Raw genomic sequence first — 115,343 nt, 5'->3', positions numbered from 1 at the left:
TTGGCAGACAAAGCAAAATTCACCAACCAACCGGTGACATTCGGCCAGGCACTCATAATTGGAATTTCTCAAGCTATCGCAATTCTACCTGGCATTTCCCGATACTGGAGCGACCATATCAACATCTGTTCTTTTGGGTATTGATAAAGGTAAAGCAGCTAGATTCTCATTCCTGATGGTTGTCCCCTTAATTTTGGGAAAAATAGCTAAGGATATTCTGGATGGTGGACTTTCTCTGGAAACTGAAGGGATTGGGTACCTGAGTGCAGGATTTGTAGCTGCTTTTGTAGCTGGAATTATTGCTTGCACTTGGATGATTAAATTAGTGAAAAACAGTAAACTCAGCTATTTTTCTATCTACTGCCTGATTGTAGGTGTGATAGCAATTATCGCTGGATTATATTTATAGAATGCAAGACCAACCTTACGGAGAAGTATTTTTAATAGACAAACCTATAGAATGGACCTCTTTTGATGTTGTCAGAAAAGTTCGGAATGCTCTGAAAATCAAAAAAGTGGGTCATGCCGGCACACTTGATCCCTTGGCAACTGGTTTACTTATCGTTTGCGCAGGCAAAATGACTAAGCAAATCGATTCTTTTATGGGGCAGGAAAAGGAATACACCGGGACTTTTGTAATTGGGGCTACAACAGATTCATTTGATCTTGAGCAACCCATTATCCCCGTTGCAGATCCATCACACATCACCATAGATCAAGTAAAAGTTGCTGTAAAAGAACTTACAGGTGACATAATGCAAATCCCTCCTATGCACTCAGCCATTAAAGTAGATGGGAAGCGTGTATATGAATCAGCAAGGAAAGGCAAAGAAGTGAAAATGGATCCACGTCCTGTGAGTGTAAGTGTATTTGAAATTACGAAGTTTGAAAACCCCGTTGTAGAGTTTAGAATAGTTTGCTCTAAAGGAACCTATATCCGGAGTTTGGCTAGGGATCTTGGTGAGAAATTAAACGTAGGAGCATACATGAGTTCGCTTTGCAGAACCAGAATCGGTAACTTCAAGCTGTCTGAAGCACATGACCTTTTATCTTTGATAGAAGAAATCAAAGCGAGAACAACGGGAAGTGAGCCTGCCTGACGTTAACAGGCGCGACGTAGAACATCGACGAGAGATGAATAATTAATTATTAGATACGATGTGACCCTAGGTAAATAATAATAAACTCATGAAAATATATGAAGGTTTAAGTGATTTCCCGAAGCTCTCCAATGCTGTAGTAACAAGTGGGACGTTTGATGGAGTGCACCTTGGGCATCAGAAAATCCTTCACCGAATCCGTGAGTTGGCACGCTCTGTCAACGGCGAAACTGTTCTGATTACTTTTTGGCCTCACCCTAGGCTAGTACTTTATCCTAACGAGCATAATCTTAGACTATTAAGCACATTTGAAGAGAAAGCAAAGCTGCTTCGGCAATTTGGAATTGACCATTTAGTCACAATACCTTTTACTAAAGAATTTTCCCAGCTGAGTTCTCAAGATTTTATCGAATCAGTACTTATAGATACTATTCAAACCAAAAAACTAGTAATCGGATATGATCATAGATTTGGAAAAAACCGTGAAGGGAGCTTCGAATACCTAAAAGCTCATCATAAACAGTACGGGTTTGATTTGGAGGAAATATCAAGAAAGGATGTAGAAGACATCGGTGTTTCCAGTACTAAAATCAGACATGCCTTAGAGACTAGTGATGTAGCTACCGCTATTAATTACTTAGGCAGACCTTATGAATTAAATGGTTTAGTAATCAAAGGACAGCAGATTGGCCGATCCATAGGCTTTCCTACTGCCAATATCCATATACCAAATGATTACAAACTTATCCCCAAAGATGGCGTTTATGCTGTAGAGGCTGTGGTTAATGGATCACTTTACAAAGCCATGCTTAATATTGGAAATCGACCTACAGTGAATGGAACAAAAAAAACTGTTGAAGCTAACCTTTTCGATTTTCAGGGCGATTTGTATGACAAACAAATCACTATTTATATTAAAGCATTCCTTCGCGAAGAGAAGAAATTTGATGGATTGGAAGCTTTAAAACAACAACTTTTTCTAGATCAGAGAAATGCCAAGAACTTACTATAAACCCAAAATATATGATCAACAAAACTGTAAAGAATGCACGTGAAGCAGTAGCAGATATCCCCAGCAACTGTATGCTGATGATGGGAGGTTTTGGCTTGACAGGCATACCGGAAAACTGTATTTCAGCTCTTTTACAAAGAGATATTTCTGGTTTGACTATTGTATCAAACAATGCTGGAGTGGATGATTTTGGAATCGGGCTTCTTCTCAAAAAACACATGGTAAAGAAAATGATCTCAAGCTATGTGGGAGAAAATGCTGAGTTCGAGCGACAATTACTCAGTGGCGAATTAGAAGTGGATTTAATACCCCAGGGCACTCTAGCAGAACGTGTCCGTGCAGGAGGAGCAGGAATCCCCGCATTTTTCACCCCCGCTGGAGTGGGAACTGAAGTAGCAGAAGGAAAAGAAATCCGGGAATTTGAAGGAAAAATGTACTTGCTGGAAAGCTGGTTGAAAGCAGATTTCTCTATTGTGAAAGCTTGGAAAGGTGATACAGCAGGGAATTTAATTTTTAAAGGAACAGCGAGAAATTTTAATCCTATGATGGCTGCTGCCGGAAAGATTTGTATCGCGGAAGTGGAAGAACTTGTAGAAGCCGGTGAACTCAATCCGAATGAGATTCATACTCCTGGTATATACGTTCAGCGTATTTTTCAGGGAAAAGATTACGAAAAGAGAATTGAGCAAAGAACAGTCTCAAAATAGCTTTCTTAAAGTTTACCTTCTCGAAATTACCCAGAGCCCTAAAACAAACCTAAAATGCTTACAAAAGATCAAATAGCCCAAAGAATCGCAAAAGAAGTGAAGAATGGGCAATACATAAATTTAGGAATAGGAATCCCCACACTCGTAGCTAATTACATTCCGGAGAAATTGGAAGTAGTGCTACAGTCTGAAAATGGCTTATTGGGAATTGGACCTTTCCCTACCGAAGAGCAAATCGATCCAGACCTGATCAATGCAGGCAAGCAGACCGTTACCATGGCAAAAGGCTCTGCCCTTTTCAATTCAGCAGAATCTTTCGCTATGATTAGGGGCGGGCATGTTCACTTGACGATCCTTGGCGCTATGGAAGTTTCCGAAAATGGAGATATTGCCAATTGGAAGATTCCAGGGAAGATGGTTAAAGGAATGGGTGGAGCAATGGACCTAGTCGCCTCTGCTGATAATATTATTGTCGCTATGCAGCATTGTTCTCGAACTGGAGAATCCAAATTACTTTCAGAATGTACTCTTCCAATCACTGGTATACGCTGCGTTAAAAAAGTTGTAACCGATTTAGCAGTTTTGGAAGTGTCAGAAGATGGAGGCTTTATACTTAAAGAAAGGCTCCTGGAGTTTCTGTAGAAGAAATCAAGATGAAAACTGCAGGTAAATTAATAGTTCAGGGAGATATTCCTGAGATGATTTTTGAATAAAAGCAGTAAAAATGAACTCCAGATGCACTCATGAAGTTAACCTGATTAATTTTGTAAAATCAACACGGGATTCTAAAAGAATCAAAACATATTATGAAAAAATCAGACATTAAGTTCGAAGTAGATTTAGACGAAAACAGCTTTCCAAAGACAATCAAATGGGACGCTTCCGATAAAGAAGGCAATGGCCTTGAAGACACTAAAAGCATTAGCCTAAATGTGTGGGACAATCAAAATCACAGTACACTTCGCATAGATTTGTGGACTGAAGAAATGTCAGTGGTAGAAATGAAGCGTTTTTATATAGACATCTTAGGAGGAATGGCACAAACTATATTGAATAGTACTGCTGACGAATACATGTCTGAAGAAATAAAGGACCTATGTGATCGCTTGGTTAAGCATGTTAATGAGGAGAATAAAAGTCAGTAAGGAAGCCCAATTCCGAATTGAAAAACCCAGCAGATGTCTGGGTTTTTTTATTTTTTATTTTGAGAGGTAAAAAAAAATCCATTTTTGAATTTCTAACAAAACAGGTGAGTAGTTTAAGTATTAACAATAAAGTCAATAATAATTTTTAGATTTTTAATTGGATGACTCAGTTTCCAGATTTAACACTATTTCACAATTTTTGATTCACATCAAATTCTGAATATTTTATATCAATTATTCATTTATTAGGGTAATTTTCGCGTTCTACTTAATGAATTAGCACCCTTAATTCATAAACCCACAACAATAAATAGAATAGCCTATGAGCAATTTTACAATTAAAGCCAGGACAATAGTGTTCTTGTCGGCACTCTTGGTTTCCCTTTCATTTGGTTCCGCTATTGCTCAGACAATAGTCTCTGGTACCATAACAGATGCAGATACCCAAGAGACCCTCGTTGGTGTCAATATCTTGGTAAAAGGAAAGGTAATTGGAACAATTTCTGACCTTTCAGGTAAGTATTCTCTGAATGTAAATCAAGATCCTCCATTAACCTTGGTTTTCTCTATGGTAGGATACAATACGCAGGAAGTTGATATTTCATCAGCACAATCCACTGTAAATATCCAACTCGAAGAAACTGCCATCCTTGGACAGGAAGTAGTTGTTTCTGCTTCCAGAGTTGAGGAAGGTGTATTACAATCACCTGTTTCTATTGAGAAAATGGATATCATCGCAATCCGTGATGCCCCACAAGCGAGTTTCTACGATGCAATTAATAATTTGAAAGGCGTAGAAATGAGTACACAGTCTCTCCTATTTAAATCATTCAATACCCGAGGATTTAATGCAAATGGAAATGTGAGAACTGTCCAGTTAATCGATGGAATGGATAACCAAGCCCCAGGATTGAATTTTTCTGTAGGCAACATAGTGGGGATCTCAGAATTAGACCTTGAAAGTGTTGAGCTCCTTCCTGGTGCTTCTTCTGCGCTTTATGGTCCAAATGCTATCAATGGAATATTATTAATGAATTCAAAAAGCCCATTCCTGTATCAAGGACTATCTGCCAGCGTGAAGACAGGGATAATGGACGAAAGTAGTAGATCAACACCATCAACTGGCTTTTATAACTTCAGCGCTAGATATGCAAAAGCGATAAGCGATAAGTTTGCCTTTAAGTTGAATTTTGAATATCTGAAAGCTGATGATTGGCAAGCAAATGACTTCAGAGATCAATCCTTATTGAATGGCTCTACTATTGAAAGTGGAAATACACTAAATAATCCAGCCTACAATGGCGTAAATGTCTATGGAGATGAAACCAACGTAAACATGTTTTCTGTAGCCCAGTCCATGGTTGCAGTTGGAGCACTTCCACAAGCTGCTTTAGGGCTTATACCAAGCACTGCAGTTTCAAGAACAGGTTATATGGAGAGAGACATCGCCGACTATGGTACTAAATCAGTAAAGCTAAATGCTGCTCTGCATTACAGAATCAACGATAATATCGAAGCTGTACTTCAGGGTAATTTAGGTTTTGGTACAACAGTTTATACTGGCGCAGACCGATATTCACTGAAAGATTTCACGATGGGTCAATATAAGGCCGAACTAAGAGCTTCTAATTGGTATTTAAGAGCTTATACAACTCAAGAAAGATCTGGTGATGCATTTGCGGTAGGTACAGCAGCTCAAGGAATTAATGAAGCGTGGAAAGCAAGTACTCAATGGTTTCCAGAATACGTAGGAGCTTACGCTCAGGCGGTAGGTGCTGGCATGCCAGCAGCCCAGGCACATCAAGCAGCTAGAGCTTTCGCAGATCAAGGTAGATACATGCCGGGAACTGCTGAGTTTAACAATGCACTCAAGGCAGTTACTTCAAGACCTATTCCCGGTGATCAAAATGGAGTTGGCGCTAAGTTCGTAGACAGCAGCAATCTGTACCATTTTGAGGGTTCATATAATTTTACTGATCAAATCAAGTTTGCTGAGTTTGTTGTAGGAGCTAACTATAGAATTTATGATCTGAACTCGAATGGGACAATTTTTGCCCTGACTGAAAACGGTGAGGAATACAACATCCAAGAATATGGTGGATACATTCAAGGCTCTAAAAAGTTATTAAATGATAAATTTAAATTAACGGCTTCTGCGAGATATGATAAAAATGAAAATTTTGCAGGCCAATGGTCTCCAAGAATTTCAGGAGTGTTCACTGAAGGAAATCATAACTTCCGAGCTTCTTATCAGACTGGTTTCCGTATTCCAACCAATCAAGATCAATACATAGATCTAAATACCCCTCAAGCGAGGTTAATCGGTGGATTACCTTTCTTAGCAAACCGCTATAACCTGAACACAAATAATGGTTATACACTGGCAAACGTCACCAATTATGGTGCGGCAGTTGAGCAAACCGCCCAAGATCCAGCAGTCTTACAGCAGGCAATTGCTATCGTCACTCAACAGATCCAAGCAGGACAAATCCCAGCATCTGAAGCAGAGTCTGCAATTGCACAAACTGTTGGGTTTCTAGCCGCACAAGCTAATGTTGGGCTATTGCAACCTTATGATATCAAAGAATTCAAGCCTGAAAGAGTAAAATCCTTCGAAGTAGGTTATAAAGGAATCTGGGGAACCAGACTGTTGGTTGATGCATATGCTTATTTCAACAAATTCGAAAATTTCAATGGTAGCCAGGTTTTAGTACAGGATGCTTCTGAGGCAGGACTTGCTGGTCCAAATCCTATTACTGGCTTAAACTTAATAGGCCTAGGCTCAGGTGGAAGAAATATTTACTCAATGCCTGTTAACAGAACTGAGGTCATCAAATCATGGGGTTGGGCAGCTAGTTTAGATTACAAACTCGCGAAAGGATATACCGTTGGTGGGAATGTGTCATACAACACTCTTTCCAACTTAGATGAATTAGCTGAAACAGGCTTCCAGCCTAGCTTCAATACTCCTGAGTACAGATATGTGTTGAATTTCGCAAATAGAGAAGTAATCGACAATTTAGGATTTGCAGTAGCGTACAGATGGCAAGGAGAATTTGCTTGGCAGTCATCTTTTGTCAATCCAGGAGTGTCTAGCCAGCAATTATCTGTAATCCCTGCTTATGGCACATTAGATGCTCAGTTGAGCTATAAAATTAAAAGCATGAAGTCAATCCTCAAAGTAGGTGGATCCAACCTTTTCAGTAAGGGATACACCCAAGCTTGGGGCAACCCGACTATAGGAACTATGTATTTTGTTAACTTAACTTTTGACGAATTCTTGAATTAAGATTTAACAAAAACCCAAGTTAATGAGGAGCTATTTCGAGATTTCGGAATAGCTCTTTTTTTTACCTTATGAAACTATTCACGATCAAATACCCTAGTAGAATAAAAGTTTGAATCAAATCATGACATAGCAATAAGTCTCTCATTGTGCCAGATTGGCTCTTACCCTGGCCGCACGTTTTATTTCTTCTGTTCGGATAATGTGTCTGGTAAACACCTTGGAGTACTTCCCTCCTTTGCCTGCCACTACAACTATTGAGAGCAAACTAATATAATTCTATAGTCAGCATCCTTCCTCTTCTATAAAGTATTAGCGAAGATCACTCCGTCATCGGGACGAGGAAAAAACGTTACTATTCTCCTTGGCCCATCTGCTTCAATTAATAGACCTTTCCTTGGAAATCAGAAGTATGAAGCTGAAACTTACCTACTGCATTAAAATAAAAGGGATCCCCACACATGTGGTGATCCCTAATGGTAGTTTAATAATAAGAAGGTTTCTTATTCCCATTCTTTAGTTAAGGTACTTAAGAAACTCACTAAATCTCTAATTTCCCTTTTAGACAGCAAACCTTTCATGTCAGGCATACTTGAAGGAGAATTTATTCGCTCGGCAATACTGCTGTTCAATATTAAAGTATCTGGCTTAGCTCCTACCTTTATGAGTAATCCATTTTCTTTTTCTTCCATCAAAGTACCATTAACTACAGTACCGTCTTTCAACTCTAGTTGGACAAAACCATAGCCCGGAGCCAGACGCTTACTTGGATCGATCAATGCTTCCAGCAATTCAGTCTTGGTAGCACGATTTGCGACCCCGTTCAAGTGGGGACCAGCTACGCCACCCATATCATCATATCCATGGCAGCGGATGCATTGTGCAGTTTGATTTTGGAAAAAAATATTTCTGCCGGCACGCACACTACCGCCATCCAATGCCCCGCTGTATAAAGCAACTAGGTCACCGCCAGTCCTTTCTTCTTGGATCTTCTGGTATTTAGTTTTCAAATCAGCCGAACCTGTTTCTTCTATTGCTTCCTCTAACTCTATCATCACTTCACTTGGCAACTTATTTTTTGATAAATCATCCAAAAGTGTAGTCCAAAGTGGGAGTTCAGCCGAGTTTTCTAGATTTCCTAAACTTAACAAAGCAGCTTGCTTTTCAGCAGTAGTTCTATTTTGAATTACATCTTGGAGCAAGCTTACCATTAGATCTTGAGAAATATCTGTCTTGGTTAATAAATCTAATCCAACCACACGGACAGCTCTGGAATTATCTTTCATTGCAATCTCTATTGGTGTAGATATTGAACTTGGGTTAGCAACAGAAAGTGCAAGAATTGCCGCGACACGAACATTTTCAGATTGATCATTTCTTAGCAGGGCAATTAGTTTAGGTTCTGCATCAGCAATCTTCAATTTCCCAATTGCTTTTACACTAGCAACTCTGATGTCTTCATTTTTATCATTCAAAGCACCAATAAGTGTTTCTTTCACTGAAGATTGTATTGGGGCTAGATCTCTTTCCACTTCACCTCTATTTCTTCCATCTACCCGATCAAGCACCGATGGCTTAGCCCAAGTACCCAAGGCGGCAATAGCCTCAGCTTTTAGAATAGGGCTAACATTTGGCATAGCAATGTAGGCTTTCAGATTGTCCAAAGTTCTCTGGGTACCTACTCTCAGGTTAGCACTTATTGCTCTTCTTATTAGCGGCTCGTTTTCAAACTTGGTAGTCACTAACAAATCTCCCAAGGCTGGTAAAGCACCTTCAATAGAAAAATCATCGTTAATTGCTCTAGCAGCTTCAGTGACGATATATTCATTATTATCATCTAAGAAGGTTGCAATCCCTGGATCAGCCATCCTACGTAGTGCTAAAACAGCACCTAGACGAACTGCATCAGAAGGGTGTGATGCAAGAGCGAGAATAGGCTCCTTCTTATTGATTCGTGCCAAAGCTAAACTTGCAGCATGCCGTAGAAATGCATCTTCATCATTATTGGCTTCCAATACTCCGATCAAGCCTTTAATAGCCGGTTCATAAGCTATTCTTCCTAAAGCTTCAGAAGCAAAAAATCTTACTCTGATTTCGGGATCCGTCAATAAAGGCAAAAGAACATCACCAGATTTAGCATATTTTATATCTCCTAGCCACTTAGCAGCTTGTGCACGAATCTCAGCATCCATGGTCCTTTAAAAGAGGGATTAGAGCATCTGCATAATCCATTTTCTCCATTCTAGCCAGTTGACTAATACCAACGATACCATGGATTCTTGCAAACTGATTCGATTTCTGAGCAATCGCCTTCTTGAAAGCAGCCATTCCTTTATCACCTCTTTTGGCTAATTCAAATTGAGCTTTTCTCCTGATTCTCATATCCTCATCACTTAGATACCCAAAAAGAGCATCATCGGTAAGTGTTTTGAAATCAGTTTTCATTACCTGAGCAGTGATTTTTCTAGCTTCCCAATTCGCGCCTGCTTCGTCTTCAATTTTCCATATACGACCGTAATTTTTGGTATTCCAACCTTCAATCCAATCAGCGAAATATAAAGATCCATCAGGTCCAAAGTCTAGCCCAGTTGCCAGCACTCCAGACATGATATTCTCTGTTTGAGACATTTTGAATGAAGCCCCATCAGGCTCAAGTTTAAAAGCATGAATACCAGAGCGGGTAGGATTACCAACAAACGAAGCCACAAAGAAGGTGTTCTTCCACTTTTCAGCCAGAGCTGTTCCAGGATTAAATACCATTCCTGTCGGGCCATTGATATAATTCTGGATTGGTGGAGTTATATAGGCAGCCTGTCCTTCATGTCTTGGGATATAAAGCTTCTCATCCATCCATACTTTATAAGTATTGTTATCTGGATCACGGTATTTTCCGAATTGCCAGTTAGTTCTCCAGCCCGTATCTGAACCGTTCACCAGATAAACTAATCGCTCACTTTCTCCAGGATGATCTCCATCATTATCAACTGAAATCAGGTTGTTATATGCATCAAAAGTAAATTCATGGGTATTTCTTACCCCCATTGCGAAAACCTCAAAATCACTTCCATCCGGATTTGATCTGGCCACTACTCCTCTATTGGGATACTTCCATTCGGTACCATCAGGACCAACACCATTGAATCCGATATCTCCAATCCCCCAATATATTCTACCATCTGGGCCAACTTCTAGTCCTGACATACCATGACCACCAAATCCGACGTGGATACCATAGCCATGTGAAATAGAAACTTTCTCATCCATGATTCCATCACCATTCTTATCACTGAGTTTCCATAAATCCGGTCCTACTCCTACAAATAGATTATCGTCCAATTTTAGCAATGCACCAGCGACATCATTTGTAACATCACTGAAATCCTGTACCATAATTTGCGAATAATCAGCTAAGCCATCCCCGTCTTTGTCTTCCAGCCTAAAAAGTTCCTCTCTTTCTACTGTCATATCCCGCCAATCATGCGATCCATCACCGTTCACATCAGCTAGCCAAGTGTTCTTGTCAGACATTTCTGGCGACAGCGTCTTCTGGAGAAAGGCCCTTTTATCTTCAATAGTTTGAAGGCTGATTGACTCAATTTCCCATTCTTGATGACCTCTAATATCAAACTCAGAATTTTTCTGTCGATTGGTTCGGGTATAATACAGATTTCCATCATCTGTTACCTGAATGGAAATAGGATCGTAGACAAGTGAGTCCACAGCCCAAAGGGATAGCTTTAATCCTGGGCTTAATGTAGCGTTAATTCCACCTTCGGCTGCTTGTACCATTGGCGCAATTTCTTCTTTAGTCAACGTGCGTTCCCGCAGATCAACTTCTTCAGTTTTACTACAAGAAATTAATACTGGGATGGCTGCAGCCAATAGTATTTTGGCGTAGTGAAGTTTAATTTTGGGTTGAGACATAGGTTAATTTTATTATTCCAATCTTGAAAGTAATAAAATTAAAAATGGCTTTTAAGCCATTAATCAAAAAGGCTAATAAAACAAAATCCCGACCAGAGATCGGGATTTTGTTCACTTTAACCACTAACAACCATAAAACAAAAATAAGATAAGACTAAGCTGCTATAAAGCTCTTAGGTCTTGGTAGTCGGTACGGGAATCGAACCCGTGTTTCATCCGTGAAAGGGACGTGTCCTAACCCCTAGACGAACCGACCATACTTCAATAAAAATATCACAACTTCCTGAAATTCAGGCGACAATGTAGTCGGTACGGGAATCGAACCCGTGTTTCATCCGTGAAAGGGACGTGTCCTAACCCCTAGACGAACCGACCATTAATACCCTTCGAAAACGTGCTTTTCTGAATGGTTGTGCAAATATAGAAGGTTAAGTTTTTAAAAACAATTTGGCTTCAAAAATTTCTTCTGATTTGTGCTAAAAACCTGAGTTCAAAGGAATAAAATTTTCTTTGAAGGGTTTGCTGTTGATTTTCCTATTTTTGAGCTCCAATCATACTACAAGCAATGAAAGTAACCAAGGATATCAGAATAGCTATTAACGGTTTTGGAAGAATCGGCAGGTATACAGCCAAACTTATCTTAGAAAGAAGTGGGTTCAAATTGGTTGCAATTAATGATTTGGCCGATCAAACAGCCATTGCACATCTACTAAAATATGATTCCATACATGGAAAATCTTCAAGTAAAATTGAATTACAGGACTCAATCCTAAAAGTTAATGAACAGGAAATTCAACTTTTTGGAATAGCTGATCCTGAAAAACTACCTTGGGAAAGTTTGGATATTGACCTAGTTGTAGAATGTACAGGAAGATTTACGGCGCGGTCTGGTGCAGAAAAGCATCTAATCGCAGGAGCGAAAAAAGTAATTATTTCCGCTCCTTCATTGGACCCTACCATCAAAATGGTTGTATTGGGGGTAAATGATTCTATTTTGACAGGTGATGAAAGAATTGTTTCAAATGCTTCTTGTACCACAAACTGCCTGGCTCCAATGGTGAAAGTACTCGATGATAATTTTGGTGTAGTCAAAGGTTTTGCATCTACTGTACATTCGTATACCAATGATCAAAACCTACATGATGCACCACATCGTGATCTGAGAAGAGCTAGAGCTGCTGCCTATTCCATTATCCCTACGACAACTAATGCGGGAAAGGCTTTGGATGAGATATTACCTCAGCTTTCTGGAAAGATCGAAGCATCTGCAATGAGAGTTCCCGTTCCGGACGGTTCATTGACTGATATGATAGTGGAATTGAAAGAAGAGGTAACAGAAGATCAAATAAACACAGCCTTTAGAGAAGCGAGCAAAGGATATTTAAAAGGACTCCTAGAGGTTGAAGATTCACCTATTGTATCTATAGATATCATTGGGAACCCGCATTCCTGTATTATTGATGCTGCCTTGACGTCAGCCAAAGGAAAAATGGTAAAATTAGTAGGATGGTATGATAATGAAGCGGGCTACGCCAACAGATTGGTTGACCTAGCCCGCTTACTATCTGGAAATTGAAAGATATTATGCTTTTACCCGATTTAGAGAAAGCAGTTTTACGATAAAATTTGGAAGGTTCTTAGTATTATCACGTTTGTTTAAGTGTAGATACCAGCCAAGCTTCTCCATGATTGGTACTTTGTATGTTTCCACCATTTCTATCCAAGTCCCATCTGGATCTTCCAAATACGAGAATCTTCCGGCTGCTTTCCCCATGTCAAATTCATTTCCACTATCTACAGTAAGTTCTATTCCATCTTTAGCAAGTTTTTCTTTGATAGCACCCATGCCATTTACATCAAAGCACAAATGGATAAAACCCAGGTCTCCCCAGTTTCTGTTTTCGAACGCTTTATTTCTAGGCTGACCTTCGGTCTCTATCAATTCGATTTGAGTTTGACAGAATAGTTTTCCAAATGCTCCTGTCATCACTGAAGAGCCTTGTAGGATAACTCTCCTGTAAGTCGTAGTTGCTTCTCCTACTTGAGCAAAGTCTTCCCACACACCGGTTTTATCACAAAGAATTTCAGTTTGCATCAAGTGCTTCTGATAGGTGGGCAAAGATGAATCAATAGATGACACTCCGATCACCACACCTAACACTCCTCCGGTAAGATCTTTATTCTTGCTGAACCATGAGCCGTTTTCTATCAACTCAAACATATTTCCGTAAGGATCTTTAACGAAAAAATGCCAAACTCCCAGTGGATTTTTAACCGGCTCGCCGAGCATTTCGGCTCCTACGCTAGTGAGATGGGCATGAGTTTTTTGGATATCGTGACAACGCATTTTCACTGCCAATATTCCTAAATCCTTCCATGTAAGTTCATTTTCAGGTACCAAAGGTTCTTTTGAGGTATATTGCCAAATCTCAAAACCTCCGCCACCTTGCATATTTAGCGCCAAAATAGCATGCCTACTTTCTACCTTCCCTGAGGTGTAGCGAGTCATTAATTTGGCTTCAGCACTATCTTGGAAGATTGGTACATCCATCTTAAAAGCCTTTCTATACCATGCCCATGCTTGATTCGCATCTTTTACACCTATCCCTACTTGCTGGATTCCATTAATTGTCGCTTGATTCATTCAACTACTGTTATACTTATTAATTTTTACGGCTTAAAAATTTTAAATATAAACTTTTGATTGAAGCTGGCTTAACTTTTAACAAAAAAAGAGAGAAAGCAGTAAAATTAGCAAGCTGTACTTTTAGCCAACCATTTTCCCTGTATTTGCGGGCAGAAACTGTCATCGTGTACGGAAGAACATGAAAATCAGATTTTTGACGGATCCGACGGACGAGCTCAAAGTCTTCCATAATATGGAATGATTCATCAAAACCATTCAATTCATTAAAAAATGTTTTTTCAATAAATAACGATTGATCTCCACCGCCAGATAAAATACTGTTGAATTTGGTAAACCAGGAATTGACTTGCAAGAGTTTAGTTTCATTATCAAATCTATAACGAAAACAACCCACGCGTTTTCCTTCACCTAAACTACTGTGAATTACCTCCGCAAACCCCTCTATAGGCCTAGTATCGGCATGAAGAAAATATAAAATATCACCTTTGGCTTTTTGGGCTCCTAAATTTAATTGCGTAGCTCTGCAGCAGATAGGCGAATGAACTATGGTCGCACCATTTAACTTAGCAATTGCCACAGATTTATCTTCTGACCCTCCATCTGAAACTATTATTTCTAATAGTCTTCCCTTGCCTTCATTAGTTAGAATGGGAAGCAATTCGGTTAGATTTGTTGCTTCGTTTAAACAGGGAATAATTACAGAAATCCTATTTGTTTCAGTCAACTCTTCTTTTGATCGAATAATTCTTGATGTTATTTTCCAGTACTACTTTTTGTAACACCCCTCCTTCGTAATAAAACCGATTCATACTTCCATTTACATCGATTTCATAGACACCTTTTTCTATTTCACGCACTTTGGTCAGCATTCCAAAATTTTCAGAGATCAGCACGTCACCAGGTTTTGGCTCATGAAAATAAAGTCTTGCAGTACTTCCTTTAATCACCTGATTGATAGCCTCTTCATTATGGAATTTATAGGAATTGGCATCCACATCATAATGATCCTTATTCCATGATATAGTGGTTAAAAAATTACCTCTATTAGAATCTGAATTAGTAGTTGCATTCATTAATTGACCATTAGCATAATGGGCCTTCTGGAGAAATTCTACATGGATTTTACCAAAAAACCAAAACTCTACGTTACTGTGGATTTGATAATCCTCTCCTGTGGCTGAAGTAGTTTTATCAGCTTTCATTGTCCCAATTGTAAATCCAGCAAGGACAATATCATAGGTATTCGTTTTAGTTTGGCTGAAGCCGTCCACACACAAACCTGCTATAAGCAAAATGAATATTCCTAGAAAACGAACTGACTTGTGGGTTTTTGATAACATACTGATGGATAGAATTATTGGTATGACTATGAACTCTTTTGAACGAATAGAATCTGAACAAAGATTGCTGGACTCCTTTGATTTAACTCACTACAAGGGAAAGGTAAATTAAATTTTATCCTTAAACCTCTCCCAGTCTTCCTCAAAATCCACATCAAATAGTGTTGGAAGTTTTGAATAAGAGATAGAATTTCTCTCTAAATAATTCATAGAAAGAGATGAAACTTCTGCAGTGCTCCAAGGTATGCCTTCAAATAAGCCTGGAATAAATCGCTTCATCCCGATAAGGTAATATCCTCCATCATGTGCCGGCCCTATGACCACTTCCTGAGTATCCAATATATCAAAAGCTTTAGAAAGCAATTCTGGAGTTAGCTCTGCACAATCTGTACCTATTATTAATATTCGATCAAATTTTTCTTTAAATAGTTGATCAAAGGCATTTTTCATTTTTTCACCAAGATCATTTCCTGACTGAAGTTCAAATCTGTAACCCTCTGGATACTTGGAAAGATCTTGCTCTAAGAAGTTTGAAAAGAAAAGGATTTTCTGAGCTGGATTTTTTGAGGCTACTTTATGAGTGTAGTTCACCAATCTCTGATAGGCATCGAAAGCTTCTTTATTCCCAATACTACGAGCAAGACGTGTTTTAACTTTGCCTAACTCTGCATTTTTTTGAAAAATAATAATACAGTCTTTCATCCTAAGCAGTAGTTCCTCCGCAACTAGACCCCGCACCTGCCGTGCAACCAAAACAGTGATTTTTTACGATTATTTCACGAGCAGTAAGCGATTGTTGATTCCAGTCTCTTATGTGTCGGGAATCTTCTGATGTTACTTTTAGCTCAAGCATTTGATTAAAATCACAATCATATAAATAGCCATCCCAACCTACAGAAATAGTGGTTCTACACATCACTCCAGCTGCTGCAACTGGATTATAGCTTTCTATCAGCTTTTCCATATATCCTTCATAATTATTGCTTCGAAGCAAATACTCCAAAAAACGACTGATTGGAAGATTGGTGATAGTGAAAAGTGAATTGAAAGTGATATCAAATTTATCAGAAAGTCGCTTTTTGAACTCAGCCTCCAAGCCACTTTGAGCAGCTGGCATAAAAGCACCAGATGGATTATAGACCAAATTCAAAATCAAACCAGACCCTTCTACTCCATATCCCTGTTCATTAAGCAATTTGAGCGCTTTGATGGATTTATCAAAAACACCATCTCCTCGCTGGGAATCTGTCTTCATCGCAGTGAAATAGGGCAAAGACGAAGCTACTTCCAGTTTATGCTTTCTATAAAACTCGGGCAGATCATGATACTTAGGATTTGCCAGAATAATAGTAAGGTTACACCGGACAATAATTGTAATCTCTGAAGATATAGCTCGTATTTGCTCTACAAACCAACGGAAATCCGGATTCATTTCAGGTGCACCACCTGTCAGATCTATTGTATTTATGTGGTGATTTCTTATGACTTCTAGACATTCATTCATCGTCTCACGAGTCATAATTTCTTTTCGATCAGGCCCTGCATCTACGTGACAATGTTTGCAAACCTGGTTATACATTTTTCCCAAATTAATTTGAAGGATCTCAATTTGGGTAGGTTTTAATGGAAATAAATTTGAATTCTCAAGTTCAGAAACAAATCGATCTCCTGAAAAGCTAGGCATATTGCTTTCCAAAATTTGAATTTCTTCTTCTGAACTCGAGAGTCGGTGATGTTGTGCTTTGAGTGACTTCATGAATTACATGGAAATTTCCTTCACTTTATTCATCATCTGCGTAGCGTGAACTAGCGAAGCTCCTCCCCTAATCGCTGCAGCCACATGTACTGCTTCCATCATTTGTTCTTCATCGCAGCCCTTTTCCATGGTATCTGTGGTATATGCATCGATACAATACGGGCATTGTATAGCATGAGCAACGGCAAGAGCAATTAATGATTTCTCTCTGGCTGTCAACGCCCCTTCTGCGAACACCTCTCCATAATAGTCGAAAAACTTATCCGCAAGGGGCTTTTGAAATTCACCTATTTTACTAAAATTTTTGAGATCCTCTGGGTTGTAATATGTTTTCATGGGTGTTTTGGTTTTAGTTTATCTACGAAGTAAAAGCTATTCTTGGACTTACAACTCTCATTATTCTAAATGGGTTTACCTTCTGGGAATTTTTCACAAAGATTTTAAAAAACACGAACTGAAAGCATCTATGAACGTTATATTGAAGAATCTAAACAAAACTTTTAAACAATAAACAAAATGGCATTACGACTAGGCGACACGGCCCCAAATTTTACAGCCGATACTACAGAAGGGCAAATTGATTTTTACGAATATCTGGGTGATGGTTGGGGAGTTTTATTTTCCCACCCTGCGGATTATACCCCAGTTTGTACCACAGAACTTGGTGCAGTAGCGAAGCTTAAAGATGAGTTTGCGAAGCGAAATACTAAGGTTCTTGCATTAAGTGTAGATGGTTTGGAAAATCATAAAGGATGGATTTCAGACATCAATGAGACGCAAAACACCACTGTTAATTTTCCAATTATCGGAGATCAGGACAGAAAAGTCTCTGAATTGTATGATATGATTCATCCTAATTCAAGTGAAAACTTTACTGTACGATCCGTTTTCATTATCGGAAATGACAAGAAAGTAAAGCTCATCATTTCTTATCCAGCAAGTACCGGCAGAAACTTTGACGAGCTTCTTAGAGTTATAGATTCTCTGCAGCTCACGGCTAACTATTCGGTGGCTACTCCAGCTAACTGGCAGCAAGGTGAAGATGTGGTAGTTTCTCCGGGAATCAAGACAGAAGACATTCCGTCTAAATTTCCTAAAGGACACAAAGTAATCAAACCTTATCTAAGAATGACACCGCAGCCTGATTTATAATCGGCTGTTTATTAGTTAAAAAAGGCTTCAATTGGAAGCCTTTTTTAATATCTATCTGAATCTATTAGAGCTCAAGATTCTATTAATAAGAATTTTGCTTTAGCAGCACCTTCTCTAACGGATTTGGCATGTTGGTAGGCTTCTGAATTATACCAAGCCTCAGCTTTTTCTTTATTGGGAAACTGCAACATTACGAGTCGCTCATGATTCCATTCTCCCTCAAGTACTTTTACTGGATTTCCTCTCAATACAAACTTTCCACCAAAAGCAGAAACTGTCGCCGGGGTGAGTTGCTTGTAAGCATTGTATTTTTCTGGATCAGTGATATCAACTTCTACTATTACAAAGGCAGGCATAAAATCAGATTTTTGGTTTCAATTTAAATTACGATAATTATCTACTAGTGGATCTAGCATAGCGAATATCTAATTTACTCAAATCCTACACCGGCAGCAAATCTGGTTTTGGCATAGGTAATCTTCCGTTTAGATAATAATTCATTCAAGGTAACACGGGAGCTAAATACAGAAACTTCTCTGCTATTGACTAAAAACAGGCTACTTTCACCTATCTCAAACCTTCTCAATTCCCCTTGAAGTAACATTTGTAATGCAGCTACATTTCTAGTGTATGTGGCTATTTGATTATTTATAACACTCCAACTATTAAGTTCATTTTCAAGTTTTGTACGAAGCTGAAGTTCTTTCAAGTCCCTGGAATTTTGCTTAAAGTCTATTTTGGCCTCCGCCAAACGCATTCCTCCCCTCGCCTTTCTCCACATCAATGGAGTATAGACGGTCAATCCCCACTTATAATTATTTTCAAAAAATCCTGCCTGATCAAATTGATTAAGGTTCTCGGTAAGAAAATTATACTTCAGTTTTACTACAGGTATAATCTGTTGAGCCTTAAGACGTCTTTCCACGTCCAAACTAGCTAATTCAAAATCAGCTAACATTAGTTCTGGATGATCTGCAATCAGAATCCGCAACTCCTCCTCATTCAGAATCAGTGGCTGATCCGAGAATAATTCCTCTGGCTTAACTTGAACGTCCAGTGCAATCGGATTACCTGTTTCATCCCAAAGAAAATTATTGAGATCCTGTGTCCTCATGAAAAGCTCATTCTCGGCCTTTTGTAGATTGTATTCCCTGTTCAAAAGTTGTGTAGCAGCCTCAACAGTATCGATAGCTGGAAAATCTCCTTGCTCGAAACTAATCTTGATGCCCCTAAACCTAACCTTTGCCAGTTCTACACCTTCAGCTTGCAATTCCCTATTTGCAAAAGCCAAGGACCAATTCCAATACGCACCAGTAGCCTGTAGATATAATTCATTTAGAAGCCTTTGGCGCTCAGATTCAGTGGACTGCTGATATATCTGAGCCTTTCTTAAGCCAGCCCTTCTATCATCCAATATCAATCCTTGACCAAGGTTGATCGAAGCTCCAGCAGAAAGCAATCCTCCGGTTGGAACAGAGTTTTCAGGATTTAGGTATTGACCAGAATTCTGCTCAAAAGCCCCGTTAATTTCTATACCAGCCCATGTTGGGATAGAAATTCCTGCTTCACGTTTATCGTAATAGGACTTTTCATCAAAGCTTTTCTCATCTAGATTTCCGTAAAGTAAAGGATCAAAACCACCCCTTGCGGTTCGAACTTCCATATCTCCCATGGTAAGCATAATATCTGCCTGTGCGGAAATAGGATGGTAGGATTTCACCCATTCCATATAGTCCTCAAACCTCAAAGTGTCAGAATCTTGAGCATAGGTGATTAATCCAAAGATTAAAAGTAAGAAAGTAAAAAACGATCTTTTCATTTCTGTCCTTTTGCTATTTGTTCTTTCTCTTTTCTGGTGTAGAAATCCGCAGGGAAGCCGTTCAATTGACGCCAGAGTTCATACCAAACCGGTACATCATTAAGTAATGCAATTCCATCTGCCCCAGAACCTACACGCAAGACTGATGGCCAAGGCTCTTCTTCTGGATCTTCGGCCACCAGAACTCTGAATTGATTGGACTTACCAGCAAACTGATCTACTGCTACGATCACACCTCCAAAAGTACCATTGGAAATTCTAGGCCATCCCGTAAATACAATCGCTGGCCATCCATCAAATATGAATCGTACTTTTTTCCCTACTTCCATCAATGGTAAATCCACCGGAGAGATAAACATCTCTACTGCGAGCTTACCATTTGAAGGCACAATATTCACAATTTGATCACCTTCTTTGACGGTCTCGCCAAGTCCTACTTGGATAGCTTCCGCGATAAAGCCATCCTGGGGTGCCAAAATATGCCTAAATCCAGTCCTTGCTTCATAATTGGAATATTGGTTTTCCAGCTTTGTAGCAGACCCTTCGGCATCGTATTGACTAGATTGAGCTGTGAACATATCAGACTCTGCCTTTGATAGCTTGTCTCTGAAGTCGTTATCAATTGCATCGAGCTCCAATAAAGCTGAGATGTAAGAATTTCTACTACTCAACAAACTGTTTTCTGCTCCAATAACGCTAGCCTGCACTTCCTGAAACTTCAACCTCCGGGTTTCAAGATCAGTCAGGGATCGTAACCCCTCTTCGTAAAGTTTTTCGGCTCTTCCCAATTGTTTCACGCCGATTTCATAGTTCACCTTAGCCTGTTCAAACCTAATACTATCAGACTCCACTTTCAGTTCAGCCATTTCTAGCTTATTTCTGGCTTGCTCCTTTCTTAGGATATTATTCCGCTTCAGCGCTTCAATCTGACTTTCCAAAGCTTTTACTTTTTCCTTGTAAGAAAGGGCTGATAAGTTTTTGGCTTGCACTTGAAGCTGGGTTCTAGGCAAGAGCAAGGAATCGAAATACTCATCTTTCACTTCTGTGATACTAACTATAGTATCACCTTTAGAGACAAAAGCACCTTCATTCACATACCATTTTTCGATTCTTCCGGCAATTACCGATTGTATAGTTTGTGCTCTATGCTCAGGCTGTAGCATCGTCACGTATCCTTTGGATCGAATGTACTGGGTCCAAGGAAGAAAAAGGATAAGAAATACAACGCAGCAGGATACAAAAAGAATTCTAACTCTTCTTTTCTTTTGCTTACTTGCCACAGTCATTTTGAGGCTTTCTGTATGCTCGAAATGACTTCTATCCAAGATTTTATTTTCAGAGATATTTAACATTTTTCTTAAGCGTTAGTGTTTAAAAAATTTTGATATCCCGATTGATTTCCCTGATAAATCATAGTACCATTATCCATAACAATTACCTGCTGGGCTGATTTGATCACATCTACATCTTGGGTGACCATAAGTAACGTCCAGTCCCCTTGAAATAAGTAAGACTGTACTCTATTCTTTACTTCTTCATCAAGATGCAGTAAGGCATTTTCCAAAATCATAGCTTTAGGCTGACCTACCAATGCCCTAGCTAGCATAATTGCCTGAGCCATTTTTCTGGATAACCCCCTTCCCTCCGGTAATAATATAGTGTTCAAATCATCGGGCAATTGATATATAAATTCCTTTAAGCCAACTAATTCAATAAGAAATTTCAACTGTTCGGGATCAATTTCTCTCCCTACCAAAATGTTTTCAGTGATCGAACCGTGAAATATCTGCTGCAATTCCATACAATCCCCCACTACTGTACGATACTTATCCAAATGAATCAAGTCAAGAGAAAGATCATTGATTTTAATGGTACCCTTATAGGTCTGATAAAGGCCAGAAAACAATGCTAGCATAGCACTTTTCCCACTACCGCTTTTTCCTGTAATAACTGCTTTGACTCCAGGTTCTATTGTAAGCGTAACACCATTCACAATAGGTTTACTCACATCTCTCGGCTGAAAAACCAAGTTTTCCATTGCAAGTTTAATCCCGTTTGACTGTTGTGTAATATCCTTCTCAGACTCTTTGTGGTCTTCCAGCTCGATATCCATGACCTGACCGAGTTTCTCCGTAGCAACTAACGTATCATATACTGTTTCTAGGGAAAGTATTAGTTTCTCCACCGCGTTAACGACCATTAGGATAATCACCTCTGCTGCTACGAATTGACCAATACTGATTTGGTCATTGATCAGCAACAAGCTACCAGCTATTAGTAAGCTAGTAACTATCAATACTTTGAAGCCTATCAAAACTTTATATTGAAGGATCAAAACAGAAAAATGATTCGATCTAAAATCTATGTATCGTTTGAGTAATTTATCTACTCGAAGAATAGGCAACTTAGAATTTCCGCCGACCAGTTTAAATGTATTTAGGGTTCTTCCTATTTCCTCCAGCCAGTAGGCAGTTTCATATTTATAAGTAGATTCTTTCAAGGCAGTTGCCATTCCTTTTGGACTGGTGAAATAGAAAATAGTAATTAATATCAATACCAAAACGATTCCAAATAGGATAAATGTAGCGTGATAAAAGGATAAGAGTATGAGTCCAAATATCACCTGAATCAGAGCAGTAGAATATTCCACCAAAATTTTTGAAACTCCTTTTTGAAGATTAACTGTATCGAAGAAACGATTTACAATCTCTGGTGCATACGCTCCATGCAGAAGCTCCGACTTAACTTTTGGTAATCTGTAAGCCAAAGAAAGTCCTGATTTCGCAAAAATTCTTTGTTGTAATTTCTCCGTGATCTGTAATTGCGAGATCTGCAAAAATCCTCCGAAGGCTATCCCTGCAGCAACTACCAAAACGAGAATTACCCATGAAGTAGTGATTCTCCCCCCAAGTACGAAGTTTAATATAGCCTGAATACCCAATGGTAGAGATAGCGCTACCAATCCATTCAATATTGCGTAAAAGTAAATTGAATATACTTCTTCCTTTTCCTCTTTCAGCAGATTGAAAAATCGCTTCATCGGAGTGGTTGTCTTTGTATTATTCATTGGAAATTGCCTTTAATATTAAATCTTCAAAAAAGACCAGACGGTTTTTAGAATCCAGGGATTGTTCCGTCATGCCCGGTAAATGCTTTGCGTTAAATGCATGGAGTAAACTTGCCTCCATGACTGTATATGCCAAGGTCTTTGGATAGGGATAGGTTGGGTTTATTTCATAAATCAATTCAGAAATCCGCTCACCGAAATTATAAACTTGAGCGAAAATCCCATTTTCATGCTCTACATCTACCGTCTTGGTCAAGTATCCTTTGAGTGATTCATTAACTACTATGCTTCTTAGGTTTTCTGGGTCTAAATGTGCATTTCTCATGAAAAACGGTCCATTGACTATAAGTTTCATGGCAATGGTAAGTCGGGCCTTGCTGCTTTCCAAATTTGCTGTAGCATACACATAATTGACTTCCATCCAAGCCCAATACCAGGCAGTAAGATACAGCAACAACATGTGTTTATTTTCGAAATATCTATAAACAGCTGCTTCAGTTACACCAATATGCAATGCCAATTTTTTAAAGGTAAAATTTTCCATACCTAAGTTGCGGATGAGAATAGCTCCCTCCTGCACTATGGAACTACCCAACTCAGAGCTGAATGGTTCCTTAAGGTATAGATTATCATGCACCTCCATTTTTATGTTATTCAACAAATTCTCCATAAAAAAAACTTTTTGACTATCCTGATAACGCCGTAGTAAGAAAAAAGTTAACAAATCTTTCAAAAAGTTAGTATTACTAACAAGACTTAGTGATTTCACTAATTTTTGGTAAGAATATACCTCTCAGAGGTGTATAAATAAGCCCAATAAATCAATAAAGGATGGATAATTACAAGCCGAAACCACCCGGTCCACGACGGCAAACAAAGTCCATTATCAACACAAGAATTGAGTTGAATGAAGTAAACATGAGCTGGAATGAATGCCAACAGCATTACAACGATACCCCAAGAAGCTAGCGATCTTGATTTTGGAAAAAATAGACCTATACCAAAACTAACTTCACATATGCCTGCTACAAAATTTAATGCGTAGTGAAAGGGAAGATATTCTGGAATCAATCTCAAGTAACCATCTGGATTAATAAAATGATTAAGACCAGCTAAAAGGTAAAAAATGGCCATTATATAAAGAGCACTTGATTTAATTTTATTCATACGGAAAGCAGTTGATATTTAAACACAAAATATCCACTCATTTTTGTAAGAATTCGAAACCTGGTATCTTCCTGATTCATGACAAGAAATACTACATTTTTCAGTTTTAATGTTCGCCCTTGGGTCTTTTGGCCACCTTTTATTCTATTAATAGTTGCTGTTATCAGTAGCATCATATTCCCGAAATCCTTTATTGCAGTATTCAAGAATATACAACAACTCATACTTAGCCACTTTAGTTTAGGATTCAGCTGGGTTTCCTTGCTCATGACTTTACTTACGGCAGTTGCAATATTTTCACCTCTTGGAAACTATAAAATCGGTGGTAAAAATTCGATTCCAAGACTGAAAAGAATCAGCTGGTTTGCAATAGTCCTATGCACAACCATAGCTGTTGGTATCTTGTTTTGGGGAAGTGCAGAACCACTCTCACATTATTTGTTTCCGCCGGAATTCAAGGGGTTTGAACCTAATTCAGAAGCTGCTAAATCATTTGCTTTAGGAGCTTTATACTTTCATTGGGGTTTTACCCCTTATGCAATTTACGCCGTTCCGGCCCTAGTTTTTGCATTGATGTATTATTCCGGCAAAAGCAATTTTAGTCTCAGCATCATGCTGAGGCCTATTCTTGGCTTTTATCCCAATAAATTCTGGGTAGCGGGTTTGGATATGTTTAGCCTATTCGCCCTCGTAACTGGTATGGCAGCAGCTCTAGGAGCTGGGATATTAAGTTTATCTGGTGGTTTTTTAGCTTTTTTTCCGCAGCTAGCCCCTACTTTTCTGACAGTCATAATTACTTTGGCAATCTTATTAACCTTCATAATTTCCGCTTCGACGGGCATTGAAAAAGGAATTAAAAACCTATCCCTGTTCAATCTTGGCTTCTTTTTCCTGATCGCTATTCTATTTGTGATATTTGGGGAAAAGGCCCAGATATTTAATTCTATAGGAACTGGTTTTATCGAATACTTTTCAAATTTCACTGATCTAAGTCTTCAATTGAGTGGAGCTGGAAATAGTTGGACTTACGATTGGTCCACTTTTAATTTTGCCATGTGGATGGCATGGGCTCCAATGACAGCACTTTTCCTAGGGAAAATAGCCATAGGTAGAACAGTCCGAGAATTTCTACTAGTCAATTGGTTTTTACCAGCTCTTTTTTGCCTGATTTGGATGGGGATATTTGGAGGAACTACGGTAGATTTCGCTTCTAATGACTCTGAGGTTTACAAAGGTTTATTTTTAAACTCAGGCCCTGAATCTATTATTTACCAGGTTTTTGAAGACATGGGGTATTTCAAAATGTTTGCCCAACTCTTTATCCTTGGCATATTTATCTCCTATGTCACAGCTGCAGATTCCAGTACAGATGCCTTAGCGAGCATTAGTATGAAAAAGCAAGATGGAGATCCATTTCGCTCAGACACTAATCTTAAAGTGATTTGGGGAGTCCTAATCGGCTTCTTATCTTGGGTTATGATTACTTTTTCAGGAATTGACGGGGTGAGGATCTTGTCAGTTATTGGAGGATTACCTGCACTATTTTTTCTACTGTTGGTATCAGTTTGCCTGATATTAATTCTGATTTCCCCTAAAAAATATTTAGGAAATCAGTAGCCTCGGTATTTCAGCTTACCTACATTATACAGATATAAAACTTTCGAGTATCGAAGCATCAAGGGTAGTAAAATTACATTTGAAATAGCTACAGTGGTGAGATACATCCAAACCTCCGGTCGCTCCATCAATACATTCAAAACCACCATAGTTGTGATTACCAGCGCCACTGAGAATGCATAGCTGACATACATTGCCCCATAGAAAAAATCCGGCTCTGCATGAAAATTTGCCCCACATACCGCACAAGACTTATTGACATGAGACAATTTGCGATAGCTATATAAAGGAACTGAGAATAAATCTCCTTCGTGACATTGTGGACATTTTGCCTTTGCAATAGCCTTAATAGTACTTTTATTACTCATATCTGGTTTTAATGAAAATAGAATGGTTGTCAAAAAGGGAATTCACGCTGGCCATTTATTCTATCGATAAATTTCATCGATATCGTAGTCTTTGCCTATTCCCCACTGTAATAACTCTTCTATCGTGTAAAATTCCAGAGTATCTAGATCCTTCACTTTGAAATTAGTACCTCTCAGACGGGAGATAATCTCCAATTGTCTGATTTCTCCCATGTTGATTAATTGGTATTTTCTACCTACACGCAGGTTATCAAGCGCTATTGGCATATAACTTAAGCTTTATCTTTAATCACAACTCCAACAGCCTCAAAGGTAATTTCACGCTTAGGTTCGGTAATAGCAGCTACTTCTTCTTTACTCATGCCTCCATCCTCAGCGTAGTGTCTTAAGGTCTCAACATCTGTCTCAGTCAATACTGCTACTCCTTCCAAAATGATAGGATAACCCTGAGATGTAGTCGGAACAAAGAAACCATAATCCTTAAAGGTTACCCGCATGCTTTCACCGTTTGGAAGATCCATAGTAAGCCAACAGCCTTTTTTGGTACATACCTCCTTTATCTCACCAGCAATCTTACCTTCAAAGTTTCCTTCCTTTTCTACAACTGAAATCATTTCTGCTGGAGAAACTACATCAGCAAGTTCTAGATCTGCTCCATAGTTTCCAGGAATTTCTTTAGCAGTGCTTTCTTCTGTAATTATTTCTTCTGAAATAGAATCAGCTTTTTGATTTTGACAGGAAGTATTTAATACAATTCCTAGGCTAAGTATAACTAAATATGATTTCTTCATGGTAATAATGATTTGTTCCCAAAAATACGCTTAAGAATTGGAGAGAAAAAGAATAAGATAAATGTTTGGCAAACTAATAGCAATTCGGAATTCCTGCCTATTTAGCCTATCTATTACAAATAAATCGATTGCGAAAAAGATTTGAAACAATTTTTTCAATAAAACTTCGATTTTTTTAACAATCCTGTAATTTTACACTCGAATTAACCTATTGACCCTGCACATGCCTCATCCAACAAAGTTTATCATTGATTTTGACAGCACATTTACACAAGTTGAAGCTTTGGACATACTAGGAGAAATCAGCCTATTAAATGATCCAAAAAGAGAAGAAAAATTAAAAGCCATAAAGGATATCACCGATAAAGGAATGGAAGGTAGTGTAACCTTTCGTGATAGTTTGATCCAACGGATTGATATCCTCAAAGCAACCAAATCCCAAATCTCGGATTTAATAACTGCCTTGAAGCAAAAAGTCTCCAAGTCCTTTGAGCGAAATAAGGAATTCCTTCAGGAAAATGCGGACAATATCTACATCGTTTCCAATGGTTTTAAGGATTTCATAATTCCCATTGTAGGAGATTATGGAATTCACCAAGACAATGTTTTTGCCAATGAATTTGTCTATGATGATGCGGATAATATTGTAGATTTCAACAGAGAAAATCCTCTTTCCCAGAATAATGGAAAGGCCGAAACCATCAAAAAAATCAATCTTGAAGGAGAAATCTACGTGATTGGTGATGGTTATACGGATTATGAGATCAAGAAATCAGGCCTTGCCAATAAGTTTTACGCATTTACAGAAAATGTAAACCGTCCTAAAGTAACCAAAGAGGCTGACCACATTGCACCTAGTTTGGATGAAATCTTATACGTCAATAATTTGAACACAAAATTCTCTTACCCAAAAAGCAGAATCAAGGTATTGCTCCTTGAAAATGTCCACCAAATCGGTGTCGATTTACTCAAAGAAGAAGGATACGAAGTAGAAGTTGTAAGCTCGGCAATGTCAGAGGAAGAACTTTGCGAGAAAATCAAAAATGTTTCCATAATTGGTATTCGATCCAAAACTAATATTACCCGTAAAGTTTTGGAAAACGCGAATCGATTGATCGCGGTTGGAGCTTTCTGCATAGGAACCAACCAAATTGATTTGGAAGCGTGCCAGGAGAAAGGTATTGCAGTTTTCAATGCGCCATTCAGTAACACCAGATCTGTAGTGGAAATGGCAATCGCTGAGATCATTTTCCTAATGAGAGGTTTTGCAGATAAAACTGCCGCACTGCACCAGGGCAAATGGGATAAATCAGCAACTGGAAGCTTCGAAATCAGAGGTAAAAAATTGGGAATTATCGGTTATGGTAATATTGGCGCCCAACTTTCAGTCCTAGCTGAGAACATGGGGATGAACGTATTCTATTATGATGTAATTGAGCGCTTGGCCCATGGGAAATGCAACTAAAATCGAAAGTCTGGATGAGCTTCTCAGCACCTGCGACGTGATTACCTTACATGTGGATGGTAGAAAAGAGAACGAAAACATCTTGGACAGATCGAAAATTGCCTTGATGAAGAAAGGAGCAATATTACTAAATCTAAGCCGTGGACATGTCGTGGAGATACCAGCTCTAAGAGATGCCATCCTTTCCGGTCATCTTGCAGGCTGTGCAGTGGATGTTTTTCCTGAAGAACCGAAAAATAACACCGAACCATTGACTTCAGAACTCATTGGTCTTCCAAACACGATTCTGACCCCGCATATCGGTGGTAGTACCTCCGAAGCTCAGGAGAACATTGCGCGATTTGTACCAGGGAAAATCATGGAATATATTAATACCGGTAATACGTACAACTCAGTAAACTTCCCGAATATTCAGCTTCCTTTCCTACAGAACGCACATAGACTAATCCATATCCATTTGAATGAGCCTGGCGTATTAGCTAAAATCAACCAGGTCTTGGCAAACTTCGAAATTAACATCGTTGGTCAATACTTGAAGACAAACGAGAAAATCGGTTATGTGATCACAGATATAGATAAGGCCTACTCCACCGAGGCGATTGATGCGTTGAAACAAATTTCAGGAACAATCCGCTTTAGAGTTCTTTACTAGGATTTACTATCTCTTCAAACCAAAAAAGTCCCGTATTATCGGGACTTTTTTGGTTCAAGCTGTTTTATATTCCTTATCCAGTAATCTCCTGTGATAATTGATTTGGCCTAGATGATAGCCGAAGTGCCCAAAGAGGTGAATCAGGAAAAAATTGTAAGACATTTTACCGCCAAGTACTTCCAACGGATAATCCTTATCTAACATGCTCTCATCCAGACCTTCCAGGCTGGCGGTCACTACATTTTGAAGTTTCTCCACCATAGCAACTAAATCAGCTTTTGGAACATTCTTCCCAGCAAATTCAAACTCTCGATCTCTGGTGTAGTCGAATCCGCCTATCTCTTTTCCCACAAAATGAGACATATTTCCTACCAAATGAAGGCAAAGGTTGCCAGCTGAATTGGTAATGTTGTGATCAACTTTCCATAGATTTTCTTCCTTGGAATAGGCGTTAATTTCAAGTTTCAATCGCTCAATATCCCGCTCAAAAAGTTGAATTAATTCTTCAAGTATCATAAGTTTTTATTGGCTATTATATTTAATGTAGGCCTTAGCCATCTTTTCGTCATATTTATTTGTAGCATACGCCGGGCCATTGTAGCATGCGGCGAATTTCGCCCAATTTTTCTCCTGCAAATAGGCCAAACAACCATTTTTCAAGATGTATCGCCCAAATACTTCTAGGTGATTTCGCTCGTGCTTGTACATTTCATCAACAAATTGCTGGACGGACGGATAACCAAGCGGAACCGCGTGAAATCCCATTACCTGATAACTTCCCCAAGATGCTGAAGCCAAAGCTGCTTCTTTGAATCTGGGATCAGGAGAAATAGAAGCTGCCTGCTCTAGGCGCTCATATTCCCTAGAACCACCTAAATAATGCTTTTTATTGTAGCTTTTATACAGCACATTTTCATTAGAACTGTTGACAAAATCTTCTGGATTAACTCCCCTTGCTTTCAACTGCCTCCAAAAAATATGTCCCTCAAACAAAATCTTTGGCCTTCCATCGATAAAAAAGCCTTTCCCTGAGCTTTCTACTTCATTTACAGCTTTGACAGCTGCTAGATCTACTTGATATCTTTTTGCAAAATCTATCAAATCTTGCTCACCAAGAAAAATACCACCAAACACATCTGCAGGTTTGGTCTTATCAAACAGCATCGTCCATGTTTTGATTCCCACCTCACCATCCACAACGAGGAGATTTTTGCTCTGGAAATCCTTGACAGCTACTTCTGTCTCAACTCCAAAATAACCGGAAGAAGGAGTATCGTAACCGATCTTTCTAAGGAGCTCCTGTAAAAATGATACAGAGGAACCCCTTGATTTGAGTTTTATGTATTGCATTGCTATGAGGTTTAAAAATAAAAAGTACTTCAATTTACTTGAAGTACTTCATAATAACAATCGCTATACAAATCGCTTATTCTGGATCTATCACATTTTTACGTCTTCCAAATTTCCCGGGCTTTGCCTGATTAGGTTCAGAAGTTGTTTTTGGCTCAACTGGCTTTTTTGCTTCTACTGGTTTAGGATTAGCATCCTTTGTCGCTTCAGAATTTGAATTTTCTCTTCTAGGAAAAGGCTTTCTATTTCCTCCAGATCCTGATTTTTTGTTTTTATTAAAACCGGACTTCTTTTTTGACCCAAAGTCAGACTTCCCTTTTGAAGCAGTTCCGGTGTAAGTAGGACCAGCTTCGAAACCCTCAGGAAGTGGCATTTGGGTGATTTTCATCCCAATCAGCTTTTCAATATTATCAAACTTATACTGATCCTTAGGATTTACGAAAGTAATCGCTTCACCTTCCATATCGGCTCTGGCTGTACGTCCTACTCTATGCACGTAGTCCTCAGGATCAGAAGGCGTATCGTAATTGATTACCAATTCGATTCCTACCACATCTATTCCTCGGGAAATGATGTCTGTACCTATCAAAATTTTGACAGACTTGTTTTTGAAAGCAGACATAATCTTCTCCCGCTCTACTTGCTCTAGGTCTGAATGGAAAGCTTCAATTTCAAATTGCTTTCTTAATACTTTATAGAGGGACTTTACCTTATCCTTAGTAGAGGCGAAAATTATTACAGCTTCGTATGCTTTTTGAGAAAGTATGTTTCTGACCAATTCTTCTTTCTGCGTATCATATACAGAATACATGGACTGGGTAACTCCCTTTGCCGTCTTTCCTATCGCAATAGATATCTCAGCAGGGTTGTTCAAAAACTTCATGCTAAACTGCCTGATCTTCGGAGGCATGGTAGCAGAGAATAAAATAGTCTGACGATTCTTTGGGAGGTAATTGACGATTTTCAGGATATCATCTGAAAATCCCATATCCATCATTCGATCCGCTTCGTCCAGAATCAAATGCTCTAGTGTTGATAAATCTATTTTACCGCCAGCAAGAAGAGCAATCAAGCGACCAGGTGTGGCAACGATGATTTCAGCTCCTGTTTCAAGAGCCTTCTTTTGCTGCTCCCAGACGATGCCGTCTCCTCCTCCGTAAATCGGAATAGAGCTAATACCTAAGAAGTAGGCAAATCCTTGAATTTGCTGATCTATCTGAATGGCAAGTTCACGAGTTGGTGCGAGAATAAGTGTATTCAATGTGCTCGTTCCATCCTTACTTATTTTATTAAGTATAGGTAGAATAAATGCAGCTGTCTTACCGGTCCCAGTCTGGGCACATGCGATAAGATCATTGTTTTCCATAATGACCGGAATGGCCTTTTCCTGGATTGGAGTTGGTTTTTCAAAACCCATTGCGTCAAGTCCTTCTTGGAGCGAGGTTTCGAAATTAAATGATGAGAAGTCCAAAATGTGGTGAGTGAAGTATTGTAAAAAGCGACGTTATCTTTTACGTCTGCTCAAATATAGCCCCTAATTGTACAGAAACACAAATAGTTGAGTTTTCTAAGGCACAAAGACTGCTCAGGATTGCCATGTAATGCGGTTGAGTTCATACTAGAAAGCCTAACAAGTGAATTTGTATATTCAATTGGGAAAGAACAATATGCCTAATTATCTTCAAGAATGAAAAAGACAATCCTTTCAGCGCTAATATTAATCACACTTTGCTCAAGTGGATTAATCTCAAATCAGCCGAATATTTTGATTATTGGGGATTCTATTTCGATTGGATACACACCTTTCGTACAGGAATATTTTAATGGGAAAGCTGTAGTGGCCCACAATCCTGGAAATGCGCAACATACGGGCACTGGGCTGGAAAAAATCGACGAATGGCTAGGTGATAAAGATTGGGATATAGTGCAATTCAACTGGGGACTTTGGGATCTAGCATACCGACATTCTGATGCAAAAGCATATGGAAATCGGGATAAAATTAATGGAAAAGTCACTTTTACAGTTGACGAGTATGCTGCAAACCTGGATTCCTTAGTTACTTTAATCAAGTCTAAAACAGATGCAAAGTTGATCTTTGTCACTACCTCATACGTGCCTGAAGAAGAAGCAGGAAGATTCTCTTCTGATCCAGAAAAGTACAATGCTGCTGCAATGGATGTTATGAAAAAGCATGATGTTGGTATAAATGATATCTATAAAAAGTCTGTCAAAATACACAAGAAATATGGCATAGGCTCAAATGACGTGCACTATTCCCCTGCAGGATATAAAAAGCTTGGAGAAGCAATTAGTCGCCTTCTCGAAAAAGAAATCAAAGCAATCCATTAATCACATCAACTATGTCGATAAAACCTGCTATCCAAATTCTGGATGAAAAAAAGCTCCTTGGGATGCGCGTTCAAATGAATTTTATAGGCAATAGAACCCAGGAACTTTGGCAGAAATTTATGCCTCGAAAAAACGAAATTGAAAATAAGGTATCAGAGGAGCTGTATTCAGTGGAAGTCTATCCATCCCTCTCCTACTTCGATCAATTCAATCCTGCTACAAATTTTGAAAAATGGGCTGCTGTTCCGGTTTCAACTATTGATAATTCACCTACTGGATTAGAAAGTTTAATTATCCCCGCTGGATTATATGCGGTATTTTCATTTAAAGGAAGAGACAGTGAAGCGCCTGCCATGTATCAATATATTCTAGGAAATTGGCTTCCAAATTCAAAATATCAACTTGACCATAAGCCTCATTTTGCTGTAATGGGAGAAAAGTATAAGAATAATGACCCGGATTCTGAAGAAGAGTTTTGGATACCAATAAAACCCAAAGTATAAGGAATGTTCTTTAATTAAAAAGTGCTCAAGATTTACATCTCAAGCACTTTTTAATTTTTCTTTGCTATAGGCAGTTTACCCGAAAAGCTTCTCCAAGATCTTATAGGTGATCAAGTAAGTAGGCCTTACTCCTTCCATTCCCAAAGCACCTGAAGCCAGCGTACTTCCAGTCTCCAGCGGATTATCTGAAGCGTAGTAGGCGTAAAGCACTTTTACATTTGATCGGATTGATCTTCTGATTTTTGAAGCCGATTGTATTGCTTTCTGGTAGTGAGCCCCTTCCATCTCCAGACCAACTGCTTTCCAGGAAGACTGCATAAAGTAGGTTAGAATATCTTTGTTTTGAAGAGATGTCCCTAACACCGAGATCATTGGACCTTCATATACACCTAATCCAAAACCTTCAAAATCGGCTTTCTTCAATTCATTTTTGAATGGGTAATTATCCGCTGTCCCTTCAAAAACGTGTGCATTTGGAATCATCAAATCACCTTTACCTCCGTATAGAATTCCCGCCTTACCCATGATAGAAGTAGAAACCACATCCAAAGGAATAGACTTACCATCCTTCTCGTAAGGCTTAAGTAGCTCGTCAAAACATTCATATGCTTGCTCTCCGAAGGCATAATCCATCACTACGAATACCGGTCTTTTATCCTTTTCTACAGGTAATTTCACACCAGGAATCAACTCATCTTTCTCCAACAACGCAGAATCTATAATCTGAGCGCCAATATTGGTTCCTGACTCATCTGGCAGGTTGATAAATCCATGTTTTGCGGCATATTTATCAATTGCGTCGCCCTTGTTATTTTTAGCTTTAACCGAAATATCCATTACCACTTTTTCAAGTGCTTCGTAGTTTTTCAGACCTAATAACTGAGGAGCGTAGATTGTATTCACTACCGAGTGAAGATTCGCAGAGATAATGTGGATTGGCCGCTTTAGTAAGTCATGCTCATCTAGCGCAATCTTAATTCTCCTTGCCCACATTTCCCCGTATACGTGGTGCCCGATGCGTTCTCTCAGCGTAGTGGAAAATGAAATCTCACGATCAAGATTCTTAGTTGCCTCCTCCTGTGCCAGTTTACCCATGTGATACACAATGGAAAAAAGACTATTGGAATTACTACTTTTCTCAAATTTATCAACCGCCTGAATGGTCTCTTCGTAGGTTCTTCCAATCAGGTGACTTAGATAAGCACTTGCAGCTTCCCTTTCAAACTCCTCTCCCGCGGCTTCTTTCTGTACAAATTCCTCCAGCATCAGCCAATTAGTAGAAATCTTCCCTTTTGGATCAGTGCTATTGTTGTAGATTTTGTTGGACTCTATGTACAAAAAAGTCAAGTGTGTCAGTATATCATAAATATCAGAACGACCTCGGGTCATTTCCACATACATGATATGCTCGTCCAGTCGATAGCAATTCCGCTTACGCTTGGCGGGTACGATAGCCTCCAGTTTGGACGTTTCGTAGCCCTCCCGACTGATCAGGCGCACAAATCTACATTCTTCTATCCCTCTCGGAAGTCGCTCCATCACATAGAGCAGGCCGTCTAATTCGATCTTTTCATTGTCCGTCACCAATCCATAGATCTCAGGACTCAATACTCGTAGGGCATCCACCAGACTTTCACCTGATACTCCCATCGGTTTGTAGCTGCCTCTAGTAAAAAGGTGCCTCATTGTAATGTACAATCGCTCGATCGCGGCTCTGGATTCGTGTGCTCGGGTTCTCTTCATGTGCTTATAAATTCTGTTAATTGGCCACATGGAATCTCGCTTTTAGGATAATTATCCATCAAAATATCGCTCACGATATGCTCGATTTCACAAGTGCAAATGGGTTTTGCAAGGCAAAAATAGTAAATACTATTTTAAGAGCTCAGTATAAATTTTATTCAGCTTGTCCACTTTTGGTTGAATCACAAACTGACAATACGGTTGAGTCCCATTACGATTGTAGTATTCCTGAAGATAATTTTCAGCTGGGTAAAAGTTAGTAAATGCAGTAATCACTGTCAGAATTGGACTATCAAATACCTTATTATCATTTAATTGACTCTTGATGTCCTTCGCCAATTGCTCCTGCTCAGGAAAATGGTAGAAAATACAAGATCTATACTGAGGGCCTACGTCACCACCTTGTCTATTCAAGGTCGTAGGATCATGTGTGGCCCAAAAAACCTCTAAAAGCTCTTTCAGGCTAATTAGTCCAGGATCAAAATAAACTTGAATTACTTCTGCATGCCCAGTAGTCCCGCTGCAAATAGAGGCGTAAGATGGATTTTCAATTATTCCTCCAGAATAACCTGAAACTACCTTGTGAACTCCTCTCAACCTCTGAAATACTGCTTCAGTACACCAAAAACAGCCCGCTCCAAGGGTGACTAAATCCAAGCCTTCGGGAATATCAATTTCTGTGGTAGGCAGCTTCAATGTATTTTTCATTCTTCGGAAGACGCAAAAGGAGAAGCTTCCCAAAATTATTTAATGCGCGATATTTTAAGCTCAGCTTCCGTTATCAAATCAGCCTCTGAATATTTCTCTGCATCGCAGACATTAAGAAGTCCTTCTCTATGCAATGCCATGGCTTCCTTATTGATTTCAGGTAAAAATTGATCCCAATCCTCGGGATACATTTGTTTTACAACTTCAGAAGAGCTGAAAATATCATCCTTTTTTCTCCTGAGCATATCCAATATGGCTGTTCTGAGAACTTCCATTGTAAAGATTTAATTACATACCATCACGAACGCAGGCGGGATATTTTTAAGGGTGAAGCTAGTATTCACGCTGCTGAAATGTTTTTTGAACAAATTCTTCAAAAGATAAGAATAACAAATCTGAATAAACTGCCCACTTTGGCTTAGACTTATTTTTGCCTGAGAAAGAATCTGGTCTTTTAACTCTGGACTAAAAAAACTAAACGGTAGGCTTGAAAGCACATAATCCGCTTTCCTCCCTTCTATGTACCTACCAATATTCTCAGCAGAGTCATTAATTATTCTCACATTTTTCTGTGGAAATTCCTTCTCCATAGATTCGCAGAACGACTTGCTTATTTCGAATACCAAGAGTTCGGCATCAGGAGCTAATTTGCTTACTATTCCCTTAGTAATACTTCCATCACCGCCACCTAGTTCAATTATCAATTTGGCCCCCTTAAAATCAACATGAGTAAGCATTTTTTTTACTAATGTCTTTGAACTGAATGTTACAGCTCCAGTAGTACCAAGATTAGAGTACAACTCCAACAACAAACCCGATTTACCCATATAATATTTGATTCTCCCCTTGAAGATACCTGATTTTGCCCTATCTTTTCAGTCTTCACCCAAAAATTTAACGCACAAATATGGCCCAAAAGGCTGAAATTCGATCAACCCTTCCTGCAAAAATTCAAACTACTCTTAGCAATTTCTGGAGTATGTCCCTGATTTTCTCCGCTTTAATGCTTTTGTTGAGAGTAGCAGAATTAACATTAGTTTTTCAAACTCATGCGATCCGTGTGAGTTTTCGTGAGGTAATAGGCTACAGTTTGTTTGAGGATATTACTTGGATTCTCTATTTCTTAGGCTTGCTATTAATATTTCATGTAATTAATAGTTTGATCTCTGTTAAGTTTGCCAAGTGGTTTACCAGTTCATGGTTAGTTACGGCTCTACTCGTTCAAGCAGCCTTACTTTTCTACTTCAACAAGACGTTCGTTCCACTGGGAAAAGATCTTTTTGCCTATAATATAAATGATCTGGTCTTGACAGTTAGGTCCTCTGGAGTACTCAATGCTTGGACAATTGGGGGCTTATTAATAGCATTCCTTATCATACTTTACATTTTTTCCTCAGCTAGTAAATATATCCAATTTAGTACCAAGGTATCTGCAGGCTTTACTATAGGCACCTATTGGTTTCTGATTTTGTTCTTTTTCATTCCTATATCAGATTCCCAAAACTTAGATGAAATCAAAGCTAATATTCAAATGAATAAATCTAAATACCTCTCGGAGCAGGCATTTGATTACTTCATGTATACCAATGAATATTACTTTGACTTTTACCTCAGATCGATTAATGATGCGCTTTTTGTAAAGAAAGAATATACTGATCCTGTTTACCCTTTTTTACACCAAGCTGATTATCCTGATGTCTTGAGTCCTTATTTTGATAGCCTTACTTCAGCTCCTGATATCGTTTTTGTACTTATAGAAAGTTTAGGAAAGGCATATTCTGGTAAAGATGCCTACCTAGGTAGCTTTACACCCTTTCTCGATTCGCTTGAATCCCATAGTTTAGTCTGGACTAACGCTGTATCTTCTACTGGTAGAACATTTGGCGTACTTCCAGGAGTATTTGCAGGGCTCCCTTTTGGAGAAAGAGGTTTTCAGGAATTATTTGAGGATTTCCCTAATCATGAGAGTTTGATTAGTGTCCTCAATGATAATGGTTATGAATCCACTTTCGTCATTGGTAGTGACGTAAATTTTGATCACCAAAAAGAATTCCTTGAGTTCTCTGATGTTTCGCAAATAATTGATATTGACGATTTTGACTCAAAATACAATCAGATGCCACCTGCAAATGGTTTCACATGGGGTTATGGTGACAAGGAAATTTTTACTAATGGTCTCAACTTCTTCCCAAGAGAAACTGAGAATCCTCAGCTGGGGATATTTCAAACTATCACCTCACATGACCCCTATTTAGTGCCTGAGAGGGAATTCTATTCAAAAAAATTTGAAGATCATCTAGAAAACTATCTTAATCTTACAGAAGCTAAAAAGGCAGAATACAGAGATTATCAAAACATCTACATGACTGTACTTTATGCAGATGATGCCATAAAAGACTTTATCACCGCTTACAGCAAGAAACCTGAGTTTTCAAATACCATCTTTGTCTTCACAGGAGATCACCGGTTACCAGAAATTCCCATGGCGTCCAGATTAGATCGCTTTCATGTTCCATTAATTATTTATTCCCCACTTATCAATAGACCAACTTATTTTAAGGGAATGATTAGCCATTTTGAAATAACGCCTTCCTTATTGGCTTTTTTAAATGCGCAGGTGGAGCTAAAACTTCCAGAAGAGGAAATCTGGTTAGGTCAGGTTTTAGACACTTCTAAGGTTTTTCAATCAAGGATTGCAATGCCGCTGATGCGAAATAAAAACCAGCTTATGGAGTTTTTGGATGGAGAATACTTCCTTTCTGATGATCAGCTATTTGTAATCACTGATGGATTAAATATAGATCCAATAAATGACCAAAACATCAAGAATAAACTAACGGGGGAATTCGAGGATTTTAAGAACAAAAACAACTATACTACTCAAACACGAAAGTTATTACCGACTGAAAAATAGCTAGTTAACACCTTTTTTATTGTAAGTTTTAGTCAGGGCTTGAGACAGAAGCGGATAATAATAATTCCAATAAAAGCTTTCACGATCATTGAAATTCGTAACAATGTGTAGGCCTCGCCATAAACTGGGAACTCCTTGAAAGCGAGGCGAACCCATGGAGTTTTTCATATCTGAAAAATCACCTGAAAAATAGTAGTACTGCCCTTTCCCTACCTCTTTAACAACTGCAGCAGGGAAAAACCTTGGCAACCCCATTTCCCGAAGTTTTTCTTTCCCGATTTCAGAGGGATCTATATCGTAATAAGAAATTACCTGGTAATCACGTTCTATCAAAACTACGTCAAACCAATCAGGATAAGGCACCACTTCCGGAAGCTTGAATCCATGTTTATTAAGACGCTGGGTACGTATTTTAGGAATTTCCCCAAAATAATCCACCTCATTTGAAAAAATCTCAACTCTGCCATTTTCATGTACAAACACAATTCCAGGGCCTGCAGGCACCCAGGAATTTTCATGTTGGGCTAAGTATTGATTAATAAACCAGTTCGGGATATTTTCATTGATTGTTGTATCCATTTGATCAAAATATCGCCCGATCCATCCCGTCCATTTTAAGCCCATCAAATTCTCAAACTCTGTTCTAATACCTACGGGAGTTGGTGATGCCATGGTATTGAATTCCGCTATGATCGTTTTACTTTGGGCAGCTACCTCTCGGAGCAAATTGATATCCCCCCGATTTAACCCACCATAAATCTTCTTTGAGAACTCTTCAGCGTTTTCCTTATTGAAATCATTTTCAAATACTCCATAAGTATCCGAATAAAATAAAACATCAAGATCATTAGCCTTTTTTACTATCTGTTTCTCAGTTAGTTGCTCCAGATCTTTGAAAGTTCCAAATGAAGATGTGGTATCTGGGTAAAAACCAAGATAGTCTTTGTCCTTTTGATAAAATTCCCCTGCCGAATTTTGATACTTCATGTGTTCTAAAGTCCAAAAAATTGACTGATGCTCCTGGTAGCTATCTAATGGAACGGTCTTATCAACTATTAAAATCTCTAGCTGTTTTGATGGGTAAAACAACCAAAATAAATAACTGATTAATGGAATAAATACCAATATGAAAACAAAAGGAATAATCCTTCTTATCATCACTAGAGACTCCTCTGTAAATATTTTTTTCATTAAAATCTATATTCAATTCCTAATGAAAGATTCAGGTTGTTTCTAAACCGATCTGGTCCCAATTCATCACGGCTATATCCCGTAAAGCCATAAATCATAAAGCGGTCTGTAATCAATTGCTGGTAGCCTATTCTTGCTCTGTAGGAGTTCAAAAGCTGAGTAGGGTCTCTCGTTTCTTCATCAGGCGATACACCTGAGCTTAGCTGAAGGGAGAAAAAGTCCTCACCGGTTTTAAAATAATACCTTGCTTGAAAATTGGCAGAGGTGCCTAAACTATTTCCAGTGCCTGGGATCAGGTTGGAACGAAGGTTAAACCACCAATTCCCCACATATTTTCCCAGTGAAGCTGTATAGATATAGGTTGGATCCGCAAATTTCAAGTAGCGAAATCCCCCGTCAATTTCCCAAGCTTTTGGTAGATTGAAATAAACAGAAGCTCCTAATCGGAAATCTGGGAAGAAACTTGCTGAAGACCCTCCTACATTGAGGTAGGCATAAGCCTTTTTCCCCAAGGATGGATAAGCATCCAATTCAAATAAAGTCCCGTTATCGTCAAATCTGGAAGACTGCGTCACTCTTCCTATTAGTGTTCCGGTTAATTTCGTTTGCGTTCTTGCATAAAATGAAAACGTATTCCACGGCGAAATTTCACCCTCAAATGTGTCGTAATCATAAGTGACCCCTACTGCATTATTTCTTCTCAAACGCTGTAAGGTCTGAAGGTAATCAAGCAGACTTTCATTTTTATATTTCTTCTGAAAGAGATCTTCTGCTATTTTGTAGGCTTCATTATAATCTTCTTTATAGTATAGTAATCTAGATTCCTTATACCTCAATCCGTCAGGAAGTGGAGAACCCAAATTTTCTCTTGCTTTTCCTAATACGATGTCTGCTTTATCATATTGTTCAGCCCAAGACAAATTATCTAAGTAAGCAGAATATCCATCCTCATAACCTGGAGAGGCGCTAATTGCCCGTTCCAGATAGATAGACGCTGAATCATTTTTACCTTCCCAAGCATAGCTTCTACCTACCAAAATCAGGATATCAGCATACTCAGGATATTTGTCAAGTGCTCTAAAAGCAATCTTTCTACCTTCTAAATATTTTCCGTCCAAAATCAATGTTCTGGCCTCCAATAGTAACTCATCGGGATCAAATGAATCCTGTGCCTTGGTAATGACAGCAAAAGCCATGAAAGAAAATAGTAGAATAAGCGCCTTTTTCATGCGGTAATGTTGTTATTAAGAATCACAGTCTGGCCCTTTTGGAAGCTGCTATTGCATCTCACATAAATGATATTTCTTTTCCAAAGGCTTGATTGCATATTTAAGAATTAAGGGTGGTCGGCTCGATGTTCTTTTTGTCGTCTGATTTTTTGAAGCCTGTTCGGATCATTTGACCCCAGCCACCTTTTCCTTTGATGAAATCCCAATGACCACCTAATCCCCAGTAGACAATCTTTGGATGGATAAACATAGGCTCTAGAAATATCGTCAAAAGCAGTTTATTAAGATCCTTTTTGTCCTTGTAATTATTGTATGAAACCTGCTCATATAATATACTGAAAGATGAAACGAGAATAGACAACAGGTACAAAACGATAAAAAGTGCTATAAAATAGAAGGCTGAAAAATCTCCAATTATAATCAATACAAGCGTATACAGCACACCAAGTAATTCTAGCACTGGTGCCATTTTTTCATAGATATTCCAATATGGGTAGGAGATCATTCCCATAATTCCATAGTTAGGATTTAGTCGTGTTACCCGATGTAATTGCAAGGTTTCAATTGTTCCTCGTATCCAACGATTCCTTTGTCTGGATAGGATTTCTTCTTTCTCAGGAACCTCCGTCCAACAAAGGGGATCTGGTACAAAACCTACCTTGTATGGAATTTTACGTTCCTCCATGTAGCGTCGCATTCGCACTACCAACTCCATATCTTCGCCAACTGTCTTAGGAAAATACCCTCCAACTTCTACGACTAATTCTCTATTGAAAAACCCGAAAGCTCCAGAAATAAGCATCAAGCCATTCACTCGAGTCCACGCCATCCTGCCCATCAAAAATGCTCTACAATATTCTATGACTTGGAATCTCCCCAGAAGTGTAGTCGGAACTCTATAGTTGGTCACGGTACCATCCTGCACATCACAATTATTAGCAATACCAATAGCGCCACCCACAGCAATGACTTTTCTGTTAGTTTCTTCCATAAATGGCCGAACCATACGCGTCAGAGATTCATGTGATAGAATGCAATCCACATCTATACATGCCAAAATCTCCTTGGATGACACATTAATTCCTGCGTTCAAAGCATCAGCTTTCCCACCATTTTCCTTGTCGATGACTACAAGTCTATTAAATGAGCGGTTTTTAGATTTGTAAATTCCCCGAACATTCGCAGTGTCAATTTCTTCGAAATAGGCAAAATCAGTGATTTCCAATTCAAAAGCCCCAATTAACTTACTCAGTGTATCATCTTTTGAACCATCGTTGATAATGATCACTTCAAATTTCCCATAATGCAGCGAAAGCAAACTTTTGACGTTTTGAACTATATTCTCGCCTTCATTGTAAGCAGGCGCCAAAATAGATACTCCGGGTGCAATAGGTGATGTAATAATATCTTGATAATCTGCAAATCTATTCTTCCTTCTATGATCTCTCATTTCTAGGGCACTAAGAATCATGATTAGTAGATAAAGAACTATTACAGAGAAACTTAGGAGAAAAAATATAACACCGCAAATCTCCAATATAAGATAGAATAAGAAACTATACATCTTGCAAAATAGGGTCTGAGAGGTGGCTATTAATAGCTTGGTTTTCTTGGGAAATATGCTCTGCTACAAACTGTGAATACAATTCAGCATCTAACCCTTGGAGACTTTTTAGCAAAATCATTTTCAATCTAAATCCAGGCTCTGATTCTAATATTTCTAAAATTAGCTTTGCAGAATTCTTATCTCCGATTACTCCTGCCGCGCGAGCGGCCATTGACACCAGCTGATTATTATCGGATTTCAGGCTGCTGTTAATTAGTTCTTGATGACTGGGAACAGCCAAATATTCGAAAGTTTTGATGATCTCAATTTTTTCTTCATCAGTGACAGAAACAAACTTTGTGTCCAAATGTGCTAAAAGATCGACCCGTCCTATCACACGAACTAGTTTGTACCCAAATAATCTGATGCTTTGATTTTTAGAATCAAATAGATTTTCAATATTCAGCTCTCTATTAGAATGTAGGTATTTGATAATCCTCAAATAATTCATCTGCTGCCAACGTGAAAGTGGAAAAGCCTGATCACGCAGGAAAGAAAGATCAATATGTTCTGATAAATTGAGTACTGTAGCTACCGCCTGGGATCGGATGTGGAAATTAGGAGAATTAACATGCTTCTTTACTTCTTTCAAAGCCTCACTTAAATCCATTTCGTTTACTTCCACCAATCCTGTCACAACAGTATCCCATTTGGAACTATGGAGCTTTTCTATGGTCGCTTTATCCAGTTTAAGCCTTTTGTAAAGTGCTTTAAGTTTTAACTTAAAATCACCCTTCATCTTCTTGTTAAGTGCTAATATTCGCTCAACAAGCACCTGTTTATACAGCTGTTTTTTTAAGTGTTTTTCAGGGAAGTTTTGGTGTAGTTCATCATCACTTAGGGATTCTAATTCTTCTAGACTTCTCTCAAATAATATTTCTGAAAGTGGTCCTACCACCTGTTCATCATACGATGCTAATAATACTTCTCTCCTATTTCTTTTTGCTTTGAAGATTATCATGAAGAGAATCATTGAAAATGCAAAAACAAAGAAGAGGGACATGATAACAGTGACAGCAAAAATCTTAAAATCCCCAAAATACGCATAAGTACCTGTAATTGAAGGCGTATACTGCTCTCTATAAGCCAGAGAAATTAGGTCTTTACTGTTCAGGGTATCCTGAGTTTTAATTTCTATGTCATTATTCCTCAAAAGGTTCGACACGTATTCTTGGGAGGCGGGGAAGGTATTTGCTTCCTTGTATATAAGAAACTGCACCTCTGCATGAACAGAATCAGATTGGAACAGACTATCCTTTATTGTCAAGACTTTCGCGTATTCGGAGAACAAACCAAATCTTGAATTAGGATCTAATAAACTGTCCAAAGCTATTCCAGTTTCAGCACTTATCAGGTTAAACTCCAACCCCGGAATTTCTCCCTGCTTTATTAAAAAATCTACAAATGAAGTTGAATCAGATAAAAACGATTTTTCCTGACCAAAAACCTCGCTGGTTTTGATCATTGAAAAAAGTAAGAACACAAGTATCAATGCGCTTTTACCTTTCATAGATCAAGATTTGAGAATTCGTTTAACACGAATAGCCAACTCATTGGGATTAAACGGTTTGGGAATAAAATCGGCAACTCCCAGATTAAAGGCCTCCAATACAATTTTTTCCTCTTCACCTAGTGAACTTAATACTATAATAGGTGTATTAGGCTTTGTTTTAATTGCATGGTGGATGATCTCAATTCCGTTTTTAAATGGAATCATAACATCTGTAATGATCAAATCTAAAGTTTCAGTATCAATTGCGCTGATACCAGCATTTCCATCTTTTACCAAAACTGTCTCATACCCATCTTTTTTCAGACGAAATTGAACTAAGCTAGAAATCAGTAAGTCATCCTCAATGATCAGGATTTTTTTCATTTTTATTGGGGTGATTCTAAGCTCAAATATAAGATGTTCAGTGTAAAACAATAGCCTATCAACCAATCAAATAAATTATCTCCAGGCACTATGATTCTTGAAGAATTAAAAGCGCATTTCAAATCCAATATCCTGCCATTGATCAAATAATAAGGAGTAAAAAATAATTCCAAATGGATTCTGAAATCCCTTTTATTAGCTTGCTTTTCTATTTTCAACCATCAATCTATAGGAACTTGTCATGATTCAACCTTTAAATTCATATTTCTGGTTATTCTGTCAACCACCCCTATTTACCAAAAACCAAATCAATCATATGAAATCGAGCAGAACTCCAGCGTAATACCCTGGAATTAAGTATCAACCCTGTTAGTTTCCATATGCACATCAAAAAACAATTTTAGACACATGAAAAAACCACTACTGTACGCAGGTGTTTTTTGCTTCATGGTTTCTGGATTGCTTTCTTCTACTTTGGCACTTGCCCAAAGTGATCCCACGGGAAAGAAACCTATCACAGATACTTATGCAATTACAAATGCAACCGTCTTCACCTCACCTGGACAAGCTGGTATAAAAGCCACAGTCCTTATTAAAGGCGGACTAATCCAAGGCGTTGGAAGTAATCTTGCCTTACCGAAAGAAGCTAAAACCATTCCTGGAGATTCCCTTTTTATCTACCCGGGCTTTATAGCTGGGGCAAGTGATGTCGGCATTACCAGACCAAAGGATCCAGATAAGCCAGATGATTTTGTATCATCAAATCCGCCTGATGAAATCGCCGGCATAACTCCATGGAGATCCGCAGTCGATCAATTTTCGGGTAAGGATAGCAAAGTCGATGACTTTAGAAAAGTCGGATTCACAGTTGCTCAGATTGTCCCAGAAGGAGGAATGATCCCTGGAAAAGCAGCTATTGTCCTATTAGGATCTGAAAACTCAACCAATTTGCTGATGGAAAACACAGCGCTTGCGGCCAGTTTTAGAGGATCTAGAGGAATGTACCCAGGAACAGCTGTAGGCGTAATGGCCAAATTCCGGGAGATATATGACAACACAAAGCTTACTTCAGAAAGATCACAGAAGTATAACACTGTGGCGGGGTTGAAGCGACCTGAGATCACTCCTACTTACAGCGCTATGCAGGAGGTTACCACAGGGCAAATCCCTGTAATGTTCACCACTTCTTCCGAATTAGAAATAAGAAGGGCGATCAGTCTGCAAAAAGAAAAGGGTTTCAAATTAGTTCTAACAGGTTTAGAAGATTACGAAGGCGTACTGGATGTGATCAAATCATCTGGGGTAGCGGTTTTAATTAAATTGGAAATTCCTGATGAAAAGGCGGTTAAAGCAATGAAAGATGACGCATCTGAGGAAGTGAAGACCTTGAATGCCCGCGTGAAAAAAGCATACGATGACGCAATCGCTCAGGCAAGTAAGTTGGAGGAAGCTGGTATTCCTTTCGCATTCTCTACTGTAGGTGTAAAATCTGGCGATATCATGAAAGCGCTTCAAAAAATGATTGAAAGTGGACTTTCTGAGAAAGCTGCACTTGCTGCATTGACTACGAATCCTGCATCAATCTTAGGCTTGGCTAAAGTAGCTGGGTCAATTGAAAAGGGTAAAATGGCCAATTTGATCTTGAGTACAGATTCTCTATTCACCGAAGACGCTCAATTCAAACATGTGATCGTAGATGGCATCATCTACGATTATGAAACAAAAGCGAAAAAGAAAGCCTCCCAAGACAGTAAAGGCGACGGAGTAGTAAAAATTGAAGGTAATTGGGAATATACTTCTGAAAGTCCTGCTGGATCTTCAGGAGGAAATCTTGTTATTAAAAAAGATGGTGCAGACTATTCTGGAACCATCACTTATGACGATCCTTCTGGCGCTGGTACCGCTACATCTGATATCAAAAATGTGGTGTTAGATGGAAGCAATTTGTCGTTTTCGTTTGATGTATCTGCTAGTGGAATGGACATCACTGTGGACGTATCGGGTGAAGTAAGCGAAGGCAGCTATGACGCATCAATGACGGTTGGTGAATTCGGATCATTTCCTTTCAAAGGCACACTTACTCCAACTCTAATCGCAAACAAGTAAAGACATGCAAAAATTTAATTATTTTCTTGCCGCTCTGTTGGGTCTGAGTATTCAGTTTGCTTCAGCTCAAGTAGAAAAGGGCAGTGTATTGATAAAGAACGCAACCGTTCTTACGGTTACAAAAGGGACTTTGGAAAATTCAGATGTTCTTGTTCAAGATGGCATCATCAAAAAAGTGGGTCAAAATCTTAATGCTCCAAATGGAGTGACGACCATTGATGCTACCGGGAAATACCTAATGCCTGGAATCATAGATGCTCACTCGCACCTTGGTTTGGATGTGGTCAATGAAGCCACTTCCCCAATAGTAGCAGAAGTGAGAATGAAGGATATGGTAAATCCATTTGAAGTAGGAATTTATCGCGCACTTGCCGGTGGTGTCACAATTTCACACGCTATGCACGGATCAGCTAATGTAATCGGTGGCCAGAATGCTACCTTGAAACACAGATGGGGATCTACAGATCCAGCTGACATTATCATGCAGGACGCACCTCGTACGATCAAATTCGCTTTAGGAGAAAATCCCACTCGAGTTCACGGAAGAGGAAATGGTATCCAACCACGTACGAGAATGGGAGTAGAAGCGATTCTTCGTAATGGGTTCAACGAAGCAATTCAGTACAAAAAAGCATGGGCTGCTTACAATTCAGCATCTTCCCAAAAAGGAAGCACTGCAATGCCTCCAGTCCATAACGAAAGACTACAAACGCTAGCTGATATCTTAGATGGAAAGATCATCATTCATTGTCACTCCTATCGTGCCGATGAGATTTACATGTTGATCAATGTAGCCAGAGACTTTGGGATTACTAAGCTGGTATTCCAGCATACCAACGAAGGCTTCAAAGTAGCTCCAGAAATTGCGGAATATACCATGGGAGCTTCAGTCTTTGCTGACTGGTGGGCATACAAATTCGAAGTGTACTACTCCACTGCTTACAATGCAGCAATCTTGACAGAAAATGGAGCGATTACCTCAATCAACTCTGATGATGCTGAATTGATCCGTCACTTATATCATGAAGCTGCAAAAACTCAGCGCTATGGTGGGATGACAGATGAGCAGGCTCTTTCTATGATCACAATTAATCCAGCGAAGCAATTAGGGATTTCTGATAAGGTTGGTTCTATTGAAGAAGGAAAACAGGCTGACTTGGTAATCTTTGAAGGTCACCCACTATCCTCTTATGCCATTCCTCAGATGACCTTTGTGGATGGTGTGAAATACTTCGACATCAAAGAAGATGCAGATGATCAACGAATGAAAGTGAGTCCCACAGAGATGGTGGAACCTGTAATGATCTACGAAGGTCACGACAGCAGATGTATGCAGGATACAGAGAGTCTTTTCGAGACTACTGAATCACTTTTCCTTTTAAATCAATAATCACCGTAATCAAAGAAGACATGAAAAGACTAAATAAAACCTTTTTCGCCTTCCTTCTTGCCTTGTTGCCTATGATGGCCATGGCTCAGATTGACGGGGAATTTATCAAACCAAGACCAGGCAAGTTCTTGCTGCAAAACGCTACGGTAGTTACAATTACTAAAGGTGTACTGAACAATACCTCTGTTTTGGTAGAAGATGGAAAAATCAAGGAAATTGGAGCTAATATCTCAGCTTCCGATGCTGAAGTGATTGATTGTACTGGGAAATTTATCTATCCAGGCATGATTGATAGCGGTACCAAACTTGGTTTGGTAGAAGTAAGTTCTGTACCCGAGACTGTCGATTACGCTGAAATAGGAAATTTCTCTCCGAATATGCAGGCATTGACTGCTGTAAATCCTAATTCTGTTGCAATTCCAGTAACTAGAGTTTCTGGAGTAACGACTGTACTTACAGTTCCTGCAGGTGGATTATTCCCAGGTACAGCCGCTTTGATTAACCTAAATGGCTATACTCCAGATCAAATGTATGCCGGATTTAAAGGGATAGTGATGAACTTCCCTAGCTCAGGACGTAGAGGTAGATTTGACCGCAGGTCTGATGATGACATCAAAAAAGCAAATGAAATAGCTCTTAAAGAGGCAAACGATCTTTGGGATAACGCAAAAAGCTATGCTTCTATGGCAGCAGATGGTGCAGAATTGGATTACTATCCAGAGATGGAGCAATTTGCAAAAGCAACTACGGGAGAACTTCCGCTATTGATTGAAGTAAATGCTGCTGCTGATATTCAGGCAGCTATCAAATGGGTGAAAGGAAAGGATGCCAAAGTGATTTTCACAGGCGTATCTGAAGGCTGGAGAGTTGCGGACGAAATCGCCAAAGCAGGAATCCCAGTGCTGACTGGTCCAATTCAAGCGTTGCCTACCCGAGAATCAGATCGCTATGACACCCCATATGCAAATGCCGGTAAAATGGCTAAAGCTGGTGTGAAAGTAGCCATCAGAACAAACGGACAGGAGAATGTAAGAAACCTACCTTTCTTCGCTGCTTTTGCTGCTGCTTATGGCATGGGTAAAGAAGAGGCTTGGAAAGCTGTCACCATCAATCCTGCTGAGATATTCGGCTTAGCAGATCAGTATGGTTCTGTAGAAACTGGTAAAGTAGCTAACTTGATCGTGGCTGATGGTGATCCTTTCGAGACCAAAACCAATATCATGCACGTGTTTATCGATGGATACAGAATGCCACTTTCAAACCGTCAGATCAGACTTTACCAAGAGTTCCTAGACCGTTCTCCTGGATTGAAGATGAATTAATCTTCTGTTCTAATTCATTAAATAACCACAAGTAGGGTTCAAAAATTGGGCTTTACTTGTGGTTTTCTTTTATTTTGCCCTTGTTATGAAAATAAAATATATCCCAATTTTAGTATCCCTATTTACTATCCTAATTTCCTGCGAAAGCAAGACTGATAACGAAGAAGTAAATTCTCTTATAGAAGCTAAAAGAGCTGAAGTAGCACCGGATAAACGCGTGGCGCTTTGGGACTTGACTTTTGAAAATGATTCTCTTAAAGGTGAAACTGACCAACCTGAGGCCTTAAAGGCCTTGATTGAAGAGCTCAATGCTAAGCACCTTAATTTTACTGAAGCGGTTTCAATATTACCTGAAGCTACCTTGGGTGACAAGATCAAAGCTTTAGTCACTATCTCTGTGGCCAACATCCGAAGCAATCCAAAACATTCGGCTGAGCTCGCGACACAAGCTTTGATGGGTACACCTCTCAATGTACTTAAAGAGGATGACGGCTGGTTTCTTGTACAAACACCAGATGGCTACCTTTCTTGGGTAGATAGAGCCGGGATTCATTTAATGACTGAGGAAGAATTAGAGCGTTGGTTTAGAGAGCCGAAAGTGGTTTTCACTTCACTCATTGGCTATGTCTGGAAAACTGAAGATCAATCGGAAATGGTATCCGATCTTGTTGCTGGTGATATTCTGACAATAGCGGAAGAAACTAAAGATCAGTTGAAAGTCAATCTTCCCGATGGTCGCCAGGGCTGGATCTCTGCGTCAGACGCTCAGGACTGGGAAAGCTGGATTGCATCGAGAAATACCTCGCCGGAGGCGTTAATTACAACAGCAAAGCAAATGATGGGAACTCCTTACCTCTGGGGTGGCACATCTATCAAAGGTGTGGACTGCAGTGGTTTTACCAAAACAATTTATTACCTGAATGGACAGATTATTCCCCGTGATGCCTCCCAGCAAATCAACGAAGGTGAACTAGTCGATGCGGATAAAAATTGGGATAAACTTCAGGTTGGTGATCTTCTTTTTTTCGGTGTTAAAGGCACTCCAGAGAAAAAGGAACGCGTAGTTCACGTAGGCATGTGGATAGGAAATGGAGAGTTTATTCATTCCCGAGGCTTGGTAAGAATCTCAAGTTTTGACCCAGAAAATCCTAATTACGATGAGTATGAACTAGGCAGGTATTTGAGGACAAAAAGAATTGTAAATGTACCTTCAGAACATGTATTGTCTGTTTCTGAGCTTTTAACTAACAACTAATCATGTCAATAAACAAATCCTTTTTCGGCTTTACTCTCGCATTCGCCTTAGGTCTTTCTGCTAATGCCCAGCAAGTTACTGGCTTCCTTCCTGCTGATATTTCCAAGGAGAAATCCATAGAACAGGACTATTTGAAAGCAGTCAACTTTGATCGGTTTAAAGTTCACTTAAAAGAGCTTACCAAAGCACCTCACATTGCCGGCACACCGGAAAATGAAGCCGTAGCAGCATACATGACTAAGGTGATGTCTGATGCAGGAATGGATGTAACCTCCTACCCATATGATGTGTATTTGCCAAATCACCCGGGTGAGTCACTTTTGGAAATTATTACCCCAGATAAAATCACACTTTCTCAGCAAGAGGGTCCTATCGAAGGTGATCCATTTTCTACAGACGCAAGGCTTTATAAGGGATTTAATGCCTACTCAGGTTCTGGAGATGTGACCGCTGAAGTGGTTTATGCTAATTACGGAGTCAAAGCTGACTTCGAGAAATTAGCCGAAATGGGTGTAGATCTGAAGGGAAAAGTGGTTATCGCTCGTTACGGAGGGAATTTCAGAGGATTCAAAGCAAAATTTGCGGAGCAATATGGAGCTGCCGCTTTGATCATTTTCACTGACCCAAAAGACTCAGGTTTTGGTAAAGGAGATGTATATCCAGATGGTCCGTTTTATAATGAAACCACCATTCAGCGGGGTTCATTGTTGACTTTAGACTATACCGGAGATCCATTGACTCCTTTTGAGCCAGCCCTTCCTTTGGACGGAGATAAAAAGGTGAAAAGGCTGGATCCAAAAGATGTGGCTTTCCACACGATTCCAGTTTCCCCTATTGGTTATGGTGCCGCAAAGGAGATTTTGAGCAGAATGAAAGGATCTGCAGTTCCAGAAGGATGGCAAGGTGGATTACCTTTTGAATACAAGATAACTGGAGGATCAGATCTGAAAGTTCGTGTAAAAGTAGAGCAGCCGGTGGATTATATCCGGGCAAATAATATTGTAGGTAAATTCGAAGGAAGCGAATATCCTGACGAATGGATTATTCTTGGCTCTCACTACGATGCATGGAGCTTTGGCGCCACCGACCCAAATTCAGGCACTGCGATGATGTTGACTTTGGCGGAAGCTATGGGTGAATTAATCAAAAATGGTGAGCGACCTAAGAGATCGATTTTGATTGGGCACTGGGACGCTGAGGAACAAGGTGTCATCGGTTCTACCGAATGGGTGGAGCAATTTAAAGATGAGCTGGGTGCAAAGGCAGTTATTTATATGAACTTTGACGGGGCTGTTTCGGGGAGAAACTTTGGAATCTCTGCGGCTCCTACCCTGAAAAATCTAATTATTGAAGCTACTAAGGAAGTGGCTTATCCTGATTCCTCCAAGACAGTTTTTGAGGTCTGGGCAGGAAAAAATGAGGAACCAAGAATAGGTAATCTAGGTGGCGGATCGGATCATATTGCATTCTACATGTATGCCGGAGTACCAAGTATGAGCGGTGGTTCTGGCGGAACTTCTGCCTATCACTCCAACTATGATAATTTCCACTACTACAGCAAGTTTGTGGACCCTACCTTCAAAATGGGTGGAACAGTTGCTTCTGTGATTGGAGTCCTGACTTTGAGACTGGCAAATGCTACCATCATTCCTTACGATGTGCCTCGATATGCGCAGGATTTAAGAATGCATTTTGACAATGCGGTGAAATCTGTAAAAGAAATGGACCCCTCTTTTGATTCATTTGACAAAGTAGATGCAGCTATCGAAAAACTAGAAGCTAGCTCTACCTCTTACCAAACTGCAATGAATACAGCATTGGCACTCGGGTCAACTTTCAGAAAAGGACATCCATACCTTGAACAAGGAGTTGATCGCCCTAGAAAAAAGCTGGATCGATCCAAAGGGAATGTATTTCGGAAGCTGGTATAGATCGCTATATGTAAGTACAGATCCATTTTCAGGTTATGCTTCCTGGATTTTGCCGGGCATCAAATACGAAGTAGAAACCAATTCCACAGAACGTCTGGAAGAATGGGATACACGTTATTCTAAAGCAATTCTAGACTTGAGCAAAAAAGTGGAAAAGATGACAAAGAGCTTGAAATGAGAAGTTAGACATCAGACTCAAGACATAAGAAAAGGGCTTAGATTGATTTCTAAGCCCTTTTTTAGTTTTAGTTAATTTTACCCAAAAGCTAGTTGTAAAACTGAACTAAACTGCTTGTTTCCAAACAGAGAATTGGTTATAATTCATTTGTATTTGATGTATAACCTCTTTTGTGTCAGTATGGAGTCAAAAGCAAAAAAGGATATCTTAAATTAAAAATTGAGCCCGCATCTCTTATCGGTCTAACGACTTAATAAGTAAAGAATCTAAGGTGACTGGCATCTTTGCGGATAATCATATTGTATTTTTAAACTATTACTATAATTATTATGGAAAGTATCTATGTAGGCTTATTATATATTGCGATTGCCGTCGCAGTAAAATTCTATCCTGGCCTATTGGCAGGTTACAATAGCTTATCCAATAGCGATAAAGAAAATGCCGAGGCCAATGGATTACCTACATTTACTGCTATTGTATTTGGAATTATGGGGATGATAAGTATTACAGCACACTTTGCTGCAATCTGGTTAAATCAGCCCTCTTTAAGCAACATATTCATTTTAGTGACTATAGTTGGGATGTTGGTCCTGATTGTAGTTGGAAATATTCTTGTTAACAATCGTACAAGGTAAGTGCAAAATAACCCTTTCATTTTGTTATTATTCAATATCATTTAAGGCATAAAAAACGGTCTTGGATTGAACTCCAAGACCGTTTTTAGTTTATGAAACATCTAATTCACTGCTGCCTGAGCATTCAGATTTCCATAGCCAAACTCTGAGCTTTTGGAAGGGTATAAATCTGAGGTAGCTTTCATTTTATTTAATACCTGATCTTTAGTCCATGACGGGTTTTTCGCCCACACTAAAGCTGCGATTCCTGATGCGGTGGCCGTTGCGACAGAAGAACCACCTACTGTAGATGGATCATTACTGTATAAAGCTGTAGTCAAAGGCTTGGTATTGGTTCCAGCACGCTCCATGATCACCGTGAACTCCACCTGAGAACCTGAATGACAAGTATCACATCGTTGATAACTACTCCCTTCTTTCACACCAGTTACCGCCACAGTTTCGGTCATAGTTGCTGGAAAAATCACTCCAACCCAATTCGTAAACGTAGTGGATGTTCCCGCTGCAGCAAAAATCAATTTCCCTCTATTGTGCGCATATCGAATTGCATCAGCCACTTTGGAGTTGGAGAACAAATCACCTATGGACATGCTGATAATTTTCACATCTGATCTTTTTCCTAAAAGTACCAAAGCCTCAGCGACTCCATCTTTCTCATTTCCAGAATTGAAAATCACATCACTTGTTCCTCGTACACTGATCAGGTTAGAATTATAAGCAACACCAACCGCATTGCCTACTGTGTTTCTAGGTGAAGCAACTACACCAGCCATTGCTGTACCGTGCCCACATTGATCATTAGGACCATCATACTTCTTCCACCACCAGTAGCCGGTTTTATAAGTCCCAAAGCTCTGTACAGTTCGACCATCGGATTGCCCACTATTGAAGCCAGCATTAAGAGATAGCTGATCTGGAGATAGCCCAGTATCTATCACACCAACAGTAATTCCCGCGCCAGTACTTTGGTTCCAAGCTTGTGAAATACCCATCTGTTCGTAATTCCAGGAAGACTTGGCTCCGGGAGAAATGATAGAAAAGTCAGATCCTGAGATAGCTTGAGGCTCATTCTCACATCCAGAATCACTGCTTAGCCTGGCGTATTGATTAGCGTTTAAAAGGCTGTAATCGAACTCATAGCCTCTAGGTTCGAAATACCTTACCTCAGACATATTCCTTAGATTTTGAAGTGCTTCAAGGCTGGTAACCTTCATCTCCAGGTAAGGTAGATCTTCATGAATTTCGAACTCATCGGCTTCTCTCATATTTGAGGTCGACTTTTTTGAAGAAAATCCCGAAATCATACCTATGATTTTTCCGGCAGCTTCCTTCATCTCAGGGCTGTCCACGGATTCCAACCCAATCCTAGCATTTACCAGCTCCTTTCCACTCGCCTGATAACCTATGCTAAGAATAGAATCACTTTGAATCAAAGCACTCCAGATCAATTCATCGGATTGATTTCCCCAGATAAAATCACCTGATTCTTGCAGGGATTTGAGAATGATATGATCGATTTCAGAGGAAGGAATTACTTCAGAATCTGATACTGCAAACTCCACGTGGGAGACCGTTGGCTGCTCTTCTGTACTACAAGAGACTACAAAAAGGGCTATAAAAATCAGCCCAAAAATCTGATTGTTTTTTAAATACTTCATAAAAATTTTAGGTTTTAAAAATTGATAATCAATAAGTTAAAAAAAAATGCAATTATCTGCAATGGATCAAGTAGCCTTATTTACATCAATATTCAAATCTCCTACATTTCGAAAAACCGGTAAATATTGTACAGAGCAATTCCGATAAGGTTGGTGACGACGCAATCAACCAAGAAAAAATAGCTATTTACAATACCATCTTAGATAGTTGCTCAGCCAAATACGTTTTAAGTTCCTCTCCTTCTTCCACCTTTATTTCACCCGGTAAACCCAAAATAAACCTTCCTAATCCAGGAAGCTGAGGTACTTCACCATGGAAATAGAATTGATTTCGATTTTTGATAGACATAAACGGGCGAGCATTAGGATGCTCTTCCATCATCAGTTGGTATGCTTTTTTACTGAGTTTTAATTTGACCTGAAACTTACTCTTCCCCGTAAACCCAAAAAGTTGAGTACCCGGAAGCTGATGTTTGGATTCATATTTCCAAGGACTCTGACTTAAAACTACTTCCCCTATTCTCTCTATTTTAAAAACCTTCATGCTTTTACTTGCAGGTTCGAAGGCATGTATAGTCTCATAATTTGAAGAGAATGCCACTGGCTCCACTAAGCGATCACTGGTAGTATCGGAGCTCAAGGAATAGTAATCCTTCAGCCAAACTTGCTTTTTCTGCTGGATACCGAGGCCAATTTCATCAACTAATCTACTCAGGTTAGCTTTGAACAACTGATCAGTTCCCTGCTTCACTTCCGATCGAACATCCAGTTTTTTAATTATAGAGTCATGCAACAGATTGCCTTTACCTTGGCTTTCTATCATTGACCGGAGCCACTGGCTTTCCTCTTGGGAGAAAGTTCCATAATTCAGCGTCTGATCCATACCTGCTTTTTGCTGAATCTTGTATTTGCTAAATTCTTTAACAACCTCAAATCCCAACGCCTCTAGCAGCTTGAAATACCGATAAATCGTGCGTTCATCCGTTTCCAGCAGTTCCGCAAGTCTATGCACAGGTTTGCCGATATTGCTTTGCAAAAGGTTAATCAATTTGAAAACGCGAAGAATTTTTTGCTGTTCGATCTTTCCGGCCTGGCTCATAATAAGTTGTGAATTTGGAGTATTAAAAGTACGCAAAAGCCTAAAGGGATTTTCATTATTGACGTGTATTGTCAGTAAAAAAATTGACAAAATGTGTCATACCTACGGCAGCTCAACTATTCCAATATACGATTCCTACCAAATTTGTGTGCCTCTGGCACAAATTATTAGATTCCAAATGTGCTTTAATAAGTGCAGAGACTAGAAATTAGGTATTTTTGACCTAACCCTTATGAACCTATCACCTGAGCACCATACATTCAGAAATACTTTTAAAACCCCATTTTTAGCTGGCCTTCTCTTCCTATTTGCTTACTGGCTCTTTGGTTTTGATGGCATTACGTTTAGCGATGATATCTACTATTTACTTGCTGGGCAAAAGTTTTGGGAAGGCACGATGGAGATCAATGATTACCACTTTTCCAGTCGTTGGGGAGCGTATGTTCCGTCTGGATTAATTGGATTTATTTTAGGTTTTGATGCTCATAAGATCTCTCTGATATCACTCTTAAGCTATGGGCTAACTCTATTCTTATTGCTGAAAATCCTTCCAAAATCTACTCCAGCCTGGGTATTGGTACTCTGGTTTTGTACACAGGTCTATTTCCTGCATTTTCTGACCAAGGTCTATCCAGATAGCTTATTAGTACTGTGGACTTGCCTGGTTCCTGCAGCAGCAGTTTACCGGAAAAGCAATCCAGCAATTGCAGGCTTTGTACTTATAGCAGCATTATTTATGGGTTTTCTTACCAAGGAAACCATTGTTCTTTTAGGGCCATTTCCTATCCTATTATTTTACTTAGATTGGAAAAAGCAGAACCTAAACAAAACATTCTATACCGCTATTCTAGTAACAGGAATCCTACTTTCTGTAGGATATTTGGGCTATTTTTGGATCAAATTTGGCGATCCACTCCACCGGGTTACTTCCATCAATGCCGGTCATTACATCTCCGAATTCACCTATGCAGACAAGGGATTTTGGTCCATAGTTAAAAGACTTACTATTCTTCCAATAATCACTTTTGTAGAGCGTTCATACTGGGCCTGGATGGTATTCGCCATACCTGGGATCGCTTTGGGTTTGAGGTCAAGAAAAACGCCGATAGTTGAGTTTTCTCTGGCTTTTTTATGCTTGCTGATCGGCTTTTGGTTTATGACTTCTACGCTGGATTTCTACAATCCTATTTACCTCAATCCAAGACATTTGATTATCCTAGTTCCCATACTGAGTATGTTGATTGCTATGGGCTGGAAAGAGTGGAAAAACTCCCAAAATTGGAAGATTTATTTAATTGCTCTGTTGCTGTTGGGGGTTGGCATTAGCCTAATTCAAATGGACTTAAAAATGGCTTTCTTCAATCTGGCATTAGCAGCAGGGGTTTGGTTTTCTAATTTGAAAATCTTCCCGATTTTTATGGGGGTAATTCTAATTGCGCCTGCCATTATTGCTATTCCATATCAGCAGAAATTAAAGCAATACGAACATTTAATCAATACCTTAAGAACAGAAACTCAATACACTGATTCAAAACAGGTTATATATACCCATAGCTTTTTGGAATTCAGTAAACAAGTCTTACTTCCAGAGGATTCAATTGCTCAGGAATTACTCATTCCTATGTACCAGTTCCCAAGAAATCCTAGCCAATTTCCAAAGCAAATAAAAGTATTGATATACGATTATTATGTGCATGCCTATCCTGAGGAACAGAAAGATATTGAGAAGATTTCAGAATGGCTTGACAAAAACTATCAGCTTATGAATACTTATAAAACCGGGAATATCAACGTGAGTGAGTATAGACTAAAGTGAGGCATCGGAAGTTGGAACTGGGAAGTACGAAGAGCTAGAAGTTTGATTCATTCCTGTCCAACTACTGCATCTGCAAACTGCTATTTCTTCTTCCCTGTGGCAAAAATACGGTTCACATTAAAGCCCAATCGAAACTCATCTCCAATAGTACCATTTCCTCCGGCTAAAAGATACTGTTCATTAAGGGCCTGTGAGGTTACGAAATACATCTGAAAAACATGTCCACCGGCTTCTACATCCCAACCAATCCCAAAATTACTTCTCAGATCTGTATTCAAATTGGGGATGAATTGCAAGGCTAGTGAGGAGCGATCAGTTACTTTCCATTTACCGCTAAAACCAAGTGCCAAATACAAATTTTCGGTACCCTCAATCTGATAAACCGGCCGAGGATCAGTAAAATAGGCCATCATTGGAGTCAATTGAAAACTGATTTTCGGAGAAAACTTTCGCGCTAACATTACTTGACCAAAATAACTCATCCGCTCGCTAAAATTCGGAGCTGGCTCAGGAAGAAAGTCGTATTTCGATGTATTCACGCCTCCGCCCCCAGCAACACTCAACGAGAATGGCTTGCTCCCACTTTGGGTATGCTGAAAAATGTGATAACGTCCAAATACATTGTAAACTTTATCTCTACTACTTCTAGATGCTGCCACGGATAGTTTTTCACTTAGGGCAAATTCGAAACTGAATTGAATATTGGCGCCATTATCCAAGCCAAAGAGGTTTTGAATCCCGCCATCAAGTGTCCCAAACGTATGCATAATGGCAAAGTGCATGGATTTCTTACTTAACGGCTCGACTGTCAATAAATTAATGTGACGCGGGGCATGGAAAATTAATTCCACTGGTTGATCCGGATTTGCCAAAGTTCGCTCCAGTTGTGCAAAAAGAGAAAATGGCATTATCCCCATGAGAATCACTAGTATAAATCGATTCATTATTTTTTGGGTTTGAATACTGCGTTGAAAGTAACTTCCTGTTTTTCTGCAAGCTCGTAGAACACCAGTTTTGGTATTTCAATGTTATAATCTGATAAAAACACATCAAATCCTCCCTCCAATTCCAGATAACCATCGGCATTCGTACTTAAGGTTCCTTGGACTTCTATCTCCCGTTCTACCCCGTGAATTTTAAAGTTTCCAATGGCAGTCACCGGCGTTTTTGTACCAGAAATCAATGTGGGAATGACGCTCAAATTTCCGGTAAATTCTGCAAATGGGTATTTATCCGTTTCCAGGTAATTATCCCGCATATGCTTATCCCGAAGTCCTATTCCTGTTTCCAGCGTGTTGAGATCTATATAGAAATCCAATAAATTCTGGGTGAGATCAATCAAACCCTTCAATTGATCCGACTCTCCGTTAAATTCATTTAATGATGCTTTGGAAAGGAAATTCACATATCCAGATTCCGTGATAAAAGTCTGAGATTGTGCAACAGTGCTAACAAAGTAGAGGAAAAGTAGTAGACGTTTCATTACTTGGTAATTGTCAAAGATGTACCACTCAATGCTGTTGCATAAGATTGCAAAGGTTGAGTTGCCGGTCCTTGAAGCACATTTCCAGAAGTGTCAAACTGAGAGCCATGGCAGGTGCACGTAAACCTGTTATTTGTAAATGTCCAATTACGATCGCAGGCAGAATGTGTACAAACTGAGGTCATTGCCATATAGGCTCCTCCCACATTCACCACCAGGGTCTTTGCACTCAGAATCAATAACCATCCACCTGCCGCTGCAAGTCCTGTTTGAGTAGTTAAATCAATCGTAATTGTACTACCTGTAATTGTGATTCCAGTGGTGCTTGTAGGTGGTGATGGAGTTGGATTGGTGGGGTTTTGATCCTCAGAGTCAGAGCACCCAGTAAAAAAGGTAAGTCCAAATGAAGACATTACTACGCTTATACCCGCACGCTCAATAAATTCCCGGCGGGACTGACTTAAGGTTCCTGTTTTAGATTTGACCTGCTCCATAATTTCCATTTTTTGGTAATTACGAAGTAAAACATAGGAGTGGATGCGAATGTTTTTGGTTTAAAAAATTGCAATAGAAAAATCACAAGAGAAACAGGACTTCAATAAATTTTCAATTTCAAGTTTGAAATTAATTACTAAAAATATTTTCTGTCCAGGATCTCCTTAAGCACCACAGCATCTCTGATGCCTTGCGGGTTCTTTAGCAGGTGAGCATATCTATTTCTTCCTGAATTAGAAGATTCTACCGTCGCTTCTTTCAAGGAAGGTATTTCTGGAATTCCCTTGGAAGTCTTAGTTAAATCTGACTTAGTCTTTTCAAATGCACCTTGATAGTATTCAATCTCATCGTCATCATCCTCTAATTTCCGGGTAGGAAACCTCTTCACCGCAGGAGCAGGATCTGCTCTCCACTCAGGCCTGGAACTAGTATCTCCAGCTCGCTCATAAACCACTTCCTTGGGCTGTGCAACTGGGGTAGGTTGCATTCTAGGCTTAGCTGGCTCTACAGTTTTTGGTTTTTGCGCATCTCGGATTTCCCTCATCAGATCCTCAAAAGTAACTGGCTTTTCCTGAGGCTCATCAGGCATTTCTGGCTGATCTCCAGTCTGGTTTTTCTTTTTGCCTTTGGTAGCCTGATAGATAAAATAGGCCAAGACTGCGACGATATAAACTATATTTCCTAAATCCACGAGGGTAAGTTAATTGTTTTCGGCAAGTAATACATGTTTTTTAACCGTGGAGTTCACGGAAGACTACACAGAGACCGTAAATCAATTCTTCACAACTTGATAATTGCCTATTGAATTTGGGAATTGAAAATTTGCAAATGGTGAGGTTCCGTTAGTGAGATGAACAATGGCGGCGGTTGCATATTCAAATTTCTTTTTAACCGCGAAGACGCCAAGGTCACAAAGTAGGGTCGCAAAATCTAATACCATTTGATTTATAAATTATTGACCACTCGTTTAAGGCCATCGACCATTTTGGATACATTAAAATTCAACAATAATCCAAGTCTACGGTCAGAAAGCTTTAAGTAAGTTAGAATCTGGGCTAGATGTATATCTGAAAATTCTTCAACCACTTTAATCTCTACAATCACCTTATTTTCTACAAGTAAATCAATCCAATAACCAGCTTCTAAATTCACTTCTTTGTAAATAACAGGTAGAGCAACTTGGGTTCTAACTTCTAAACCTCGCTGTTTAAGTTCATATGCTAGACAAATTTCATAACTGCTTTCCAATAGCCCTGGGCCTAAATGCTTATGCACATCTATTGCCGCTCCAATTATGATTGATGACATCTCATTTTCAGTCATTTGCTTAAAAAAATAATCTTAGCGACCCTCCTTTCCGTACTCAGCGTCCCTGCGGTTGAAGAATAAACATTTATCATAGCATTATGTCATTCCGGGCGATGTCAAGTATAATAATTCTATTTATAGATCATAAAGGCCTACTTGATTCCAAGCACTGAGACTGTACTCTGATCACTGCGTCTATTAACAAACAACTATCTACAATTCACTACTTATAAATTCCTTCACAACTACCAACAAAAAACAGAACACTGAAATCCTTGGACAATGGCGCAAATGATCTTATTTTGTTTGATTATTTAAGACAATTTCAAAAGGATGCTGCTCAGTAAGCTGGAGATCAAAGGGTTTAAGAGTTTTGGGGATAAAATGGTGATTAACTTCGACAAGGGAATCACCGGTGTAGTAGGGCCAAATGGCTGCGGAAAATCCAACGTGGTCGATGCAATCCGCTGGGTGCTCGGCGAGCAAAAAACCCGTATGCTCCGCTCCGACAAGATGGAGAATGTGATCTTCAACGGTACGAAAAACCGCAAAGCCTCCAACCTTGCAGAAGTTTCCCTGACTTTTGAAAACACCAAAAACCTACTGCCTACCGAGTACACCTATGTAACCATTACCCGTCGCTACTACAGATCCGGGGATAGTGAATACCAAATCAATGGGGTCACATGCCGCCTGAAGGACATCACAAATCTCTTCATGGATACAGGAATCAATTCGAATTCCTATGCCATCATCGAGCTGAAAATGATCGATGAACTCCTAAATGACAAGAATAACTCACGTAGGGATTTGTTTGAGGAGGCTGCCGGTATCTCTAAATTCAAAAACAGAAAGAAAGAAACCTTGCGCAAGCTACAGGACACAGATGATGATTTAGACCGTGTAGAAGATGTGCTTTTTGAAATAGAGAAGAACCTGAAAAGCTTGGAAAAGCAGGCTAAGCAGGCTAGCAAGTATTTCGAAATAAAGAAGGATTATCGGCTAGCAAGTATCAATCTGGCCAAAAAAAGCATAGAGAAACAAAGTAAATCCCTGATCGAAGCCAGCCAGAAAATTCAGGAAGAAGGAGACAAAAAACTCCAACTTCAAACTCAGGTAGCTGATCATGAAGCCCTTCTCAGTCAGTTGAAGTCTGAATTAATCCTTAAGGAAAAACTGCTTGCTAGCCGTCAAAAGGCACTTAATGAGCATGTAAATAAGATTAGAACATTTGAATCGGAGAAAAAAATAAAGAATGAACGTCTTCGCTTTTTAGAAGATAGATCTCAGAAATTACGTGAGCAAATAGACACTGACCGGAAGTCAAACGATCGCGCTGGCTTCAGTATTCGCTCCCTACAGCAGGAAAAGGAATCTGCAGAGAAGATGTTGGCAGAGAAGGAAATGATTGTGTCCGAACTCCGTGAAGCATATGAAAGTCAAAAACTCATTCAAGCTGAAAAGCAGCTAGCTCAGAAGACAATCAATCAGAACTTTGAAACACTCAAGGAGAAGGTCTATCAGCTTAGTAAGGACATAGAGATTAAGCAGATTCAGCTTTCTACTCTAAAGCAAGAACTGGAGCGGACTTCATCAGATGATTCCTCCCAGGAAGCCAATCTGGTAGATTTTGAAGAGAAACTGATCACCCTGAAGGCGGAGCTCGATGAGTCCACTAAGGGCTATGGGGAGCTAAAAGCTAAGCAGGAAGATTTGGACCAAAAGATTGAGGAAACGAATCGGGTGATCGAAATGATCCGTGAGGAACTCACCCAATCCTCCAGAAAGCTTGACTCTAAAACTAACGAATTCAACCTCACCAAGTCTTTGGTGGAGAACTTGGAAGGTTTCCCGGAAGCAATCAAGTTCCTGAAGAAAAACCCAAGTTGGGGCAAGGATGTACCGCTCCTCTCCGATCTACTGACCACCTCGGAAAAGTATAGGGTAACGATTGAGAATTACCTGGACAGCTACATGAATTATTATGTGGTTGATACCGAAGCTCAGGCGATTGCTGCAATACAGCTTCTGTCAGATTCCGCTCGAGGCAAAGCCAATTTCTTTGTTTTGGAGCATTTTGAGCGTTTTAAGCCGAGCCAAAACAAGCTTTTCGCAAATGCTACAGCGGCTACCGAAATCATAGAATTTGATGTCAAGTATTCCCGTTTGATCAACTTCATTCTGGACAATGTCTATATAGTACAAGGCGAACATAGGGATTTTCCTCAGGATACAGAAGCTGTATTTATTTCAGAAAACGGTAAGTACACCAAACGAAAATTCAGTATATCAGGTGGTTCTGTGGGGCTTTTCGAAGGAAAAAGAATAGGTAGAGCCAAGAACCTGGAGAAACTGGACAAGGAAATCAAAGAGCTTAACAAGAAGGTCAGCAGCACTAGAAACAACCTTGATAATAAGCTGTCTGAACTGATGAAGCTAAAGGAAATCAGTTATAAAAAGACGTTGGAAGAATGGCAGAATAAAATCAATGCCATCAACCAGGACTTTCGTGTCTGTGCGCACTAAAAAGGAGCAACTAGCTGAGCTGCTTAGTTCTAATGCCAATAAGCGGGAAGATATTCTGGATAGAATAGCCTCTATAGAAGAAAGCTTGACTGAGATTCAGCCACAGCTTTTTGATGAGCGAGCGGAGTTTGAGGCCATGCATGATGAGCTCGAAGAACTGAATGAAAGCTACGAAAAGGAATCTACTTTGCTTTCTGAAAAATCCCAGGCATTCAATGCTGAAAATATCCTTTATCACCAGCATCTCAACCGGGTCACTAGTTTGGATCAGGAAATAGAGTTCAAGCAGTCTGCCTACGAGGGCTCCAAGGAGAGAATTGGGAAATCCCAGTCTGAACTTTCCACGCTGGACACGGAAGTGAAATCCCTGTTGGACAATAACGAGATAAAGGATGACGAACTAATAGAATTGTATTCAGAAAAAGAAGGCATAGAAAAAGGCGTTCAGGAAGCAGAGAAGGACTATTATGCTTCCCGAGGGCAGATCGATGAGATTGACCAAAAGATCCGAAGCATACAAAAATCCAAGGAAAGCTACGATCAGCTGATTCACGAACTGGAAAATGCAGTGAATGAAATCAAACTTAAAATGGCTGGTATGAAGGAAAGGCTCAGCGTGGAATTTGAGCTGGATCTGGACGAGTTAATGGAGGAAAATCCAGAAATAGACGAAGAATTCCGGGAGTTTGCAGAGGATAAATTACGCGAGTTGGTTAGCAAGCAAAAAGAGAAACTGGAGAAAATCGGACCTATCAATCCCATGGCCATGGAAGCCTACGATGAAATCAAGGTTCGTTATGATTTTATTATCACACAGAAAGAAGATCTGATCAAAGCCAAGCAATCCCTCTTGACTACGATTCAAGAAATCGATCAGGTGGCCAAGGATACATTTTTGGATGCCTTTGCCAAGATCAAGGAGAACTTCGTGAAGGTATTCCGCTCGCTGTTCACCGAGCAGGATGATTGTGATCTGACTTTGGTAGATCCTAGTAATCCCCTGGAATCTGCGATTGAGATTTTGGCCAAGCCAAAGGGCAAGCGTCCATTAAGTATCAATCAGCTATCCGGAGGGGAAAAGACCCTAACTGCCACTTCCCTACTCTTTTCTATTTATCTGCTGAAGCCAGCGCCTTTCTGTATTTTTGATGAAGTAGATGCCCCGCTTGATGACGCCAATATTGATAAGTTCAATCAGATCATTCAGAAGTTCAGCGCCGAGTCCCAGTTTATCATCGTGACACATAACAAACGAACCATGGCTAGCACGGATATTATTTATGGTATTACCATGATCGAAGCGGGCGTTTCTAGGGTTGTTCCGGTGGATTTAAGGGAGTTGGCTTAGAAATTAACAGCCTCCAGCTAAATCAGGAGTAAATACGATTGAGATCTAAATTTTATGCAAATGATTAAAATTGCGTCTTTAGCTCATTCCTAAAAGAAATCCCATACCTGAATTAGCGTGGGCTTTAACCTCTCCCTAAATTGAATCCAATGGAATAGGTATGTGGCTATGTCCTGAGCAGACCGTCAGTGCTAAAAACATAAGAATTCCTTCATTGAAAATTAACCTCCAACACTTTTCAATCCAGTAATTTCAATGAAGCAATTCTATAAAAAATGTCAATTCCCGTACGCCCTCTTAATGAAACTCACTTAGGCTTTGATTTCTTCAACTTTATCTCCAATAACCACAGCTCTGAGTCCTTTGGCAAAATAAAAGAGATCACTGTCAAAAAGAATGAATATCTCTATGACCCTTCCTCCGAGCATCTCTTTATTTTTGAAATCCTGATGGAGCAGTAAAGCTCGGAAGCTATACGGATGACGGCGAAGAATTCACCTTTGATGTTTTACTTTCAACTGATTTTTTTGGGGATTTAAAATACCTAAACAACCAATTTTTCGAATTCTCCAAGGCATTAGTAGATACACGAATCCGAATCTATAACCGGGATTTTTTCAAAAAAATGGTGGTTCAATCGCCTGAAGTTTCCGAATGGTTTATTTCCTATTTAGTCAAACGCTGGTGCAGTACTGAGAAAAAGCTTAAGAAACTTCATGAGAAAAAAGCCCAGGAAAAACTCATGTTTTTAAGTACATATTTTGATTTGACAGTTCAGGATGCCAATGGGAAGTCTTTTAATCTAAATGAATTGTTAACACAAAAAGATTTGGGAGATTTAATCGGAGTGACTAGACAAACTGTGGCAAATTCTTCCAAGGTAAAATTACGTGAACCCGCAAAAAGGTAACTGAAAAAGCTTTCATATAATCAGGATCCTAAGGCCCTAATTTTAGAAAGCAAATGAACTTATTGTTAGATTTTTATCTGCGCTATTATCATTCTGTTACCTCTATTTCCAATGTTAATTTTTAACATTTCAAGCTACTGCTGAAATCTAGTTTTGGATAAAATTAAACCATTATCCAACGACTATGAGTTCAAAAAATTCTACCCACTTATTTACAGGAATACTATTGCTATTCCTATTCCTTGGAATCAGGATTCAGACTTATTCCCAGGCTACCAATGCCTCGATTTCTGGCATAGTTACAGATGCAGAGGGCGAACCTCTGATTGGAGCTGCCCTGTTAATCAAAAATGAGATGACCGGATTTACCGCATCGGCGATCACCAATCTCACAGGATCTTACACGGTGAATCAACTTCCACTTGGAACCGATTATTCTGTTACCTGCACCTACCTAGGTTATGGCACAAAGGTTTTTACCGGCTATTCTTTCAATCAAGGAGAACGTATCAAGTTGGATATTTCCTTAAGTGAATCAACCCAAAACCTAAGCGAAGTCAGCGTAACTGCCAACTCATTGAGCAATAGCATTGACAGGTTTGGAAGTTCTACTGCAGTGACCGCCAGAGATATGTCCACCTTACCCGTAAACGGAAGGAATTTCAATTCCTTGGTAGACTTATCCCCTGTTTCCAACGGCAGCAATTTGCTTGGTCAATTGTACTCCTCGACCAATTACACCATTGATGGAATGACCAACAAAAGTCCATTATCAAGTGGATCAACCAACAGAGGTCCATTCTCCATCTCTATGGAAGCAATCCGGGAGTTTGAAGTAGTGACCAACGACTATGATGTAACCAATGGAAGAAGCGGTGGCGGGATAATAAGTGCTGTGACCAAAACAGGAACAAATGAGCTTCATGGATCAGCGTTTTTATTTAACCGTGCAGATTGGCTGGCCAGTAAATACGACACCAGAGGAAATAAAAGAGAGGATGAATTCTCCATCCAACAATATGGTTTGACGCTAGGCGGAGCCATTATCAAAGACAAGCTACATTATTTCATTGCCTATGATGGGCAGCGTGATGCTAGACCTCTTTACATCGCTGACATCAGAACTCCTGAGGACGAGAACAGATATAACCTATCCCAGGAATCTCTGGATAGATACCTACAGATAGGTAGGGACAAATATGGCCTTGCGGACTCTCCACAGACAGGGAGTTTCAGTAAAAAAAGATATTCCCACACTGCTTTTGCAAGGATTGACTATCAGATCAATAAATCCAATTTATTGACCATCAGAAACAACTTCTCGCGTGACTTAAACAGTCAAGGGGTGTCTGATAACAGTGCGATCAATTTATATGAAGTTTACGGAGATCACCTTTCCACAGCTAATAGTTTGATGGCCTCTCTACGGACAGAAATTAACAATAATCTCACGAATGAATTAAAACTTCAGTACTTATATACGCTTGATGATGGCAGACCTAATGCCCAATTGCCAAGTTCAAATATCCCAAGAGCAATCGTACAGCGGGTAGAATCTGTAGTGGATGGAAGTGATGTGAATACGACGATTCAGCTAGGTGGTCAGCGTTATCTCCCTGAGCGATTTGAGTCAAATGTTTATCAATTTGTGAACAACCTCTACTATAACAAGGGAAAAACCAATTACACCTTTGGAATGGACTTGCTCTTAAATGACCTCACTTCACTTGCAACGAGTGAGTTTAACGGGAGGTTCTATTTCACCGGTCTTGATAATTTCGATGACTTAAAACCATACCGTTATGCAAGAGAAGTAGCAACAGAAGATCCTACAGTAGAGCAAAGTATTTTTGGAGGCGGGATTTATGCACAGGCTGATACTGATCTTGGAAGAGGAATGAACCTGATCCTCGGTCTTCGCGGAGACTATACTACCTATAAAAATAGCCCAACGTTTAACCAAACTGTCTTTGATGAATTGGGATTGAGAACCGATGTGAAAACAGGTGGTTTTCAGATCCAGCCAAGATTCCAGTTTACCTGGGACGTCAACGAGAAGCAACAGGATATCCTAAGAATTGGAGGCGGTATTTTCGGTTCGGCGCTGAATAACTACTCAGATGTCAACAACCTACAGTTTGACGGAACAAAGATTTTTGCTGTGGATATCACAGGAGAGAATGTGCCAACTCCGAATTTTGAATCATACAGAAATGATCCGAGCACTGCACCAGGTGTTGACTTATTGAATCAGCCGGGCATCACCCCTGTGACCACCATCAATATGAACAGTGAGGATCTGAAAGTACCTACTGTCTATAAGGGCAATGTGATGTACAATAGGGTTTTCAATAACCGATTGAGATTGGGAGTGAACTTTATAGCCTCCATCGCGAGGAACAATTACATGTATGTGGACAGAAATATGGTAGATCAGCCTTATTTCAGACTTTCTGAAGAGGATAATCGGGGTGTATATGTTCCGGCAGAATCTATCAGTACTTCCAATGGAAATGCGGACTGGACCAAAGGCAGAAAAACAGATCAAATAGGTCGAGTGCTGGAATTGAACAGCGAGGGGAAAAACAATACCTATACCATGGTAATCGATGGAACCTACCGCTATTTTAAGGATGGGCAGATTACTGCCAGTTATACCCTGAAATGACAGTAAGGATAATACCTCCTACAATGGCAATGTGGCCAACAGTGCAACCTTAAGCCAGATGGTTGTGGATGATCCTAGGGATTTATCCATGATGAACTACTCCAACGGACAATACAGAAGCAAGGTGGTGGTATATGGCACCCTTCCTACTTTCAAAGGATTTACAGTGGGCGTTCGATATTCAGGAATTGGTGGAACACGCTATTCACTACGGGTGAACGGAAACGTAAATGGTGACTTTGTCAACTCCAATGACCTTGCTTTTGTATTTGATCCCTCTACCCCAGGGATCTCGGAGACAATGGCGGAAGCTATGAATAATGTACTGCAAAACCCTGACAACCTAGCTAAGGATTATATCCGGGAAAGTCTTGGAAATGTAGCAGTTAGAAACGGTGGGATAAATGGATACTTTGGGAACTGGGATCTACGTGCTACCAAGAAAATATTCTTTACTGCAGCTAAGAAATCAGGTTTTGAACTTGGACTGGACATCTTCAACGTAGCGAACCTGCTTAACAAAGAATGGGGAACTTCGAAAACACTGGGTAATCAAAACTTATTGACCATCAGGAATTTTGATCCGGAGAAAATGGCCTATGAATACCAAGTTAACTCTAATGTAGGTGTTACTACTCCGGGAGGCACACCTTATCAATTACAAATCTCAGGAAGAATCTTTTTCTAAAACCACCAATTAGTCCACTGCCTCACAATAGAGCAGTGGGCTTTTTCAATTCTTAAATACAATTATGCAATCATATTTTATTAGGAAATCATTCCTCCTTTTCGTCCTCGCTTTTTTAACAAGCATTTCCCTAGCAACAGCTCAAGCAAAACCATCGGAGCATGTAATTCTTATTTCCATAGACGGATTCCGGCCAAACTTCTACCTTGAAGAAAAATGGCCAGCTCCAAACCTTCAAACTATGGCTAAGGAAGGAGCAAGATCACTAGGTGTGACTGGTGTATTTCCATCGGTGACCTATCCCTCCCATACCACAGTCATTACAGGATTTCCACCTGCCAAACATGGTATATATTACAATGCTCCATTTGAGCCAGATGGGCAAACTGGCAAATGGTATTGGGAATCCGAATTGATTCAAGTTCCTACACTCTGGGATGCTGTCAGGGAAGCTGGAATGAAAAGTGCCAGTTTCCTTTGGCCAGTTTCCGTCAATGCTCCTATAGATTACAATATTCCAGAATACTGGAGTCTGGAAAATGGTGGAAGGATTGAGCCAATGCGGGATATGGAAACTCCCAAAGGACTTATGGCAGAAATGGAACTTCAGGTATTGGGTAAGATGAATGAAAGAACCTTCAATGGGGATTACCTCAACAGGGAAGACAGAACCGGGGAGATGGCAGCTTATGTATTGGAAACTTACAAACCAAACTTGACCAGTATTCATCTAATCGCTGCAGATCACTTTCAGCATAGTGAAGGAAGAGATGGACCTATGGTTTACAAGTCCATTGCAGCCATAGACCGGGCAATAGGCAAAATTATGGAAGCCGCCGAACGTGCTGGCATCGCAGATAAAACCACTTTCATTATCACTGGTGATCATGGCTTTGTCAATACCCACAGCTCCATCTCCCCAAACATCTGGTTAGTGGAAGCAGGTTTGTTGGAGGATTCAAAGGATAGAGGCAATTGGAAAGCCGCATTCCATACCAGTGGTGCTTCCGCTTTTCTACACCTAAAGGATCCAAATGATCAGGAATCTGCCAAGCAAGTGGAGAAAATTCTAGCCAATCTACCAGCTAACATTAAAAAGCTATTCCGAGTAGTTGACAGAGAGGAACTGGACAAAATCGGTGCTGATCCTAATGCAGTCTTAGCCTTGGCCCCCATTCAGGGCATTTCATTCTCGAGTTCCACAAGTGGAAATATTTTAAAGCCAGCTAATGGTGGTACCCATGGATATTTTCCTGATTTCGATGAGATTGAAACTGGCTTTATCGCTTGGGGAGCAGGTATCAGAGAAAATGTAGAGATCCAAGAAATGGGACTGGTAGATGTCGCACCAGTAGTGAAGTATTTATTGAATTTACCTATTGACTTACCTGAGAGTAATCTGTATCCAGGGATTAAGAAATAATGTAAGACAAATGTCTGATTAAGGAGAAGTGGGGAAACCTGCTTCTCTTTTTTTTTGACTTCGCAAAATTTAAATCTGTATCCAAAATCCCCCAGAGAACCGAAATCATTTAGAATCAGGAAAAAGTCCCAAAGAGACAAGCTATAGGTAACCCTGTGGTTTACAGAACGTAGCCGAATGCTCATGATAATCTTGTTTTTTAATAGTAGTCAGTTTGGGATTAGTTGAGTTGCATAGGTTAGTATCAATGCTATTTATACTATTTAAATCTCCTATTGGCTATAGAAAAAGGTTCTACCCTGAATTTAATGGAAAGATAAGTTGGCCAATAAACTAATATCTACAGAAGAAAGTATAGCTTCTGTTTTATTATTGAATAATTTTTCTGGAAAGAATCAACATCACATACACCTTCCTCCATTTTATATAGGTTTTATCTTTGTCACTTTTTGGCGGCCAAAAAGTAACCAAAAAGCCCTGAGCCTCGGTCTTTTCTTTTCGCTGATACCGTTTTTTATTCATTTTAAACAGCAACACAGCGGAATTTTGTTCTGGGTTTCTCACCTAAAATGACTCCCTCCCAAAACCTGGCCCAAGTCCAAAATGCCCACTTGGCATTTTTAGACTTGTCCTCTCGTTCCTCGGGAGCTAAGTCATTTTCTTAACAGTGTTCAACCCATTACAAAACAGAAAATCCCGCAAGGCTCACCCATCCGCATGATAGCCTCCGGAAACCATCATCAGAAACAAATAAATTGTTAACTCCATTAAAATGGTGGTAGTTCCAAGAAAAATTATATGAAAATACCGAGGGGTTAAAATCCCCATTTTGTTGAAAATATATCTCGCTTTATTAATTGAGTAAATATAATTATCCGGGAATCACTTTTTGAGACCGTAAAAGTGAACGGATTTACACTAAAGTATGCCGGTGTTTATGGATTGAAATTAGAGTGTATGGCGATTCTAACGTGCATTAATGCCCAATTTAATTACTTCATGGCATTTTGGGCATTATACAAACACTAGGAATATGGAAGATGGGAATGGCTCTTGGTAGCATATATATATCAGTGCATTCACCTTTGATGTTTAGTGATTCCCTATCCAGCAAACGGAATTGGATATAAGAACAACAGGGTAATGCTGATCTACAAAAACATTAACCATATACTAACTAACTCCAATAATAATGACCAAGAAACAGGAACCACAAAAAGGTAACTCCAAAACTGATGACCTCAATCATAATACTGAGAACGGTCGAGGACATGCCATGACCACCAATCAAGGTCTTAAAATTAATGATGATACCAACTCTCTAAAAGCAGGTGAAAGAGGAGCCACTCTTCTAGAAGACTTCATCCTACGAGAGAAGATCACCCACTTCGATCATGAACGAATTCCCGAACGGATTGTACATGCAAGAGGATCTGGAGCACATGGGGTGTTCAAAGGTGTATGACGACTCCTTAAAAAAATATACCAAAGCGGCATTTCTTACAGATCCTTCTCGGGAGACCCCACTTTTCACTCGATTTTCCACTGTAGCAGGGTTTCGCGGATCAGCAGATGTTCCCCGGGATGTGAGAGGATTTGCTGTTAAATTTTATACCGAAGAAGGTAATTACGATTTGGTAGGTAACAACATGCCTGTGTTTTTCATTCAGGATGCTATTAAATTTCCTGACCTTATCCATGCAGTAAAGCCAGAACCACATAACGAAATTCCTCAAGCAGCTTCAGCTCACAATACTTTTTGGGACTTTGTATCCCTGTCACCGGAAACCATGCACAATATCATGTGGCTAATGAGCGACCGGGCAATTCCTCGGAGCCTAAGAATGATGGAAGGCTTTGGAATTCATACCTTCCGACTGATCAATGAGGAAGGTAAATCACACTTTGTAAAATTCCATTGGAAACCCTTATTAGGCACACATTCAGTAGTCTGGGACGAAGCTTTGAAAATAAACGGTCAAGATCCGGATTTTCACAGACGTGATTTGTTTGAGGCCATAGAAAGCGGAGCCTTCCCAGAATGGGAACTGGGAGTTCAGATTGTTCCCGAAGAAGATGAACATAACTTTGATTTTGATCTTCTCGATCCTACCAAATTGATCCCCGAGGAAATTGTGCCTGTTCAAAAGGTAGGTAAAATGACGCTTAACCGTAACCCTCAGAACTTCTTTGCTGAAACCGAACAGATTGCTTTCCACCCAGGCCATTTAGTGCCGGGAATAGATTTCACCAACGACCCGTTGCTCCAAGGAAGATTATTTTCGTACACTGACACCCAGCTAAGTCGTCTGGGAGGACCAAACTTCCATGAAATCCCAATTAATAGGCCTATAACTCCTATTCACAACAATCAGCGGGATGGCATTGCTCGGATGGAGATAAATACCGGCAAAACCAGCTATCACCCTAACTCTATATCCCAGCGGTGACCCGAGACAGGCTAAAGTAAGTGAAGGTGGATTTGCGAGCTATCAAGAAAGAGTGGACGCAAATAAGGTAAGGGCGAGAAGTAAAAGTTTTATGGACTTTTTCAGCCAACCTAAATTATTCTATAATAGTTTGTCAGAACCAGAACAAAGTCATGTAGTAGAGGCTTTCTGTTTTGAATTGGGAAAAGTCGATATGCCTGAAATTCGTCAGCGTGTAGTGAATTTGCTATCTAAGGTAGATGGGGCATTGGCCAAAAAAGTGGCTGATGGGTTAGGATTGGCGGTGAAAAAACCTGAAGAACCTATCAACCATCAATTTGGAGCTGATGCAAACCCTCAGGATTATCAACCGGTTAAGGTAACCCCAACGCTTAAAGAATCGCCTGCATTGAGTATGGCAAATACGATCAAAGGATCAATAAAAACCCGTCAGATTGCATTTTTGGCAGCAGATGGCGTTGATTCCAAATCTCTTTCTACCATGAAAGATGCATTGGAATCAGAAGGTGCAGTAGTTAAAATAATTGCCCCTCGGTCAGGATTTATCAAAGACAGCTCAGGAAATGAGGTAAAAGTGGATCACAGTATTTTGACATTTTCATCGGTATTGGTAGATGCTATTTATGTTCCTTCAGGAGAAAAAAGCATTAACACATTAAAGCAGACTCCAAAAGCCATTCACTTCTTGGACGAAGCTTTTCTGCACTGCAAAGCTATTGCAGCTGATGATGATGCAAGCGAACTTGTTAAAATCACATATATAGCCAACTACCTCAATAAAAATTTGGAGAAACAGAAAGATAATGGCTTACTGCTAGGAAGTATTTCAGATAAGAATTTTTCCGAAAATTTCATCAAAGCAGTTGGAAATCACAGGTTCTTTGAAAGAGAAAAAGAAGGAAAAATACCAGCTTAAAAACCACCATGGGAAACATTAATTTGTTTCCCATTTTTTAACAAAGACTATGAAAGAATTAATCGACGCAGCAAGAATAGGCGACACAGAAAAGATAAAAGCTCTTCTGGAAAATGGAGCGGACGTAAACTATAAAGATGAAAAAGGTTTTAGCGCCCTAACCATTGCAACATACAACAACCAGATTAAAGCGACCGAATTCCTGTTGGAAAATGGTGCAGATGTAAATGTACAGGACAAAAGTGGGAACACTCCCTTAATGGGAGTCTCATTTAAAGGCTATGCTGAAATTGCCCAGCTTTTACTGAATCACCATGCAGATATAAATGCCACGCACGGTAATGGAGGTACAGCCCTAATGTTTGCGAGTATGTTTGGGAAAAATGAGATCGTGAAACTTTTGTTAGCAAATGGAGCTGATAAGATGATGATGGATCACAAAGGCCTGATGGCTGTGGATCACGCTGGTATGCAGGGTAATTCAGAAGGAATTGAATTGTTGGCTTAAGAATTATCGTATGAATGCAAAAAAACCAGATCTCCCCTGCTGGTAAATTAATATTTTACTTTTATCCGCTTTTGTGCCAGTATGGAGTCAAAAGCAAAAAAGGGTAGGTTAAACTTAAGGATCGAGGCCGCTTCAGCCTGTCCCGCCAGTGCGGGAGGCTTCGGTCATCGGTCATCCAGCCAGAAAAGCAAAGAATCTAATGTGACTGGAATCATAACGAATAATCATTAAAGTTTTAAGCGCATAACACTGCGTTACATGATTAAGAAAAATCAGTTTAGGACGAACAGGAAAACTAGAGAATAGTCTTTGCATTTCCGCCTCTAAATTTCAAGGATTACCTGCTTTTCGAAAACGAATCATCTCTACCCTGCTTTGAATCTTATTTTAACCTCTCCACCCAAACTTATCTGGGATTTTCACAAAAAGGTTATGCTAAAATATACTCCAATTCTTCCATGCAGATCAAACAGGCGTTTGCGCACTCTTGAAATTCCACTAGTTCATGCTGTTTGAATTCATTAAGACAAATTTCACAGGTTTGATAGGTCTGATTCATTACGCGACCTCTATCGAGCTTAGCTGACTCACAAGCATCTAGACATTCCACACAGATATCGATGCATTCTTTCGCCTTTTCAATGCATTTTTCCATACCAGGGGAGTTCCTATGCTCAGATACTAGTTGATGACAATTTCGAATGCATCGCTCCAGCGCTAGTGTACAGTTACTTTTTAATTGAATAAAACGGGTCATGGCTAAAAGGTTAATTCCAATATCAGGAAACCAAATAACCCGCCATTTTAATGCAAAAAGACTAATAGGTGTTTAAATAAATATTAAGGCCACTAATCGTTTCTTAATTGATTTTAGGATTAAGTTTTAATGGGAAAATTCTTCTCAAAATGGTGCATTCATTCCATTAGCATTCAACTTGTTTTGACATGGAAGTTTTCGAAATGTATTTATCAACTAAAGAAAATTTTATTGAGAAATATCTTCCAAAGTCCCGTTTAGCCACTTACTACATTCGTGATCGGAATACCAAACATTCCCTATTGCATGCACCTTTCTTTTTACACCTGTCATGGGGTTTACAATGGTATATTCAATATCGTACTCGCCCCTAGACTCAATGGTTAAAGCACTCTGAATTGCAACTTTTACACGTTCTCTATCCTCAGGTACGATAGCATTAATTGCCATCTCGAGATCAAATTCATCTTTGGCTTCTAACCCAAACCAGGTTTTAAGCCTCTCATTGGCAAAAAAACTATTAGTGACTGGATTGTAATTCCACGTGGCTAATTCATCAGAACCTGCAGGAACATTTATAAAGTCTTTTACTTCTTTCATTTTCTAGATTTTAAATTCCTTTATAATGATCATTCAATATACTACTTGTCTTAAAAATATACACGGTAAAGTATAGAAAGCCCATAAGTAAGTACTTCTGTACACTCCTACTCTATGCAATTCATCTATTGAAAAAACCTTAAACTCTCTCAAAAAGGCAGATTTACTTGAAGTTACAAATCTAAATTAGGTAATAGATCTTCGGTAATCACTTTGGGAGTCTACATGGATCTGAAAGCGATATTGCAGTTGCAGACACCCCTTTGCTCCTCCCTTTTTTCTCGCTGATGAGAGCTGACTTGTTTGAAAGTAACATCCTAAGGCTAAATTGTTTCCCTTCTTTCCTATGGCATTTCGCAGTACCTCTTTTACAGATAGTTGAAAAGGCCTGTTTGATTGGTATTTTCACTTCATTCTTCCTAGTAATTGTGTATTGGTTTAGCTTTTTTTTAAGCTTGACAGCTTGAGGCCTGCACTACCTGCAAGGAAAGGGTACAAACGAGCAACAGCATTGGCGCATCTAAAATCAAAAAAATCAATTTCCCAAGTAAAATCTACCGTTCAGGATTTCAAAAATGATTCACAGGCTTTGACAAAGGCATCTTTCCTACGAACAGAAATTTCCAATTTCAATCCATTGGATAAGGTTACATACCCTGATTTTGAATAACCTTTGATGAAATTCAAATTAATAAGATGGGAATTATGGATTCTGAAAAACCCAAAATCTAACAACAGCCCCTCAAAGTACTTCAGTGTTTTAGAAACAGTATATTTTTTCCCATCCTTGGAAAACACGTGGGTATAATTAATAGCAGCCTCACATCTTAAAATGTCCTGAATTGACAGAAATTCAAAGCCATCTTTGGTAGGTAAACTGATTTTCTTTGAATTGGGTAGCTGGAAAATATGTCCCATTAGCACATCTACCCTTTCTTTAAGCTGTTTATGATGCATTTTATCTGTGGCCTTTTGAAATGCCACTAGAAAATCCTCCCTATCGATAGGCTTCAATAAGTAATCAACAGCCGAAAACCGAAAAGCATCTAAAGCATATTGTTCATATGAAGTGGTAAAAACCAGACAAAAATCAACGTATTCACTTCCTGAAAGCACCTCAAAGCCGGTTCTATTTCCTAGCATCACATCCAAGAATACCAAATCCGGCCTGTGAATTTCCAGTCCTTCAATAGCAGAATCAACAGAATCAAAGCAAACTATAACGGATGATTTCTGATATGGCTTCAAAAAAGCAAGGATGCGATCTGTGCAATGTTGTTCGTCATCAATTATTGCTATTGTCATTTCCCAAGTCAAAAGGCAAGATGTAAAGGTAAAATGATTTCCACACGTGTTCCTGAAGCCGAAGTATTATCGATTATGCGGAGCTCACCCTGAAATCCATATTTTTCTCGAAGGATTTTGATACGGCTTTCAGTGATAGATACTCCCATGGATTTTTTCTCAGTACCACTATTTTTATTATTTCTTCCTACTCCATTATCTTGTACGGAGCAGAGCAATTTATCTTTTTCCTTCTTAAAATTAATTTCAATCAGACCTTTTTCCTGCATTCCTAGAAAAGCATGCCAGATACAATTTTCTATAAATGGCTGTAGAATCATCGGTGGAACCAAAATATTGCCTGCTCCAAGTCTTCTGAAATGTTGATTTGGTAAGTAAATTTACCTGCTTGTCTTTTACTCTCCACCTGCAGGTATAATTCCAAAAATCTAATATCATCACTCAGCTGAATTTCATTCAAAGCAGAATTTTCCAAAACCATTCTCATAAGTTTCCCAAACTTGGAAAGGTAGTCCTGTGCTTGCATCTGCCTCATTTTTTAAAATATAATCCCCAATGGAATTCAGGGAATTAAATATAAAATGAGGGTTCATCTGAGACCTGAGGGCCTTTAGTTCAGTTTCCGAAACCAACGCCTTGAAATCGGCTTCCTTCTTTGCTGTCAAGGCATCTCTGCGTCGCATGTAAAAATAGCTGGCGATCAACAAACCTGTCAGGATTAATATACCTGTCCAGAGGGTGTATTTCCTGACCAATTTTTGCTTTTCGATTTCGGCAGCAGCTTGAGTTCTTTCTTTTTCAAAATCAAAAGCCATTTGCTTCCTATTGATCTCCACACGGCGGTTCTGATTATTCAAACTATCCTTCAAAGTAGAAAAGCTACGGTATGCATCCAATGCCTCTTTGAAGTTTCCCTCTGCAGCATAAATATCTGACAAGGTGCCCCACGCAGATTTTTGAATAAAAAGATTCCCTTGTATCAAGCTGTATTCCAGAGATTCCTGAGCTAGTGCAGCCGCTTTTTCCAAATCCCCTGTTCCAAGATAGGCCATCGCTGCATTGGCATAGGCAGTGGGTTTTACAAAGTCAATTTCAAGCGAATCAACCAATTTCAGACTTTTTTCTGCTGTCGTAATCGCCTGCTCAGGTTGACCAGCCTGGGAATAGATCAATGAAAGGTTGCTGTACAAATTGGCTTGCTGGGTAGGATTGGTGTTTATCTGCGCATGCTCCAGCCCCTTGCTGAAATAGAAAATAGCTGAATCAAAAATTTCTAGAGATCCATAAATATTTCCAATATTCAGGATCGCCGTCAATTCAGCAGCTGCACTGTTATCAGAGACTTCCCTAAACAAGTCAAGTGCCTTTTTATACTCTTCCTGTTCGTAATAAATGGTAGCTATATTCCCTTTTATCCCCCACTGGTATTCATTTAGATGAGCATGGGACTCTGCCAGGTTAAGAGCCTGAAGGTAATAGTCCAAGGCCTTAAATGGGTTGGAAAACGTGTATTGATAGATCAATCCAAGTCGTTCATCAGCCATCAAAACACCTTTCTGATATCCTAAAATTTCAGCAGCCGACAAAGTTTGCAAAGCCATATCCAACAAATTGCTATCAGCAGTAATTGAAAAAAGGTTTTTCTTCAGATAATCATTTCTCTGATCAATCAGAATAGAGTCCTTTTGGGAAAGTTGGTGGATATCCAGAGCCAGAGTATCCTGGTGAACCAGCAGGAAAAAATCAAGGAAAAATACCAGTACAAGATAGAAGCCCATATCAACGAGAAAAGCTCCTGTAAATTAAAGCTTTAGAACAAAAAATAAGTCATTCTATACAATTAATCTATCAAAGTCTACAGGAAATAAATTGCTCTTTCACTGCATTTCATTCAGGTTTAAATTTATCAAAAAGCCTAGAAATGGAGATTCAAAAAATTCAAACGTATTTTTCAAAACCAGAAAAGGTTCTTTTGGGAGCCTGTGGAGCCACAGCTAGTAAAACCGGACTCTCGATCATCACAATTAGGATAATGATTTTGGTCCTTACCATTTTCTATATACCCATTGGTCTACTACTCTATTTCCGCATTATTCCTAGGACTGGTTTTGAATAAAGGGAAGATCCTAACTTTTGCCCTTTTCGGGACACTGATCGGTATTCCCCTGAGTTATTATTTTCAGCCCGAGGTAGTGCAAAACTGGAGAGGCGGATCAGGTGTTTTTGGATACTTAAAAAACTTCCTGAGCATGGTGGAAGAATATGATCGCTTGGTCGGAAATGGTTGGGCATTAGTTCAGAACATGCTGTTAGCCATAGTGGTAACCACTCTTATTGGAGGTGCTATTGGATATTATTTGGATAAGAAAAACAAAACAAATCCCTCATGAAAAAATCCCTTATTTATACGCTGCTGCTTGCAAGCACTACTTTTTTTCTGGCTTGTTCCGGTGAAGACGATTCTCTGCCCAAAGCCTCAGAATATTACTTCAGCTTCAAAGTAAATGGTCAAGCTATGGACTATCCTTATCAACCTGAAAGCCAGATTAATCTAACAGGAGGCCTTTATTTTGACGGAGTTAATGAATTAAATATCATGCAACTTTCAGGAAGTAAAGACATTTTTCAGCCCCTCAAAAATCAAGTGGTTTTCAGATTAGAGAATATAGAGGAATTTAAAGAAGGGACTAAGTATACAAATATACCGTCCAATGGCTTCTTAGTTGCCCACTCCTATTTATTTGGATATTATGACGAAAACGGTAAAAGCTTTCTTGCTTCCAAAAACAGTCCTCTTGCATCCCTCTGGGATTCCGTTGAGATTGAGTTTAGTGAAATTAATGCGAATGGAATCAAAGGAAGTTTTTCAGGAACTGCCTTAAATTATGATAGCAGCACCGGGATGAACGTACTCACTGGGAAGGTGGAAATTACCGAGGGAAAATTCCATGTGCCAAGAAATAATGAATAAGGTTGGGAAATTGCTAATAGAACCACAGCATAAGTACTTCCAACAACCACCGAATTAATTATTTTTCAATAAAATCGATACGGAAATAGTTTTAGGTATTGACAGGCAAATCAATAACTAGCAAACATCCATGATTGGGTTGATTCTCAATAGTAAATGAGCCTTTAAGCATTTGCACTTTTGCTTCAATCCCAACTAAGCCCATTCCCCAGTCTTTTCGTTCTTTTTGAATACCAATTCCATCATCCTCGACTGTAATATTCAAGGTGTCCTCATGATTTATTAATTGAACCCGAAGATGTTTTGCAGAAGCATGTTTCAGCACATTTTGTATAAGCTCCTGACAGATCCTATACACTGTTAACTCAATTTGATCTTCTAACCTTCTTTCAAACCCAAGAACCTGAAGTTCTGCAATAATTGGCGTCGATTCATTTATATCCTCTATCAGTGACTGCAAAGCAGAAGGCAGGCCAAATCTCCTCAAAGATACCGGTGACATATGATGCGCAATTTTCCTCACCTCTCCTATGGCAGCATCCAATTTATCCAAGGTTTCTTTTCCCTCCTGTAGCAGATGATTTTCATCGTACTTATCAAACATATTTGCCAAGCGAATTTTTATAGTGGAAAGTTGTGATCCCAAGCTGTCGTGCAACTCTCCGGCAATCCTCTCTCGCTCATATTCCTGTACTTTCAGCAAGTCTTTAATGTGAACATTTTTCTGCTTCTCAATTAAGGTCATTAGATCCTGTTTTTGCTCTACTTCCAATTTAATCTCCTTGTTAAGCAATAAGCTCCTTTCATAGATCCTGGCATTTTCTAGAATTATTCCGCCTTGACTTGCTAGAATACGAACCCAGCGGATAATTTCATTGGAGTAATTAGCACTACAAAAACTACTTTCCAAGTAAATGATCATAGAGAGGCTATCTGAAATCCCTACCGGGAAAATCATGCAGGATTTAATTCCAGCCTCATTTAGTAATCGAAGTTGCGGGAACCCATTATCAATTTCCAATTCATCGAAAATTAGGGGAGACTTTGTGCGGTACGACATCAGAAAAATTCCAGACAAATCAATTGCTCCAAAAATTTCCCGATTTCTTAAAGGTTTATTGAGGAGCTGCATTTCTCCCTTTTGGCCAAATTGCCCTTTGTCCTCTATTAATTGTATAGCCGCACCACTGGACGCAGAAATCCTAAGTAGGATTGTCAACAGTTTCTTTGAGATAAGCTCTGCATCCATTTCACCACCAAGTTCCCTTAGAATATTTTCTATATCCAAAGGATTGTTTTCCCTGATACTTGAATCAAATAAAAATGAGTATTGCCTCACCAGCTGCCTAACTTTTCTCTTAGCCTCCCACATTTCATAATTGTTAACTGATTCCAGGAAATAAAGCTTTGCTGAGTCGTAGTCTTTCTTTGCCAGGAAATATTTTCCGGTCAACTCATTTGCTAGGGCAGCTTGATAAAGATTACTTCCGGCAAACTGACATGCTTGTTTATAATCCTGTTCTACCTGTAATTCATTTGCTCCCGATATTCTCCCAATTTCTGCTTTAAGTAACCAATAGTCAGAAGCATAGTTAGCTGCTGCATGATTATACCATGCGTTTAAGTCCCTAAAAACGCCTTTCAGCCAAGCTAGATTTTCCCGCTTCTCCTCCTCTTTCAGGTTACCCCAGTTCTGAGTTATAGAAAAACTCAGAATCAGAATATTTGCCGGCACTAAGGGGGAGGCTTCTTGTAATTTCTTGTTTTGATTTGCTTCCTCAGCGCAAGCTTTTGCCTGGTCGTAGTATCCAAAAAGGAAAAAATACCTTGCCAGTACGTAGTTTCTGTAGAATCGCTCCTCCTGCAAAGTCAGCTTTGCCGCCAGGCCACCTGGATGCTGTTTAGGAAGGGATAGAAAAGGGCTTTCAGTGGTCAAATATCGAATCAACTCCTTTTGGTAATGCGTGATATAGTAGGTCAACTCCATTCCAGGATATGATTCCCTGAAATCGAAAGATAAAAGTCCGGATATTGGTTTTCCACTTATAAAATGAAGATTAAAAAGGTGTGTTTTGAGGATGTATAAGCCAATAAGATCACCGGACTTTCTTCCAACTTCCATTCCTTCCTGCAAAAGAATCGTGCTCTCATCAAAAGCTCTTTTCCATGGTTGAATATAAAATGCAAAAACCCCCAGCACTCTACATCTGTATTGAAGGTCATCTAGGGCTGTATTAATATCAAGCCCCATTTTCCCAAATTCATATCCCCCGGTAAGATCCCCTGCAATAATCCGCATTCTTCCATAACTCACATATCCAATGGTACTTACATTGGGAAGCTTAAAGTATCGCGAACGCAAAATAAGCTGCAAGGCAGCCCAGGTCATCAAAGCTTCCGAAGTATGGTGCATCGCCATGCCTCCTATGTACAGCAACCTAAGAATAGACGATTGCCTTTCATCTTCTTCTTGTTCAAAAAGGGCATCAATTTTTGAGCTTTGCAGTGAGACATGCTTTTGAAAAACCTGGATTTGCTTAGTAAGTTCCTGATCATTTGAAGGTATGTCAATACCGAGTTCCCCTAATATTTCCTGAAGAATAACAACAGCTTTTCGATATCGGCCCAAGTGGTTATTTATGACAATCTTTAACTCAAAGGCTTCAGCTCTATGCTTTTGGATACTTAGATGCTCAATCAAAAAATCCAATTTGATTTCAGCTAAATCATATTCCCCAAGCAAGTATTCAATTTTAGCACTTTCTATATGTGCCTGAAAAAGAATTTCATTTACTTCATCCCATCGTAATCCTTTCAAAAGTTCAAGCGAAGCTTTTAGAAAAATCTTTGCTTGGGAATATGCGTTTTCATCCTTCTGAAGCTTTGCTACTTCCAACAAGATAGTTGCCGCATGCACTTTCTCTCCGGTCTGGGAAATACTGTCGGTTCCAAATTGTAAATGTTGGGCTATAATGACCTTATCAGAGTTGCTTAAAAGGCTAAAATTATCCCTGAGTAAAACTTTTGCCAGTTGAAAGTGATAGAATGATTTTTGTTTATTCGTGAGTCTGGAATAAATAAATTCCCGAAAATAACTTTCAGAAAACACATATTTACCATGATTAACCACTAATATCCCATCGGAAATAAGATGGGCTAAAACGCTTTTAGCATCAGGAATATCAGAGCAAAGGTGTTCAAGGTCATTTTCGGAAAGTTGTTCTGCACAGGCATTCAATCCTACAATTTTTTTAGCTGAATCAGAAAGGGAATTTAATCGCTCCTGATAAAACTGGGTAGAGTTAACACCCTGAAATCGAGCCTTTATCTCTGTGACATTGCCTCTCCAGCCCTCTTTGTCTTTCACCAGGAGTTTTTCCTGAACAAGCGCATCAACTAAGGTGCTCAATAGTGCTGGGTTCCCTTTCCCCAATTGATGAATCAACTGGCTCGCAGTTAATTCACATTTACCTCCCAACAGCTGCTCTATAAAAAGCCGGCTTTGATCCAGGGTAAATTCTCCTAATTCTATCCTTTGAATATGCTTTTGGTCAAAGCCGAGTGAACCAATTAATTGATCAACTTGCCCTAAATCTTCTTCAGAATCACGAACTGCGCCTAGCCAAAGCAACTTGGATGGGGGAATGTGTGTGAGTAGGTATTGCAGTAAGTTTGCACTAGAACCATCAATCCACTGCAAATCATCTGTAAAAAGAATCAGTACCCGATCCGAAAAATCACTGAAATATTCAAAAAATACTTTAAAGAGGTAATACAGCTGATTTTCCATTTTTGGTGTATTGGAAATCTCTTGCTTGCCCCCTTTAGGTACGAGCATCGTCAGTTCAGGAATATATTCACACATCAAAGCGAAATTTTCCCCCAATGCAAGACTTAAACCTTCCGAAAACGAAACGAACGTGTCAGGGTCCATCTCTCTGAACTTGGTTCTTAAGTAATTTCCAATTGCCAATTTCAAACCTGCGTAAGGAACATGTTGAAGTTGGGGCGATTGACTGCTGATCAACACATCAAAGCTTGAGTTTTGAAGGTATTTTTCTATTAAAAAAGTCTTGCCGGCACCTGTTTTACCGATAATTACTGCCCCATTCCATAAGGTATTCGAAGGGTGAAGCATCCTCTTCAAATATCCATCCAACTGGTCGAGTAAAAGATTATGAATGGATAGGTCTTCTGGAACACTAGGTGGGAATGAGCTTTGCATCTAAACTAAATGAAAATTAAGAAATACACTTAGTGCTAAACTAAGAAGCAAAACAAGGAGTTGGTATATTTTTAGGGGGAATTATAATACCGGGAAGCTAGAATTCTAACAGATCAAGCTGTCAACCTAAGGAATATGCGGTGATGGCATCATTCACAGAGCCATGAATCTCCAATAGTTCGGCAGCCTTTTCATAAGATAAAGATGGTATTTCTGAAATAATCATCCTTACTCCTCTATCAACGAGTTTGGTGTTACTGAGCTGCATGTGAACCATCTTATTGCCTTTCACTTTCCCTAAGCGAATCATAAGACTGGTACTGATCATGTTCAGAATCATTTTCTGCACAGTTCCGGACTTCATTCTAGTGCTTCCTGTGACAAACTCAGCTCCAACTTCTACTTCTATCGGGTGGGATGCATAGGCAGAAATAGGTGCGTTGGAATTACATGAAATACTTGCTGTCAAAATCCCATGCTTTTTTGCTTCTTTAAGTCCACCAAGTACATAAGGCGTTTTGCCGGATGCTGCAATTCCTATTACCGAATCATTCTGGTTCAAATTATACTTGGAAAGATCAATCCAAGCTTGATTTACATCATCTTCTGCTCCTTCGACAGCAGTCCTTATAGCTTTATCGCCTCCGGCAATCAACCCAACGATCATGTCCGGGGAAGCTCCAAATGTTGGTGGAATCTCAGATGCATCCAGCACTCCCAATCTTCCGGAGGTGCCTGCACCTATGTAAAAAAGTCTCCCTCCAGCATTGAAATTTTCAACTAGGTTAGCTACAAGTTTTTCAAGCTGAGGAATTACCTGCTGGACAGCGAATGCTACTTTTTGATCTTCTTGATTGATAGATTCCAACAACTCCCCTAAAGGCATGGATTCTAAATTATCGTAGGAAGAAGGAGATTCGGTAGCAAGATTCATTGATATCAGGGAGTGGAAGGGATTTCTTTAATAATTAGCGAAGGTATGGCAATGATAATTTACGAGACCATCCATTGGGCGCTGCTCTATTTTTTGGATGGATTCTCCAAACTCATCAGCAACAGCCTTCAGGTGGAAAGCAAAATGGTAGGCTATAGAACCTGTAAATACAAGGGGAACAGATTTGTGGGATTTTCTATACGGCATAATATAATATTCAAAAAACTGCCGGAAATTCTTGTAAATAATTGAATGTATGACTGGGTTAGAAGCGTTTTTGAGTAGAAATGGAGTAAATGAGGCCAAAAATCGATTGGCTTGGGGCTGGTTGTAAATCTTATCCAGAATCATGCGTTGACTCAGGTCATACTCCCTAAAGAATTCTTCTCGAAGGTCATCCCCCAGATTACCCTGAAGCAGTTCACGAATGAGATCTCTACATAATACTGTGCCGCTTCCGTAGTCTCCCAGAATGAAACCCAAAGAAGGGACACTACCTATAATATCTTTTCCATCGTACAAACAGGAATTTGCTCCTGTCCCCAAAATGCAAGCAATGCCTGTTTCTCCCTGGAGTAAACTTCTTGCCGCTCCCAATATATCACCGTTTACCTCGGCAGGTACTTGGGCTGGAAACAATTCATCCAGAACTCCTGCCAATTCAGCAGCTTTAGAAGGATGTCCACAGCCTGCCCCATAAAAAATAACTTTACCCACATCTGAAACCTTATCCAGCACCTTATTTCTAAGTTCTTTTTTGATTTCATCTGCGGCCAGAAAATAGGGATTAAGTCCTTTTGATTTGAGGGATACTAAGCATTCACCTGATTTATCTATTAGTCTCCAATCAGTCTTAGTAGACCCACTATCTGCCAATAAAAGCATTCAGTAGTAATTTAATAGGAAAGAGCCTGGGCATAACCGAAGCTACATGATGTACAAATATGTTTTGAATAAGAAGAATTGCCATCCCTGAAAATAGGGATTTGTCATAATCACCAGTGATTATAATTGGCTAAGTTACCTTGCCTAAAGGTGGTAGAAGAAAAATGAAAAAGTATCCTATTAATTAATCAGACCTTTTTTGTAGGCATTATTTACTAATTCAGCAGTATTTTTTGCCTTTAACTTATAGAGTAAGTTTTTCCGGTGAGTTTCTACCGTATTCTTACTGATAAAAAGTTTCTCGCCTATTTCAAGCGTAGTAAGTCCAATAGCAATGCATTCCAACACTTCGGTCTCCCTTCCGGATAGCCGTTCATTTACCTCGTATTTGGAAGAATCCTTCAAAAAACTGGTCAATAGGATTTTACTCACTTCCTCACTGACATAGCTCTCACCGCTATGAATTGAGTGAATGGCATCAACTAGATCTTTTTTACCGGTATTTTTAAGTATGTAACCACTAGCACCGCTTTTTAGCATATCCGAAATAAAGTGTCGGTCCCTATGCATGGAAAGACCAAGAATTTTAAGTTTCTTATTTGTTCTACTTAGCTCTTTTGTTGCTTCCACCCCATCCATTTCAGGCATGTTCACATCCATTATCACCAGATCAACCTGATTTTCCTTGCAATGCCGAATAGCTTCTTTCCCATTACAGGCTTCACCCACTACTTTTATCCCAGCTGAAGGTCTTTCAACAAGGCCCTTAAACCATCGATGAACATTTGATGGTCATCGGCTATCAGCACATTAATCATAGTGTAAAAATTTAATAGTAAACTCTCTCCTCTACTTCAAGAGACTAATAGTAGTAGGTATTTATTGAATCCGACAACAAATTTCCACCAACGGAATTCTCAATTATTCAAGATCCCTCTTATCCTTTAAGTGGGCAGGAATGCCTGCGGCTGAGATTTCTTTACTTACAAATTTTGAATAAACAGGCCAAAAGCACTTCCACAGTGTCTATTGCCCCATTTAAGTTTAGTGATGATGAATTCTGTAATACCTTAGAATGGTATTTCATACACTCCATAAGTTAACTAATCTACCCTTATTTAGCACTAGTGATTTATTAATATCCCTGTTTTCAGGGATTGAATAGGCTCATTTTTTAGAAAGATTTGAACGTGAAATAATCGTGGGTTTGCAAAAATTGAATTCAAGGAAAAACTTCCACTTGTTTTTACTGCTGTAGTATAACTCCTCTTTTAATTCATTAAACACTATTCAACTCAATTAATTAAATGTTTAACATGAAAAAACTTTTACATTGTTCGTTTGTGACGATGTGTTTTCTCCTGTTTCATTTTCAGGTTAATGCCCAGTCCTTAAATGTGACTGGAACCATAAGCAGTGCTGAAGATGGGATATCATTACCGGGAGCAAGCATTTTGGTCAAGGGAACCACTAAAGGTGTCACCTCGGACATCGATGGAAAATACCAGATAACTGTAGAGAAAGGTCAGGTACTGGTATTCAGTTTTATAGGTTTGGTCAGCCAAGAAAGGATGATCGATGTAGGCGGAACTCTTGATATAGTTTTAGAACCTGATGCTCAGGCACTTGATGAATTTGTAGTGGTCGGTTATGGTACCCAAAAACGCAGTGATTTGACTGGAGCTGTATCATCAGTAGACACCAAGGTACTGGAGTCCCGACCAATTACAGATGTGGCACGTGGACTGCAAGGTTCTACTCCTGGCCTTACTATCACCACTCCAAGTGGTCAGATCGGACAAAATCCAACGATAAGACTACGAGGAACGGTAGGTACATTAAGTAATTCAGGGGGAGCCCAGCCGCTTATTTTGGTGGATAACGTGGAAATTCCAAACCTCCAGTTAGTTAACCCTGAAGATATTGAATCGATCTCTGTATTAAAGGATGCGGCTTCTTCCTCCATTTATGGGTCTAGAGGTGCTTGGGGTGTGATTCTGATCACTACCAAAAAAGGTAAAAAAGGAGAAGCTCCAAAAATCAGTTATTCAAACAACTTCGCTTGGGCAACTCCTACCGTTACTCCTACCATTGCCAATGCAGCAGATGGAGCTGAAATGGCATTCAAAGCACTACAGCGTACTAACCCTTCCACCAACGTATTTGGCGTTGTAGGTATGTATTTCGACGAAATCGGTATACAAAAAATGCGTGACTGGGAAGCTCAGTATGGTGGCCAAAACCTCGGAAATGAAATGGTCATAGGAAGAGATTTTGAAGTTAGAGACGGTAGATTATTCTTTTACCGCCCATGGGATGCTGGTGACATGTTTATGAAAAACTGGACACCTCAACAGAAACATGACCTATCCGTAGCTGGTGGCTCTGAAAAAACAACTTACAGACTTGGTGTAGGTTACCTTGGTCAAAACGGTGTGCTCAAAGTAAACCCTGATGAATTCAACCGTTATACTGCTGATTTAAGCGTAAGCAGTCAGGTAACTGATTGGATGGAAGTAAGAGGAGGTGTTCTTTACAGTAATACAAAGTTCACCAGACCTTTCTACTTCTCAAGTGAGACATATGATCCTTGGTATTATCTTCTCAGATGGCCTAAAAACTACCCTTATGGTACCTATGAAGGACAGCCATTCCGAAGTGCTATCACTGAGGTGCAGCAGGCAAAAATGAATGAGCAAAACACCTCTCTTACCCGCCTTAACTTAGGAACTACCATAACTCCATTGAAAGGTTTGTCTATCGTAGCGAATTACACCTTTGATTCTCAAAACTTCCATGACCACCAAACTGGTGGAGTAGTATCAGCCTATAACTTCTGGTCAACAGGAGCAAACCTTCAAAACGCACCTTATACCAGTGCATCTTATAACCGTGTTCAATATGCTTCTTCTTGGAGTAATAGAAACGTAGGAAAAGCATTTGCTACGTATGAGAAAATGTTAGGCGACCATTCATTGAAAGCTATGGTTGGTGGAGATATAGAAGCCTATGAATACTGGTACCACAGCTCCCAAAGAAGAGATTTGATGGATCTGGACAGAGGTGAGCTTGACCTTGCTTCCGGTGACCAGTTTGTCGATGGATCAAGAAACCAGTGGTCAACTGCAGGTGCTTTTAGCCGACTAAACTATAATTATAAAGGTAAATACTTCCTGGAATTGAACGGCAGATATGATGGATCTTCAAGATTGTCGCCTACAGAAAGATGGGCATTTTTCCCATCCATGTCCGCAGGATATGTAATCTCTGAAGAATCATTTTTCGAGCCCGTATCCAGTGTCATTTCCTTCTTGAAGCTTCGTGGATCATGGGGAGCAATAGGAAATCAAAATGCTTACCTACGAGATATATACAGAATAATGGGTTCCACCTCTTCTGGCTGGTTGCTGGGTGCGAACAATCAATTAACATTCGGTACTCCTGGAGCACTTCCTTCTTCCCTTACGTGGGAGACGGTAACTACCTTGGATTTAGGATTTGATGCCAGATTCTTCAAAGATAAATTCGGGGTTTCCTTCGATTGGTATAACAGAACCACTAGTGACATGCATAGTGCTGGTGAAGTCCTACCAGCCTCTTATGGAACCTCTGCGACTAAGCAGAATTTTGGCGAACTGGAGACAAAAGGCTGGGAACTGGCACTGGATTACACGCATGGATTTACTAATGGATTAAATTTAAATGCAACGGTAGTTCTTTCTGATTACAAGGAAACTATAACAGAATTTGCAGATAACACAAGTATCTATTCTAACCGTCCGGGTAGAGTAATCGGAGATATCTGGGGTTATGAGACAGACCGATTATTCACAGAGGATGATTTCGTGAAAGATGGCAATGGAGAATTAGTGTTGGACAATGGAAAATATGTACTCAAAGAAGGTATTCCTTCCCAATCCTTGTACGAAAGCGGCTGGTTCTATTATGGCCCAGGTGATGTAAAATATAAAGACCTGAATGGAGATGGTGAAATCACTTTTGGTCAAAATACGGAAGAGGATCATGGGGATCTTAAAGTAATCGGTAATTCCACCCCTAGATACCAATACGGTGTACGTCTAGGAATGGACTTCAAAGGAATAGATCTGAGCTTTTTCATTCAAGGCGTAGGTAAAAGAGACTATTGGGCAAACGGTCCAATTATGATCCCTGGTTACAGACCGGGAGAAGCTTGGTTCTCACATCAATTGGACTATTGGAGCGAAGATAATCCAGATGCATTTTACCCACGTCCAACCAATGCACTTCAATCTAATAATGCTAAAAACTTCCTTCCTCAGACCAGATATTTACTTGATTTATCTTACATGAGAATGAAGAATATCACCTTGGGTTACTCCCTTCCTTCTTCGTTGATTTCTAAGATTAGCGTGGATAAAGTAAGAGTTTATGTATCCGGAGAAAACCTATTTGAGATTGACAAATTAGACCTGCCATTGGATCCTGAAGTGGATTATACTTCTGCAGGAAGTAACGACTCGAACACCTTTGGAAGAGTTTACCCATATAGCAGAACCCTGTCATTTGGTCTACAGGTCACCTTTTAAATTGATAGCACGATGAAACTTAGAATAATAGCACTCGCTCTCAGCTTCTTTGCACTTTCCAGTTGTGAAGATTTTCTGGAAAAACCACCATTGGACAGTCTTACGGATGAGACGTATTGGACCAATGAAAGCAATGTCAGAAGTTTTTCATGGGGATTTTATACTGCCTACTTTAGTGGGTATGGCTCAGGCTATACCTGGGGTAAATTCTTCTCCGGACAAACTTTAAATGATGACTTCGCCCCTTCAAGTCCAAGTCAATTCAGAAGAACTGTCCCAACGGCAGCTACAAGTGGATATTGGAACTTCTCTTATGTGAGAAAGGCAAACATTTTTCTTGATAGAGTACAAACAGTTCCAATGGATGAAGAGGCAATTCTACATTGGTCAGGGGTAGCTCGCTTCTTTAGAGCTTTGGAATACTTTGATTTGGTTAAGCAGTTTGGAGATGTTCCTTGGTTTGATGAAGAACTAAGTGAGTCAGATCCAGAAATGCTATACAGACCTAGAGATTCCCGGGAATTTGTCATGGACAGAGTCTTGGAAGATTTTGAGTTCGCTGCAGAAAATGTGCGCATAGACGATGGTAACGATGGTCAGACCGTAAACAGAGCGGTAGTACTAGCCCTGATGTCCAGAGTATTTCTATTTGAAGGCACTTGGCAGAAATACCATAACAGTAACAACGAAAAAGCAAAAGAATACTTGGAAGCCTCTAAAAGTGCAGCTGCTGAGTTGATCAGCACCGGAGGTTTCTCTTTGGGTAATTACCGGGAAGTATTTAATTCATTGAATTTGACAGGTAATCCTGAGGTGATTCTTTTCAGACATTACGAACCTGGAATCTTAACCCATGCATTGAATTCTTATAACAACATGGAGCCTCAGACGGGTGTATCTAAAGATGCCATCGAAGCTTACTTGGCTGATGATGGGCTTCCTATTGGGTTGTCCTCAGTTTATCAAGGAGACAAAGGCATAGAGAATGTAATGGCCAATAGGGATCCAAGAATGTATGAAACCCTTGTTTCTGATGAATTGAGATTGAATGGTATAGCTTCGAATTACAGCACCACCGGCTATGCGACTCACAAATTCCTCAATGAGGTGATTAAAGATGAACCGGAAGGAAGCTCTAATCTGAACTACACGGATTCTCCTGTTTTACGATTTGGTGAAGTATTGATCAACTACGCAGAGGCTGCTGCTGAACTGGCATCAGTTGGCGGAGCTGCACTAACGCAGACAGACATTGACATGTCTGTTAATGTGCTCCGTGACAGACCGGGAATAATGTTACCGCATCTTGAAATTATGGGCACTGAGGTAGCGGTTAATGGAATGGTTTATGACGATCCTGCCAGAGATCCCGAAATCCCTTCTATAATTTGGGAAATCCGTCGTGAAAGAAGAATTGAATTGATGATGGAAGGATTCCGAACTGATGACCTTGCGCGCTGGGCAAAGTATGAGTACACCGATACAGAAGGAAACTCAGACATCAATCGTGGTGCTTGGATCAGAAAAGCAGATTATCCTGCACTTCAAAGTAGCGTTACACTAACTGAAGGTGAGGAAGGATACATCATCCCTGCGACAGCAGCAGTATCCCAACGTTTGTTTGAAGATCCCAAAGTGTACCTAGATCCTATTCCATTAGATCAAATTACACTTTACCAGGAAAAAGGCGTGACATTAACACAAAATCCAGGTTGGTAATCAGTTTACATTAAATAATACATGTCCTTCTTTCAATCAACGAAAGAAGGACATTTTTTTAGCTAACAATTCATCATAAAGTACATTTTCCATGAAGAAAATACTCATTCTCCTTTTCCTATTAAAATTTGATATCGCTCAAGCTCAAGATTTTAAGTTTGCATTCATTTCGGACACGCACATTGGTTCTCCTAACGGAGTTGCAGAAGAGGATTTGAAAAGAACGGTCTCGGATATCAATTCTTTAGGAAACATGGATTTTGCAATTGTCACTGGTGACATTACCGAAATGGGTACTAATGAAGAAATTACTACCGCCAAGAAATTATTGGATGAGCTAGCCATCCCCTACTATGTAATTCCAGGGAATCACGATACAGGATGGTCAGAATCCGGAGGAGTAAGTTTTATCACTACTTTTGGTTACGACAAATTCGCCTTTGAGCACAAAGGATTCAAGTTCATAGGAACTGCTTCTGGTCCTTACGTCCGTATGTCGGACGGCCACATACCGAGAGATGCAGTCGTTTGGTTGGATTCTGTGCTAAATGCCACTCCAGCTAATCAGCCTATCATTAATGCAAACCATTATCCACTAAACAACAGCTTGGACAACTGGTTTGAGATGACAGACCGATTAAAACAGCACAATACTCAATTCTCCATCTGTGGTCATGGCCATGCAAATAAAGCCTTGAATTTTGAAGGAATTCCTGGAGCTATGGGGAGATCAAACCTGCGGGCCAAAGATGAAATCGGGGGATATACTATTGTTGAAATCACCGATGATACTGCCTTTTTCTCTGAAAGAACACCTGGAGTAAAAACCCAGGATCCTTGGAGAGAAATAGCGCTAAATACAAGAAACTACGAAGATTCAACTACCGATCCTAGGCCAGATTATAGTATCAATGAGCAATATCCTAAGGTAAAATCGAAATGGAGTTATCATTCTTCTGCGAATGTTATTTCAACTCCTTTAGTAAAGGATGGAAAAGTATTTTTCGGTAACAGCCTGGGCAAGTTTGAAGCATTGGATGCAGGAACAGGTCAAGTTAACTGGTCTTTTCAAACCAATGGAGGCATCTTTTCTTCCCCTTCTGCCTTCGAAGATTTAGTCATATTTGGATCCGGCGATGGGAACATCTATGCCTTGAATTCAGCCAATGGAAACTTAAAATGGAAGGCAACTACAGGTTCTGCAGTTTTGGGATCCCCTATTATTCAGAAAGATGTAGTTTACATAGGTGGAAGTGATGGTAAATTCAGAGCGCTGGATGCTGCAAGCGGTAGCGTTAAGTGGGAGTTCGAAGGTATCCAAGGTGCTGTAGTCAGCAAACCTTTGTTATCTGATGGCCTGGTAATTTTTGGTGCTTGGGACAAAAACCTCTATGCTCTGGATCAACAGACCGGAGATCTCAAATGGAGCTGGAATAATGGTTCACCCAACCGAATGTACTCCCCTGCCATGTGCATACCGGTTGCTGCAAATGGCACCGTATTCATCGTCGCCCCAGACCGTTACCTAACTTCCTTGGATGTGCATACTGGTGACGAACTATGGCGAAGTAATGAGGCGACAGTCCGTGAATCAATAGGTATTTCTGAAGATAAAAAGTGGATATACGGTAAAACAATGAATGATGAAATTGTCGCGTACCCTACGAGCCGGGAAAAATCCCAAGTCGCTTGGAGAATGGATGCTGGCTTTGGGTATGAGCACGTACCTTCTATGTTGGTGGAAAAAGATGGTATGGTATATTTTGGCACAAAGAACAGCACAGTATATAGCATCAATCCAACAACCCAAACTACCAACTGGGCACATAAAATTGATAACTCAATGGCAAATACCGTAAATGTAGTATCTGAGCATTCCTTGGTAGTAGCTACAATGGATGGAAAAGTGGAGTGGTTGGAGTTTGTCCCTTAAGGATTAATGCTCCATTTACAGCCTCCTATTCACTTCACTAACGCAGGTCTTTCATTAGATCCATCAATAAATCAACCCCAGTCAGGTAGTCGCTCAGCTTTTCAAAAAACACATTTCAATCCACGATAAAAACCCGTTTCAAATGCTTCCTGATAATTATTCAATATCATTAGCCGCTTTTGTCCCAGTATGGAGTCAAAAGCAGAAAAGAATAGGTAAAACTTAGGAATTGAGGCCGCTTCTGACATCAGCCTTCCTTCCTGATAAGCAAAAAATCTAAGGTGACTGGCATCTTTGCAGATAATCATATTATTCATTTCCAAAAGCTGCCTTTGTATTCATATGAATTGAACCAATACGGTTAATTATAAGGCTTATCAAAAGCACATCCGATGCCTTCTGCAGTCAGTAAAATTAGATTTCGAATAATGAGTTAAATACACAATATTTAACAGTATGGTTTACAGACCTTAATTCAATTCTTGGAAGTTGATTGCTCCATCAGACCGTTGACCCTACCCTATTTTTACTAGTTTTGCTCCTGATGATCGTTTGCATTGCTGAAAAACCTAGTGTGGCCCGTGAAATCGCCTCAGTTCTTGGAGCTAATACCAGACATGATGGGTACTATGAAGGAAATGGATATTGTGTAACCTATACTTTCGGACATTTTTGCACCCTATTTGAGCCTAACGATTATGAACCCTTTTGGAAGAGTTGGAGCCTCAGCCACCTTCCCATGCTTCCGGAAAAGTTCAAAACTAAAATCGTTAATAACCCAGGAATCCAAAAGCAATTCAACGTTGTAAAAAAACTATTTGACTCTGCCACACTTGTGATCAACTGTGGCGATGCTGGCCAAGAGGGAGAACTGATTCAGCGATGGGTAATTGAACAAGCGAAGTATAAAGGGGAAGTCAAACGTTTATGGATTTCATCGTTGACAACAGAAGCTATCAAGGAAGGCTTCGAGAAATTGCAACCTTCGTCTAAGTATGACAATTTATACTACGCCGGGTTTTCCAGAGCCATAGGCGATTGGCTACTAGGAATAAATGCCACACGCTTGTACACCGTGAAACATGGTGGATACAAACAGGTACTATCCATAGGAAGAGTGCAAACGCCTACCCTGGCTATGATTGTTAACCGATTTAAGGAAATTCAAAATTTCCAGCCACAACCTTATTGGGAGTTACAGACGGTTTATAGAGAAACAACCTTTGCCTATGAAGAGGGGAAATTTCTAAAGAAAGAAGATGGGGAGGCATTTGCCAAGGTAGTCAAAGAACATGACTTCGAAGTGGTTTCCATAGAAAAGAAAAAGGGGAAGGAATATGCACCTAAGCTGTTTGATTTGACAGGACTGCAGGTGTATTGCAATACCAAATTTGGGCTTTCTGCAGACGAAACACTCAAAATAGCCCAGCAACTCTATGAACAAAAAGTAATCACTTACCCCAGGGTAGATACCACTTTTTTACCAAATGACATTTACCCCAAAGCACCTGGAATCCTAGAAAAGTTAACGAATTACACCTCTTTGACCCAACCGCTTTTGGGCAAAAAGTTAAAAAAGTCCACTAAGGTATTTAATGATAAAAAAGTAACAGATCATCATGCCATCATCCCTACCGGTATGCAAAGCAATTTGCATGGGAATCACCTCAAGGTTTATGATATTATTGCTAGGCGATTTATTGCAGTGTTTTATAATGACTGTTCGGTGGACAATACCATAGTCCTAGGAAAGGTGGATACCGTTCCTTTTAAAACTACAGGAAAAGTAATCTTGGAAAAAGGCTGGAAGGTTGTTTTTGAAACTACCGATGGGAAAGCCAAAAAAGAGAAAGACGAGCTCCCGATATTTAAAAAAGGAGAAAAAGGGCCGCATGAGCCAACTTTTCTGGAAAAAGAAACCAAGGCACCGAAGCACTACACCGAAGCTACTTTGTTGAGAGGGATGGAAACTGCCGGTAAACAAGTGGATGATGAAGAGTTGCGGGAATTAATGAAGGAGAATGGCATTGGTCGACCTTCCACCCGGGCAAATATTATTGAAACCCTGTTTAGGCGACAATACATAGAGCGGAATAAAAAGCAAATTTTGCCCACAGCAACAGGTGTACAGTTGATAGAAATCATTAAAAACGAACTGCTGACCTCTGCAGAATTGACAGGACAGTGGGAAAAACAATTGAAGGAAATAGAAAAAGGGAATTTCAACGCAGGTTCCTTTGTAAAGAATATGAAAAAAATGGTGGAGCATTTGGTATACGAAGTTCTTAACGAGCGAAACTATGCTGTAATTTCTCAACCAGCTGAAACCAAGGTTGCTGAAAAGGAAAAAGAAAAATCAAAAACTGCGACTACACTCGTGGGACAGACTTGCCCTAAATGCAAGCTTGGATCACTTTTAAAAGGAAAAGCCAGTTACGGATGTAGCGCCTATAAAAATGGATGCGACTTTCTACTTCCTTTTTCCTTCGAAGGAAAGAATATTTCAGAGAATCAATACTTACGTTTGCTCCAGAAAGGCTCTACTGTCAACTTGAAAGGATTTAAAACGTCTGCAGGAGCAAAAGAAGGATTGGTACGTTTCAATGACTCATTTCAGCTCGTTTTGGAAGAAAAGAAAGTAGTCAACGACGCCCCTGCCAAAAAAACTCCGCCAATAATTCCCTGTCCATTGTGTAAGAAGGGAACAATCATAAGAGGAAAATCAGCGTATGGATGCAGTGCCTACAAAGAAGGATGTGACTTTAGATACTCATTTGACACCCTCCGGGAAAAAGCAAACAACGAACCATTAACCGTAGAGTTAGTCACTTCTTTACTGAAGAAGAGTATTATGTCTTAAACCATTGATTTAGTGATATTTCGGGTGGTTTGTAGTCTAAATCTCCCTCTCTTTGCACGTACTCAATTATAAGATAAAACTCCATTTACAGTCCATTCGCCCCCCCCTTTTCCGCATTGTAATGCTTAATAACACACCAATTCTCCCCCTAATTCTCACTTCCTGGTGCTGGAAATTCCCGCATAGGACTATACCTAAGATAGGAATCAAATACTTCTTTGTCCTCGCCAACGACTCTTGGATCAGCAGTTTTCACCAATTCTTCTAAAAGTGCCATTTTCAATTCCTTTTCAACATTTTCAAAACGAATATCTCCTATTAGATTAGTAAGATTATCAGGATCCTTCTTTATATCAAACAATTCATATTCCGGCCTTTTGTCATGTGCTAACCTAAAGAATAGATTCACATCATTTTCTAATCTATTTTCTATAAGGTAAGTTTTAGTAGGGCTATCATCGGTATCGGTAAAGGCCCAACCATCATGGTAAACTCCCTGCTCATCCACACCATACATAGGCAACAACTCATTAGCTGTACCAGATTTGATTCGTTGGGGAGCTCCAGCGGGCCAGCGATCCGGTTTTATATTCCAAATCAACAAAAAGTCTTCACTTCTAATTGCACGCTGAGGATATCCCCAATTTAGATATCGGGATGAAGAATGTCTTTCTCTCCCAGAAAAAGCATATTTACTGGATTCATCTACTACACCCTCTTTTGTAGACTCCAAAATAGGGACTATACTTTTACCTGTAATAGGCATCATACCCACATCGCTGGTACCTGCTAGTTCAAGAATTGTAGGTGCAAGGTCTGCAAATCCTATCAGGTCATTTACAACGCGGCCTCCCGGAAAGTGTTTTGGATATCGGACAGCTAAGGGCACATGTATTCCATATTCATAGCTATTGGCTTTAGCTCTTGGAAATGGCATTCCGTTATCTGAAGTGACTATAATGATTGTATTTTCAAGTTCTCCAATTTCCTCAAGGTATTTGAGCATCTGATTTAAGTGATTATCAAACCATTCGATCTCCACAGCATAATCAAGCATATCTCCTCTGATGACATCATTATCCGGGAAAAAGCCTGGAACTTCCACATCAGACAATTTCTTATCAGTTCTTTTCCAAGAATCCAATTCATAGTCCCTATGCGGTTCGGTAGACCCAAACCAGAAAAAGAAAGGATTCTCACCTTTCACATTCTCCATGAAGTATTTAAAATTCTCAAAATAATTCAAGTTGCTAACCTTAGTACTTGGACGGACATCATCGGCTGATCCAACCTTATACTGAATTTCACTATGGGAAATTCCAGCGGGCATCGGTTTCCCTCCAAGTAGAATCCTGTTTCATTTCGGGCATATTGAAATGGGGAAACTCCTTTTCCAGTCCTACCTGTAGCATATCCATTGGCACTGAGTAAATCCACAAAGGGCACATATTTCTTCAACCATGGCGCTGCATGCTGACCGGATTGCTCATTTTGCCAATGATGTCTTCCTGTGATGATAGCACTTCTGGAAGGTGCACAGCCAGGCGAACCTGCTATGCAATTCTTAAAGTAAATCCCCTGAGAAGCTACTCTGTCAAACGCTGGTGTATTAACAAAAGGACTTCCCTCAAAACTCGTATGGGCAAAAGATTGATCATCGCTGATGACAAAAAGTATATTGGGGCGCTTTTCATTTGTCTGCGATTTTCCAGCTAGCTGAATGGCTAATAGTAAAAAGAGAATTAGAGAAGATTTCTTCATTTGGGTTGTTGTCTTTGAATTTTTAAGGACATGATGTTTTTAAATAACGCTATCCAATACCTAACCTACTGTATAACAAAGGTCTTTGAGTTAGTAATTCTAATACCTGTTTCCATATCCTTCGATAAAATACCAATTCAAAGTTTTATCACAAGGAATTAATTTAAATGTATATCCGCTTTTCTACCAGTAAAAAGGGAAAAGCAATCTAGAATTTGCTCAAAATTATAATTGAGGTCACTTCAGCCTGTCCCGTTAGTACGGGAGTCTTCGGTAATCGGTCTTCCGACCAGATAAGCAGAGAATCTAAGGCAACTGGCATCATTGCGGATAATCACATTAATTTAATACGAATTGGCATTTTTTTACGGTTTGAACCAATTTTCAAATAAGTAACAATAGGTAAAATCCATGGTAAAACACCAATTGATAGGTTTTTTAAAAAGTAAACTTATCTCTTTAAGAATAGCGAAATACATGTCTAAAATCATTATCCTCTCACATTTATTCCCACAAAGTTGCACTAAACAAAAAGTACAGAAACCTGAATTCCAATCTCTTATTAAGAGATATGACATAACTTCTTAGCTGTTGGGTTAAAAAAAAATCCGCACCAACTGGTACGGATTTTCTAATTATAAACCCCTTAACAATTAACTCAATCGTACGCAGGATTTTGTGGGAAATCCTTGTTTTGGTTCAAATCCAATGCTGCCTGAGGAATTGGTCTGAGAATCTTCAGATTTCCACCAGCGCCTTGGAAATTGGCAGGTGTGATCCAGCTATTGTAAGCAGATGCCCGCTCAATCAACTTACCAGTTCTCTTTAGATCAAACCAACGATGATTTTCACCAAGTAATTCTCTTGCTCTTTCGTCAAGAATGTAATCAAGGTCAAAATCTGACATCGTTGCATCGGCCACTCCTGCTCTTTGTCTCACTACATTTAATTTTTCTAATCCTTTAGCTGCTTCCCCAAGACCCAAATAGGCTTCTGCTGCAACCAAGTAAGTTTCTGCCAATCTAGAAATTATGAAATCTCTGGTGCTCGAGCCATTTCCTGAACCTGCGAAAAGTGAATTTGGATCATCAAATTTCTTCACTATCATAGTGGCTCTATCTCCAGAAATAATTCCACCCACCGGGTCTGTTGTGCCGTAGGAATGATAGATAGCCGTAGGATGAGCAGCCATGTAGTCAATACTGTCTTGGGCAGTAAACCATCTTGGTTCATAGAAATCTCGAACTGTCAAGCTGCTTTTATCAGCTACATCATAATAGTCATAGTATCGGACATACATCTCTGTCATGAAAGTTGAATACCATCTTTCGTCAGTTTCTTCGAATAAATCCAATGCAAAGCGAGTTGGAAGTAAATTATAGGTCTTGTATGGCGCATTCCCAGCTACTTCAGAACCTCCTAAATATGGCCCATTGTAGTTTTGCTGTTGATTACCAATTTCGGATGGATCTGAACTGATAGATCCAGGACTAAACTGAACGGAGAAGATCACTTCTTCATTCATGTCATTTCCAGGAGTCATAGTTCTTCTGAAGACAAATTCAAACCCTGTCCAGCAATCACATTCTCTGCATAACTTGCAGCTTTTGCGAAATCATCGCTTGCAGCAAAATCCTCATAGGCTCGGGTTAGGTGTACTTTTGCTAACAAGTTTTCTACTGCTCTTTTATTTACTCTTCCGGTGTAATCCCCAGAAGAAACTTCATTCATAGCTATTTCCAATTCAGAAATTATCAATGAATAGACTTCTTCAGCTGAGGATCTGTCAAAAGAGAGAATAGGTTCCGCAATGAAATCAGTGATTATCCCTACTCCACCATAAGATTGAACAAGAAGAAAATAGGCATTGGCTCTTAGGAATCTCACCTCTCCTACATACTGAGCAATGTTTGGAGATGGTGCAGTCTTATCAGCATAATAGATGGCAGTATTTGCTAACTGTATAGCTTTGTAACTATTAGTATATAGGAAATCCACACCCTCTGAAGAGGAATTCAATTGTGAGTATTTGCTCAAACCCTGCGGTTCAGGTGATCTGCCCTCTTCGTAAAGGTCAGTACCACTCATAAACATCCATGGAGCTTTTCCATAGATATTTCTCAAAGCCGAATAATTAGAATTGATCAATGCTGCATACCCTTCTTCAGTTGCATAAAATTCTTCAGCTGTTACATTTGATCTGTTGTCCTCTTCTAGAAAATCAGCACAACCTGTGTTGACTAGAATAAGGGCTATTGCGAAAATTGAAAGTATATTTTTCATCTCTTTATAATAGATTTTTTTATTGTCAGATAGCCTTTCCCGATTCTCGGAAGGATCTCGTGAAGCTGATATTCATCCCTTGTGTGGAGTCTATCATCATGCTCGATTTCATATCTATTTTATTTAAAACTTTAAGCTTAAACCAAATTGGGTAGTTATGCTGCTCACTCGCCCTACGCCCAAGGAAGCCTCTGCCCACTCCGGATCCCATCCATCGTAATCTGTGAAGGTGAATGGATTGAGCACATTTACATAAAGTCTCAGGCTCTGCACATTGATCTTGCTTAGCAAGCTTTGTGGAATGGTATAGCCTAGGGATATGTTATTGATTTTCACAAATGAAGCATCCTTATAATAAGCTATTCCATTTCCCCAATACTGGCCCTCTGCTCGTGGCTGAGGATATTTATTGGTATATTGAGTAGGTACACCTACACTGTTTTCAGGAACATAAAACTCACCGATATTTGCTTTTTGTCTACCTCTATCTTTCACATCGGTGAAATTTTTGTGAAAATCACTGAAAGCCAAAACTCCTTGTTGAGTAGCCAAAGCAATATTCATATCAAAGGCACCAACTTGTAGTCTAGAAATCAATCCTCCTGTCCAAGAAGGATTAGATGATCCTAAAATAACTCTATCATCATTTGGACTGATTTTTCCATCATTATTTACGTCAACTACTTTAGCCTCCCCTTCTTTCTGATTGTAAGCGGCAGCATCTTCATTAGCTTGCCATACGCCGTCATACACAAAGTTGTAATGTGAATCAATTGACTCACCAATGAACCAGCCATTTCCTACGTCATCAGTTTCAGATTGACCATAAATAGATTCTATTGTATTGGTGTTTTTGGTAAAAGTGAACATGGTGGACCAAGTCACTAAGTTGGTTTCCAGATTTATTGTATTCAACATAACCTCAACCCCGGTGTTTTTCACAGATGCAGCATTTGATCTGATGTTACTAAAACCAATTTCCAGCGGAAGCTTTTGACTTACCAGTAATTCGTCAGACAGTCTATCATACCAATCAATGCTACCTGTAACGCGGTTATTAGCAAAACCAAAGTCCACACCAAGATTAATTTCTGTGGTTTTCTCCCATGTAAGGGATTTGTTGGCAAGTGAATTCTGTACCCAACCATTAGCAGTAGTGCCATTAAAATCATAATAAGTCTGATTGGTCAGTGTATTTACCGTAGTATACGGAGCCACGTTGTTGTTACCTACTGTGCCGTATCCCGCTCTCAATTTCAAATCTGAAACAGTGCCGGAATTAACCAAAAAGTCCTCTTCACTCAATCTCCAGCCTAAAGCAACTGAAGGAAAAGATTGCCACTTGTTTCCTTCTGATAATAGAGAAGATCCATCCCATCTATTGGAAACTGTAACTAGATATTTATCCTTTAAGGCATAATTTAAGCGTAGAGCAAAAGAAGCTAACTGATTCTTACGAAATGAATTCCCTAAAGAATAAGTAGATTGTAACCCTGATCCTACATTGTAAAACTCTGTTTCGAAAGGCTGCTGAGTCGAGCCCATGTAGGCAGTTTCAGTGCGATCCACAAAAATGCTTTGTAGTGCAAGAAAGTTGAACGCATGATCACCAAAAGTTTGATTTACATTAAGTTGGTTATCCCAAGTGTAATTCAATTTATCTACAAACTCCAGTTCGGAAGATGGTAAATTACCATTGCTGATACCAGTATTGGTCATTGCTCCCCAGTATAAGCCTCTTCTATTATTATTCAATCCAACAGAAAATGTAGATTTCAAGCTTAACCATTCTAATGCATCATATTGTAAGAAAGCATTCCCAACTCCACGTATAGTGCGTGTCTCATCACTTGTATTGGCTATCTCCAAAAGGGGGTTGTATGTACTTGTCTTATTTACTGCAAATGACCCATCAGGGTAAGTCAATTTACCTGGCTGTGGGAAGAGCTCTCCACTTATCTCATTTCCATTTTCATCAACTGCATAAGGAGTTAAAAATGGATTTAGCCTAAATGCTTCCTGCATTGCTATGCTACTCCCTCTTTGATTTGTGCCAAAAGAAAAAGCCATATTCGCTCCAGCGGTTAGCTTATCGTTTATACTTTGGTTGATATTTATGTTGAATGTGTACTTATCTAAAGACTCATTCTTCAAATTCCCAGTTTCATTTTGATAACCTATACCCAAATTGTAAGTGGATGCACCATTTCTATGCGAAACAGATAGGTGGCTGTTTGTCTGAAGACCGTTTTGTAGCACACCATCATACCAGTCGTAGCCTTCCAGATTATCAAATCTTTCCTTCAAGACTGCATTTGAGCCCCCTATCACCACATTTTCATAATCAGCAGGTGTCATACCAGCGCCATTTTTGGTAGTTCCCAAGTACGCAGCATAATGATAATCCCTCCATTGCTCCAAGCTCATCATTTCTGGCAATCTGGCAGGAGTCTTCACACCGTAAAAAGTCTCGAACGAAACATTTGTCTTATTTTGTGATGTGGTTCCAGTCTTAGTTTGTACTATCACTACACCACCAGCAGCTCTAGAACCGTAGATAGCAGCCGAAGACGCATCCTTTAATACTTCTATTTTTTCAATATCATTTGGATTTAAAAAATCAATCCCACTAGTAATCACTCCATCGACTACATAGAGCGGAGATGAACCCGCAAGTGAATTATTACCACGAATGGTCATATTAAAACCATCTCCTAATCGACCTGTGCTATTACTGACCTGAACACCAGCCACTGTTCCTTGTAAAGACTGAATAGCACTAGTAGTTCCTCTTTCAGTGATGATTTCACTATCCACTCCCGCAATAGCCCCTGTTACATCGGCTCTTTTTTGTGTACCATACCCTACTACTACCACAGACTCCAGCTCGGTGATGTTTACACCAAGCTCAACATCTACAATTGACCTTGATCCTACCACCTCTTCCTGAGAGTTGTAGCCAATAAAGGAAAAAACTAATACGGATTTTTCGTCCGGTACAGATAACGAATACTTTCCATCAACATCACTCGTGGTTCCAGTGGTGGTCCCCTTAATTAGAATTGAAACACCGGGTAAAGCAAGTCCATCATCTGATGAAATTATCGTCCCGGTAACTGTCTGCTGAGCAAAACCTGAAATAGAAAAGCAAATTCCTAATAGGAATACCAAATACCATTTTTTTAAAGAATTACTCCGTGGAGGAGATTCTAGAGACGGCGGAATTTTGGGTAAATTTTGTACCATGATAAAATTTAGGTTTAGTGTTAAAATTAAAACTACGCCCTATCGTTTGCGCAATCGATTGCATTATAACACGTATTTTTTTTGCCTCCAAATCAAAATCAAATTATTTTTAGTTTTCCCAGTAGTAACTAATGCCTAGAGCAATTTCAGCCAATGAAATTTTAAGTAATCTTAGTTTAACAGAATATCTAGCTTTCAAGTGGTTTAGGTAGAGTGAGCAGATCTAGCCCTCCCATAAACTACTTTAAATAAAAAATATCAATCGAATCTTCTTTTAAAGTTTGAAAAATCACACAATTGCACCTTTTACGCTCACTTTTATTAAAAAAAACTGTAAGGATGCATAAAAACCGTAGCAATTTTTTTTGGCCTTTTGTTTCAAAGAAGGATTGCTCAGACTGGAGTTTTTGACTTGGCAACCCTAATAGAAATGTAGATTCCTAGTTTGAGAGTATTTGTTTAGAATAAAAAGTAGAGATTATTTTCATTGGATTATAAGATTTGAAGTGCAACCGATAGCACATATTTTTTCTAACGAAAGACCCTTACTTAGTACCATATCTTGCATTGCTTTTGCCTCCTTATTGTTAGAAAATCAGATATACAAATAATTAAATTCAAGCAGCTTCTACATCAAATCTTCTAGCTCTCGAAATAATAATTCTATATTTGACTCATCAATTAAGGGGTGCCCTAAAATTTACGGGCTGAGATCATACCCATCCCGATTTATCGGGAGCACCTGATCCGGGTAATGCCGGCGTAGGGACTAGATTACTGTTCTCCCTTTTTTGAATAATCATAAAACGTTATTCAAATGTTATTAGCTATTGACCTGAGTCTGCTCGCTGAGCAGATCAAAGCCACCAGTTTACTGGAATGGATTGCTGTGAGTTTTGGAGTCACTGAAGTGCTTCTTGCTCGCAAAAATAATGTCCTACTCTACCCTGCTGGAATTATTGGAATTCTGTGTTCAGGCTTTCTGCTCGTGGATGCCAAACTCTATGCAGAAACTTTACTCCATGCCTACTACCTCGTCATGAGTATTTATGGCTGGACTATGTGGAAAAATCGCTCTGCCAGCGGAGCTTCCTCCATCTCCAGAAGTACGGCAAAAGAACAGAAAATTACTTGGGCAATCGCTATTCTGGGGTGGGGCTTTCTTTATTTTATGCTGACCACTTTTACAGATTCGGATGTTCCTGTAGTAGATGCTTTTGTTTCCTCAACGGCCTGGGCTGGTATGTGGCTTTTGGCCAAAAGAAAGCTGGAAAATTGGATTTGGCTGAACGTTTCGAATATTATTGCCATTCCCTTGCTCTTCCATAAAGACTTGATTTTAATCTCATTACTTACCATTTTCCTTTTCATCGTAGCTATTTTCGGCTACTTCGATTGGAAAAAAGAACTGGACCAACCCAATGCAAAACTCAAAACTGTTTAATCAGGAACTTGCCCAGGAGGCAGAAAAATTGGGACAGCTTCCAATAGAGTGGCTGAAAGAAATTTATGCTAAAAAGTACTTTAAGCTTTTCGTTCCAAAAGATCTAGGAGGCCTGGAATGCACCTTACCCGAAGCGCTAAAAATCGAAGAGAAATTGGCAAAGCTGGATGGAAGTTTGGGCTGGACCGTGACTCTATGCGCAGGCGCAGCTTGGTTTGTGGGATTTATGGATGAGTCAGTGCGCAAAGACATTTTTCCTGACGAAAAACTCTGTCTAGCTGGAAGTGGTTTTGTAGGAGGAAAAGCCGATAAAATCGGAGAAAACTACTTGATTTCAGGAAGCTGGACCTACGCTTCGGGAGCTTTACATGCCACACATCTTACTGCAAACTGTGAGATTTATGAAAATGGAAAAGCGCTTCTCGATAAAAAAGGAAAGCCAGTCGTAAAAGCCTTTGTATTGGATAGAAAAGACGTGGAGATTCTTGACGGCTGGAATTACATGGGAATGATCGCAACCGGAAGTCATGCTTTTAAATGTGAGAACTTAAGCGTTCCTCTAAGTCGCTGCTTTGAAATCCTTCCCAACAAAGCTCAATTGAAAGCTTCAGTTTACCAATATCCATTTTTGCAATTTGCTGAAACTACACTGGCGGCAAATATTCTAGGCATTTCCAAACACCTAAAAGAATTGATAGAACAGTCTTTCTGGAAAAGACATGAGTATAGAAAGTATGATAAAAAACACCTTCACTACTTCCAAGATCTTCTAACTAAACAAGATAAAAAGCTTCAAAAACTCAGAGATGAATTTTATAGTCAAGTGAACTCATCTTGGGAAGAACTGGAGCAAAAGGGCAGAATCTCTGATTCAAGATTAAAGAAAGTCAGCAAAATCAGCCGTAAACTTACCCAGCAGTGCAGAGAGATAAGCGGGAAACTTTATCCATTCTCTGGTTTGGAAGCTGCAAAAACTCACACAGAATTGAATCGGGTATGGCGTGATTTTAATACTGTGGGACAGCACGCCTTGCTGATATTTCCATTTTAGCCAAGGTTAACTGACATTTTCTTGCAGACCTGCTCAGATTTATTTCGCAGGTTCGTGCAGAGAATTTTCTTTTTAGGTTTCAACTGTTTACAATCAAATTTATAGGCAATTCGATCAAATACACCTTTAAAAGGTAAGCACAGGCAGGTTGGTCAACTATTCTTCCTTACATTGGGTCAGTAAAAAACAGCGATTGTTATTGCAAACCCTTCTAACAAATGAATAGTAAAGCAGCCCTCAAAACCTTTTCAATCCTTGTTCTAGCACTACTTTTTACTGCCTTTCATCAATACAAAGATGAGAAGAAAACTCTCTACTTAATTGGTGATTCTACAGTTAGAAATGGTGGAGAAGGCAATTTGCAACGAGGTTGGGGAAATGTACTTCAGGAGTTTTTTGATAGCACAAGACTTGAAGTAAGCAACCAAGCCATGGCTGGCAGAAGTACCCGAACCTTTATCAAAGAAGGCAGATGGGAAAAAGTTCTAGAAACCTTAAAGCCTGGGGACTACGTAATTATGCAATTTGGTCATAACGAAGGTTCTGTTCCTGATACCACAAAGGCTGGTTATAGAGGTGTGCTACGTGGAATGGGTGATGAAACCAAGGAACTCACCTGGCCTGAAGGCACAAAAGAAACTGTACATACCTATGGCTGGTATCTTGAAAAGTTCATCACCGATACCAAAGCTAAAGGCGCAACTCCAATTGTGGCATCCATGATTCCACGCAATAAATTCCAGGATGGAGATGTAGAAAGAGCCAATCACGACTTTGGGAAATGGGCCAAAGATGCAGCAAGAAGACATGGCGTTCCATTCATTGACCTCAATTCAATAGTTGCAGATCAATATGACAAATGGGGTCAGGAAGTCGTAAAAGGACTTTTTGAAAGAGATCACACGCATACCAATGAAGCTGGGGCAAGAATCAATGCTTGGTCGCTTACCCAAGGTTTAAAGGACCTGAAGGATTGCGATTTGAAAGATTATTTAAAAAAAGATAAGCCCACGCTATTTCTAATTGGCGATTCTACTGTGAAAAATGGACAAGGCGATGGCGCGGGAGGACTTTGGGGATGGGGAGATTTTATCGCTCCGTATTTTGATGGAGAAAAGATCAAAGTGCAAAACCATGCGTTAGGTGGCACCAGTAGCCGTACTTTTCAGACTTACGGCATGTGGCAGAAGGTTTTGGATAAATTGGAACCGGGAGATTACCTGATACGATGCAATTTGGTCACAATGATTCAAGCCCGCTGGATGATGAAGCCCGTGCTCGCGGTACAATCAAAAGTGCTGGTTTCGAAGCTGAAAACATCTACAACCCAATCACGAAAAAAGTCAGGAAACAGTCTATTCCTATGGCCAGTATTTACGGCAGATGATTTTGGCAGCAAAAGCCCAAGGCGTCACTCCTATTGTTTGCTCGCTAATTCCTAGAAATAGCTGGAAAGATGGCAAAGTTGTCACTGCTGAAAATGATTATGGACTTTGGGCAAAACAAGTTGCCGAAGATACCGAAACCGCCTTTATCGATCTCAATCAATTAGTAGCTGATCAATATAATGAACAGGGTGAGGAATATGTAAAAGCCCATTATTTTAACGATACCGATCACACACATACTATAGAAGCAGGAGCTAAATTGAATGCGAAAATTGTCGGCAAATGCCATAGAAAGTCTAAACGGAATAGCACTTAAAGACTTCTTAAAAAATGAATAACTTTTAATTCTATAACGCCGAATCCTTTCTTTTTTGTAACGTACAAACTCAACCCAAAATCCCTCAAAAACTAGCCTTTCGGATGAAACTGATTCCAAGGTTCCGAAGAAGAATACGAAAGAAGACATCGAGAGATCTGGCCTGAATTGGTCACTTTACTCAAAGACACAGGAATCATTGATTATCAGATATTTTTGGATAGAGAAACTTCTAACCTTTTTGCCTTTCAGGTAATAGCAGGAGAAGCAAATTCTCAGGATCTTGGAAGTACCGAGATCGATCCAACGCTGGTGGAAATACATGGCTGATATCATGGAAACTAATCCTGACAACTCTCCTGTTTCTGTCGAACTTCCAAACGTTTTCGACCTCGAATGATCAATTTTCTATGCTTTCAAAATCGAAGATACTCGCTCCTACTTTTCCCTATTTTACTATTCTTTGGCTTTCAACTAATAGAACAAAAATCCCCCGTTTCTAGCGATTGGCCTGAGATCACACAAACTGCCAAACCTTGGACTCGCTGGTGGTGGATGGGAAATGCAGTAGATGAAAAGAATCTCTCCAAACTGCTGGAAACGTATAATGAAGCTGGACTTGGCGGTGTGGAAATCGCTCCTATCTATGGCGCAAAGGGCTATGAAGATCGATACATAGACTTTCTTTCTGAAGACTGGCTGAGCATGTTAGACTTTACGGTCACGAAGGCTCATTCACTTGGAATGGGAGTTGATATGACCCAAGGCACGGGCTGGCCATATGGTGGACCCCAAGTAAGTGTGGAGAATGCCGCAACTCGTATGGTGATTCAGGATTATGAAAAGGTAGATGGTCAACCTTTGTCAACTCCCATTACATTCCAAAAGAAAAGAGAAAATCAATATGATGCTGAGCTTGTAGCAGTAATGGCTTACGACAAAAACTTAAATGCAAAGGATATCACCTCGTATGTAAATGCTAGTGGGCAACTTGATTGGAACGAAGCCGGAGCTTGGCAGATCAAGGCTATTTTCTAGATAAAACAGGTCAAATGGTAAAACGCGCAGCTCCAGGCGGCGTTGGATTCACGCTAGATCACTTCAGTAAACCTGCTGTGGATTCTTACAATTCATATTTTGAAAAGGCATTTGCAGGAAAGAATTACGGTTTCCGTTCTTTTTATAACGACAGCTTTGAAGTCTATGGTGCGGATTATACAGGCAACCTTTTTGAAGAGTTCCAGAAGCTAAGAGGATATGATTTGAAAGAATTTCTTCCGTATCTAGAAAGTGAGAAAAACACAGAGCTAGTTCGAAGAGTCAAGTCCGATTATAGGGAAACTATCAATGATCTCCTATTGAATAATTTTACTAAGAACTGGACTGATTGGGCACATAGTCAATCCAAACTCACCAAAAATCAAGCACATGGATCGCCGGGAAACCTTCTTGATCTCTATGCCGCAGTTGATATTCCGGAATGTGAGACTTTCGGCTCTAGCTACTTCCCTATTCCTGGACTGAGGAGAGACAGCGCAGATATCAGAAATGTAGATCCTGATCCTATTATGCTGAAGTTCGCCTCTTCTGCAGCTCATTTGACAGGCAAAAACCTAGTTTCCTCAGAGACATTCACATGGTTGGGAGAGCATTTCAAATCTTCCTTTTCCCAGATGAAACCTGAAGTGGAGCAGGCGTTTTTGGCAGGGGTAAATCACATTTTCTATCATGGGGTCACTTACAGTCCTGAAGATGTCTCCTATCTAGGTTGGCTTTTTTATGCATCGCTGAATCTGACGCAACAAAACAGTCTTTGGCCACATTTTAAAGGCTTTAATGATTACATCGCTAGATCACAAGCCATTTTGCAAGCAGGTCAAGCAGACAATGAATTGCTGGTTTACTGGCCAGTTTACGACGTTTGGGCGGAGCCAAAGGGCAAAATGGAAATGATCACGGTTCATGCTGTCGATGAATGGCTGCATCCAACGGAGTTTTACAAGCAGTCGAAAAGCTTAATGGAAGCAGGTTATTCCCTCGATTTTATCTCGGATGAAATGATAGCAAATTCATCCGTGAAAGATGGGCACATTCAAACCTCTCCTACTAACTCAGCGAAAGTGTTACTCATTCCTGAGACTGAGTTTATGCCTTTGGAGACATTGAAGGATATTTTAAAATTAGCTGAAAATGGTGCGAAAGTTATCTTTCAATCTAAGCCAAAATCAATCCCAGGCTATCATTCTGACCAAAAGTCAAAACAAGCGGAATTTGATGCATTATGGGCTTCAATAGCATTTCAAGATGGAAAAGTAAATTTTAGAAAAGGCCAGGTCATTCTGAATAGAGACTCTCGTGCAGCTTTGGAAAGCTTAAAGATCAACAGAGAAAAGTTGGTGGATTCTGGACTTGATTTTATCCGTAGAAAAGTAGCTGGTGGCAACTATTATTTCTTGGTAAATCACAGTGCAAATACTATTTATCAAAGCATTTCTCTAAATGCGAAAGCAGGAACAGTGATGATAATGGACCCACTGACCGGAAAAACGGGTACACTTCCTACCACATATAATTCAGAAAACACAACTGTTTCCATCTATTTAAAATCAGGGGAATCTATTTTTCTGAAGACTTTTGAAGATAAAGTAAACTTAGCTATTCCTGCTTGGCCTGACTATTCCCAATCATCAAAAAGCACGAACATTTCGAATAACTGGAAACTTACCTTTACCCAAGGCCAGCCAAAGCTACCAGCAGCACAAACCATGGAAACAATCAAACCATGGACAAGTACAAGTGATGCAGAAGCGGATGACTTCTCTGGTCAGGCAAGCTATACCAGTGAATTTGAATTTAAAAAGTTAGAAGGCAAGCAATACTTATTGACAATTGATAAGGTCTATGAATCTGCTAAAATATGGATTAATGGAGAGTACGCAGGGAATATCTGGAGCATTCCGTACCAATTGGATGTCAGCGAGCAATTGAAAAATGGCAAAAATTCAATCAAAATAGAAGTTGCAAACCTTATGGCTAATAGCATTCGCTATCTTGATAGAAATGGAATCGAATGGAGAAATTATCACGAAATCAACTTTGTGAATATAGATTACAAACCCTTTGATGCCAGTAACTGGAAAACTATGCCATCGGGATTAGAAGGAAAAATTCAGATTTCAGAATTTGATTAAATGTGAAAATCATTATTCTCAAAGATGTTATTTCCCCTAATTTCTTTGATTTACTGGCTCGAAGACCGAAGACGGGTGACCGAAGTAGCCTCAAAGCTAGAGTTAATCAATTCCCCTAGTACTTATTGTTCTTTTTAGTTAGGAGGCTGATTTAAACAAAACCAGATATATAATTATGTATATCCGCTTTTCTACCAGTAAGGTGGCAAAAGCAATGTTAGATCTGTTATACTTAAAAATTGAGGCCACTTCTGCCTGTCCCGCCACTGCGGGAGTCTTCGGTCTTCCAACCTGATAAGCAAAGAATCTAAGTTGAATAACATAATTGCTGATGATCATATAAAATAAACACTAAATGCACTCCCTACCCATATAGCACAGGATACATGAAACTGTCCTCTAACCTAATTTCATCTTTAAGCCCAAAAGAAAATCAATGTCTGAAAAACAAAATCTTAAACAACGGCTCGAAGCTGTAAACGAATACGAACGCACGCCCATTCCAAAAAACAAGCTTAAAGGCTGGAAAAGCTTTATAGGAACCTATGCCGGTGAGCATACCGCAGGAACAGAGTTTGTATTAGGCCCACTTTTCGTAGCTCATGGAGCTTCTGCTGGTGATCTGGTGAGTGGTTTGATTGTTGGAAATATTCTCGCCATTCTAAGCTGGGCATTTTTCACAGGAAAAGTAGCTGTGAAGACCAGAACTACATTGTATTATCAATTGGAGAAAATTGCTGGAAATCGATTTACCATGATTTACAATGTCGTAAACGCTGCTTTATTCTGCTTTCTGGCAGGTTCTATGATAGCCGTCTCAGCCACAGCAGTTGGAATTCCTTTCAATCTTCCTATGCCCTCTCTCACCGATGTCTATCCAAATAGTGTAGGTTGGATTGTCACAGTATTTGCGATTGGTACTATCACTACTTTTGTAGCCATGTTTGGCTTCGGCGTGATATCAAAATTCGCCAATATCGCCGCACCATGGATGATTATGATCTTTATCGCTGCAGCAGTGGGCGTACTTCCTAGATTAGGAATCACCTCTTTTTCTGAGTTTTGGCCTGTAGCAGACAGTACAATTTGGAATGGAGTTCCTTTAGAAGGTCAAAGCAAATTCACCTTCTGGCATATCATGTTTTTTGCTTGGTTTTGTAACATGGGCATGCATATAGGTATGGCTGATATGTCACTTTTGCGCTACGCAAAAAAATGGACCTATGGCTTTTCATCTGCAACAGGCGTTTTCTTAGGCCACTTCATAGCTTGGATGGCCTCTGGAATTTTGTATTCTCTTTTCCTATTGGAGTCAAAAGGCAGTTTAGTATTTGCTCCTGGCCCTATTGCTTATGAAGCAGCGGGAATAGCAGGCGCAGTTTGCGTAGTGATCGCGGGTTGGACTACTGCGAATCCAACTTTATACCGCGCTGGACTCGCTATCCAATCTATCAATCCGAAATGGAAAACCTGGAAAGTGACTTTGTTTGTAGGATTGATAACAACCATCGCTGCTTGCTTCCCCGCTTTGGTAATGCAGTTATTGGAGTTTGTTGCGCTTTATGGATTGATTTTGATGCCACTTGGAGCCGTGATTTTCTTAGATGTATTTGTCCTGCCAAAAATGGGACTTGCCAGCAACTATGCAGAATTGACCAAATCCCACTTCAATCCGGCAGTAGGAATTACTTGGGCCATCTCGCTCATTTTCTGTTTAGGTTTGAATATTTATGGAGGAGTTGAAATCTTCTTCCTAGGACTTCCTGGCTGGTTCGTAGCAGTGGTTGTTTACTTGATTGCTTCAAAAGCTATCCAGAAAAAATCAACGAATGTCTCTCCTACTATTCCTTTAACCTACTGATTGTGAAAAATATACTAAAAATAATATCATTCGCTGCTTTAGCATTGACACTTATCCCTTCCTTTCTGGTTTTGAAGGGTAGCATTACTCCTGAACTTTCCAAAACCCTGATGCTGATCGGCACCATAATCTGGTTTGGCACTGCTTCTTTTTGGATGAATAAGTCCGAAGAGGAAGAAGTGGAAAGTTGAATTAAAGTCCAGCTTCTGGAAAAGCAAGACATCAAATATATTCACTATTACTCTGTGTACTCCGCGTGAACTCCGTGTCCTCTGCGGTTAAAATCTAAAACAATGAAACTTACATTAGATCAAATACAAGCTCAAAATACATCTCTTAGCGCCGACCATACCAGAAGCTTTGAATTCCTTGCTGATAGCCTAGACAAAAAGGGAAATAATGTAGAAGAACTGATTTCCAAACTTCAAGAACTTCAAATAGCCATTCCAAGTTGGGCACTGGGAACAGGAGGAACACGATTCGGGAGATTTTCCGGAGGTGGAGAACCTGCTACTTTGATTCAGAAAATTCAGGATGTGGGAATTCTTCATGCGTTAAACCAATCGAGTAATGCCGTTTCCCTGCATATTCCCTGGGACATACCAAACGATTACCAAGCGATAAAAGATAGTGCATCAGCGGTTGGAATAGGCTTCGATGCTGTCAATTCCAATACTTTTCAAGATCAGGCAGACCAAACGCATAGCTATAAGTTTGGTTCTTTGGCGAATTCCGACACTGCCGTCCGTGAATTAGCTGTGGAGCATAACAAGCAGGTAATAGAGATTGGAGAGAAATTGGGTTCCAAAGCATTGACTGTTTGGCTGGCAGATGGAAGCAGTTTCCCTGGGCAGCATAGTTTGAGAAAAGCGCTGGAAAACACGCATTTATCCCTTCAGGAAATCTATAAAGCAGTTCCAGAAGACTGGAAGCTTTTAATTGAATACAAGCCATACGAACCGAACTTCTACAGCACAGTGATCCAGGATTGGGGAACGTCTTTTCTGCTAGCTAATAAGCTTGGTAAAAAGGCTTATACGCTGGTAGATCTAGGTCACCACCTTCCAAACACGAATATTGAGCAGATCGTGGCAACACTGATGACTGAAGGAAAACTGGGAGGATTTCACTTCAATGACTCTAAATACGGAGATGATGATTTGACAGTTGGAAGTGTAAAACCCTATCAATTATTCCTGATTTTTCAGGAACTGGTGAAAGGTTTTAGCGAAACGAATAATCCCCCACTTTCATGGATGATCGATGCAAGTCACAATTTAAAAGATCCAATGGAAGATTTAATTCAGTCCGTTCAGGCCATTAAGCTAGCCTACGCACAGGCACTTTTGGTAGACAGCAAGAATCTAGAAGCTGCTCAGGAAGTCCATGACGTGGCAGGTGCGCAGGAGATTTTGCAAGATGCCTATAGAACAGATCTCCGTCCATT

The 115,343-nt window shown here is 39.7% G+C and carries 97 protein-coding genes, 2 tRNA genes and 4 pseudogenes (2 of these 103 running past the window's edge); 50 read left to right on the top strand and 53 right to left on the bottom strand.

Annotated elements, in window-relative coordinates; genetic code table 11:
* The 7 genes and pseudogenes from AC0L6R_RS01480 to AC0L6R_RS01450 all read left to right on the top strand — a co-directional run.
* Positions 1–409 (top strand): annotated as a pseudogene (locus tag AC0L6R_RS01480) (undecaprenyl-diphosphate phosphatase) (it extends 387 nt beyond the left edge of the window).
* Between the two features lies 1 nt (position 410).
* Positions 411–1,100, top strand: coding sequence for a tRNA pseudouridine(55) synthase TruB (gene truB / locus AC0L6R_RS01475; protein ID WP_473269603.1), 690 nt, complete (start codon positions 411–413; stop codon positions 1,098–1,100).
* Between the two features lie 88 nt (positions 1,101–1,188).
* Positions 1,189–2,112: a bifunctional riboflavin kinase/FAD synthetase gene (locus AC0L6R_RS01470; protein ID WP_473269602.1), complete on the top strand. Its 924-nt coding sequence runs from the start codon at positions 1,189–1,191 to the stop codon at positions 2,110–2,112.
* An 11-nt stretch (positions 2,113–2,123) separates the two neighbouring features.
* Positions 2,124–2,819, top strand: coding sequence for a CoA transferase subunit A (locus AC0L6R_RS01465; RefSeq protein ID WP_473269601.1), 696 nt, complete (start codon positions 2,124–2,126; stop codon positions 2,817–2,819).
* Positions 2,820–2,873: 54 nt separating this feature from the next.
* Positions 2,874–3,532 (top strand): annotated as a pseudogene (locus AC0L6R_RS01460) (3-oxoacid CoA-transferase subunit B).
* Positions 3,533–3,625: 93 nt separating this feature from the next.
* Entirely contained in the window at positions 3,626–3,964 is a 339-nt protein-coding gene (gene gldC / locus AC0L6R_RS01455; RefSeq protein WP_283413324.1) for a gliding motility protein GldC, read from the top strand.
* A gap of 322 nt (positions 3,965–4,286) precedes the next feature.
* The gene (locus tag AC0L6R_RS01450; protein WP_473269598.1) at positions 4,287–7,253 is read left to right on the top strand and encodes a TonB-dependent receptor domain-containing protein; all 2,967 of its coding nucleotides are present in this window, start codon (positions 4,287–4,289) and stop codon (positions 7,251–7,253) included.
* A gap of 500 nt (positions 7,254–7,753) precedes the next feature.
* On the opposite strand, the gene AC0L6R_RS01445 is transcribed toward AC0L6R_RS01450, so the two are convergent.
* The 4 genes from AC0L6R_RS01445 to AC0L6R_RS01430 all read right to left on the bottom strand — a co-directional run bounded on the left by AC0L6R_RS01445 (position 7,754) and on the right by AC0L6R_RS01430 (position 11,549).
* Positions 7,754–9,442 (bottom strand): HEAT repeat domain-containing protein, encoded by a 1,689-nt coding sequence (locus AC0L6R_RS01445; protein WP_473269596.1) that lies wholly within the window; start codon positions 9,440–9,442, stop codon positions 7,754–7,756.
* Positions 9,432–11,174, bottom strand: coding sequence for a DUF7133 domain-containing protein (locus AC0L6R_RS01440; protein WP_473269593.1), 1,743 nt, complete (start codon positions 11,172–11,174; stop codon positions 9,432–9,434). The genes AC0L6R_RS01445 and AC0L6R_RS01440 overlap by 11 nt, the downstream gene beginning before the upstream one ends.
* 181 nt (positions 11,175–11,355) lie before the next feature.
* Positions 11,356–11,430: transfer RNA gene (locus tag AC0L6R_RS01435), tRNA-Glu, on the bottom strand.
* Between the two features lie 47 nt (positions 11,431–11,477).
* A tRNA-Glu gene (locus AC0L6R_RS01430) sits at positions 11,478–11,549 on the bottom strand.
* 190 nt (positions 11,550–11,739) lie between these two features.
* Here AC0L6R_RS01430 and gap point away from each other — a divergent pair.
* The gene (gene gap, locus AC0L6R_RS01425; RefSeq protein ID WP_473269592.1) at positions 11,740–12,750 is read left to right on the top strand and encodes a type I glyceraldehyde-3-phosphate dehydrogenase; all 1,011 of its coding nucleotides are present in this window, start codon (positions 11,740–11,742) and stop codon (positions 12,748–12,750) included.
* Between the two features lie 6 nt (positions 12,751–12,756).
* Here the strand turns inward: gap and AC0L6R_RS01420 are convergent, their stop codons facing one another.
* From AC0L6R_RS01420 to AC0L6R_RS01395, 6 genes are all read right to left on the bottom strand, one after another.
* A complete protein-coding gene (locus AC0L6R_RS01420; RefSeq protein ID WP_473269590.1) occupies positions 12,757–13,818 on the bottom strand; it encodes a VOC family protein in 1,062 nt (353 codons plus the stop codon).
* Between the two features lie 19 nt (positions 13,819–13,837).
* Positions 13,838–14,545 (bottom strand): TIGR04283 family arsenosugar biosynthesis glycosyltransferase, encoded by a 708-nt coding sequence (locus AC0L6R_RS01415; protein ID WP_473269588.1) that lies wholly within the window; start codon positions 14,543–14,545, stop codon positions 13,838–13,840.
* Positions 14,538–15,161 (bottom strand): DUF6134 family protein, encoded by a 624-nt coding sequence (locus AC0L6R_RS01410; RefSeq protein WP_473269586.1) that lies wholly within the window; start codon positions 15,159–15,161, stop codon positions 14,538–14,540. Before AC0L6R_RS01410 ends, AC0L6R_RS01415 begins: the two co-directional genes overlap by 8 nt.
* A 108-nt stretch (positions 15,162–15,269) precedes the next feature.
* A complete protein-coding gene (locus AC0L6R_RS01405) occupies positions 15,270–15,863 on the bottom strand; it encodes a TIGR04282 family arsenosugar biosynthesis glycosyltransferase (protein WP_473269585.1) in 594 nt (197 codons plus the stop codon).
* A 1-nt stretch (position 15,864) separates the two neighbouring features.
* Positions 15,865–16,917: an arsenosugar biosynthesis radical SAM (seleno)protein ArsS gene (arsS, locus tag AC0L6R_RS01400; RefSeq protein WP_473269584.1), complete on the bottom strand. Its 1,053-nt coding sequence runs from the start codon at positions 16,915–16,917 to the stop codon at positions 15,865–15,867.
* A gap of 3 nt (positions 16,918–16,920) precedes the next feature.
* On the bottom strand, positions 16,921–17,253 hold the full coding sequence (locus tag AC0L6R_RS01395) for an arsenosugar biosynthesis-associated peroxidase-like protein (protein ID WP_283413315.1): 333 nt from the start codon (positions 17,251–17,253) through the stop codon (positions 16,921–16,923).
* A 180-nt stretch (positions 17,254–17,433) separates the two neighbouring features.
* Between AC0L6R_RS01395 and AC0L6R_RS01390 the strand changes: the two genes are divergently transcribed.
* Positions 17,434–18,069 (top strand): peroxiredoxin, encoded by a 636-nt coding sequence (locus AC0L6R_RS01390; RefSeq protein WP_473269583.1) that lies wholly within the window; start codon positions 17,434–17,436, stop codon positions 18,067–18,069.
* Positions 18,070–18,140: 71 nt separating this feature from the next.
* Here AC0L6R_RS01390 and AC0L6R_RS01385 read toward each other — a convergent pair whose 3' ends face one another.
* The 6 genes from AC0L6R_RS01385 to AC0L6R_RS01360 all read right to left on the bottom strand — a co-directional run bounded on the left by AC0L6R_RS01385 (position 18,141) and on the right by AC0L6R_RS01360 (position 24,122).
* A complete protein-coding gene (locus tag AC0L6R_RS01385; protein ID WP_473269582.1) occupies positions 18,141–18,425 on the bottom strand; it encodes a DUF1330 domain-containing protein in 285 nt (94 codons plus the stop codon).
* Positions 18,426–18,499: 74 nt separating this feature from the next.
* Entirely contained in the window at positions 18,500–19,888 is a 1,389-nt protein-coding gene (locus AC0L6R_RS01380) for a TolC family protein (protein WP_473269580.1), read from the bottom strand.
* Positions 19,885–21,240: an HlyD family secretion protein gene (locus AC0L6R_RS01375; RefSeq protein WP_473269577.1), complete on the bottom strand. Its 1,356-nt coding sequence runs from the start codon at positions 21,238–21,240 to the stop codon at positions 19,885–19,887. Before AC0L6R_RS01375 ends, AC0L6R_RS01380 begins: the two co-directional genes overlap by 4 nt.
* Before the next feature lie 5 nt (positions 21,241–21,245).
* A complete protein-coding gene (locus AC0L6R_RS01370) occupies positions 21,246–22,955 on the bottom strand; it encodes a peptidase domain-containing ABC transporter (RefSeq protein WP_473269576.1) in 1,710 nt (569 codons plus the stop codon).
* Entirely contained in the window at positions 22,948–23,625 is a 678-nt protein-coding gene (locus AC0L6R_RS01365; RefSeq protein WP_473269574.1) for a TetR/AcrR family transcriptional regulator, read from the bottom strand. Before AC0L6R_RS01365 ends, AC0L6R_RS01370 begins: the two co-directional genes overlap by 8 nt.
* A 98-nt stretch (positions 23,626–23,723) precedes the next feature.
* The gene (locus AC0L6R_RS01360; protein ID WP_473269573.1) at positions 23,724–24,122 is read right to left on the bottom strand and encodes a DoxX family protein; all 399 of its coding nucleotides are present in this window, start codon (positions 24,120–24,122) and stop codon (positions 23,724–23,726) included.
* Positions 24,123–24,200: 78 nt separating this feature from the next.
* Here AC0L6R_RS01360 and AC0L6R_RS01355 point away from each other — a divergent pair, with 78 nt between their 5' ends.
* Positions 24,201–25,739 (top strand): BCCT family transporter, encoded by a 1,539-nt coding sequence (locus AC0L6R_RS01355; protein ID WP_473269571.1) that lies wholly within the window; start codon positions 24,201–24,203, stop codon positions 25,737–25,739.
* Here AC0L6R_RS01355 and AC0L6R_RS01350 read toward each other — a convergent pair.
* From AC0L6R_RS01350 to AC0L6R_RS01340, 3 genes are read right to left on the bottom strand one after another with little or no spacing between them, the layout of a single operon-like run.
* Positions 25,733–26,107 (bottom strand): DUF983 domain-containing protein, encoded by a 375-nt coding sequence (locus AC0L6R_RS01350; protein ID WP_473269570.1) that lies wholly within the window; start codon positions 26,105–26,107, stop codon positions 25,733–25,735. The genes AC0L6R_RS01355 and AC0L6R_RS01350 overlap by 7 nt on opposite strands.
* 60 nt (positions 26,108–26,167) lie before the next feature.
* Entirely contained in the window at positions 26,168–26,374 is a 207-nt protein-coding gene (locus AC0L6R_RS01345; RefSeq protein ID WP_111610136.1) for a hypothetical protein, read from the bottom strand.
* A 5-nt stretch (positions 26,375–26,379) separates the two neighbouring features.
* Entirely contained in the window at positions 26,380–26,898 is a 519-nt protein-coding gene (locus AC0L6R_RS01340) for a DUF4920 domain-containing protein (protein ID WP_283413306.1), read from the bottom strand.
* A gap of 223 nt (positions 26,899–27,121) precedes the next feature.
* Between AC0L6R_RS01340 and serA the strand changes: the two are divergent.
* Positions 27,122–29,015: pseudogene (serA, locus tag AC0L6R_RS01335) on the top strand (phosphoglycerate dehydrogenase).
* 54 nt (positions 29,016–29,069) lie between these two features.
* On the opposite strand, the gene AC0L6R_RS01330 reads toward serA, so the two are convergent.
* From AC0L6R_RS01330 to AC0L6R_RS01320, 3 genes are all read right to left on the bottom strand, one after another.
* Positions 29,070–29,531: a DinB family protein gene (locus tag AC0L6R_RS01330; protein WP_473269569.1), complete on the bottom strand. Its 462-nt coding sequence runs from the start codon at positions 29,529–29,531 to the stop codon at positions 29,070–29,072.
* 6 nt (positions 29,532–29,537) lie between these two features.
* Complete coding sequence (locus AC0L6R_RS01325) at positions 29,538–30,365, bottom strand: N-acetylmuramidase domain-containing protein (RefSeq protein ID WP_473269568.1); 828 nt, start codon at positions 30,363–30,365, stop codon at positions 29,538–29,540.
* 76 nt (positions 30,366–30,441) lie between these two features.
* Positions 30,442–31,836: a DEAD/DEAH box helicase gene (locus tag AC0L6R_RS01320; protein ID WP_473269566.1), complete on the bottom strand. Its 1,395-nt coding sequence runs from the start codon at positions 31,834–31,836 to the stop codon at positions 30,442–30,444.
* 216 nt (positions 31,837–32,052) lie between these two features.
* Here AC0L6R_RS01320 and AC0L6R_RS01315 point away from each other — a divergent pair, with 216 nt between their 5' ends.
* Together AC0L6R_RS01315 and AC0L6R_RS01310 are read left to right on the top strand one after the other, a co-directional pair.
* Positions 32,053–32,715 (top strand): SGNH/GDSL hydrolase family protein, encoded by a 663-nt coding sequence (locus AC0L6R_RS01315; RefSeq protein ID WP_473269564.1) that lies wholly within the window; start codon positions 32,053–32,055, stop codon positions 32,713–32,715.
* A gap of 11 nt (positions 32,716–32,726) precedes the next feature.
* Positions 32,727–33,218: a GyrI-like domain-containing protein gene (locus AC0L6R_RS01310; protein ID WP_473269563.1), complete on the top strand. Its 492-nt coding sequence runs from the start codon at positions 32,727–32,729 to the stop codon at positions 33,216–33,218.
* A 75-nt stretch (positions 33,219–33,293) separates the two neighbouring features.
* Here the strand turns inward: AC0L6R_RS01310 and AC0L6R_RS01305 are convergent, their stop codons facing one another.
* The 4 genes from AC0L6R_RS01305 to AC0L6R_RS01290 form a co-directional block, all read right to left on the bottom strand.
* Positions 33,294–34,961 carry a DUF6909 family protein gene (locus AC0L6R_RS01305; RefSeq protein WP_283413299.1) on the bottom strand — a complete coding sequence of 556 codons (1,668 nt, stop codon included), beginning with the start codon at positions 34,959–34,961 and terminating at the stop codon, positions 33,294–33,296.
* Positions 34,962–35,090: 129 nt separating this feature from the next.
* Complete coding sequence (msrA, locus tag AC0L6R_RS01300) at positions 35,091–35,669, bottom strand: peptide-methionine (S)-S-oxide reductase MsrA (protein WP_473269561.1); 579 nt, start codon at positions 35,667–35,669, stop codon at positions 35,091–35,093.
* A 35-nt stretch (positions 35,670–35,704) separates the two neighbouring features.
* Positions 35,705–35,944: a DUF3253 domain-containing protein gene (locus tag AC0L6R_RS01295; protein WP_283413297.1), complete on the bottom strand. Its 240-nt coding sequence runs from the start codon at positions 35,942–35,944 to the stop codon at positions 35,705–35,707.
* A 9-nt stretch (positions 35,945–35,953) separates the two neighbouring features.
* Positions 35,954–36,496 (bottom strand): class I SAM-dependent methyltransferase, encoded by a 543-nt coding sequence (locus tag AC0L6R_RS01290; RefSeq protein ID WP_283413296.1) that lies wholly within the window; start codon positions 36,494–36,496, stop codon positions 35,954–35,956.
* An 80-nt stretch (positions 36,497–36,576) separates the two neighbouring features.
* Between AC0L6R_RS01290 and AC0L6R_RS01285 the strand changes: the two genes are divergently transcribed.
* Positions 36,577–38,583: an LTA synthase family protein gene (locus AC0L6R_RS01285; protein WP_473269559.1), complete on the top strand. Its 2,007-nt coding sequence runs from the start codon at positions 36,577–36,579 to the stop codon at positions 38,581–38,583.
* Here the strand turns inward: AC0L6R_RS01285 and AC0L6R_RS01280 are convergent, their stop codons facing one another.
* The 5 genes from AC0L6R_RS01280 to AC0L6R_RS01260 form a co-directional block, all read right to left on the bottom strand.
* Positions 38,584–39,570 carry a hypothetical protein gene (locus AC0L6R_RS01280; protein ID WP_473269557.1) on the bottom strand — a complete coding sequence of 329 codons (987 nt, stop codon included), beginning with the start codon at positions 39,568–39,570 and terminating at the stop codon, positions 38,584–38,586.
* Between the two features lie 203 nt (positions 39,571–39,773).
* Positions 39,774–41,003, bottom strand: a complete 1,230-nt coding sequence (locus AC0L6R_RS01275; protein ID WP_473269556.1) for a YaiO family outer membrane beta-barrel protein — start codon at positions 41,001–41,003, stop codon at positions 39,774–39,776.
* A gap of 100 nt (positions 41,004–41,103) precedes the next feature.
* Positions 41,104–42,474, bottom strand: a complete 1,371-nt coding sequence (locus tag AC0L6R_RS01270) for a glycosyltransferase family 2 protein (RefSeq protein WP_473269555.1) — start codon at positions 42,472–42,474, stop codon at positions 41,104–41,106.
* Positions 42,475–42,559: 85 nt separating this feature from the next.
* On the bottom strand, positions 42,560–44,119 hold the full coding sequence (locus AC0L6R_RS01265; protein WP_473269553.1) for a hypothetical protein: 1,560 nt from the start codon (positions 44,117–44,119) through the stop codon (positions 42,560–42,562).
* A 3-nt stretch (positions 44,120–44,122) separates the two neighbouring features.
* A complete protein-coding gene (locus AC0L6R_RS01260) occupies positions 44,123–44,485 on the bottom strand; it encodes a response regulator transcription factor (protein WP_283413290.1) in 363 nt (120 codons plus the stop codon).
* 408 nt (positions 44,486–44,893) lie between these two features.
* Between AC0L6R_RS01260 and AC0L6R_RS01255 the strand changes: the two genes are divergently transcribed.
* From AC0L6R_RS01255 to AC0L6R_RS01225, 7 genes are all read left to right on the top strand, one after another.
* Positions 44,894–46,591: an amidohydrolase family protein gene (locus tag AC0L6R_RS01255; protein ID WP_473269552.1), complete on the top strand. Its 1,698-nt coding sequence runs from the start codon at positions 44,894–44,896 to the stop codon at positions 46,589–46,591.
* Between the two features lie 4 nt (positions 46,592–46,595).
* The gene (locus tag AC0L6R_RS01250) at positions 46,596–47,981 is read left to right on the top strand and encodes an amidohydrolase family protein (RefSeq protein ID WP_283413288.1); all 1,386 of its coding nucleotides are present in this window, start codon (positions 46,596–46,598) and stop codon (positions 47,979–47,981) included.
* Positions 47,982–48,001: 20 nt separating this feature from the next.
* Positions 48,002–49,303, top strand: coding sequence for an amidohydrolase family protein (locus tag AC0L6R_RS01245; protein ID WP_473269551.1), 1,302 nt, complete (start codon positions 48,002–48,004; stop codon positions 49,301–49,303).
* 85 nt (positions 49,304–49,388) lie between these two features.
* Complete coding sequence (locus AC0L6R_RS01240) at positions 49,389–50,558, top strand: NlpC/P60 family protein (protein ID WP_473269550.1); 1,170 nt, start codon at positions 49,389–49,391, stop codon at positions 50,556–50,558.
* A gap of 2 nt (positions 50,559–50,560) precedes the next feature.
* The gene (locus AC0L6R_RS01235) at positions 50,561–52,489 is read left to right on the top strand and encodes a M28 family peptidase (RefSeq protein WP_473269549.1); all 1,929 of its coding nucleotides are present in this window, start codon (positions 50,561–50,563) and stop codon (positions 52,487–52,489) included.
* Positions 52,416–52,667, top strand: coding sequence for a transferrin receptor-like dimerization domain-containing protein (locus tag AC0L6R_RS01230; RefSeq protein ID WP_473269548.1), 252 nt, complete (start codon positions 52,416–52,418; stop codon positions 52,665–52,667). Before AC0L6R_RS01235 ends, AC0L6R_RS01230 begins: the two co-directional genes overlap by 74 nt.
* A 329-nt stretch (positions 52,668–52,996) precedes the next feature.
* Complete coding sequence (locus AC0L6R_RS01225) at positions 52,997–53,302, top strand: DUF3784 domain-containing protein (protein WP_283413284.1); 306 nt, start codon at positions 52,997–52,999, stop codon at positions 53,300–53,302.
* 101 nt (positions 53,303–53,403) lie between these two features.
* Here the strand turns inward: AC0L6R_RS01225 and AC0L6R_RS01220 are convergent, their stop codons facing one another.
* Both AC0L6R_RS01220 and AC0L6R_RS01215 read right to left on the bottom strand, forming a co-directional pair.
* Positions 53,404–54,960, bottom strand: coding sequence for a S8 family peptidase (locus AC0L6R_RS01220; protein WP_473269546.1), 1,557 nt, complete (start codon positions 54,958–54,960; stop codon positions 53,404–53,406).
* A 187-nt stretch (positions 54,961–55,147) separates the two neighbouring features.
* Positions 55,148–56,059 (bottom strand): helix-turn-helix transcriptional regulator, encoded by a 912-nt coding sequence (locus tag AC0L6R_RS01215; protein WP_473269545.1) that lies wholly within the window; start codon positions 56,057–56,059, stop codon positions 55,148–55,150.
* 232 nt (positions 56,060–56,291) lie between these two features.
* Here AC0L6R_RS01215 and AC0L6R_RS01210 point away from each other — a divergent pair, with 232 nt between their 5' ends.
* Positions 56,292–57,875, top strand: coding sequence for a hypothetical protein (locus AC0L6R_RS01210; RefSeq protein WP_473269543.1), 1,584 nt, complete (start codon positions 56,292–56,294; stop codon positions 57,873–57,875).
* A gap of 80 nt (positions 57,876–57,955) precedes the next feature.
* Here AC0L6R_RS01210 and AC0L6R_RS01205 read toward each other — a convergent pair whose 3' ends face one another.
* The 5 genes from AC0L6R_RS01205 to AC0L6R_RS01185 form a co-directional block, all read right to left on the bottom strand.
* On the bottom strand, positions 57,956–58,819 hold the full coding sequence (locus AC0L6R_RS01205) for a DUF5777 family beta-barrel protein (protein ID WP_473269542.1): 864 nt from the start codon (positions 58,817–58,819) through the stop codon (positions 57,956–57,958).
* Positions 58,819–59,358 (bottom strand): YceI family protein, encoded by a 540-nt coding sequence (locus AC0L6R_RS01200; protein ID WP_473269541.1) that lies wholly within the window; start codon positions 59,356–59,358, stop codon positions 58,819–58,821. The genes AC0L6R_RS01205 and AC0L6R_RS01200 overlap by 1 nt, the downstream gene beginning before the upstream one ends.
* The gene (locus AC0L6R_RS01195; protein ID WP_283413278.1) at positions 59,358–59,852 is read right to left on the bottom strand and encodes a QcrA and Rieske domain-containing protein; all 495 of its coding nucleotides are present in this window, start codon (positions 59,850–59,852) and stop codon (positions 59,358–59,360) included. The genes AC0L6R_RS01200 and AC0L6R_RS01195 overlap by 1 nt, the downstream gene beginning before the upstream one ends.
* Before the next feature lie 137 nt (positions 59,853–59,989).
* On the bottom strand, positions 59,990–60,544 hold the full coding sequence (locus AC0L6R_RS01190) for a hypothetical protein (protein WP_473269539.1): 555 nt from the start codon (positions 60,542–60,544) through the stop codon (positions 59,990–59,992).
* Positions 60,545–60,798: 254 nt separating this feature from the next.
* Positions 60,799–61,176, bottom strand: a complete 378-nt coding sequence (locus tag AC0L6R_RS01185; RefSeq protein WP_473269538.1) for a GxxExxY protein — start codon at positions 61,174–61,176, stop codon at positions 60,799–60,801.
* 318 nt (positions 61,177–61,494) lie between these two features.
* On the opposite strand from AC0L6R_RS01185, the pseudogene smc reads away from it, so the two are divergent.
* The 10 genes and pseudogenes from smc (at position 61,495) to AC0L6R_RS01135 (ending at position 74,598) form a co-directional block, all read left to right on the top strand.
* Positions 61,495–65,035 (top strand): annotated as a pseudogene (gene smc, locus AC0L6R_RS01180) (chromosome segregation protein SMC).
* A gap of 275 nt (positions 65,036–65,310) precedes the next feature.
* A complete protein-coding gene (locus AC0L6R_RS01175; RefSeq protein ID WP_473269536.1) occupies positions 65,311–65,496 on the top strand; it encodes a hypothetical protein in 186 nt (61 codons plus the stop codon).
* Positions 65,497–65,660: 164 nt separating this feature from the next.
* Entirely contained in the window at positions 65,661–65,945 is a 285-nt protein-coding gene (locus AC0L6R_RS01170; RefSeq protein ID WP_473269534.1) for a hypothetical protein, read from the top strand.
* A 184-nt stretch (positions 65,946–66,129) separates the two neighbouring features.
* Positions 66,130–68,613 carry a TonB-dependent receptor gene (locus AC0L6R_RS01165; protein WP_473269532.1) on the top strand — a complete coding sequence of 828 codons (2,484 nt, stop codon included), beginning with the start codon at positions 66,130–66,132 and terminating at the stop codon, positions 68,611–68,613.
* Positions 68,614–68,644: 31 nt separating this feature from the next.
* Positions 68,645–69,301: a hypothetical protein gene (locus AC0L6R_RS01160; protein ID WP_473269530.1), complete on the top strand. Its 657-nt coding sequence runs from the start codon at positions 68,645–68,647 to the stop codon at positions 69,299–69,301.
* Between the two features lie 64 nt (positions 69,302–69,365).
* Entirely contained in the window at positions 69,366–70,724 is a 1,359-nt protein-coding gene (locus AC0L6R_RS01155) for an alkaline phosphatase family protein (protein ID WP_473269529.1), read from the top strand.
* Positions 70,725–71,916: 1,192 nt separating this feature from the next.
* On the top strand, positions 71,917–72,189 hold the full coding sequence (locus tag AC0L6R_RS01150; RefSeq protein WP_473269527.1) for a catalase: 273 nt from the start codon (positions 71,917–71,919) through the stop codon (positions 72,187–72,189).
* Positions 72,119–73,174, top strand: coding sequence for a catalase (locus AC0L6R_RS01145; protein ID WP_473269526.1), 1,056 nt, complete (start codon positions 72,119–72,121; stop codon positions 73,172–73,174). Before AC0L6R_RS01150 ends, AC0L6R_RS01145 begins: the two co-directional genes overlap by 71 nt.
* A gap of 130 nt (positions 73,175–73,304) precedes the next feature.
* Positions 73,305–74,090, top strand: coding sequence for a catalase-related domain-containing protein (locus AC0L6R_RS01140; protein ID WP_473269524.1), 786 nt, complete (start codon positions 73,305–73,307; stop codon positions 74,088–74,090).
* Positions 74,091–74,139: 49 nt separating this feature from the next.
* Positions 74,140–74,598 (top strand): ankyrin repeat domain-containing protein, encoded by a 459-nt coding sequence (locus tag AC0L6R_RS01135; protein ID WP_473269523.1) that lies wholly within the window; start codon positions 74,140–74,142, stop codon positions 74,596–74,598.
* Between the two features lie 430 nt (positions 74,599–75,028).
* On the opposite strand, the gene AC0L6R_RS01130 is transcribed toward AC0L6R_RS01135, so the two are convergent.
* The 6 genes from AC0L6R_RS01130 to AC0L6R_RS01105 form a co-directional block, all read right to left on the bottom strand.
* Entirely contained in the window at positions 75,029–75,355 is a 327-nt protein-coding gene (locus tag AC0L6R_RS01130) for a four-helix bundle copper-binding protein (RefSeq protein ID WP_465251384.1), read from the bottom strand.
* Between the two features lie 228 nt (positions 75,356–75,583).
* Entirely contained in the window at positions 75,584–75,955 is a 372-nt protein-coding gene (locus AC0L6R_RS01125) for a PAS domain-containing protein (protein ID WP_283413270.1), read from the bottom strand.
* Positions 75,956–76,516: 561 nt separating this feature from the next.
* Positions 76,517–77,260, bottom strand: coding sequence for a LytR/AlgR family response regulator transcription factor (locus AC0L6R_RS01120; RefSeq protein WP_473269521.1), 744 nt, complete (start codon positions 77,258–77,260; stop codon positions 76,517–76,519).
* An 8-nt stretch (positions 77,261–77,268) separates the two neighbouring features.
* Positions 77,269–77,529 (bottom strand): sensor histidine kinase, encoded by a 261-nt coding sequence (locus AC0L6R_RS01115; RefSeq protein WP_473269520.1) that lies wholly within the window; start codon positions 77,527–77,529, stop codon positions 77,269–77,271.
* Positions 77,530–77,576: 47 nt separating this feature from the next.
* Entirely contained in the window at positions 77,577–77,741 is a 165-nt protein-coding gene (locus tag AC0L6R_RS01110; protein WP_473269519.1) for a hypothetical protein, read from the bottom strand.
* Positions 77,713–79,038: a tetratricopeptide repeat protein gene (locus tag AC0L6R_RS01105; protein WP_473269518.1), complete on the bottom strand. Its 1,326-nt coding sequence runs from the start codon at positions 79,036–79,038 to the stop codon at positions 77,713–77,715. Before AC0L6R_RS01105 ends, AC0L6R_RS01110 begins: the two co-directional genes overlap by 29 nt.
* Positions 79,039–79,181: 143 nt before the next feature.
* Here AC0L6R_RS01105 and AC0L6R_RS01100 point away from each other — a divergent pair, with 143 nt between their 5' ends.
* The 3 genes from AC0L6R_RS01100 to AC0L6R_RS01090 are packed head-to-tail and all read left to right on the top strand — an operon-like array spanning position 79,182 to position 80,231.
* Positions 79,182–79,376, top strand: coding sequence for a PspC domain-containing protein (locus AC0L6R_RS01100; RefSeq protein ID WP_473269517.1), 195 nt, complete (start codon positions 79,182–79,184; stop codon positions 79,374–79,376).
* Positions 79,327–79,650, top strand: coding sequence for a hypothetical protein (locus AC0L6R_RS01095; RefSeq protein ID WP_473269654.1), 324 nt, complete (start codon positions 79,327–79,329; stop codon positions 79,648–79,650). The genes AC0L6R_RS01100 and AC0L6R_RS01095 overlap by 50 nt, the downstream gene beginning before the upstream one ends.
* The gene (locus AC0L6R_RS01090; RefSeq protein WP_473269516.1) at positions 79,647–80,231 is read left to right on the top strand and encodes a hypothetical protein; all 585 of its coding nucleotides are present in this window, start codon (positions 79,647–79,649) and stop codon (positions 80,229–80,231) included. The genes AC0L6R_RS01095 and AC0L6R_RS01090 overlap by 4 nt, the downstream gene beginning before the upstream one ends.
* Before the next feature lie 91 nt (positions 80,232–80,322).
* Here AC0L6R_RS01090 and AC0L6R_RS01085 read toward each other — a convergent pair whose 3' ends face one another.
* The 4 genes from AC0L6R_RS01085 to AC0L6R_RS01070 all read right to left on the bottom strand — a co-directional run bounded on the left by AC0L6R_RS01085 (position 80,323) and on the right by AC0L6R_RS01070 (position 87,004).
* Positions 80,323–84,456 carry an ATP-binding protein gene (locus AC0L6R_RS01085; RefSeq protein WP_473269515.1) on the bottom strand — a complete coding sequence of 1,378 codons (4,134 nt, stop codon included), beginning with the start codon at positions 84,454–84,456 and terminating at the stop codon, positions 80,323–80,325.
* Positions 84,457–84,577: 121 nt separating this feature from the next.
* On the bottom strand, positions 84,578–85,390 hold the full coding sequence (gene murQ, locus AC0L6R_RS01080) for an N-acetylmuramic acid 6-phosphate etherase (RefSeq protein ID WP_473269514.1): 813 nt from the start codon (positions 85,388–85,390) through the stop codon (positions 84,578–84,580).
* Between the two features lie 27 nt (positions 85,391–85,417).
* Positions 85,418–86,275 (bottom strand): N-acetylglucosamine kinase, encoded by an 858-nt coding sequence (locus AC0L6R_RS01075; protein WP_473269513.1) that lies wholly within the window; start codon positions 86,273–86,275, stop codon positions 85,418–85,420.
* A 180-nt stretch (positions 86,276–86,455) separates the two neighbouring features.
* The gene (locus tag AC0L6R_RS01070; RefSeq protein WP_473269512.1) at positions 86,456–87,004 is read right to left on the bottom strand and encodes a response regulator; all 549 of its coding nucleotides are present in this window, start codon (positions 87,002–87,004) and stop codon (positions 86,456–86,458) included.
* A gap of 587 nt (positions 87,005–87,591) precedes the next feature.
* Between AC0L6R_RS01070 and AC0L6R_RS01065 the strand changes: the two genes are divergently transcribed.
* From AC0L6R_RS01065 to AC0L6R_RS01050, 4 genes are all read left to right on the top strand, one after another.
* Complete coding sequence (locus AC0L6R_RS01065) at positions 87,592–90,843, top strand: SusC/RagA family TonB-linked outer membrane protein (protein WP_473269510.1); 3,252 nt, start codon at positions 87,592–87,594, stop codon at positions 90,841–90,843.
* A gap of 12 nt (positions 90,844–90,855) precedes the next feature.
* Positions 90,856–92,562 (top strand): RagB/SusD family nutrient uptake outer membrane protein, encoded by a 1,707-nt coding sequence (locus AC0L6R_RS01060; RefSeq protein WP_473269509.1) that lies wholly within the window; start codon positions 90,856–90,858, stop codon positions 92,560–92,562.
* A gap of 91 nt (positions 92,563–92,653) precedes the next feature.
* Positions 92,654–94,495 carry an outer membrane protein assembly factor BamB family protein gene (locus AC0L6R_RS01055; RefSeq protein ID WP_473269508.1) on the top strand — a complete coding sequence of 614 codons (1,842 nt, stop codon included), beginning with the start codon at positions 92,654–92,656 and terminating at the stop codon, positions 94,493–94,495.
* A 544-nt stretch (positions 94,496–95,039) separates the two neighbouring features.
* A complete protein-coding gene (locus AC0L6R_RS01050) occupies positions 95,040–97,355 on the top strand; it encodes a DNA topoisomerase 3 (RefSeq protein ID WP_473269507.1) in 2,316 nt (771 codons plus the stop codon).
* A 148-nt stretch (positions 97,356–97,503) separates the two neighbouring features.
* Here the strand turns inward: AC0L6R_RS01050 and AC0L6R_RS01045 are convergent, their stop codons facing one another.
* The 5 genes from AC0L6R_RS01045 to AC0L6R_RS01025 all read right to left on the bottom strand — a co-directional run bounded on the left by AC0L6R_RS01045 (position 97,504) and on the right by AC0L6R_RS01025 (position 104,570).
* Entirely contained in the window at positions 97,504–98,685 is a 1,182-nt protein-coding gene (locus AC0L6R_RS01045) for a sulfatase-like hydrolase/transferase (protein ID WP_473269506.1), read from the bottom strand.
* Positions 98,598–99,116 carry a sulfatase-like hydrolase/transferase gene (locus AC0L6R_RS01040; protein WP_473269505.1) on the bottom strand — a complete coding sequence of 173 codons (519 nt, stop codon included), beginning with the start codon at positions 99,114–99,116 and terminating at the stop codon, positions 98,598–98,600. The genes AC0L6R_RS01045 and AC0L6R_RS01040 overlap by 88 nt, the downstream gene beginning before the upstream one ends.
* 658 nt (positions 99,117–99,774) lie before the next feature.
* Positions 99,775–100,659, bottom strand: a complete 885-nt coding sequence (locus AC0L6R_RS01035; RefSeq protein WP_473269504.1) for a RagB/SusD family nutrient uptake outer membrane protein — start codon at positions 100,657–100,659, stop codon at positions 99,775–99,777.
* On the bottom strand, positions 100,656–101,399 hold the full coding sequence (locus AC0L6R_RS01030) for a RagB/SusD family nutrient uptake outer membrane protein (protein ID WP_473269503.1): 744 nt from the start codon (positions 101,397–101,399) through the stop codon (positions 100,656–100,658). Before AC0L6R_RS01030 ends, AC0L6R_RS01035 begins: the two co-directional genes overlap by 4 nt.
* A 123-nt stretch (positions 101,400–101,522) precedes the next feature.
* Positions 101,523–104,570 carry a SusC/RagA family TonB-linked outer membrane protein gene (locus AC0L6R_RS01025; RefSeq protein WP_473269502.1) on the bottom strand — a complete coding sequence of 1,016 codons (3,048 nt, stop codon included), beginning with the start codon at positions 104,568–104,570 and terminating at the stop codon, positions 101,523–101,525.
* An 892-nt stretch (positions 104,571–105,462) separates the two neighbouring features.
* Here AC0L6R_RS01025 and pnuC point away from each other — a divergent pair.
* The 11 genes from pnuC to AC0L6R_RS00970 form a co-directional block, all read left to right on the top strand.
* A complete protein-coding gene (gene pnuC / locus AC0L6R_RS01020) occupies positions 105,463–106,089 on the top strand; it encodes a nicotinamide riboside transporter PnuC (protein ID WP_473269501.1) in 627 nt (208 codons plus the stop codon).
* Entirely contained in the window at positions 106,067–107,140 is a 1,074-nt protein-coding gene (locus AC0L6R_RS01015; protein WP_473269500.1) for an acyl-CoA dehydrogenase family protein, read from the top strand. The genes pnuC and AC0L6R_RS01015 overlap by 23 nt, the downstream gene beginning before the upstream one ends.
* A gap of 218 nt (positions 107,141–107,358) precedes the next feature.
* Positions 107,359–108,582: an SGNH/GDSL hydrolase family protein gene (locus AC0L6R_RS01010; RefSeq protein WP_473269499.1), complete on the top strand. Its 1,224-nt coding sequence runs from the start codon at positions 107,359–107,361 to the stop codon at positions 108,580–108,582.
* Positions 108,530–108,844, top strand: a complete 315-nt coding sequence (locus AC0L6R_RS01005) for an SGNH/GDSL hydrolase family protein (protein WP_473269498.1) — start codon at positions 108,530–108,532, stop codon at positions 108,842–108,844. The genes AC0L6R_RS01010 and AC0L6R_RS01005 overlap by 53 nt, the downstream gene beginning before the upstream one ends.
* A gap of 168 nt (positions 108,845–109,012) precedes the next feature.
* Positions 109,013–109,174, top strand: a complete 162-nt coding sequence (locus AC0L6R_RS01000) for a hypothetical protein (RefSeq protein WP_473269497.1) — start codon at positions 109,013–109,015, stop codon at positions 109,172–109,174.
* Positions 109,167–109,244, top strand: a complete 78-nt coding sequence (locus AC0L6R_RS00995; protein ID WP_473269649.1) for a hypothetical protein — start codon at positions 109,167–109,169, stop codon at positions 109,242–109,244. Before AC0L6R_RS01000 ends, AC0L6R_RS00995 begins: the two co-directional genes overlap by 8 nt.
* Complete coding sequence (locus AC0L6R_RS00990) at positions 109,241–109,882, top strand: glycosyl hydrolase (protein ID WP_473269496.1); 642 nt, start codon at positions 109,241–109,243, stop codon at positions 109,880–109,882. Before AC0L6R_RS00995 ends, AC0L6R_RS00990 begins: the two co-directional genes overlap by 4 nt.
* 14 nt (positions 109,883–109,896) lie before the next feature.
* Positions 109,897–112,035 carry a glycosyl hydrolase gene (locus AC0L6R_RS00985; RefSeq protein ID WP_473269495.1) on the top strand — a complete coding sequence of 713 codons (2,139 nt, stop codon included), beginning with the start codon at positions 109,897–109,899 and terminating at the stop codon, positions 112,033–112,035.
* Positions 112,036–112,471: 436 nt separating this feature from the next.
* Positions 112,472–113,896, top strand: coding sequence for a purine-cytosine permease family protein (locus AC0L6R_RS00980; protein WP_339864879.1), 1,425 nt, complete (start codon positions 112,472–112,474; stop codon positions 113,894–113,896).
* 2 nt (positions 113,897–113,898) lie between these two features.
* A complete protein-coding gene (locus AC0L6R_RS00975; protein WP_473269493.1) occupies positions 113,899–114,087 on the top strand; it encodes a hypothetical protein in 189 nt (62 codons plus the stop codon).
* Positions 114,088–114,189: 102 nt separating this feature from the next.
* On the top strand, positions 114,190–115,343 hold the 5' portion of the coding sequence (locus AC0L6R_RS00970; RefSeq protein WP_473269491.1) for a sugar isomerase. Its footprint extends 124 nt past the window's final position; 1,154 of the gene's 1,278 nt are visible here — the first part of the coding sequence; the start codon lies at positions 114,190–114,192; its stop codon lies beyond the right edge, outside the window.

This window comes from Algoriphagus sp. 10J20-15 (genome assembly GCF_055809615.1).
Note: the sequence above shows the minus strand (reverse complement) of the source record. Positions and strands in the feature narration are given on the sequence as shown.

What these genes read in the sequence shown, in the direction of transcription:
- AC0L6R_RS00985 (WP_473269495.1), top strand. Translation starts at nt 109,897, where the DNA reads ATGGTAAAACGCGCAGCTCCAGGCGGCGTTGGATTCACGCTAGATCAC.
- AC0L6R_RS01250 (WP_283413288.1), top strand. Translation starts at nt 46,596, where the DNA reads ATGCAAAAATTTAATTATTTTCTTGCCGCTCTGTTGGGTCTGAGTATT.
- AC0L6R_RS01205 (WP_473269542.1), bottom strand. Translation starts at nt 58,819, where the DNA reads ATGAATCGATTTATACTAGTGATTCTCATGGGGATAATGCCATTTTCT.
- AC0L6R_RS01100 (WP_473269517.1), top strand. Translation starts at nt 79,182, where the DNA reads ATGGAGATTCAAAAAATTCAAACGTATTTTTCAAAACCAGAAAAGGTT.
- AC0L6R_RS01225 (WP_283413284.1), top strand. Translation starts at nt 52,997, where the DNA reads ATGGAAAGTATCTATGTAGGCTTATTATATATTGCGATTGCCGTCGCA.
- AC0L6R_RS01165 (WP_473269532.1), top strand. Translation starts at nt 66,130, where the DNA reads ATGAGTTCAAAAAATTCTACCCACTTATTTACAGGAATACTATTGCTA.
- AC0L6R_RS01275 (WP_473269556.1), bottom strand. Translation starts at nt 41,003, where the DNA reads ATGAAAAAGGCGCTTATTCTACTATTTTCTTTCATGGCTTTTGCTGTC.
- AC0L6R_RS01155 (WP_473269529.1), top strand. Translation starts at nt 69,366, where the DNA reads ATGCAATCATATTTTATTAGGAAATCATTCCTCCTTTTCGTCCTCGCT.
- AC0L6R_RS01120 (WP_473269521.1), bottom strand. Translation starts at nt 77,260, where the DNA reads ATGACAATAGCAATAATTGATGACGAACAACATTGCACAGATCGCATC.
- AC0L6R_RS01235 (WP_473269549.1), top strand. Translation starts at nt 50,561, where the DNA reads ATGTCAATAAACAAATCCTTTTTCGGCTTTACTCTCGCATTCGCCTTA.
- truB (WP_473269603.1), top strand. Translation starts at nt 411, where the DNA reads ATGCAAGACCAACCTTACGGAGAAGTATTTTTAATAGACAAACCTATA.
- AC0L6R_RS01255 (WP_473269552.1), top strand. Translation starts at nt 44,894, where the DNA reads ATGAAAAAACCACTACTGTACGCAGGTGTTTTTTGCTTCATGGTTTCT.
- AC0L6R_RS01420 (WP_473269590.1), bottom strand. Translation starts at nt 13,818, where the DNA reads ATGAATCAAGCGACAATTAATGGAATCCAGCAAGTAGGGATAGGTGTA.
- AC0L6R_RS01445 (WP_473269596.1), bottom strand. Translation starts at nt 9,442, where the DNA reads ATGGATGCTGAGATTCGTGCACAAGCTGCTAAGTGGCTAGGAGATATA.
- AC0L6R_RS01310 (WP_473269563.1), top strand. Translation starts at nt 32,727, where the DNA reads ATGTCGATAAAACCTGCTATCCAAATTCTGGATGAAAAAAAGCTCCTT.
- AC0L6R_RS01125 (WP_283413270.1), bottom strand. Translation starts at nt 75,955, where the DNA reads ATGAAAGAAGTAAAAGACTTTATAAATGTTCCTGCAGGTTCTGATGAA.
- AC0L6R_RS01240 (WP_473269550.1), top strand. Translation starts at nt 49,389, where the DNA reads ATGAAAATAAAATATATCCCAATTTTAGTATCCCTATTTACTATCCTA.
- AC0L6R_RS01405 (WP_473269585.1), bottom strand. Translation starts at nt 15,863, where the DNA reads ATGAAAGACTGTATTATTATTTTTCAAAAAAATGCAGAGTTAGGCAAA.
- AC0L6R_RS01305 (WP_283413299.1), bottom strand. Translation starts at nt 34,961, where the DNA reads ATGAAGAGAACCCGAGCACACGAATCCAGAGCCGCGATCGAGCGATTG.
- pnuC (WP_473269501.1), top strand. Translation starts at nt 105,463, where the DNA reads ATGTTATTAGCTATTGACCTGAGTCTGCTCGCTGAGCAGATCAAAGCC.
- AC0L6R_RS01370 (WP_473269576.1), bottom strand. Translation starts at nt 22,955, where the DNA reads ATGAATAATACAAAGACAACCACTCCGATGAAGCGATTTTTCAATCTG.
- AC0L6R_RS01175 (WP_473269536.1), top strand. Translation starts at nt 65,311, where the DNA reads ATGTCAATTCCCGTACGCCCTCTTAATGAAACTCACTTAGGCTTTGAT.
- AC0L6R_RS01195 (WP_283413278.1), bottom strand. Translation starts at nt 59,852, where the DNA reads ATGGAGCAGGTCAAATCTAAAACAGGAACCTTAAGTCAGTCCCGCCGG.
- AC0L6R_RS01465 (WP_473269601.1), top strand. Translation starts at nt 2,124, where the DNA reads ATGATCAACAAAACTGTAAAGAATGCACGTGAAGCAGTAGCAGATATC.
- AC0L6R_RS01215 (WP_473269545.1), bottom strand. Translation starts at nt 56,059, where the DNA reads ATGAGCCAGGCCGGAAAGATCGAACAGCAAAAAATTCTTCGCGTTTTC.
- msrA (WP_473269561.1), bottom strand. Translation starts at nt 35,669, where the DNA reads ATGAAAAATACATTGAAGCTGCCTACCACAGAAATTGATATTCCCGAA.
- AC0L6R_RS01260 (WP_283413290.1), bottom strand. Translation starts at nt 44,485, where the DNA reads ATGAAAAAAATCCTGATCATTGAGGATGACTTACTGATTTCTAGCTTA.
- AC0L6R_RS01115 (WP_473269520.1), bottom strand. Translation starts at nt 77,529, where the DNA reads ATGCAGGAAAAAGGTCTGATTGAAATTAATTTTAAGAAGGAAAAAGAT.
- AC0L6R_RS01050 (WP_473269507.1), top strand. Translation starts at nt 95,040, where the DNA reads ATGATCGTTTGCATTGCTGAAAAACCTAGTGTGGCCCGTGAAATCGCC.
- AC0L6R_RS01360 (WP_473269573.1), bottom strand. Translation starts at nt 24,122, where the DNA reads ATGAATAAAATTAAATCAAGTGCTCTTTATATAATGGCCATTTTTTAC.
- AC0L6R_RS01340 (WP_283413306.1), bottom strand. Translation starts at nt 26,898, where the DNA reads ATGAAGAAATCATATTTAGTTATACTTAGCCTAGGAATTGTATTAAAT.
- AC0L6R_RS01410 (WP_473269586.1), bottom strand. Translation starts at nt 15,161, where the DNA reads ATGTTATCAAAAACCCACAAGTCAGTTCGTTTTCTAGGAATATTCATT.
- AC0L6R_RS01385 (WP_473269582.1), bottom strand. Translation starts at nt 18,425, where the DNA reads ATGCCTGCCTTTGTAATAGTAGAAGTTGATATCACTGATCCAGAAAAA.
- AC0L6R_RS01060 (WP_473269509.1), top strand. Translation starts at nt 90,856, where the DNA reads ATGAAACTTAGAATAATAGCACTCGCTCTCAGCTTCTTTGCACTTTCC.
- AC0L6R_RS01290 (WP_283413296.1), bottom strand. Translation starts at nt 36,496, where the DNA reads ATGGGTAAATCGGGTTTGTTGTTGGAGTTGTACTCTAATCTTGGTACT.
- murQ (WP_473269514.1), bottom strand. Translation starts at nt 85,390, where the DNA reads ATGAATCTTGCTACCGAATCTCCTTCTTCCTACGATAATTTAGAATCC.
- AC0L6R_RS01450 (WP_473269598.1), top strand. Translation starts at nt 4,287, where the DNA reads ATGAGCAATTTTACAATTAAAGCCAGGACAATAGTGTTCTTGTCGGCA.
- AC0L6R_RS01145 (WP_473269526.1), top strand. Translation starts at nt 72,119, where the DNA reads ATGAACGAATTCCCGAACGGATTGTACATGCAAGAGGATCTGGAGCAC.
- AC0L6R_RS01030 (WP_473269503.1), bottom strand. Translation starts at nt 101,399, where the DNA reads ATGAAAAATATACTTTCAATTTTCGCAATAGCCCTTATTCTAGTCAAC.
- AC0L6R_RS01085 (WP_473269515.1), bottom strand. Translation starts at nt 84,456, where the DNA reads ATGCAAAGCTCATTCCCACCTAGTGTTCCAGAAGACCTATCCATTCAT.
- AC0L6R_RS00990 (WP_473269496.1), top strand. Translation starts at nt 109,241, where the DNA reads ATGATCAATTTTCTATGCTTTCAAAATCGAAGATACTCGCTCCTACTT.
- AC0L6R_RS01220 (WP_473269546.1), bottom strand. Translation starts at nt 54,960, where the DNA reads ATGAAGTATTTAAAAAACAATCAGATTTTTGGGCTGATTTTTATAGCC.
- AC0L6R_RS01355 (WP_473269571.1), top strand. Translation starts at nt 24,201, where the DNA reads ATGACAAGAAATACTACATTTTTCAGTTTTAATGTTCGCCCTTGGGTC.
- AC0L6R_RS01040 (WP_473269505.1), bottom strand. Translation starts at nt 99,116, where the DNA reads ATGAAGAAATCTTCTCTAATTCTCTTTTTACTATTAGCCATTCAGCTA.
- AC0L6R_RS01285 (WP_473269559.1), top strand. Translation starts at nt 36,577, where the DNA reads ATGGCCCAAAAGGCTGAAATTCGATCAACCCTTCCTGCAAAAATTCAA.
- AC0L6R_RS01345 (WP_111610136.1), bottom strand. Translation starts at nt 26,374, where the DNA reads ATGCCAATAGCGCTTGATAACCTGCGTGTAGGTAGAAAATACCAATTA.
- AC0L6R_RS01035 (WP_473269504.1), bottom strand. Translation starts at nt 100,659, where the DNA reads ATGACTCCTGGAAATGACATGAATGAAGAAGTGATCTTCTCCGTTCAG.
- AC0L6R_RS01315 (WP_473269564.1), top strand. Translation starts at nt 32,053, where the DNA reads ATGAAAAAGACAATCCTTTCAGCGCTAATATTAATCACACTTTGCTCA.
- AC0L6R_RS01110 (WP_473269519.1), bottom strand. Translation starts at nt 77,741, where the DNA reads ATGGTTTTGGAAAATTCTGCTTTGAATGAAATTCAGCTGAGTGATGAT.
- AC0L6R_RS01210 (WP_473269543.1), top strand. Translation starts at nt 56,292, where the DNA reads ATGAACCTATCACCTGAGCACCATACATTCAGAAATACTTTTAAAACC.
- AC0L6R_RS01375 (WP_473269577.1), bottom strand. Translation starts at nt 21,240, where the DNA reads ATGTTAAATATCTCTGAAAATAAAATCTTGGATAGAAGTCATTTCGAG.
- AC0L6R_RS01135 (WP_473269523.1), top strand. Translation starts at nt 74,140, where the DNA reads ATGAAAGAATTAATCGACGCAGCAAGAATAGGCGACACAGAAAAGATA.
- AC0L6R_RS01105 (WP_473269518.1), bottom strand. Translation starts at nt 79,038, where the DNA reads ATGGGCTTCTATCTTGTACTGGTATTTTTCCTTGATTTTTTCCTGCTG.
- AC0L6R_RS01075 (WP_473269513.1), bottom strand. Translation starts at nt 86,275, where the DNA reads ATGCTTTTATTGGCAGATAGTGGGTCTACTAAGACTGATTGGAGACTA.
- AC0L6R_RS01150 (WP_473269527.1), top strand. Translation starts at nt 71,917, where the DNA reads ATGACCAAGAAACAGGAACCACAAAAAGGTAACTCCAAAACTGATGAC.
- AC0L6R_RS01090 (WP_473269516.1), top strand. Translation starts at nt 79,647, where the DNA reads ATGAAAAAATCCCTTATTTATACGCTGCTGCTTGCAAGCACTACTTTT.
- AC0L6R_RS01390 (WP_473269583.1), top strand. Translation starts at nt 17,434, where the DNA reads ATGGCATTACGACTAGGCGACACGGCCCCAAATTTTACAGCCGATACT.
- AC0L6R_RS01295 (WP_283413297.1), bottom strand. Translation starts at nt 35,944, where the DNA reads ATGGAAGTTCTCAGAACAGCCATATTGGATATGCTCAGGAGAAAAAAG.
- AC0L6R_RS01380 (WP_473269580.1), bottom strand. Translation starts at nt 19,888, where the DNA reads ATGAAAAGATCGTTTTTTACTTTCTTACTTTTAATCTTTGGATTAATC.
- AC0L6R_RS01055 (WP_473269508.1), top strand. Translation starts at nt 92,654, where the DNA reads ATGAAGAAAATACTCATTCTCCTTTTCCTATTAAAATTTGATATCGCT.
- AC0L6R_RS01245 (WP_473269551.1), top strand. Translation starts at nt 48,002, where the DNA reads ATGAAAAGACTAAATAAAACCTTTTTCGCCTTCCTTCTTGCCTTGTTG.
- AC0L6R_RS01130 (WP_465251384.1), bottom strand. Translation starts at nt 75,355, where the DNA reads ATGACCCGTTTTATTCAATTAAAAAGTAACTGTACACTAGCGCTGGAG.
- AC0L6R_RS01395 (WP_283413315.1), bottom strand. Translation starts at nt 17,253, where the DNA reads ATGAAAACATATTACAACCCAGAGGATCTCAAAAATTTTAGTAAAATA.
- AC0L6R_RS01330 (WP_473269569.1), bottom strand. Translation starts at nt 29,531, where the DNA reads ATGATACTTGAAGAATTAATTCAACTTTTTGAGCGGGATATTGAGCGA.
- AC0L6R_RS00995 (WP_473269649.1), top strand. Translation starts at nt 109,167, where the DNA reads ATGGCTGATATCATGGAAACTAATCCTGACAACTCTCCTGTTTCTGTC.
- AC0L6R_RS01350 (WP_473269570.1), bottom strand. Translation starts at nt 26,107, where the DNA reads ATGAGTAATAAAAGTACTATTAAGGCTATTGCAAAGGCAAAATGTCCA.
- AC0L6R_RS01200 (WP_473269541.1), bottom strand. Translation starts at nt 59,358, where the DNA reads ATGAAACGTCTACTACTTTTCCTCTACTTTGTTAGCACTGTTGCACAA.
- gap (WP_473269592.1), top strand. Translation starts at nt 11,740, where the DNA reads ATGAAAGTAACCAAGGATATCAGAATAGCTATTAACGGTTTTGGAAGA.
- AC0L6R_RS01185 (WP_473269538.1), bottom strand. Translation starts at nt 61,176, where the DNA reads ATGACTGAAAATGAGATGTCATCAATCATAATTGGAGCGGCAATAGAT.
- AC0L6R_RS01170 (WP_473269534.1), top strand. Translation starts at nt 65,661, where the DNA reads ATGGTGGTTCAATCGCCTGAAGTTTCCGAATGGTTTATTTCCTATTTA.
- gldC (WP_283413324.1), top strand. Translation starts at nt 3,626, where the DNA reads ATGAAAAAATCAGACATTAAGTTCGAAGTAGATTTAGACGAAAACAGC.
- AC0L6R_RS01065 (WP_473269510.1), top strand. Translation starts at nt 87,592, where the DNA reads ATGAAAAAACTTTTACATTGTTCGTTTGTGACGATGTGTTTTCTCCTG.
- AC0L6R_RS01265 (WP_473269553.1), bottom strand. Translation starts at nt 44,119, where the DNA reads ATGAAAGGTAAAAGCGCATTGATACTTGTGTTCTTACTTTTTTCAATG.
- AC0L6R_RS01010 (WP_473269499.1), top strand. Translation starts at nt 107,359, where the DNA reads ATGAATAGTAAAGCAGCCCTCAAAACCTTTTCAATCCTTGTTCTAGCA.
- AC0L6R_RS01325 (WP_473269568.1), bottom strand. Translation starts at nt 30,365, where the DNA reads ATGCAATACATAAAACTCAAATCAAGGGGTTCCTCTGTATCATTTTTA.
- AC0L6R_RS01365 (WP_473269574.1), bottom strand. Translation starts at nt 23,625, where the DNA reads ATGGAGAATTTGTTGAATAACATAAAAATGGAGGTGCATGATAATCTA.
- AC0L6R_RS00980 (WP_339864879.1), top strand. Translation starts at nt 112,472, where the DNA reads ATGTCTGAAAAACAAAATCTTAAACAACGGCTCGAAGCTGTAAACGAA.
- AC0L6R_RS01470 (WP_473269602.1), top strand. Translation starts at nt 1,189, where the DNA reads ATGAAAATATATGAAGGTTTAAGTGATTTCCCGAAGCTCTCCAATGCT.
- AC0L6R_RS01270 (WP_473269555.1), bottom strand. Translation starts at nt 42,474, where the DNA reads ATGATTCTTAGTGCCCTAGAAATGAGAGATCATAGAAGGAAGAATAGA.
- AC0L6R_RS01015 (WP_473269500.1), top strand. Translation starts at nt 106,067, where the DNA reads ATGCAAAACTCAAAACTGTTTAATCAGGAACTTGCCCAGGAGGCAGAA.
- AC0L6R_RS01045 (WP_473269506.1), bottom strand. Translation starts at nt 98,685, where the DNA reads ATGCCCGCTGGAATTTCCCATAGTGAAATTCAGTATAAGGTTGGATCA.
- arsS (WP_473269584.1), bottom strand. Translation starts at nt 16,917, where the DNA reads ATGAAGTCACTCAAAGCACAACATCACCGACTCTCGAGTTCAGAAGAA.
- AC0L6R_RS01440 (WP_473269593.1), bottom strand. Translation starts at nt 11,174, where the DNA reads ATGTCTCAACCCAAAATTAAACTTCACTACGCCAAAATACTATTGGCT.
- AC0L6R_RS01280 (WP_473269557.1), bottom strand. Translation starts at nt 39,570, where the DNA reads ATGAAGTATCAAAATTCGGCAGGGGAATTTTATCAAAAGGACAAAGAC.